Source organism: Streptomyces sp. CA189 (assembly GCF_056428985.1).
Window position 1 is genome coordinate 1 of the sequence record NZ_JBWJVM010000014.1, and the last position, 112,520, is coordinate 112,520.

General features: G+C 72.3%; 100 protein-coding genes and 3 pseudogenes (1 of these 103 running past the window's edge). 49 read left to right on the forward strand and 54 right to left on the reverse strand.

Annotation, left to right across the window (positions count from 1 at the left end):
* Positions 1-27: 27 nt before the first annotated feature.
* Both AC061S_RS13900 and AC061S_RS13905 read left to right on the forward strand, forming a co-directional pair.
* On the forward strand, positions 28-633 hold the full coding sequence (locus tag AC061S_RS13900; RefSeq protein ID WP_478686226.1) for a hypothetical protein: 606 nt from the start codon (positions 28-30) through the stop codon (positions 631-633).
* Between the two features lie 131 nt (positions 634-764).
* Positions 765-1,220 (forward strand): SRPBCC family protein, encoded by a 456-nt coding sequence (locus AC061S_RS13905; protein WP_478686227.1) that lies wholly within the window; start codon positions 765-767, stop codon positions 1,218-1,220.
* Positions 1,221-1,232: 12 nt separating this feature from the next.
* Here the strand turns inward: AC061S_RS13905 and AC061S_RS13910 are convergent, their stop codons facing one another.
* The gene (locus tag AC061S_RS13910) at positions 1,233-2,879 is read right to left on the reverse strand and encodes an alpha/beta hydrolase (RefSeq protein ID WP_478686228.1); all 1,647 of its coding nucleotides are present in this window, start codon (positions 2,877-2,879) and stop codon (positions 1,233-1,235) included.
* Between the two features lie 395 nt (positions 2,880-3,274).
* Here AC061S_RS13910 and AC061S_RS13915 point away from each other — a divergent pair, with 395 nt between their 5' ends.
* A complete protein-coding gene (locus AC061S_RS13915; protein WP_478686229.1) occupies positions 3,275-4,003 on the forward strand; it encodes a DUF4142 domain-containing protein in 729 nt (242 codons plus the stop codon).
* A gap of 9 nt (positions 4,004-4,012) precedes the next feature.
* Positions 4,013-5,407 (forward strand): DUF1996 domain-containing protein, encoded by a 1,395-nt coding sequence (locus AC061S_RS13920; protein WP_478686230.1) that lies wholly within the window; start codon positions 4,013-4,015, stop codon positions 5,405-5,407.
* Positions 5,408-5,501: 94 nt separating this feature from the next.
* On the opposite strand, the gene AC061S_RS13925 is transcribed toward AC061S_RS13920, so the two are convergent.
* Entirely contained in the window at positions 5,502-6,746 is a 1,245-nt protein-coding gene (locus AC061S_RS13925; RefSeq protein WP_478686231.1) for a PucR family transcriptional regulator, read from the reverse strand.
* A 602-nt stretch (positions 6,747-7,348) separates the two neighbouring features.
* Here AC061S_RS13925 and AC061S_RS13930 point away from each other — a divergent pair.
* The 6 genes and pseudogenes from AC061S_RS13930 (at position 7,349) to AC061S_RS13955 (ending at position 14,618) form a co-directional block, all read left to right on the forward strand.
* Positions 7,349-8,377, forward strand: a complete 1,029-nt coding sequence (locus AC061S_RS13930; RefSeq protein ID WP_478686232.1) for a hypothetical protein — start codon at positions 7,349-7,351, stop codon at positions 8,375-8,377.
* Positions 8,374-9,825, forward strand: a complete 1,452-nt coding sequence (locus tag AC061S_RS13935) for an NADH-ubiquinone oxidoreductase-F iron-sulfur binding region domain-containing protein (RefSeq protein WP_478686233.1) — start codon at positions 8,374-8,376, stop codon at positions 9,823-9,825. The genes AC061S_RS13930 and AC061S_RS13935 overlap by 4 nt, the downstream gene beginning before the upstream one ends.
* Before the next feature lie 115 nt (positions 9,826-9,940).
* A complete protein-coding gene (locus AC061S_RS13940) occupies positions 9,941-10,960 on the forward strand; it encodes an SCO0930 family lipoprotein (RefSeq protein WP_478686234.1) in 1,020 nt (339 codons plus the stop codon).
* Positions 10,961-10,966: 6 nt separating this feature from the next.
* Complete coding sequence (locus tag AC061S_RS13945; protein WP_478686235.1) at positions 10,967-11,425, forward strand: hypothetical protein; 459 nt, start codon at positions 10,967-10,969, stop codon at positions 11,423-11,425.
* A gap of 163 nt (positions 11,426-11,588) precedes the next feature.
* Positions 11,589-13,137: pseudogene (locus AC061S_RS13950) on the forward strand (aldehyde dehydrogenase family protein).
* 128 nt (positions 13,138-13,265) lie between these two features.
* Positions 13,266-14,618 carry a radical SAM protein gene (locus AC061S_RS13955; protein WP_478686236.1) on the forward strand — a complete coding sequence of 451 codons (1,353 nt, stop codon included), beginning with the start codon at positions 13,266-13,268 and terminating at the stop codon, positions 14,616-14,618.
* Positions 14,619-14,628: 10 nt separating this feature from the next.
* Here the strand turns inward: AC061S_RS13955 and AC061S_RS13960 are convergent, their stop codons facing one another.
* The 10 genes from AC061S_RS13960 to AC061S_RS14005 form a co-directional block, all read right to left on the reverse strand.
* Positions 14,629-18,036, reverse strand: a complete 3,408-nt coding sequence (locus tag AC061S_RS13960) for a molybdopterin-dependent oxidoreductase (RefSeq protein ID WP_478686237.1) — start codon at positions 18,034-18,036, stop codon at positions 14,629-14,631.
* Between the two features lie 153 nt (positions 18,037-18,189).
* Positions 18,190-19,122: an ABC transporter permease gene (locus tag AC061S_RS13965; protein ID WP_478686238.1), complete on the reverse strand. Its 933-nt coding sequence runs from the start codon at positions 19,120-19,122 to the stop codon at positions 18,190-18,192.
* Positions 19,119-19,997: an ABC transporter ATP-binding protein gene (locus AC061S_RS13970; protein WP_478686239.1), complete on the reverse strand. Its 879-nt coding sequence runs from the start codon at positions 19,995-19,997 to the stop codon at positions 19,119-19,121. The genes AC061S_RS13965 and AC061S_RS13970 overlap by 4 nt, the downstream gene beginning before the upstream one ends.
* Positions 19,994-20,383, reverse strand: a complete 390-nt coding sequence (locus tag AC061S_RS13975) for a GntR family transcriptional regulator (RefSeq protein WP_478686240.1) — start codon at positions 20,381-20,383, stop codon at positions 19,994-19,996. The genes AC061S_RS13970 and AC061S_RS13975 overlap by 4 nt, the downstream gene beginning before the upstream one ends.
* Positions 20,384-20,461: 78 nt before the next feature.
* Positions 20,462-21,502, reverse strand: coding sequence for an LLM class flavin-dependent oxidoreductase (locus tag AC061S_RS13980; RefSeq protein WP_478686241.1), 1,041 nt, complete (start codon positions 21,500-21,502; stop codon positions 20,462-20,464).
* A gap of 185 nt (positions 21,503-21,687) precedes the next feature.
* Entirely contained in the window at positions 21,688-22,452 is a 765-nt protein-coding gene (locus tag AC061S_RS13985; RefSeq protein ID WP_478686242.1) for a GNAT family N-acetyltransferase, read from the reverse strand.
* Between the two features lie 52 nt (positions 22,453-22,504).
* Positions 22,505-23,527 carry a transporter substrate-binding domain-containing protein gene (locus AC061S_RS13990; RefSeq protein ID WP_478686243.1) on the reverse strand — a complete coding sequence of 341 codons (1,023 nt, stop codon included), beginning with the start codon at positions 23,525-23,527 and terminating at the stop codon, positions 22,505-22,507.
* Between the two features lie 76 nt (positions 23,528-23,603).
* Complete coding sequence (locus AC061S_RS13995; RefSeq protein WP_478686244.1) at positions 23,604-24,419, reverse strand: amino acid ABC transporter ATP-binding protein; 816 nt, start codon at positions 24,417-24,419, stop codon at positions 23,604-23,606.
* Positions 24,416-25,378, reverse strand: a complete 963-nt coding sequence (locus tag AC061S_RS14000) for an amino acid ABC transporter permease (protein ID WP_478686245.1) — start codon at positions 25,376-25,378, stop codon at positions 24,416-24,418. Before AC061S_RS14000 ends, AC061S_RS13995 begins: the two co-directional genes overlap by 4 nt.
* Before the next feature lie 200 nt (positions 25,379-25,578).
* On the reverse strand, positions 25,579-26,565 hold the full coding sequence (locus AC061S_RS14005) for an amino acid ABC transporter permease (protein WP_478686246.1): 987 nt from the start codon (positions 26,563-26,565) through the stop codon (positions 25,579-25,581).
* A gap of 662 nt (positions 26,566-27,227) precedes the next feature.
* On the opposite strand from AC061S_RS14005, the gene AC061S_RS14010 reads away from it, so the two are divergent.
* The 3 genes from AC061S_RS14010 to AC061S_RS14020 are packed head-to-tail and all read left to right on the forward strand — an operon-like array spanning position 27,228 to position 30,156.
* Positions 27,228-28,409 carry an LLM class flavin-dependent oxidoreductase gene (locus AC061S_RS14010; RefSeq protein ID WP_478686247.1) on the forward strand — a complete coding sequence of 394 codons (1,182 nt, stop codon included), beginning with the start codon at positions 27,228-27,230 and terminating at the stop codon, positions 28,407-28,409.
* Entirely contained in the window at positions 28,406-29,380 is a 975-nt protein-coding gene (locus tag AC061S_RS14015) for an ABC transporter substrate-binding protein (protein ID WP_478686248.1), read from the forward strand. Before AC061S_RS14010 ends, AC061S_RS14015 begins: the two co-directional genes overlap by 4 nt.
* Before the next feature lie 23 nt (positions 29,381-29,403).
* The gene (locus AC061S_RS14020) at positions 29,404-30,156 is read left to right on the forward strand and encodes an amino acid ABC transporter ATP-binding protein (protein ID WP_478686364.1); all 753 of its coding nucleotides are present in this window, start codon (positions 29,404-29,406) and stop codon (positions 30,154-30,156) included.
* Positions 30,157-30,262: 106 nt separating this feature from the next.
* Here the strand turns inward: AC061S_RS14020 and AC061S_RS14025 are convergent, their stop codons facing one another.
* Positions 30,263-31,144: a carbon-nitrogen hydrolase family protein gene (locus tag AC061S_RS14025; protein WP_478686249.1), complete on the reverse strand. Its 882-nt coding sequence runs from the start codon at positions 31,142-31,144 to the stop codon at positions 30,263-30,265.
* Positions 31,145-31,152: 8 nt separating this feature from the next.
* The gene (locus tag AC061S_RS14030) at positions 31,153-32,655 is read right to left on the reverse strand and encodes an APC family permease (RefSeq protein WP_478686250.1); all 1,503 of its coding nucleotides are present in this window, start codon (positions 32,653-32,655) and stop codon (positions 31,153-31,155) included.
* A gap of 147 nt (positions 32,656-32,802) precedes the next feature.
* Between AC061S_RS14030 and AC061S_RS14035 the strand changes: the two genes are divergently transcribed.
* On the forward strand, positions 32,803-33,426 hold the full coding sequence (locus AC061S_RS14035) for a TetR/AcrR family transcriptional regulator (RefSeq protein WP_478686251.1): 624 nt from the start codon (positions 32,803-32,805) through the stop codon (positions 33,424-33,426).
* A 152-nt stretch (positions 33,427-33,578) separates the two neighbouring features.
* On the opposite strand, the gene AC061S_RS14040 is transcribed toward AC061S_RS14035, so the two are convergent.
* The 5 genes and pseudogenes from AC061S_RS14040 to AC061S_RS14060 all read right to left on the reverse strand — a co-directional run bounded on the left by AC061S_RS14040 (position 33,579) and on the right by AC061S_RS14060 (position 44,572).
* Entirely contained in the window at positions 33,579-35,408 is a 1,830-nt protein-coding gene (locus tag AC061S_RS14040; RefSeq protein ID WP_478686252.1) for an IPT/TIG domain-containing protein, read from the reverse strand.
* A 322-nt stretch (positions 35,409-35,730) separates the two neighbouring features.
* Positions 35,731-36,459 carry an SOS response-associated peptidase gene (locus AC061S_RS14045; protein ID WP_478686253.1) on the reverse strand — a complete coding sequence of 243 codons (729 nt, stop codon included), beginning with the start codon at positions 36,457-36,459 and terminating at the stop codon, positions 35,731-35,733.
* 87 nt (positions 36,460-36,546) lie between these two features.
* Positions 36,547-39,605, reverse strand: a pseudogene (locus tag AC061S_RS14050) (SGNH hydrolase domain-containing protein).
* 16 nt (positions 39,606-39,621) lie between these two features.
* Complete coding sequence (locus AC061S_RS14055; protein ID WP_478686254.1) at positions 39,622-41,358, reverse strand: glycosyltransferase family 2 protein; 1,737 nt, start codon at positions 41,356-41,358, stop codon at positions 39,622-39,624.
* A gap of 304 nt (positions 41,359-41,662) precedes the next feature.
* Positions 41,663-44,572, reverse strand: a complete 2,910-nt coding sequence (locus AC061S_RS14060; protein WP_478686255.1) for a collagenase — start codon at positions 44,570-44,572, stop codon at positions 41,663-41,665.
* A gap of 421 nt (positions 44,573-44,993) precedes the next feature.
* Here AC061S_RS14060 and AC061S_RS14065 point away from each other — a divergent pair, with 421 nt between their 5' ends.
* The 3 genes from AC061S_RS14065 to AC061S_RS14075 all read left to right on the forward strand — a co-directional run bounded on the left by AC061S_RS14065 (position 44,994) and on the right by AC061S_RS14075 (position 47,133).
* Positions 44,994-46,211 (forward strand): serine hydrolase domain-containing protein, encoded by a 1,218-nt coding sequence (locus AC061S_RS14065; protein ID WP_478686256.1) that lies wholly within the window; start codon positions 44,994-44,996, stop codon positions 46,209-46,211.
* A gap of 62 nt (positions 46,212-46,273) precedes the next feature.
* A complete protein-coding gene (locus tag AC061S_RS14070) occupies positions 46,274-46,891 on the forward strand; it encodes an alpha/beta hydrolase family protein (protein ID WP_478686257.1) in 618 nt (205 codons plus the stop codon).
* Positions 46,885-47,133: a hypothetical protein gene (locus tag AC061S_RS14075; protein ID WP_478686258.1), complete on the forward strand. Its 249-nt coding sequence runs from the start codon at positions 46,885-46,887 to the stop codon at positions 47,131-47,133. Before AC061S_RS14070 ends, AC061S_RS14075 begins: the two co-directional genes overlap by 7 nt.
* Positions 47,134-47,154: 21 nt before the next feature.
* Here the strand turns inward: AC061S_RS14075 and AC061S_RS14080 are convergent, their stop codons facing one another.
* On the reverse strand, positions 47,155-47,808 hold the full coding sequence (locus tag AC061S_RS14080; protein ID WP_478686259.1) for a TOPRIM nucleotidyl transferase/hydrolase domain-containing protein: 654 nt from the start codon (positions 47,806-47,808) through the stop codon (positions 47,155-47,157).
* Between the two features lie 213 nt (positions 47,809-48,021).
* Between AC061S_RS14080 and AC061S_RS14085 the strand changes: the two genes are divergently transcribed.
* From AC061S_RS14085 to AC061S_RS14095, 3 genes are read left to right on the forward strand one after another with little or no spacing between them, the layout of a single operon-like run.
* Positions 48,022-49,698: an NAD(P)/FAD-dependent oxidoreductase gene (locus tag AC061S_RS14085; RefSeq protein WP_478686260.1), complete on the forward strand. Its 1,677-nt coding sequence runs from the start codon at positions 48,022-48,024 to the stop codon at positions 49,696-49,698.
* A gap of 11 nt (positions 49,699-49,709) precedes the next feature.
* Entirely contained in the window at positions 49,710-51,236 is a 1,527-nt protein-coding gene (locus tag AC061S_RS14090) for an ATP-binding protein (RefSeq protein WP_478686365.1), read from the forward strand.
* The gene (locus AC061S_RS14095; RefSeq protein ID WP_478686261.1) at positions 51,233-51,586 is read left to right on the forward strand and encodes a UBP-type zinc finger domain-containing protein; all 354 of its coding nucleotides are present in this window, start codon (positions 51,233-51,235) and stop codon (positions 51,584-51,586) included. The genes AC061S_RS14090 and AC061S_RS14095 overlap by 4 nt, the downstream gene beginning before the upstream one ends.
* A 42-nt stretch (positions 51,587-51,628) precedes the next feature.
* On the opposite strand, the gene cynS is transcribed toward AC061S_RS14095, so the two are convergent.
* Both cynS and AC061S_RS14105 read right to left on the reverse strand, forming a co-directional pair.
* Positions 51,629-52,099 carry a cyanase gene (gene cynS / locus AC061S_RS14100; protein ID WP_478686262.1) on the reverse strand — a complete coding sequence of 157 codons (471 nt, stop codon included), beginning with the start codon at positions 52,097-52,099 and terminating at the stop codon, positions 51,629-51,631.
* Positions 52,100-52,197: 98 nt separating this feature from the next.
* Positions 52,198-52,797 (reverse strand): carbonic anhydrase, encoded by a 600-nt coding sequence (locus AC061S_RS14105; RefSeq protein ID WP_478686263.1) that lies wholly within the window; start codon positions 52,795-52,797, stop codon positions 52,198-52,200.
* Positions 52,798-52,920: 123 nt separating this feature from the next.
* Here AC061S_RS14105 and cynR point away from each other — a divergent pair, with 123 nt between their 5' ends.
* The gene (cynR, locus tag AC061S_RS14110; RefSeq protein WP_478686264.1) at positions 52,921-53,826 is read left to right on the forward strand and encodes a transcriptional regulator CynR; all 906 of its coding nucleotides are present in this window, start codon (positions 52,921-52,923) and stop codon (positions 53,824-53,826) included.
* Here cynR and AC061S_RS14115 read toward each other — a convergent pair.
* Together AC061S_RS14115 and AC061S_RS14120 are read right to left on the reverse strand one after the other, a co-directional pair.
* Positions 53,811-54,866 carry a helix-turn-helix domain-containing protein gene (locus AC061S_RS14115; protein ID WP_478686265.1) on the reverse strand — a complete coding sequence of 352 codons (1,056 nt, stop codon included), beginning with the start codon at positions 54,864-54,866 and terminating at the stop codon, positions 53,811-53,813. The genes cynR and AC061S_RS14115 overlap by 16 nt on opposite strands.
* Positions 54,867-55,234: 368 nt before the next feature.
* Entirely contained in the window at positions 55,235-56,947 is a 1,713-nt protein-coding gene (locus AC061S_RS14120; protein ID WP_478686266.1) for a peptide-N4-asparagine amidase, read from the reverse strand.
* A 343-nt stretch (positions 56,948-57,290) separates the two neighbouring features.
* On the opposite strand from AC061S_RS14120, the gene AC061S_RS14125 reads away from it, so the two are divergent.
* The 3 genes from AC061S_RS14125 (at position 57,291) to AC061S_RS14135 (ending at position 59,599) form a co-directional block, all read left to right on the forward strand.
* The gene (locus AC061S_RS14125) at positions 57,291-57,986 is read left to right on the forward strand and encodes a DUF4232 domain-containing protein (RefSeq protein WP_478686267.1); all 696 of its coding nucleotides are present in this window, start codon (positions 57,291-57,293) and stop codon (positions 57,984-57,986) included.
* A 138-nt stretch (positions 57,987-58,124) separates the two neighbouring features.
* Entirely contained in the window at positions 58,125-59,312 is a 1,188-nt protein-coding gene (locus AC061S_RS14130) for a serine/threonine-protein kinase (protein ID WP_478686366.1), read from the forward strand.
* Between the two features lie 23 nt (positions 59,313-59,335).
* Positions 59,336-59,599 carry a hypothetical protein gene (locus AC061S_RS14135; protein WP_478686268.1) on the forward strand — a complete coding sequence of 88 codons (264 nt, stop codon included), beginning with the start codon at positions 59,336-59,338 and terminating at the stop codon, positions 59,597-59,599.
* Between the two features lie 30 nt (positions 59,600-59,629).
* Here AC061S_RS14135 and AC061S_RS14140 read toward each other — a convergent pair whose 3' ends face one another.
* Positions 59,630-60,070, reverse strand: a complete 441-nt coding sequence (locus AC061S_RS14140; protein WP_478686269.1) for a ribosomal maturation YjgA family protein — start codon at positions 60,068-60,070, stop codon at positions 59,630-59,632.
* Positions 60,071-60,236: 166 nt separating this feature from the next.
* Here AC061S_RS14140 and AC061S_RS14145 point away from each other — a divergent pair, with 166 nt between their 5' ends.
* From AC061S_RS14145 to AC061S_RS14155, 3 genes are all read left to right on the forward strand, one after another.
* The gene (locus AC061S_RS14145) at positions 60,237-60,893 is read left to right on the forward strand and encodes a lysophospholipid acyltransferase family protein (protein ID WP_478686270.1); all 657 of its coding nucleotides are present in this window, start codon (positions 60,237-60,239) and stop codon (positions 60,891-60,893) included.
* Between the two features lie 287 nt (positions 60,894-61,180).
* Positions 61,181-61,738 carry a 2'-5' RNA ligase family protein gene (locus AC061S_RS14150; RefSeq protein ID WP_478686271.1) on the forward strand — a complete coding sequence of 186 codons (558 nt, stop codon included), beginning with the start codon at positions 61,181-61,183 and terminating at the stop codon, positions 61,736-61,738.
* Between the two features lie 81 nt (positions 61,739-61,819).
* The gene (locus tag AC061S_RS14155) at positions 61,820-63,382 is read left to right on the forward strand and encodes a multicopper oxidase family protein (RefSeq protein ID WP_478686272.1); all 1,563 of its coding nucleotides are present in this window, start codon (positions 61,820-61,822) and stop codon (positions 63,380-63,382) included.
* A 100-nt stretch (positions 63,383-63,482) separates the two neighbouring features.
* Here the strand turns inward: AC061S_RS14155 and AC061S_RS14160 are convergent, their stop codons facing one another.
* From AC061S_RS14160 to AC061S_RS14170, 3 genes are all read right to left on the reverse strand, one after another.
* Entirely contained in the window at positions 63,483-64,355 is an 873-nt protein-coding gene (locus tag AC061S_RS14160) for a DUF4394 domain-containing protein (protein WP_478686273.1), read from the reverse strand.
* A 210-nt stretch (positions 64,356-64,565) separates the two neighbouring features.
* On the reverse strand, positions 64,566-64,976 hold the full coding sequence (locus tag AC061S_RS14165; RefSeq protein WP_478686274.1) for a hypothetical protein: 411 nt from the start codon (positions 64,974-64,976) through the stop codon (positions 64,566-64,568).
* A gap of 68 nt (positions 64,977-65,044) precedes the next feature.
* The gene (locus AC061S_RS14170) at positions 65,045-65,728 is read right to left on the reverse strand and encodes a hypothetical protein (protein ID WP_478686275.1); all 684 of its coding nucleotides are present in this window, start codon (positions 65,726-65,728) and stop codon (positions 65,045-65,047) included.
* A 204-nt stretch (positions 65,729-65,932) separates the two neighbouring features.
* Here AC061S_RS14170 and AC061S_RS14175 point away from each other — a divergent pair, with 204 nt between their 5' ends.
* The gene (locus AC061S_RS14175; RefSeq protein ID WP_478686276.1) at positions 65,933-66,469 is read left to right on the forward strand and encodes a hypothetical protein; all 537 of its coding nucleotides are present in this window, start codon (positions 65,933-65,935) and stop codon (positions 66,467-66,469) included.
* A gap of 150 nt (positions 66,470-66,619) precedes the next feature.
* On the forward strand, positions 66,620-67,012 hold the full coding sequence (locus tag AC061S_RS14180; protein WP_478686277.1) for a YciI family protein: 393 nt from the start codon (positions 66,620-66,622) through the stop codon (positions 67,010-67,012).
* Between the two features lie 56 nt (positions 67,013-67,068).
* Here the strand turns inward: AC061S_RS14180 and AC061S_RS14185 are convergent, their stop codons facing one another.
* Both AC061S_RS14185 and AC061S_RS14190 read right to left on the reverse strand, forming a co-directional pair.
* Entirely contained in the window at positions 67,069-68,016 is a 948-nt protein-coding gene (locus tag AC061S_RS14185) for an alpha/beta fold hydrolase (protein ID WP_478686278.1), read from the reverse strand.
* An 88-nt stretch (positions 68,017-68,104) separates the two neighbouring features.
* Positions 68,105-69,145, reverse strand: coding sequence for a vWA domain-containing protein (locus tag AC061S_RS14190; protein ID WP_478686279.1), 1,041 nt, complete (start codon positions 69,143-69,145; stop codon positions 68,105-68,107).
* A gap of 281 nt (positions 69,146-69,426) precedes the next feature.
* Between AC061S_RS14190 and AC061S_RS14195 the strand changes: the two genes are divergently transcribed.
* Complete coding sequence (locus AC061S_RS14195; RefSeq protein WP_478686280.1) at positions 69,427-69,672, forward strand: hypothetical protein; 246 nt, start codon at positions 69,427-69,429, stop codon at positions 69,670-69,672.
* A gap of 68 nt (positions 69,673-69,740) precedes the next feature.
* On the opposite strand, the gene AC061S_RS14200 is transcribed toward AC061S_RS14195, so the two are convergent.
* Together AC061S_RS14200 and AC061S_RS14205 are read right to left on the reverse strand one after the other, a co-directional pair.
* Positions 69,741-71,129 carry an MFS transporter gene (locus AC061S_RS14200; RefSeq protein ID WP_478686281.1) on the reverse strand — a complete coding sequence of 463 codons (1,389 nt, stop codon included), beginning with the start codon at positions 71,127-71,129 and terminating at the stop codon, positions 69,741-69,743.
* A 96-nt stretch (positions 71,130-71,225) separates the two neighbouring features.
* Positions 71,226-72,260 carry a hypothetical protein gene (locus AC061S_RS14205; RefSeq protein ID WP_478686282.1) on the reverse strand — a complete coding sequence of 345 codons (1,035 nt, stop codon included), beginning with the start codon at positions 72,258-72,260 and terminating at the stop codon, positions 71,226-71,228.
* A gap of 329 nt (positions 72,261-72,589) precedes the next feature.
* Between AC061S_RS14205 and AC061S_RS14210 the strand changes: the two genes are divergently transcribed.
* Entirely contained in the window at positions 72,590-73,408 is an 819-nt protein-coding gene (locus tag AC061S_RS14210; RefSeq protein ID WP_478686283.1) for a terpene synthase family protein, read from the forward strand.
* A gap of 407 nt (positions 73,409-73,815) precedes the next feature.
* Here AC061S_RS14210 and AC061S_RS14215 read toward each other — a convergent pair whose 3' ends face one another.
* The 9 genes from AC061S_RS14215 to AC061S_RS14255 all read right to left on the reverse strand — a co-directional run bounded on the left by AC061S_RS14215 (position 73,816) and on the right by AC061S_RS14255 (position 80,510).
* The gene (locus AC061S_RS14215) at positions 73,816-74,424 is read right to left on the reverse strand and encodes a GOLPH3/VPS74 family protein (RefSeq protein WP_478686284.1); all 609 of its coding nucleotides are present in this window, start codon (positions 74,422-74,424) and stop codon (positions 73,816-73,818) included.
* Positions 74,425-74,906: 482 nt separating this feature from the next.
* Positions 74,907-75,305, reverse strand: a complete 399-nt coding sequence (locus AC061S_RS14220) for a YdeI/OmpD-associated family protein (protein WP_478686285.1) — start codon at positions 75,303-75,305, stop codon at positions 74,907-74,909.
* A 103-nt stretch (positions 75,306-75,408) separates the two neighbouring features.
* Positions 75,409-75,750: a hypothetical protein gene (locus tag AC061S_RS14225; protein ID WP_478686286.1), complete on the reverse strand. Its 342-nt coding sequence runs from the start codon at positions 75,748-75,750 to the stop codon at positions 75,409-75,411.
* A 110-nt stretch (positions 75,751-75,860) separates the two neighbouring features.
* Positions 75,861-76,835: an oxidoreductase gene (locus AC061S_RS14230; RefSeq protein ID WP_478686287.1), complete on the reverse strand. Its 975-nt coding sequence runs from the start codon at positions 76,833-76,835 to the stop codon at positions 75,861-75,863.
* A complete protein-coding gene (locus tag AC061S_RS14235) occupies positions 76,832-77,437 on the reverse strand; it encodes a TetR/AcrR family transcriptional regulator (RefSeq protein ID WP_478686288.1) in 606 nt (201 codons plus the stop codon). The genes AC061S_RS14230 and AC061S_RS14235 overlap by 4 nt, the downstream gene beginning before the upstream one ends.
* Positions 77,434-77,889 (reverse strand): ester cyclase, encoded by a 456-nt coding sequence (locus AC061S_RS14240; RefSeq protein ID WP_478686289.1) that lies wholly within the window; start codon positions 77,887-77,889, stop codon positions 77,434-77,436. The genes AC061S_RS14235 and AC061S_RS14240 overlap by 4 nt, the downstream gene beginning before the upstream one ends.
* Positions 77,890-77,962: 73 nt before the next feature.
* Positions 77,963-78,820 (reverse strand): helix-turn-helix domain-containing protein, encoded by an 858-nt coding sequence (locus AC061S_RS14245; protein ID WP_478686367.1) that lies wholly within the window; start codon positions 78,818-78,820, stop codon positions 77,963-77,965.
* 26 nt (positions 78,821-78,846) lie between these two features.
* Positions 78,847-79,656: an alpha/beta fold hydrolase gene (locus AC061S_RS14250; protein ID WP_478686290.1), complete on the reverse strand. Its 810-nt coding sequence runs from the start codon at positions 79,654-79,656 to the stop codon at positions 78,847-78,849.
* Positions 79,657-79,838: 182 nt separating this feature from the next.
* On the reverse strand, positions 79,839-80,510 hold the full coding sequence (locus AC061S_RS14255; RefSeq protein WP_478686291.1) for a YwqG family protein: 672 nt from the start codon (positions 80,508-80,510) through the stop codon (positions 79,839-79,841).
* A gap of 163 nt (positions 80,511-80,673) precedes the next feature.
* Here AC061S_RS14255 and AC061S_RS14260 point away from each other — a divergent pair, with 163 nt between their 5' ends.
* The 3 genes from AC061S_RS14260 (at position 80,674) to AC061S_RS14270 (ending at position 82,797) form a co-directional block, all read left to right on the forward strand.
* The gene (locus AC061S_RS14260) at positions 80,674-81,426 is read left to right on the forward strand and encodes a hypothetical protein (RefSeq protein ID WP_478686292.1); all 753 of its coding nucleotides are present in this window, start codon (positions 80,674-80,676) and stop codon (positions 81,424-81,426) included.
* A gap of 438 nt (positions 81,427-81,864) precedes the next feature.
* The gene (locus AC061S_RS14265; protein WP_478686293.1) at positions 81,865-82,116 is read left to right on the forward strand and encodes a MarR family winged helix-turn-helix transcriptional regulator; all 252 of its coding nucleotides are present in this window, start codon (positions 81,865-81,867) and stop codon (positions 82,114-82,116) included.
* 99 nt (positions 82,117-82,215) lie between these two features.
* Entirely contained in the window at positions 82,216-82,797 is a 582-nt protein-coding gene (locus AC061S_RS14270; protein WP_478686294.1) for a hydrolase, read from the forward strand.
* A 90-nt stretch (positions 82,798-82,887) separates the two neighbouring features.
* Here AC061S_RS14270 and AC061S_RS14275 read toward each other — a convergent pair whose 3' ends face one another.
* A complete protein-coding gene (locus tag AC061S_RS14275) occupies positions 82,888-83,916 on the reverse strand; it encodes a saccharopine dehydrogenase family protein (RefSeq protein ID WP_478686295.1) in 1,029 nt (342 codons plus the stop codon).
* 145 nt (positions 83,917-84,061) lie between these two features.
* On the opposite strand from AC061S_RS14275, the gene AC061S_RS14280 reads away from it, so the two are divergent.
* Positions 84,062-85,024, forward strand: coding sequence for a helix-turn-helix domain-containing protein (locus AC061S_RS14280; RefSeq protein ID WP_478686296.1), 963 nt, complete (start codon positions 84,062-84,064; stop codon positions 85,022-85,024).
* Positions 85,025-85,088: 64 nt separating this feature from the next.
* Positions 85,089-86,726 (forward strand): glycoside hydrolase family 13 protein, encoded by a 1,638-nt coding sequence (locus AC061S_RS14285; protein WP_478686297.1) that lies wholly within the window; start codon positions 85,089-85,091, stop codon positions 86,724-86,726.
* Between the two features lie 29 nt (positions 86,727-86,755).
* Here AC061S_RS14285 and AC061S_RS14290 read toward each other — a convergent pair whose 3' ends face one another.
* Positions 86,756-86,947 carry a hypothetical protein gene (locus AC061S_RS14290; RefSeq protein ID WP_478686298.1) on the reverse strand — a complete coding sequence of 64 codons (192 nt, stop codon included), beginning with the start codon at positions 86,945-86,947 and terminating at the stop codon, positions 86,756-86,758.
* Between the two features lie 297 nt (positions 86,948-87,244).
* On the opposite strand from AC061S_RS14290, the gene AC061S_RS14295 reads away from it, so the two are divergent.
* Entirely contained in the window at positions 87,245-87,544 is a 300-nt protein-coding gene (locus AC061S_RS14295; protein WP_478686373.1) for a hypothetical protein, read from the forward strand.
* 288 nt (positions 87,545-87,832) lie between these two features.
* On the opposite strand, the pseudogene AC061S_RS14300 reads toward AC061S_RS14295, so the two are convergent.
* Positions 87,833-88,060, reverse strand: a pseudogene (locus AC061S_RS14300) (MFS transporter); the annotation flags it as partial.
* 135 nt (positions 88,061-88,195) lie between these two features.
* The gene (locus tag AC061S_RS14305) at positions 88,196-88,846 is read right to left on the reverse strand and encodes a TetR/AcrR family transcriptional regulator (RefSeq protein ID WP_478686299.1); all 651 of its coding nucleotides are present in this window, start codon (positions 88,844-88,846) and stop codon (positions 88,196-88,198) included.
* Between the two features lie 99 nt (positions 88,847-88,945).
* Between AC061S_RS14305 and AC061S_RS14310 the strand changes: the two genes are divergently transcribed.
* Positions 88,946-90,007: an oxygenase MpaB family protein gene (locus AC061S_RS14310; RefSeq protein ID WP_478686300.1), complete on the forward strand. Its 1,062-nt coding sequence runs from the start codon at positions 88,946-88,948 to the stop codon at positions 90,005-90,007.
* A gap of 50 nt (positions 90,008-90,057) precedes the next feature.
* On the opposite strand, the gene AC061S_RS14315 is transcribed toward AC061S_RS14310, so the two are convergent.
* On the reverse strand, positions 90,058-90,969 hold the full coding sequence (locus AC061S_RS14315) for an NAD-dependent protein deacetylase (protein ID WP_478686301.1): 912 nt from the start codon (positions 90,967-90,969) through the stop codon (positions 90,058-90,060).
* Positions 90,970-91,078: 109 nt separating this feature from the next.
* Here AC061S_RS14315 and AC061S_RS14320 point away from each other — a divergent pair, with 109 nt between their 5' ends.
* The 5 genes from AC061S_RS14320 (at position 91,079) to AC061S_RS14340 (ending at position 94,164) form a co-directional block, all read left to right on the forward strand.
* A complete protein-coding gene (locus AC061S_RS14320) occupies positions 91,079-92,131 on the forward strand; it encodes a redoxin domain-containing protein (protein WP_478686302.1) in 1,053 nt (350 codons plus the stop codon).
* Entirely contained in the window at positions 92,128-92,748 is a 621-nt protein-coding gene (locus tag AC061S_RS14325; RefSeq protein ID WP_478686303.1) for a TetR/AcrR family transcriptional regulator, read from the forward strand. Before AC061S_RS14320 ends, AC061S_RS14325 begins: the two co-directional genes overlap by 4 nt.
* Before the next feature lie 110 nt (positions 92,749-92,858).
* Positions 92,859-93,482 (forward strand): hypothetical protein, encoded by a 624-nt coding sequence (locus tag AC061S_RS14330; RefSeq protein WP_478686304.1) that lies wholly within the window; start codon positions 92,859-92,861, stop codon positions 93,480-93,482.
* A 110-nt stretch (positions 93,483-93,592) separates the two neighbouring features.
* Positions 93,593-93,898 carry a DUF6247 family protein gene (locus AC061S_RS14335; protein WP_478686305.1) on the forward strand — a complete coding sequence of 102 codons (306 nt, stop codon included), beginning with the start codon at positions 93,593-93,595 and terminating at the stop codon, positions 93,896-93,898.
* Positions 93,895-94,164: a hypothetical protein gene (locus AC061S_RS14340; RefSeq protein ID WP_478686306.1), complete on the forward strand. Its 270-nt coding sequence runs from the start codon at positions 93,895-93,897 to the stop codon at positions 94,162-94,164. Before AC061S_RS14335 ends, AC061S_RS14340 begins: the two co-directional genes overlap by 4 nt.
* 73 nt (positions 94,165-94,237) lie before the next feature.
* On the opposite strand, the gene AC061S_RS14345 is transcribed toward AC061S_RS14340, so the two are convergent.
* Positions 94,238-95,272: an aldo/keto reductase gene (locus AC061S_RS14345; protein ID WP_478686307.1), complete on the reverse strand. Its 1,035-nt coding sequence runs from the start codon at positions 95,270-95,272 to the stop codon at positions 94,238-94,240.
* Between the two features lie 105 nt (positions 95,273-95,377).
* On the opposite strand from AC061S_RS14345, the gene AC061S_RS14350 reads away from it, so the two are divergent.
* The 3 genes from AC061S_RS14350 (at position 95,378) to AC061S_RS14360 (ending at position 98,934) form a co-directional block, all read left to right on the forward strand.
* Positions 95,378-96,007: a TetR/AcrR family transcriptional regulator gene (locus AC061S_RS14350; RefSeq protein ID WP_478686308.1), complete on the forward strand. Its 630-nt coding sequence runs from the start codon at positions 95,378-95,380 to the stop codon at positions 96,005-96,007.
* 182 nt (positions 96,008-96,189) lie between these two features.
* Positions 96,190-96,945, forward strand: coding sequence for a hypothetical protein (locus AC061S_RS14355; RefSeq protein WP_478686309.1), 756 nt, complete (start codon positions 96,190-96,192; stop codon positions 96,943-96,945).
* A 90-nt stretch (positions 96,946-97,035) separates the two neighbouring features.
* On the forward strand, positions 97,036-98,934 hold the full coding sequence (locus AC061S_RS14360) for a DUF2264 domain-containing protein (protein WP_478686310.1): 1,899 nt from the start codon (positions 97,036-97,038) through the stop codon (positions 98,932-98,934).
* A 35-nt stretch (positions 98,935-98,969) separates the two neighbouring features.
* Here the strand turns inward: AC061S_RS14360 and AC061S_RS14365 are convergent, their stop codons facing one another.
* From AC061S_RS14365 to AC061S_RS14390, 6 genes are all read right to left on the reverse strand, one after another.
* The gene (locus AC061S_RS14365; protein ID WP_478686311.1) at positions 98,970-100,385 is read right to left on the reverse strand and encodes an amidase; all 1,416 of its coding nucleotides are present in this window, start codon (positions 100,383-100,385) and stop codon (positions 98,970-98,972) included.
* Positions 100,386-100,502: 117 nt separating this feature from the next.
* A complete protein-coding gene (locus tag AC061S_RS14370; RefSeq protein WP_478686312.1) occupies positions 100,503-101,441 on the reverse strand; it encodes a hypothetical protein in 939 nt (312 codons plus the stop codon).
* Positions 101,442-101,478: 37 nt separating this feature from the next.
* Positions 101,479-102,972: an APC family permease gene (locus tag AC061S_RS14375; protein WP_478686313.1), complete on the reverse strand. Its 1,494-nt coding sequence runs from the start codon at positions 102,970-102,972 to the stop codon at positions 101,479-101,481.
* A gap of 110 nt (positions 102,973-103,082) precedes the next feature.
* A complete protein-coding gene (locus AC061S_RS14380) occupies positions 103,083-104,249 on the reverse strand; it encodes an agmatine deiminase family protein (protein WP_478686314.1) in 1,167 nt (388 codons plus the stop codon).
* Positions 104,250-104,407: 158 nt separating this feature from the next.
* Entirely contained in the window at positions 104,408-105,577 is a 1,170-nt protein-coding gene (locus AC061S_RS14385) for an agmatine deiminase family protein (protein ID WP_478686315.1), read from the reverse strand.
* A 50-nt stretch (positions 105,578-105,627) separates the two neighbouring features.
* Positions 105,628-107,082 carry a purine-cytosine permease family protein gene (locus AC061S_RS14390; protein ID WP_478686316.1) on the reverse strand — a complete coding sequence of 485 codons (1,455 nt, stop codon included), beginning with the start codon at positions 107,080-107,082 and terminating at the stop codon, positions 105,628-105,630.
* A 460-nt stretch (positions 107,083-107,542) separates the two neighbouring features.
* On the opposite strand from AC061S_RS14390, the gene AC061S_RS14395 reads away from it, so the two are divergent.
* The 3 genes from AC061S_RS14395 to AC061S_RS14405 all read left to right on the forward strand — a co-directional run bounded on the left by AC061S_RS14395 (position 107,543) and on the right by AC061S_RS14405 (position 111,708).
* A complete protein-coding gene (locus AC061S_RS14395; RefSeq protein ID WP_478686317.1) occupies positions 107,543-108,205 on the forward strand; it encodes a deoxynucleoside kinase in 663 nt (220 codons plus the stop codon).
* Positions 108,206-108,457: 252 nt separating this feature from the next.
* The gene (locus AC061S_RS14400) at positions 108,458-110,773 is read left to right on the forward strand and encodes an FUSC family protein (protein ID WP_478686318.1); all 2,316 of its coding nucleotides are present in this window, start codon (positions 108,458-108,460) and stop codon (positions 110,771-110,773) included.
* Entirely contained in the window at positions 110,698-111,708 is a 1,011-nt protein-coding gene (locus tag AC061S_RS14405) for a questin oxidase family protein (protein WP_478686319.1), read from the forward strand. Before AC061S_RS14400 ends, AC061S_RS14405 begins: the two co-directional genes overlap by 76 nt.
* A gap of 71 nt (positions 111,709-111,779) precedes the next feature.
* Here the strand turns inward: AC061S_RS14405 and AC061S_RS14410 are convergent, their stop codons facing one another.
* Positions 111,780-112,520, reverse strand: partial view of a CehA/McbA family metallohydrolase gene (locus tag AC061S_RS14410; protein WP_478686320.1) — the 3' portion only. It continues 183 nt past the right edge of the window; 741 of the gene's 924 nt are visible here — the last part of the coding sequence; the start codon falls outside the window, past its right edge; it ends in the stop codon at positions 111,780-111,782.

The following is a 112,520-nucleotide window of genomic DNA, read 5'->3' on the forward strand; positions in this document are numbered from 1 at the left end:
AGGTTCCTGTAAGTTCTTGTCGGCAGCGTGATCGGGATGGTGTGCGGGCTGCTGGCCTGGCCGCGCGGTGCCCACGACGAACTGGGGCGCGCCGTGGCCGAGCTGCTGCACGCCGCGGCCGACGACGTCCAGGCGGCCACGGCCGCCTTCGGGCGGGCCCGCGCGGTGGAGCCCGACCAGCGGGTGCGGCACGCGCTGGCCATGGCGGAGAGCGCGTACGCCCAGTACCAGACGGAGCGCCGGCATCCCGCCGCCGCCCCGGGCGAGGACTGGCAGGCGGCGATGATGACCGGCCACCACGTCCTCTGGGGCGGCCGCAGACCCCCCGGCGCCCCGCCGGGCCCGCGCGAGGAGGCCGTGGTGCGGGAGTACGGGGCCTGGGTGGCGGCCGGCCTGCGCCGCGCGGCGGCCGCCGCCGACCCCGTACACGCCGCCGGGCCCACGGACCCCGGTCCCGCCGGCCCCGCCCCCCGCCGGCCCGGACCCGAGGGCGCCCCGGCGGTGTTCTACACCGCGATGGCCTGGCTGGACTCGCTGAGCGCGGACCTGGCCCTGCTTGACCGGGGAGCCGGGGGAGCCGGGGGAGCCGGGGCCGGGGCCGGGGCCGGGGCCGCGGCCTCCGGACGGGCCTGAGCGCGCGGACGGGGCTGAGGGCGCGGGACCGGGCCCCCGAGCGCGCGGCGGTGCGCCCGGAGCGGGGCTCTGCGATCGTGGAAGGCGGGGTACCGGCGGCAGTCGGCGGGGGGCTGTGGTGAGGAGCGGGCATGTCCGGACTGTTCGAGGCGAGCGTCGAGATCGACCGGCCCGTCGCGGAGGTGTTCGCGTACCTCGCGGACGGGCGCAACGACCCGGAGTTCAGCCCGCGCGTCCAGCGCATCACCCGGAACCCGGACGGCCCGACCGCCGTCGGGACGGTCTTCCGCAGCACGGTGAAGGACGCCGGGATGAAGACCGCCCGGGAGTTCCGGATCACCGAACTCGACGCGCCGGGGCGGATCCGCTGGTCGGAGCTGAGCAAGAACCTGGTGACCGCCGAGGGCGGCTACGACCTGGCGGAACTCCCGGGAGGCCGGACGCGGTTGCGTGTCTTCAACACCCTGACCGGGCACGGTTTCGGCCGCCTCCTGGTCGGCCTGGCCCTGGGCGCGGCCCGCAAGGACGCCCCCGACTTCGGCCGCCGGATCAAGGCGGCGGCGGAGGCGTCCCCACGAGCGGAGTGAGGCCGGGCCGGGTCAGAACCGTCCGGGCCCGGACGGAATCGGCAGCGGCTTGGCCGGTGCCCCCCGCCTGTCCGCGACCGGCGGCGTCGCCCGGCAGGTGATGTCCTCGGCCGGCAGCCGGCCGGTGACCAGGTACGCGGTGACCGGGGCGTGGGCGCAGGAGGACGGATCGGCCAGGTACACCCCGTGGCCCTCACCGCCCTGGGCCAGCACCATCCGCGAGCCCTTCAGCGCCCGGTGCAGGCCCTGGCCGCTGACCAGCGGGGTCTGCGAGTCCCACTCGTTCTGCACGGTCAGCACGGCGGCCCGCGCCTTCATCGGGGTCTGCGCTTCGAGCGGCCGCGGCCAGAAGGCGCACGGCTTGATGTTCGAGGCGAAGTCCCCGTAGAGCGGGTACGCGGCCTTGTCCCGGACCGCGTCGCGCCGGTAGCGCTCGGGATCGCGCGGCCAGGAGTCCGTGTCCCCGCAGACCACGCTCCAGAAGACGGCGACGCCGTTGTCGGAGGCGGGCTCCGCCCGGGGCCCGGACTCGCCGGCGAGCGCCCGCTTCATGTCGAAGTCCGGCCCGGAGGCGCCGGGCGTCGTGGCCGGCTTCCCCTCCGCCGCCTCCTTCAGGGCCACGATCAGGGGGGTGACCTGCGCCGGGTAGAAGAACAGCCCGCGCGCGCCCCGGATGTCGTCACCGTTGATCTTCTGGCCCTGGAAGACGATCGGATCCCGGTCGGCGCGCGCCACCAGGTCCCAGAAGGTCTTCGACACCGCCGCCGGGCTCTCGCCGAGGTGGTGCTCGCCCGCACGATCCGCCGCCCACCGCGTCCACCGCGCGAAGGCCGGCTCGGCCTCCGTCGCCCAGACCTGGAACATGCCCCGCCAGATCCGTTCCGGGTCGACTCCGCTGTCGAGCACGAAGCGGTCGGTCCGGCCGGGGAACAGCTGCGCGTACACCGCGCCGAGGTACGTCCCGTAGGAGTAGCCCAGGTACGAGAGCTTCCGCTCGCCCAGGACGGCACGGATCGTGTCCATGTCGCGGGCGGTGTTGCGGGTCGTGATGTACGGGAGCACGGAGCCGGCCTTCTCCCGGCACTTCTCGGCGATGGTCCGGGCCCAGGCCACGTCGGAGGGGAAGGATCCGGGCCGGTACGCCCGGTCGATGCCCTGCTCGGCTTCGGCCAGCCCGCAGCTGATGGGGCTGCTGGCACCGACCCCGCGCGGATCGAAGCCGATGAGGTCGTACCGCTCGCTCACCTCCGCGGGGACCGCCTCGCCGAGGCTCAGCGGCAGATCGAGTCCGCTCCCGCCCGGCCCGCCCGGATTCATCAGGAGGATCCCGTGGCGCTTGGCGGGGTTCGTGCTCCGCACCCGGGACATCGCCAGGTCGAGGGTCCTTCCCGAGGGCCGCTTGTAGTCGAGCGGCACCTTGATGGTGGCGCACTCGTACGTGGCCGGCCGGTCGGCGGCGCAGCGGTGCCAGGCGGGCTTCTGCCGCAGGTAGTCGGTGCCGGCCTGGACGGTGCCGGCCTGGACGGTGTCGGCCTGGACGGTGTCGGCCCGGACGGTGCCGGTGGGCAGGGCGGACGCCTGGGCGGCCGCGAACAGCGGCACGGAACTCGCGAGGAGCCCGGCGGCGGCCAGGAGGGATGCCAGTCGTTTCTTGCGCACGAGGGCCTTCCTTTCGGGTGGGCGGTGGTCCGCCCCACCCTGGGTCACGCCGCGGTCCGGGCGAATCCACCTGAGGGGCGGGCCCCTCTACTCCTCGCGAACGACCTGAAATCCGGACAACTGGCCGACACGCCCGGTGTTTTGTCCCTGTGTCAGGTGTCGGTGGGTGCGGGCCGCACGGCGTCCGGGCGCGCGGCACCGTAGCAGTCTTTCGGGGAGTCGCCCGGATGTTTGTCCAGTCCGGATGGGCCTCGGGCGGGGGAGTCGCAGCCGGCACTAGCGTCCCTTGGCACCCGGGGCCCGGCGGAGCGGCGCGCTCCGTGCGGCGCCTCCCGGGCCGTCTCGGGAGCCAAGGAGGCACAGTGCTGTCAATCCGTCGGACGAACGTCGGCGGCATGTCGGTCGCTTCGCGACACGTGATGGGCACGGGCATCGTCATCGGAGCCCTCGCCCTCACGCTGATCGCACTGCTGATACCGGTCCGGAGCTTCGGCGGCAGAACCGCCACGGCCGCCCCGGCGCCGGCGCCCGCCCCCACCGCCTCGCCCGCCCCGGCCGATGACGACGGCGCCGGGGTGGTGAACACGGCCTTCGGCCCGCTGACCCCGCAGGACCGCGAGTTCGTCCGCAAGGTCCGCCTCGCCGGCCTGTGGGAACTGCCCGCGGGCCGGCAGGCCCAGGAGCGGGGGACCCGCAAGTCGGTGCGGACGGCCGGCGAGCACCTCGTGGAAGGGCACGCCGAACTGGACCGGAAGGTTCTGGAGGTGGGCCAGGCGCTCGGCGTCGAACTGCCCGACCGGCCGAACGGCCAGCAGCAGGCCTGGCTCGACCAGCTGGACCGGGCCCAAGCGGCCACGTACGAGCGGCTGTTCATCCAGCTGCTGCGCCGGGCGCACGGAAAGGTCTTCACGCTCGTCGCCCAAGTGCGGGCGCAGACCCGCAACTCCGTGGTCCGAGAGCTCGCCACGGACGCCAACGCCACGGTCCTGGACCACATCGCGGTCCTCGAAGCCAGCGGACTGGTCGACTTCGAAGGCCTCGCGGACACCCCCGCCCCGGCCGCGCCGCCCCGGGCCACCGCACCCACGGACCCCCCTCCCACCGACACCCGACCGAGGAAGTGAAGTGATCACATGCGCGACAACGACTCCACGGAAGGCCCGGCGCGCCGGGACAGGGCAGGCCACAAACGCCGGTCGCGCCCCCTGTACAAGGCGCTCGCCGCCGCGTCCGCACTGGTCCTGGGCGGCGGCGGGGTGGTGATCGCGGGCCAGGCGGCCTCCGCGGGTCAGGACCCGGCGCGCCCGGCTCCGGTGACCGCCACCATCGACTGCCCCGACGTGGGCGACCGGCTGCGCGAGGTCCCCGATCAGGCGCGCGGCGAGGTGGACCGGGAACTCGCCGGTCTGGACACCCAGATCGCCGACGCCTACCAGCGGCTCGCCACCGGCCGGGCGCCGGCGGACGCGCTGCTGGGGGAGCTGAAGGAGCGGCGCGGCGCCTCGATCGGCCGTGTCTCCGAGGCGATCGGGCGGACCGCCGCCCGCCCCGACGGGCTGGCGGAGCTGAGCGCCTGCGCGATGCGGGAGGCGCCGGCCGCCGAAGAGGAGACCGTCCGGGGCGGCGCGGGCGGCGGCGCCGCGAAGGGAGGCCCGGCCCGCGCCGACTTCGTCCCCATCGGCTCAGTGAAGCCGAACGTACGGCGCCCGGCACCCGAGTCCGACGCCTCCAAAGGCTCCTTCTCCGTGGAATGCGGCCGCAACGAAGAGCGCCACCTCAACCCGGACAACGTGATCGTCGCCCCCGGGGTGAGCAACGGCGCCCACCACATGCACGACTACGTGGGCAACAGGACCACGGACGCCTTCTCCACCAACAACAGCCTCGCCGCGTCCGCGACCACGTGCACGAACGGTGACCTGTCCACCTACTACTGGCCGGTGCTGAGGCTGCGCGACGGCAAGGCGGAGCAGGACGCGGGAGCCCCCGGCGGCGGCCAGGACGCCAACGTGGGCACGATCCTGCGACCGAAGCAGGTGACCATCCAGTTCCGGGGAAGCCCCGTCTCGCGGGTCACCGCCATGCCCCGCTTCCTGAGGATCATCACGGGCGACGCGAAGGCCTTCACCAACGGCCCGGCCAACGCCAACGCCTCGTGGAGCTGCACCGGCTTCGAGAACCGCCAGCTGAAGGACAAGTACCCGATCTGCCCCAAGGGCACGGACGTGGTGCGGACGTTCTCCTTCCAGAGCTGCTGGGACGGAAAGAACACCGACAGCGCCAACCACCGCACCCACGTGGCCTTCGCCGGCCGCGACGGCTCCTGCCCCGCGGGCTTCAAGGCCGTCCCCCAACTGGTGCAGCGGATCGTCTACGCGACGCCCCCCGGAGCCCGCTTCGCGGTGGACAGCTTCCCCGAGCAGCTGCACAAGCCGGTGACCGACCACGGCGACTTCATCAACGTGATGCCGGACGATCTGATGGCCCGGGCGGTGCGCTGCGTCAACGGCGGACGCACCTGCCGCTGACCGGACGCAGAGGCGGTGCCGGCCCCGGAGCACACTCCGGGGCCGGCACCGCCTCGTCCGTCCGTTCTGTTTGCTCTTCCCGCTCCGCGAGGACTCAGAGACCGTTGACGCGGGCGATGCGGCCGTCGCCCGGAGACGGGCGGAAGTCGGCGCCCACCAAGCGGGCCCGGCGGCTGCCGCGGACCGGACGCAGCCGGACCTGGGCCATCAACCGCCGGCTGCGCAGCGCCAGTTCCAGTTCGAAGCGGGTACGGGGGTCCCGTAGGCCGGGGCCGAAGAGCTTCTCCAACTGGCGCATCCGGTAGCGGACCGTCTGCGGGTGCACGCTCAGGGCCTTGGCCGCCTCGGGCGCTCCGCCGCCCTCCAGCCAGGCGAGCAGGGTCACTTCGAGCCGCTCGCTCTGGCGCGGGGTGAGGTCCGCCAGAGGCCGCAGCCAGCGGGCGGCGAGTGCGTGGGCCAGCGGCTCGTCCTGGAGCAGCAGCAGCGTCGAGAGGTGGTCGTCCACGAAGACGGTCCGGGCGTCCGGGCCCGAACGGGCCTGCGCCGGGACCAGCGCGAGCAGGCGTACCGCCCAGCGCAGGGAGGAGGCGGTGTCACCGGGCGCCACCGGGTGGCCGACCACGGCGAGGCGGCCGCGCAGCGCTCCGTCCAGGGCGGTACGGGCTTCCGGGTCGGCGGTGGGAACGAGCAGGCAGGGCTGACCCGCGACGATCCCGCCGAGGCAGTCGTCGAGGAGGGCCGCGAGCTGCTGGGTCTCGCCGGGCGAGGCCAGGGCGACCGCCCGCACGGCGACGGGGAGGGGCCATCCGGCCGGGCCGGCGAGTTCGGCGAGTTCCGCGAGAGCCGTTTCGCGGTGCGGGACGTCACCCGTGAGCAGGGCGAAGAGCTCGCGCCGGGCGTGCTCGCGGACCGAGCCGAACCTCTGTAAGGGCACGGCCTGGAGCGGTGGCGACTCACCGCCCCGGAAGGCCGCGTGCGGGTGGGCGTGCGGGTGGGCGTGCGGGTGGGGCCGGGCGTGCTCGGCCTCGAAGTCCGCGGTCGTCGTGACGGCGGGTCCGGGGCCGGACCGGGTCGGTGTGTGGTGGTCCGACGTCTCCTGTGCGCGGGCCGGGCCGGCTCCGCCGGCGCCCTCGCGGTAGCCGAGGGCGGTGAGGAGGGCCCCCTCCATCCTCCGTCTGACCACCTCGTCGCCGATGTCCTCGACGAGCGCCGAGAATCCGGGGACGGTCTCCCGCAGTTCCTCCACCAACCCCGCCGCCACCGTGGGCAGTTCCTTGCGCAGGACCCGGGTCCACTCGCCGCGCGGGCGGGACCAGATGCGGTTCAGAAGTTCGCACATTGTTACCTCGTTCAAGCCGGGGTATGGCCTGCCCCGTGGGACGGTGGCAAGCCCGCAGTCCCGCGGCATCGGCTCGATCGCCGTCGGGGAGGCGCGGCGGCGGATCAGGTGTCAACCCCGTCGCAACCGCACCACTGGAAGGGAATCTTCCGGGGATGTTCGATGCGATGGCTGTGCGAGGGCCAGAAATTATCACGTTTCGATAAATCCCGTGGAGGGCTTGCATACCTCCACGATGCTTCTGCACTCCGGCCCCCGCTCCCGGCCGGCCCGGTGGGCCAGGCGCCCATCTCCCGCCCGCCGGGGAGCGGTTGCGACGTCGACCCCCGGGCGCCGAGCGCGAGGTGGAAGTGCTCGGGTCCGGACGTATGGGAGACCACATGCCCTTGCTCCAGCCCCGTCTGCCCGGCCGTTCGCACCGGGCCCGCCGCACGAGAGGCCGTACCCGGCGCCACGCCGGAGCGCCGTCCGGACCGGCATCGGGCCCGGTATCAGGCCCGGTATCGGGCCCGGTTCCCGGACCGGTCCGCGGACCGGCATCCACGGCGGCATCCCCGACGGCGTCGACGCCGGCGTCGACGAGCGCCTCCGGCCGGCGGGCGGTGCGGCGCCCGCCGCTGCTGTCCGCCGCCGGGGGACCGCACCCCGCCGCCCTGGGTGCGGCGGCCCTCGCGGCCGCGGCCGCCCTGCTCGTGGCGGCCCGCGCCGGTGCACTGACCCGCCTGTGGGACTTCCTCGACCACGCGGCCGGCGTGCTCTCGCTGGTCTCCCTCACGGGCGCCGTGCTGTGGGGCCTGGCGGCCACCGACCGCAGACTGCTCGCCTCCGGGCACCGGCTCGTCGCCCAAGCCGCGCACCGCGGCCTGGCCGTCGCCGGACTCGGCTTCCTCCTCCTGCACGTGTGGATCAAGGTCGGGCGGTCCCGGACCGACGCCGCCGCCGTGCTCCTGCCCTTCACGGACGGCCGGCAGCCGCTGCTCATCGGCCTCGGCAGCCTGGCCGGCTACGGGTTCGTCGCCGTTGCCGTCTCCGGTGCCGTCCGCGGCACCTTCGCCACCCGGGGGCGGTCGCTGTGGTGGCGCGCCCTGCACATGGGCGCGTACCCGGCCTGGGGGGCCTCACTGGTACACGGCCTCAAGTCCGGTCGCCCCGCGAGCGGTTGGGTGACTGCCGGATACGCCCTGTGCCTGCTCGCCGTCGCCGGCCTGCTGGCGCTGCGGCTGCGCGCGAAGCTCCGTACGCTGGCCGCCGCGCAGCCGCGCACGAGGCCCGGTACGCCGCTGCGCGCCGACCCCGCGCGACCGTCCGGCGCACCGGCATCGCCGCCGGCGCAGTCCCCGCCGCACGCGCCGCCGCACGCGCCGTCCGTACCCTCCCGGGTGCCCGGGCAGGCGCCGCCGCACCGGCCGGCGCCCTTCGTGCGCAGGCCGGCGGAGTGGGCGGCGGAGCTGCTGACCGCGCGGCTGACCCGGCAGCGGGGCACCACGGTGTTCCCCGGCCGCCCGGAACGGGCCGCGGATCCGTCCGCCGGGCGGGCCACCGGGCCGTCCGCCGGGCCGTCCGCCGGGCCGTCCGCCGGGCCGTCCGGCTCGTCGCCCGAGCCGCTCGACGGCGTACGGAGCGGACGATGAGCGGCTCCGGGACGCGGCCCGCCCTCGGCTGTGTGGGAGGACCCCGGCTGCTGGCCGGACTCGACACCGCGGAGCGGCTGGACCGGTCCGGCCACCTGAGCGTCCACGGCGCCCTGCCCCGCTACCCCTCCGAAGGGCTCGTCGAACTCGCCGAGGGCATCGCCCTGGGCGGCCGCGGGGGAGCGGGCTTCCCCTTCGCCCGCAAGCTCCGGGCCGTCATCCGGTCCGCCAGAGGGCAGGACGGACGCAGCGCCGTGGTCGTCAACGGGACCGAGGGCGAACCGAGTTGCCTGAAGGACGCCGCCCTGCTGCTCTACGTGCCGCACCTCGTGCTCGACGGCGCGCTGGTGGCCGCCGCCGCGCTCGGCGCCGAGGACGTGGTCGTCGGCGTCACCCGGCCCGACGTGGAGCACTCGCTCACCGAGGCCGTCGCCGAACGGGGCCCGGCCGGGCGGCGCGTGCGCGTCGTCCGGCTCCCCGAACGCTTCGTCACGGGCGAGGGCACCGCTCTCGTGAACGGCCTGGACGGCGGGCCCGCCCTGCCCTCCGGGCACCGTACGCGGACCAGCGAACGGGGCCTCGGCGGCCTGCCCACGCTGCTGTCCAACGCGGAGACCTACGCACAGCTCGCCGTCGCCGCCCGCCTCGGCGCGGCCGCGTACGGCACGGCCGGTCTGCCCGACGAACCCGGTACGACCCTGCTGACCGTGGCCGGGACGACCGTCGTCGAGGTACCCCTGGGCACGTCCCTGGAGTACGTACTGGACCTGTGCGGCACGGTGCCCGGACAGGGTGTGCTGATCGGCGGCTTCCACGGCCGCTGGCTGGACCCGGGGGCGGCGCGCGAGGCGCTGATCTCCCGGAAGTCGCTGGCGGCCCACGACGCCGTCCTGGGCGCGGGCGCGGTGCTGCCGCTGCCCGAGGACACGTGTCCGGCGGGCGAGGTGGCCCGGGTCGCACGCTGGCTGGCACGGGAGTCGGCGGGCCAGTGCGGTCCGTGCGTACGGGGGCTTCCCTCGCTCGCCGACGCCGTGGAACGGCTCGTGGCCGGCGGGGGAGGCGCGGCCCTCGACGCGGTACAGGCCCGCATGCGGGGGGTGCGCGGCCGGGGAGCCTGCTCCCACCCGGACGGCACGTCCTCGTTCGTGGCCTCCGCGCTCGCCGTCTTCCCCGACGAGTTCCGTGACCACGCCCTGGGCAGCGGCTGCGGACGCCGTGTGCTGGGCGCCCTGCCGCTGCCCGCGGACGAGAGCCCCGAACGCCTGGTCGTCGACTGGACGTTGTGCAAGGGGCACGGCCTGTGCGTGGACCTGCTGCCCGATGTGGTCCGGCTCGACGAGGACGGCTATCCGGCCCGCGGCGTCATGCCGGTCCCCGGTCCCCTGCGGCCGAAAGCACTGCGCGCGGTGCGCCGCTGCCCGGCGCTCGCGCTCCGCATCCAGGAATGAGTTCACGCTTTGGCGTGATCTGACAAATTCCCGCGCCATCGAATGCGGCGGCCCCCGCAGCCCTTATGAATATCCCGACGGACGCACGCGGAATGGAAAACCGAAGGAGAGAACCATGGGCAACAGGAACCGGGCGACCACGGCCGCCGCCGGATCGGTGCTGACGGTACTTCTGCTCGTGTCGGGATGCGGCAGCGGTGATGGCGGCGCCCGTACGGTGACCGTCCGGGCGGCCGGAGCAGAACGGGCGGTGGGCCACGGCGCCGGGGACGGCGAGGGCTACGGCGAGGGGTCGGAGGCGGATACGGAAGCGGATGCGGGCGCGGACACGGACGCGGACGCGGACCCGACCCCGGCCGGCAGGCTGTCAGTCCGGGAGATCCCCGAGGTCGGCAGCGTGGTCACGGACGCGGCGGGAGCCACGCTCTACCGGTTCGACGAGGACACCGCCCAGCCGTCCCGGTCGAACTGCGAGGACGGCTGCGCCACCCTCTGGCCCGCAGTACCGGCGGACGGGGCGCAGGCCCCGGCCGGCATCGACGCGGGATCACTCGGCTCGGTCGAGCGGCCCGACGGCACCCGCCAGCTCACGCTCGCGGGGTGGCCCGTGTACCGGTACGCGAAGGACACCCGGCCGGGCGAGGCGAAGGGCGAGGGCGTCGGCGGCACGTGGCACGCGCTGGCGGCGGACGGCAAGAAGGCGGCGGACGGCAAGAAGGCCGTGGACGGCGGCGAAGCGGCGGACGGCGGCCCGGCGGGCGCCGGAAAGGAATCCGCGCCGCTCTCCGCCGTGGACGACGCGAAACTCGGAAAGCTCATGGTGGACGCCCAGGGGCGCACGCTCTACCGGTTCGGAAAGGACAGCGCCTGGCCGATGAAATTCGGCTGCCTCGGTTCCTGCTTGAACACCTGGAAACCGGCCGCACCCGTGGCAGGGGGAAAGGCAGTCGGAATTGCCGCCGGGCTGGTCGGCTCCGTGGAACGCCCCGACGGAACCCGTCAATTGACGATCGACTGCTGGCCGGTCTACCTCTTCACCGGAGACACCGCACCCGGCCAGACCAACGGGCACGGCCTACAGGACCTCTGGTTCGCGGTGAACGCCGCGGGCGAGCAGATCCCGGCGGCGGGCTGACCGGCCGTGCCCGACACGACAGACCGGGCGCCCCGGGCGCCCCGCGCGATCGCGCTGCTCGCCGCCCTCCTCTGCGTCGGCTGCACGGCAGGCGCGGGCAGCGCGGGCAGCGCGGGCGCCGCGGGCACAGCCGGCGGGGGGCGAACGGCGCCCGCGCCCCCCGCCCCCGAGCCGCTGGACCGGATCGCGGCGGTCCTGGGCTGCACCCCCGAGGTGACGGTCGACGCCCAGGAGGTGCGCGAGGGCGCCTGCGCGGTGGGCGCACAGGCCTTCCGGCTGGTCACCTTCAGCACGGCGGAGGGCCGTGCCGCCTGGCTGTCGGAGTCCCGGCAGTACGGCGGCACGTACCTCGTCGGCGAGCGCTGGATCATCACGGCGCCCTCGGCGGAGGCCCTCACCCAGGCCCGGGCCGGCCTCGGCGGAACCCTGGACTCGGCCCCCGAGCACCACGGCGCTCACCCGTGACGGAGACGGCGCAGATCTCGCCGTCGGCCGCCGGCCGCCGGGGCAGGGGCGAGGCTCGCGCCGGGGCGACTCGCCGCCGACGCCCGAGAGCACGGATGCCGCACGGAAGGTACGTACGGTCGGAACCTCCCTGCCCCGCCCGTCGTTGAGCGGAGACTCACAGATGGCACAGCCCACCCCCCTCGTCCTCAAGCCCGGCACGGCCTGGGCCGATGCCTGGCGGCGCGCCCTCGCCGCGGCCCCGGAGGCCTTCCGCGAGGACGGCGTCCTGAACCTCTGGGCCGGCGACTGGCAGAGCGACGGCCATGCCCTCCCCGCCACCAGCCCCGTGGACGGCAGTCCGATCGCGGGCCCGCCCCGGCTCGACGCGGGCACCGCGACCAAGGCGGTACGGGCCGCCCTCGACCAGCACCGCGCGTGGCGGCGGGTTCCGCCGGCGGAGCGCCGGGCCCGGGTCACCGCCGCCCTCGACGCCCTCACCGAACACCGCGACCTGCTCGCCCTGCTCCTGGTGTGGGAGATCGGCAAGCCCTGGCGGGCGGCCCGCGCGGACGTGGACCGGGCCATCGAGGGCGTCCGCTGGTACGTGGAGCACATCGACAGGATGCTGGCGGGCCGGACCCCCCTCGACGGCCCGGTGTCCAACATCGCCAGCTGGAACTACCCCATGTCCGTCCTGGTCCACGCGATGCTGGTGCAGGCCCTCGCGGGCAATGCCGTCATCGCGAAGACCCCCACCGACGGCGGCCTGGCCTGCCTCACCCTCGCCTGCGCCCTCATCCACCGAGAGAACATCCCGGTGACCCTGGTCAGCGGCAGCGGCGGCGAACTCTCCGAGGCGCTCGTCCGCTCCCCGGAGATCGGCTGCGTCTCCTTCGTCGGCGGCCGCGACACCGGCGCCCGCATCGCCACCGCCCTCACCGACCTCGGCAAACGCCACATCCTCGAACAGGAGGGCCTCAACACCTGGGGCATCTGGGAACACACCGACTGGACCGCCCTGAGCGCGGCCATCCCGAAACTCTTCGACTACGGCAAGCAGCGCTGCACCGCCTACCCCCGGTTCGTCGTCCAGCGCACCGCCTTCGACGCCTTCCTCTCCGCCTACCTCCAGGCCGTCTCCGCCGTCCGCACGGGACACCCCCCTCGCCGTCGCGCACCCCGACGATCCGCTGCCCGAGCTCGACTTCGGCCCCCTCATCAACGCCGCCAAGGCCGCGGAGCTCACCGAGCACGCCGCGGCGGCCGTGGACCGCGGCGCCGTCCCCCTCTTCCGCGGCACCCTGGACCCGGTCCGCTTCCTGCCCGGCCAGGACACCTCCGCCTACGTGGCCCCGCTGGCCCTCCTCAGCCCGCCGGCCTCCTCGCCCCTGTACCACGCGGAACCCTTCGGCCCAGTCGACACGATCGTGCTCGTCGACACCGAGGCCGAACTGCTGGCGGCGATGAACGCCTCCAACGGAGCCCTGGTCGCCACCCTCTCCACCGATGACCCGGCCACCTTCGGCCGCCTCGCACCCCAGATCCGCGCCTTCAAGACCGGCCACGGGACGCCCCGCTCGCGCGGGGACCGGGAGGAGCTCTTCGGCGGGTTCGGCGCCTCCTGGCGGGGCGCCTTCGTCGGCGGTGAACTCCTGGTCCGCGCGGTCACCCACGGGCCCGCCGGCGAACGGCTCCCGGGAAACTTCCCGGAGTACCAGCTGATGCCCTGAGGAGCCGCCGAGGAGGCGCTGCGTCGGGGCCCGGGCGCCCTGATTACAGTGAGATCACCGCCGCGCCGCGCGGAACGCCAAGGGGGCGGACCGCCGCGGCCCGGCAAGAGCCTGGAATGGAGCCGCAGATGCAGAGTCCCAGCCGTACCGCGCTGATCGAGGACCTGATGGGGCGCTTCCCGCACGTGCCCCGGGAAGCCGTGATCAAGGAAGACCTCCTGCGGGGCGGCATGGCCTTCGACGAGTCCGCGCTCAGCGGAGGCGCCGACGGGGCCTCGGGCGACGTCAAGCCGAAGTCGTACTTCATCTTCTCCTTCGACCACCGCACCCTCCCGGAGCTCGGTGCCGCCGCGCTGAACCGGCCCCCCGAGGAGATCGTGCTCACCGGCGGCCCGTACGACCTGCGCCGCACCGTGGTCTCCGTACGGGTCAACCCGGACTCCCCGTACGTGGTGCGCGGCGGTGAGGACGGTGCGCTCGGCCTGTACCTGGACGGCGTGCGGATCGCGGACGTCGGCCTGCCGCCGATGCCGGAGTACTACAAGCACAAGCTGTCCAACGGCAAGTCGGTGATGGAGGTCGCGCCGACCATCCAGTGGGGCTACCTCATCTACCTGACGGTCTTCCGGGTGTGCCAGTACTTCGGCGCCAAGGAGGAGTGCCAGTTCTGCGACATCAACCACAACTGGCGCCAGCACAAGGCGGCCGGCCGCCCCTACACCGGCGTGAAGCCGGTCGAGGAGGTGCTGGAGGCGCTGGAGATCATCGACCGGTACGACACGGCGGGCATCTCCCGGGCCTACACCCTCACGGGCGGCTCGATCACCTCCCAGGTCGGCGGCCGTGACGAGGCCGACTTCTACGGCCAGTACGCCAAGGCCATCGAGGAGCGCTTCCCCGGCCGCTGGACCGGCAAGGTCGTCGCCCAGGCCCTGCCCCGCGACGCCGTGCAGCGCTTCCACGACCACGGTGTCAAGATCTACCACCCCAACTTCGAGGTGTGGGACGAGTACCTGTTCAAGCTCCACTGCCCCGGCAAGGAGCGCTACGTCGGCCGCGACGAATGGCACCGCAGGATCCTTGACTCCACCGAGGTGTTCGGCCCGCGCAACGTGATCCCGAACTTCGTGGCGGGCATCGAGATGGCCGAGCCCTTCGGGTTCACCAAGGTGAGCGAGGCGATCGCGTCCACCCAGGAGGGCCTGCGGTTCTTCATGTCGCACGGCGTCGTCCCGCGCTTCACCACCTGGTGCCCGGAGCCGACGACCCCGCTGGGCAAGGCCAACCCGCTGGGCGCGCCCCTCGAGTACCACGTCCGCCTGCTGGAGACCTACCGGGCGACGCTGGAGGAGTTCGGCCTGAGCTCCCCGCCCGGCTACGGCCCGGCCGGCCCCGGGCGCGCGGTGTTCTCCGTCTCCTCCTTCATGGACAGCCTGGAGGGTCTGGAGGAGAAGGAGCAGACGGAGAACAGCACCGTCTGACAGGTCCGGCTCAGAGGTCGAGCACCAGGTCCGAGGTCGGCAGGGACTGACAGGTGAGGACGTCGGTGTCGGGCAGGTCTTCCGAGGGCGTCACCAGGTGGGCCGCCGTGCCCCGCAGCACGGTGCAGGCACAGCTCTCGCACTGCCCGACCCGGCAGCCGCTCGGCATGGCGACCCCGGCCGCCTCGCCGAGGGCGAGGAGCGGGCCGTCGTTCTTGCGCCAGGTGGCGCTGCGTCCGGACCGGGCGAAGGTGACGGTGTACTCGGCGTCGTCGGGCACCGTCACCTCCCGCCGGGCCGGCCGGAACTTCTCGCCGAACACCTCGAAGCGGGGGACACCGCGCGCGATCAGCGCGCCGGTGAGGGCGTCGAGCATGGGCTGCGGTCCGCACAGGTAGAAGCGGGCGCGCCGCTCGACGAGGCCGGGGTCGATGTCGTCGACGGTGATGAACCCGGTGCGGTCGTAGTCGCGGCCGAGGACGTCCTGCGTACCGGGAGCGGCGTAGTGGTCGACGACCGTCAGCGCCGGTATGCGGGCGGCCAGTTCGCATATCCGGTCCCGGAAGGGATGGTCGGCCGCGTTGGTGTTGCCGTAGTGCAGGACGACCTCGGGGACCGTGCCGCCGGTGGCGGCGAGGGTTTCGAGGTAGCTGAGGAACGGGGTGATGCCGATGCCGCCGGCGAGCAGCACGAGCGGGTTGTCGGTGTGCGTGGGGATGGCGAAGACGCCTCCCGGGCTCGCCAGGTGGAGCCGGTCGCCGACCCGGAGCTCTTCGTGGACCCGGGTGGAGAAGGCTCCTCCGGGGATGTGGCGTACGGCGAGCCGGTAGTCGGTGCGGCCGGCCGCGAGGGCGGGGCCGGTCAGGGAGTAGCTGCGGCCGTCCGACGGGTCCTGCACGGTGCCGTCCGGGTTCTCGGCGCGGACGGTCAGGTGCTGGCCGGGCCGGTGGTCGGGGAGGGCTCCGCCGTCCTCGGGGGTCAGCCGCAGGCCGCGGATGCCGGGGCTCACCTCGGTGAGGGCCGTGACGGTGAAGGGGCGGGTGCCGAGCCAGGTGCCGTCACCGGCCACCGGACTGATCCGGCAGGCGGCGGAGCGCAGCGGCGCGGAGCCGCTGAGGGGATCGGTGTCGGTGTGGTCGACGAGCCGGTTGAAGTTGCTGCCCGAGGGGCCGGTCGGGTCGGCGCCCGGGAGGGCGAGGTCGGTGGCCTCCTGCCACCAGCCGTACTCGCCGACGACGACGGAGGGGTGGAGGGAGTCGTCGAAACGGGCGCGCAGCCGGATGGAGCCGAGGCGCGTGGCGAGCTCCACCCACTGGCCCTCGCCGATGCCGTGGGCGGCGGCGGTCCGCGGGTGCAGGTCCACGGAGGGGTCGGTGGCCCGGCGGCGCAGCGAGGTCAGGGACCGCTGCTGGCTGTGGACGAAGTACCCGTGCTTGGCGCAGGTCAGCACGAGGGGGTACGCGGCGTCCGTGGGAGCGGGGTCGTGGTGCTCGGGCACCGCCGGGTATCCGTGCTCCAGCAGCCGCTCGGAGTACAGTTCGACGCGCCGGGTGGGCGTGGCGAAGCCGGTCACGGTGTCCGAGTCGCCCGGTACCGGTGCGGCGTACGTGCGGTAGGCCTCCGCGCGGGGCACCCGGACGCCGCCCGGCTGTCGGCGCAGCTCCTCGACGGTCAGGCCGAGGGGTTCGAGCTGCCAGTTCCAGGCGGCCTCGATGTCCCCGTCGAAGAAGTCGGCGCCCATGCCCAGGCGGCAGGCGAGGTCGAAGACGAACTCGGTGTCGCTGCGGGACTCGCCCCGCGGCTCGACCATCCGCGGCCGGAGCTGTACCTGCTCCTGGGCCCGGTGGCTGACCTCGAAGCCGAAGCGCAGGGCCTCGTGCTCGTAGGAGCTGTTGACCGGAAGGAGGAAGTCGGCGCTGCTGCTGGTCGGGTTGGGGAAGAGGTCGAGGTGGACCTGGAAGTCGAGCGCGCCCAGCGCCCGCGCGGTGCGGTCGGAGTCGGGCTGGGCGACGACCAGGTTGGACCCGAAGCCGACGAGGGCGCGGACGGGGTAGGGGCGGCCGGTCTCGATGGCGGTGCACAGGTCGCCGGAGTTGATGTAGCCGAAGGCCGGCGGGCCCAGCGGGTGCTTGTCGAGACCGAGGGCCTTGGCGCGCTGTTCGGGGGCGAACTGGGCGAACGACGCGGCCGGGTTGTGGGGCGGGGCGGGGACGACGTGGTTGCCGCCCGGGGCGTCGTAGGAGCCGGTCAGCGCGTAGAGGGTGGCCAGGGCCCGCTCGGTCTGCGCGGCGTTCGCGCTCTGCCCCACTCCGGTCCACCCGTAGTAGGTGACCGACGGGGCGGCGGCGATCTCCGCGGCGAGGGCGCGGATCTCCCGCTCGGGGATCCAGGTGGTGGCCGCGACCCGGGCCGGCGGCCAGGCCGCGCAGGCGGTGGCGTACCGCTCGAAGGCGGGCGCGCAGTCGACGACCGAGCCGTCGCGGAGGGCGACCGCCCGCGTGCCGCGCAGCGCGAAGCGCCCCGGGCGGACAGCGGCGCGCGCGGTGTCGTACGCCTCGGCCCGGCCGGTCTCCTCGTCGGAGACGGCGAAGCCCGCGCGCTCGTCGGATGCGCCGGGGAGCTCGTTCGCGCGCAGGAACCGTCCGGTGTCGGCGCGGACGAGGAGGGGGCCGTTGGTCCAGGCGCGGACGAAGTCCGCGTCGTAGCCCTCCTCGGCGATGAGCAGGTGGGCGAGGCCCAGGGCGAGCGCGGCGTCGGTGCCGGGGCGGACCCGCAGCCAGTGGTCGGCCCGCAGCGCGCTGGTGGAGCGGCGCGGGTCCACGACGGCGAGCTTCGTGCCCGCCGCCTGGGCGGCGGAGAGGGCGGCGGACTGGGCGAGCCAGGTCTTGGCCGGGTTGAAGCCCCACAGCAGGGCGAGGTCCGCGTGCGCGTAGTCGGGCGGCGGGATCGGAGAGCCGAAGGTGAAGGCGTGCGCGAAGTCCTTGTGCCAGTTGCAGATCTCCGCGCTGTACACGGTGTTCGGGCTGCCGAAACGGCGTACGAAACGCTCGATCCACTCGGTGGCGTCCGACACCATGGTTCCGGAGGGCGTGGCCACGGCGAAGGCGACCGACTCGGGGCCGCTCTCGGCGGCGATCGCCCCGATCTTCTCGGCGATCTCCTCCATCGCCTCGTCCCAGGAGACGGGCACCCAGCCCGGGTCCGGGTCGGACTTGGGGTTGGTTCGGCGGAGCGGGGTGGTCAGCCGACCCGTGCTGTGCGCGATCTCGGGGGCGGAGCGGCCCTTGGGGCACATCGCCGTGCCGGTCGGATGGTCGGGGTCCGGTCGCACGCCGGTCAGCCGGCCGTCCTCGAGGGTGAAGATCGCGCCGCAGCGCGACTTGCAGAGGGTGCAGAAACCCCTCTTCTCTTCGGACACGACAACCTCCTGGCTCGCGGACCTTCTTCCATTGGACAGTCCGGCCTATGGCACCGACCAGCGGCGATGGTCGCGAGCGGAGCACCGGAGGACCCGCCCGGCCGGGACTTTCGCCCCGGGCCGAAGGGGTCGTCCGCGCTGCTCACGGGAGGTTCAGGGGTGTCGTGCGTGCACCAGGCGGAAGGCGGCGTAGAGGACGGCGGCGGCCAGGGCGAGGAGAACGGAGGTTTCGATGAGCTGGGTCGGCCAGTGGTGCGAGGCCGGGTGGAAGTCCACGTACTGGGCTGTGATGTTCAGGTCGGCGGGGCAGCCGTTCAACCTCTGCGTCCGCTCGAAACAGGCGTCCTCGGAAAGGCGCTCGCCGGTGGCGGTGAGGAACCCGGTGTCCATCATCAGGGCAGAGGACGGTATGCGGGGGTACGTGTAGCCCGGGAAGGGCTCCGTGGCCGTCACCACGGGCAGGAAGGACCAGCGCAGCGCACCGAGGACCAGCAACACGAGGCCCGTGAGGAGACCGGTGAGCGCCATGGCGACCAGGGTCCGCCGGACCAGCTGCCCCACCAGGGCGCCGAGGGCCACGCCGAGCAGGCAGTACCCGATGAGCACCGGACCGGTGGCCTCGTAGGGTCCGCGGTCGGCCCAGTGGAGCTGCCAGGTCCCGCTCAACGATGTCCAGCCCAGGCGGTAGATCCCGATCAGGGCGACTGAGCCGAGCACCGAGACCGCGGCCGCCACGAGGACTTTCGAGCCGAGCCAGGCTTTCGCCGTTGTCGATTGGGTGAGAGCGAGCCGCCAGGTCCCGCTTTCCAGCTCGCGGGCGACCATCGGGCCGGAGACGAAGGCTCCCACCAGCAGTGGTAGGAACAGGATGCTGTTGCCCGCGTACTGCATGGCGAGCCGGAACAGTTCCCGCGCCCAGTAATCGGCCGTCACGTCCGTCGAGTCCGCGTTCGGACCTCCGCCCCACACGCGCATGGCGATCACCGCGGTGAGGCTCGCGGCCAGGAGGGCAGGCACCGCCCACAGCACGCGCCGGTGCTGGCGGACCGTGACCCAGTAGGTGCCCTTCAGTGTCAGCGCGCTCATGCCGACACCTCCTCGGTGGCGTCGACGGCGAACGCCGGAGCCTCGGGCGCGCGCAGATGGGCGAGCAAGAGTTCCTCCAGTGACGGGTGGGTCGTCTGCCAGGTGTTGCTGTCGATGGGGCCCCGGGGCCGTACGAGCGCCGTGAGCTGTCGGCCCGTCTCACGGGCCTCGACGACGGTGTGTGCCGAGAGTTCGTCGCGGGCGGCGGCGGGGCCGGTGAGCAGCAGGTGCGCCGCCCCGACCTCGTCGATGGGGCCCGAGAGGCGGATCCGGCCTCCGTCGACGAGGAGGAGGTGATCGCAGGCGCCCTCCAGCTCGGTGAGGATGTGCGAGGACATCACCACGGAGGTGCCGTTCTCGGCGGCGTCGGCCATCAGCGTGCCCATGAGGCGGTGCCGGGCGAGGGGGTCGAGGTCGGCCATGGGCTCGTCGAGCAGGAGCAGGCTCGGGCGTTTGCCGAGGGCCAGGGCCAGGGCGACCCGGGTGCGCTGCCCGCCGGAGAGCGTACGGACCTTCGCGCCGGGGTCGAGTTCCCCCGCCTCCACGATCCGCTCCGCCGTACGCGCCTCCCAGCGGGCCGGGTTGAGCTCCCGGCCCATGCGCAGGGTCTCGCCGACGGTGAGCTGCGGGTAGAGCGGCTTGTCCTGGGCCACGTAGGCCAGTTCCTCGCGCCGCACCGAGCGGAGGTGGCCCTCGGTCGCGGACACGAGACCGGCGGCAATGGCCAACAGGGTTGACTTTCCTGCCCCGTTGGGGCCTACGAGTGCACAGACCCGGCCCTCGGGCAGCCGGAAGGAGCAGTCGCGCAGCGCCCACCTTCCCCGGCGTCCGTAGCGCAGGCCGAGGCCGTCGGCCTCGATCACGGTGTGCGTCATGCGTGTTCGTCCCCCTTGAAGTGCTCTTCCAATACGGCCGAGAAGAGCGCGGCCGCGTCGTCCCGCTCCATCCCGGCCTCCCGTGCCTTCCGTGCCCAGTCGGCGAGTTCGGCGCGCAGCGGGGATTCCGCCGGGGCGCCGCCCAGGGACTTGCGGATGAAGGTGCCCAGACCCCGCTTCGCCTCGACGAGCCCCTCGCGCTCCAGTTCGCGGTAGGCCTTGAGGACGGTGTTCGGGTTGATGGCGGTGGCCTCGACGACCTCGCGCGCGGTCGGCAGCTTGTCACCCGGTTCCAACAGGCCCAGGCGCAGGGCCTGTTTGGTCTGCTGGACGATCTGCAGGTACGTGGCGATGCCGCTGCGCCGGTCGATGCGGTACTCGAGCACGACAACACCACCCTTTCACTAGGCAAGTAGTGAAAGGGTGGTGCAGGAGGGTACTTCTGTCAACAGTCCTCCGCCATCTCACGCGAAGGCGGGGTCCGGAATCGAGCGGCGCAGCATCGGAGCGATCCGCGACTGGAACAGGGCGAGGGAGTCCCGGTGTTGGGTCTCGGTCAGCCCGCCCGGCTCGGCCTGGAGGTGCAGCACCGTGTGGCCGAACTCCTCGTGGTAGCGGTGCACCTTCTCGATCACCTGCTCGGGGCTGCCGATCAGGGCCGAACTCCGCTCGACGAAGTCCTCCAGGGTCGGGAACACCGGATCCAGTCCCTGCGCGGCGTGGGCCGCGAGGTACCGGGCGAAGGCGGGCCGGTACGCGGCCACCGCGCCCTGCGAGGTCGGCGCCGTGTGGAAGCCCGCCGTGCCCGCGCCGACGACCGCGTGCGCGGGGTCGTGTCCGTAGTGCTTCCAGCGCTCGCGGTAGTGGCGGATCAACGCGGCGTACGGACCGATGGGATGGGTGACGTTCGCGGAGAAGAGCGGGTCGCCGTAGCGCGCCGCGAGATCCACGGACTCCCGGCTCGTGGCGCTGCCGTGCCAGACCCGCAGCGTCTTCTGGTACGGCCTGGGCAGCACCTCGGCGCCGGTCAGCGCGGGCCGGAAGCGCGGCCGCGCCGTCACTTCGGCCTCGCGCCAGATCCGGCGGAACAGCTCGTAGCCCTCGGAGTTGCGCTCCCACTGGTCCTCGGAGCTCACGTCGAACAGTTCGCGCTGCGCGGTGCCGTTCCCCTTGCCGATCATCAGCTCCAGCCGGCCGTCGCTGAGGTGGTCGAGGGTCGCGTAGTCCTCGTACGCACGCACAGGGTCCAGCAGGCTCAGGGTGGTCACGGCGGTGTACAGCCGGATGCGGCGGGTCAGGGCGGCGACGTGGGACAGCACCACGGGCGGCGAGGACGACAGGAACGGCCGCTCGTGGCGCTCGCCGACCCCGAACCCGTCGAAGCCGAGCTCCTCCGCCAGCAGCGCGGCGTCGACGACCTGCCGGAACCGCTCGCGCGTGGGCGTCGGGGCGCCCGTGGCCGGATCCGTGCCGTCCGTGATCAGGGTGATGGCCAGGAACTTCACGCCGGGCCCTCGCCGGGGTGGATGTGTTCGAGGGAGCCGCTGTTCATGGTGGGTCCTTCCTGATCCGCGTCGAAAATCATCCGGAGCGCGATCGCGTATTCGTCACGACCCCGCCCCTGTCGAAAAGGGCATGCCCGAAATCAGGGCCGCGGAATGACGGGCGTGTGAAAAGGAACTCGGCAGCGTTAAATGCGTGTGGCGGCAATGTCACCCGTGCCTTCGGGCACTCGGAAGGCCATGAAGAAAGGCCTGTGGCGCACGGTGAAACCGATCGACTCGTAGAGGCGGATCGCACCGGTGTTCTCGGCGGTCGTGTGCAGGAACGGTACGTCTCCCCGGTCCCGGATGCCCGCCGCGACGGCGCGGACCAGGCGCGTCGCGAGGCCCCTGCCGCGGAAGCCGGGATGGGTGCAGACCGCGCTGATCTCCGTCCAGCCGGGCGGACGCAGCCGCTCCCCGGCCATGGCCACCAGCCGGCCCCGGTGGCGGATGCCGAGGTACGTGCCCAACTCGACGGTGCGGGGCAGGAAGGGCCCCGGCTTCGTCAGCCCGATCAGCTCCAGGACCTCGGGCACGTCCGCCGGCCCGAGCCGCACCGCCTCGGGAGCGGGCTCGGCGCGCAGCGAGGTGTCGACCAGCTGGACCCCCGGGATCGACCCGACGGTCTCCCAGCCGGGCGGCTGGGTCAGCACCCCGGAGAGCGCGACGGTCCCGTCGGGGCCGGTCAGGGTGCGCAGCGCGGCCCAGGACCGGGGGTCGGCCGGGTCGGCGATCGCGGAGAACACGGCGACGTCCGGGGCGTAGCGGGCGGCGTGGCCGCCGGCCCGCACGGCGAAGGCCGCGTGCGGGCCGGACAGCGAGGCCCAGGCCGGGTTGTCGAGGACGTGCGCGGTCACCGGGGCCGCCGGGGCCGCCGGGCTGGGGGCAGGGCCGGGACTGGTGGTGGGCATGGGGGCGGAACCCTCCTTCCGTGGGATGCCCGGGCCGGGGACGGCCGCGGGGTCAGGAGTTGGTCGTGGGCAGCCCGGGCGGGTTCACCCGGGAGGAGGTCACGGCCTCGTTGGAGAGGTTCCAGGCGGTGAGGAGCTGCGCGTACCGGCCGCTCCCGGCGAGGTGGTTGACGGCCTGGGCCACGGGCTCGGCCAGTCCGCTGTCCTTCTTCGCGGTCGCGGCGATCAGCCCCTGGAGGGTCTCGCCGGCGCCGGAGAACGAACCGGCGTTGCGGGTCGGGGCGTTGCCGCTCGCGGTCTGGGTGACGTGGTACGCGATCGACGGGTTCGGGCCGAAGTTGAGGTCGATCTTCTTGCCGCTCAGCGCCAGGTAGACGCTGTTGGCGTCGGGGAAGTACTTGACCGTGATGTCCTTGCCCTCGGCCTGGAGCTTCTTCTGCCACTCCAGGAGGATCCTCTCCTGGTTGGTGCCCTTGCTGACCGACACCGTCCTGCCCGCCAGGTTGCGGTAGTCGCCGCCGAACTCCCAGGTGTTCTCCTTCAGGGCTTCGAAGGCCAGGTTGTCCTGCCTGTAGGAGGCGAAGTCGTACTTCTTCTTGCGTTCCTCGGTGACCGTGACGTTGGAGAAGGCCACGTCGACCTTGCCGCTGTCGATGCCCACGAAGAGGTTCTCCCACGTGGAGTTCTTCACCACGGGCTTCAGGCCCAGGGTCGCGGCGACGAGGCGGCCGAGGTCGGGCTCCGCGCCGGTGAGGGTCTTCTGGTCGGTGCCGACGTAGGCGAGGGGCGGGAAGCCGGCGGGCAGGGCGCCGACCCCGATGACCAGCTCACCGCGGTCGCGCACGGCCTCCGGGAGCTGCGCGCGCAGGGACTCGACGACGGGCACGGACAGCTCGGCCTGCTGGGCGGCCCCGTTGGAGACGGCGCCGATGGTGACCTTGTCGGAGTTCGACGCGGTACCGGTGGCCTTCGCGTCGCCGCCGCACGCGGTGAGTCCGGCGGCGAGGGCGACGGCGGCGGTCGTGGCGCCGAGGCCGCGGACGAGTCTGTTGCGCAGGAGGGACGGGCGTTGCATGGCGTTGCCTTTCGGGTGTTCGCGATACGAGGAAGGTCGAGGCGGGCGGGACAGGCGGGCAGGCGCGGCAGGGCGGTCAGAGCACCTTGCTGAGGAACTCCCGGGTCCGCGGGTGCGCGGGGTGGTCCAGCACCTGCGCGGGCGGGCCCTGCTCCACGATGCGGCCCTCGTGGAGGAAGACGATCTCGTCGGCGACCTCGCGGGCGAAGCCGATCTCGTGGGTCACGATCACGAGGGTGGTGCCCCCGGTGGCCAGGTCCTTGATCACGGAGAGCACCTCGCCGACCAGCTCGGGGTCGAGTGCCGAAGTGGGTTCGTCGAAGAGGATGACCCCCGGCCGCAGGGCGAGCGCCCGCGCGATGGCCACCCGCTGCTGCTGCCCGCCGGACAGCTGTCTCGGGTAGGCGCCGCCGCGGTCCCCGAGCCCTACGCGGCCCAGCAACTCCTGTGCCAGAGCCTGCGCCCGCGGCCGGGACAGCCTGCCGGTGGCCACCGGGGCGGCGGCGACGTTGTCCAGCACGGTCAGGTGCGGGAAGAGGTTGAAGTTCTGGAAGACGAAGCCGATCCGACCGCGCTGGGCGAGGATCGCCCGTTCCCTCAGCTCCTTGAGCCGGCCCCCGTGCCGCTGGACGCCGATCAGCTCGCCGCCGACGCTGACGTGGCCGGCCTCGGGCTTCTCCAGGTGGTTGAGGACGCGCAGCAGGGTCGACTTGCCGGATCCGGAGCGTCCCAGGATCACGGTGACGGTCCCGGGCGCGACGGTCAGGCTCACCCCGTCGAGGACCCGTCGGCCGCCGAACCACTTGTGTACGTCGTGCACCTCGATGGCGGCCGGCCGCGTGCTCGTGGCGGCGGTGTTGGCGGCGCTGTCGGTACGCGCGCTCGCGGTCATCGGGCCGTCTCCTGCCGGTAGCGGATCCGCAGGTCGCGCAGGCCCGCCCGGACCCGCTGGAGGGGAGTCGGCGCCGGGGTGCGCAGCGCTCCGCGGGCGTAGTGCCGTTCGACGTAGTACTGCACGACGGAGACCAGGCTGGTGAGGATCACGTACCAGACGGTCGCCACCAGCAGCAGCGGCACCACGTCGCCGGGATAGGTGCTGCCCAGGCTCTGCACCGAGCCGAACAGGTCGAGCAGGGAGACGTAGAAGACCAGCGAGGTGGCCTTGAGCAGGCCGATCAGTTGGTTGACGTAGGACGGCACGATCGAGCGGAGCGCCTGCGGGAAGACGATCCTGGCGAACTGGTACCGCTTGGGCAGCCCCAGGGCCGCGGCCGCCTCGTGCTGTCCCTGGTCGACGGAGAGCACACCGGCCCGGACGATCTCGGCGGCGTACGCGGCCTCGCTCAGGCTCAGCCCGACCACCGCGACCACCATGTCGGTGGCGAGCCGCGACTCGTCGAAGGTCAGGAAGGCGGGCCCGAACGGTACACCGATGCTGAGGGTGGGGTAAAGGGCGCTGAGGTTGTAGAGGAAGAGCAGGACGACGATCAGCGGCACGGAGCGCAGGAGCCAGATGTAGGTCCAGCTCACCGACCGCAGCACCGGGCTGCCCGAGAGCCGTCCGAGGGCCAGCAGGACGCCGCCGGCCAGGCCGAGGACCGCACTGTACGCGGCCACCTGGAGGGTGATGAGCAGCCCGTCCAGGATCACCGGGCGGGTGAACCAGTACGCGAAGCGGTCCCATTGGTAGAAGGGATTGGCGATCAGCCCGTGAGCGGCCTGCGACACCAGCACCAGGACGACGACGGCGGCGACCCAGCGCCCGGGCCGGCGCAGCGGGAGGACCCGCTCGGCCGGCCCGGGCGGCCCGGAAGGGCCTGCGGGTGCGGAGAGGAGCAGTGTTTCGGTCAAGGACACTCCACGGCTTCGAATAGGCGCAGAATCGAAAAGCAGCCGTCATGCCGGACAGGAGAGGCCGCCGATATCTCTTCGTCTGCGGCGTAAGCTAGGCAGCCCGGAGAAGGGGTGTCAACGGCCTGGATATCGGGATGCGTGAAATCGTGTTCCGATTTCATCCGCCGTACATACAACGCCTCTTGGTGAAATGAAACTCAGCGGTCGCCCGGTGTGGCCACCGAGTTCGGGCGGCCCCGCAGCCCGGCCAGGCGGACGCGCGGCAACCGCAACGGCGTGGGCGGGAGGCCGCGCGAGCTGCCGCGCGCGTAGTGCCGCTCCACGTAGTACTGGCCGGCGCTCAGCACGGTGGTGACGGCGATGTACCAGAGGGTGGCCACCATCAGCAGCGGGATGACCTGGTAGTTCTGGTTGTAGACCAACTGCACCGAATACAGCAGGTCGTGCACGGCCAGCACGCTGACGATGCTGGTGCCCTTCAGGGTGCCGATCAGCATGTTCCCGGCGGTCGGCACGATGGAGCGCATCGCCTGGGGAACCACGATCCGGTACAGCGTGCGGCGCCTGCCCAGCCCGAGTGCCTGCGCGGCCTCGGTCTGGCCGGGGTCCACGGAGAGGATGCCGCCGCGCACCACCTCGGCGGCGTACGCGGTCTCGTGCAGGGTCAGGCCGATGACGGCGGTGAGGGTCGGGCCGAGCAGGTTCACCGTGCTGACGGTGAAGAGCTGGGGGCCGTAGGGGATGCCCAGGCCGAGCGTCGGGTACAGGGCGCCGATGTTGAACCAGAACAGCAGCTGTACCAGGAGCGGCGTGGACCGGAAGACCCACACGTAGCCCCAGCTCAGTGTGCGCAGGACGGGATTGGCCGACAGGCGCATCACGGCGAGCACGGTGCCGAACAGGAACCCGAGCACCATCACCACGCCGGTCAGCCAGAGGGTCAGCAGCAGCCCGTCGAGCACGGCGGAGGTGGTGAAGTACCGGCTCACCAGGCCCCATTGGAAGGCGTCGTTGCGGACGACGGAGGCCAGCACCATCGCGAAGACCAGCAGCGTGGCGGCGGCGGACAACCGACGGCCGACACGCCGGCGGGGCACGATCGGCGGCGGCTCGGCACCGGGGGTGGACACGGGGGACGCGTCGGACACGTGCGGCGCGTCGGAGACGTCGGAAGCGGTGGTCATGGAGGTGCTCCGGGGAGTGGGAGGGATCGCGGGCGCGGCATGGCCTGCCGGGCGCGCGTACGGCCGCCGTCACGCTCGCCGTGTCCCTCAACACGGCCGGACCGGCCTCCGCACAGGGCGGAGCCGGAACGCCGCCGATCGTATGCGTTCACCGCGCGAACGTGTCAACAGGGCGCGGTTCGGCGGTGGTCGGGCCCGTCCGGCATCCGGTCCGTTGCTTGACGAAGAGCGCTTCGTACTGTTCAAGTAGGCGCATGAACGCCCATCAGCGCCTGGTCTCGCGCGACTACATCGACTTCGGTCGGGTGTGGTCCGCGGCCTGTTGCGCCTGACGCGGCAGCGGGCCGTCCGACCGGCCCTTCCCTCCCTCGGTGACCCCGTCGCGGGCCGAGATCTCCTCTTGCGCAACCGTCCTGCGGGCCGTCACCGCGGCTAGGCCGGGCTGCCGCGAACCCGGACGCGCGCTGCCGCCGCACCTCCCTCCGACGCCCCCGCGTCGTCACGCTCGCACCGTCGCGCCCCGCCGTCCCACCCGCCATCCCACCACTGCCCCGTTCCGTCCAGCGACCGCGGACGGGTGACGGACCCTCACGCACCGCTGCTCCGGGGGTGGTTCACCCTGACCTGACGCGATCCGCCGCACCTTCCGAAAGGCCATACCCATGCCCGTGGAGTTCCTCGGCATAGCCGCCACCAACGACGGCTCCGAAACCACCGCACGATCCGGCGCCGCCTTCGACAAGGAGTACACGCTCAGGCTCGCCGGGGCGCACGAGGAACACGGCTGGGACCGGGTGCTGTTCGCCTACGGCTCCGGCAGTCCGGATCCCGCGCCGGCCGCCGCGTACATCGCGAGCCGGCTGGACCGCCTGCAGATCCTGCTGGCCCACCGGCCCAACGTCTCGTACCCCACCTTCGCCGCCAAGACCTTCGCGACTCTCGACCAGATCAGCGGCGGCCGGCTGGCCGTGCACTTCATCACCGGCGGCAACGGCCACGAGCAGGGCCGCGAAGGCGACGTCCTCGGCAAGGACGAGCGCTACGCCCGCACCCGCGAGTACATCCGCATCGTCAAGAAGATCTGGACCACCCACGAGGCCTTCGACCACGAGGGCGAGCACTACCGCTTCCACGACTTCGTCAGCGACGTCTTCCCCGTCCAGCAGCCCCGCCCGAACGTCTCGTTCGGCGGTTCCTCACCCGCCGCCTACGCGGCCGGCGGCGCGGAGGCCGACATCTACTGCCTGTGGGGCGAGCCCCTGGAGCAGACGGCCCAGCAGATCGAGGCCGTACGGGCCGCCGCGCGGGCCGCGGGCCGCACCGAAGCTCCCCGCATCCAGGTCGCGTTCCGACCGATCATCGCCCCGACCGGGGAGCTGGCCTGGGAGAAGGCCCACCGCACGGTGGGCGCCATCCGGGAGCGCAGGCGCGCCGGGACCGTACAGCGACACCGCAACGGCGTGTCGGAGGCCGCGGCGCCCCAGAACACCGGATCGCAGCGCCTGCTCGCCATCGCCGAGGCCGGGGAGCGCTACGACCGGGCGCTGTGGACCCCGACCGCCGCCGCCACCGGGGGCGCGGGCAACTCCAACGCCCTGGTCGGCACCCCGGAGACGGTGGCCCAGGCACTGCTGGACTACTACGACCTCGGCGTGGACGTCCTGTCGGCCCGGGGCTACGACCTGCTCGGCGACGCCGTCGACTTCGGCCGGTACGTGATCCCGCTCGTCCGCGAGGAGGTGGCGAAGCGGGACGCGGCGCGGGACGCGGCGCGGGACGCCGTACGCGATGCCCGGCCCGAGGACGGGTTCCCCCGCCAGACCCTGACGGCGGTGCGCGGATGAGCCTCCTCGGGCACAAGGGTGCCGGGCTCCGCGGACGCCTGCGCACCGCGCTCGTACTCCTGACCGCACTTCCCCTGCCGGCCACCGTGACGGCCTGCGGCTCCGGCGACGGATCCGCCCCGTCGGCCGCCGCGCTCGCCTCGCCCGCGCCGGCCGACGATCCGGTCGCCGGCGTCCGTGCGGTCGAGCCGATCGCCGCCCTGCTCCCCGCCGAGGTCCGCAAGGCGGGCAGTCTGCGGCTCGGCGGCTCCGTCGGATCCCCTCCGTCGGCGTACTACCCGAACGGGCAGGACAAGCCGCCCGCCGGTCAGGACGTCGACATCGCCGCCGCCGTGGCCAAAGTCCTCGGCGTGAAGCTGGAGCGGCAGGACGCCTCCTTCGAGACGATCCTCCCCGCCCTGGGCAGCGGCAAGTACGACGTCGGTGCGGGCAACTTCGGGGTCACCACCGAACGCCTGAAGTCCGTCGACTTCGTCACCTACGTCAACGACGGCCAGGGCTTCGCGGTCCGGACCGGCAACACCGCACGGACCGGCCAGGTCTCCGACCTCACCCAGCTGTGCGGACTGATCATCGGTACCGGCGCCGGCACGACGTTCGAGAAGACCCTCACCGCCCAGAAGGAGGTCTGCGCCGCAGCCGGGAAGAAGCCGTACGAGGTCAGGGTCTTCACCGAGACCGGGGCCGTGACGACGGCCCTCCAGCAGGGCCGGATCGACGTCGTCATGTCGACGATCAACGGCCTGCGCCACCAGGCCGCCCAGCCCGCCGCGCAGACCACCTTCCTCGGCGAGTACCACCGACTCGACGTCGGCTTCGCCTTCAAGAAGGGCTCCCCGCTGACCCCCGCCTTCCAGGCCGCCGTCAACGAGCTGATCAAGGACGGCACCTACGCGCGGATCCTGAGGAAATGGGGCACCACCCCCTCCGCGATCGACACCTCGCAGATCAACCCGGCCGAGCACACGTGAGCGAGCCCGCACACGAACGGGTCATGGTCGAGGTGCGCGGCGTCCACAAGAGCTTCGGACCCCTGGAGGTGCTGCGCGGGGTCGACCTCAAGGTCCGCGCCGGCGAGGTCACCGTGATCCTGGGCCCCTCCGGCTCGGGGAAGTCCACCCTCCTGCGCACCATCAACCACCTGGAGAAAGTGGACCGCGGCTGGGTCAGCGTCGACGGCGAGCTCATCGGCTACCGCGGCCACCGCGGCAAGCTGTACGAACTCAAGGAGAAGGAGGTGTTGAACCAGCGGACCCACATCGGGTTCGTCTTCCAGGACTTCAACCTCTTCACGCACCTCACGGTGCTGGAGAACCTCGTCGAGGCTCCCGTCTCCGCGCTGCGCCGGCCGCGGGAGGAGGCCGAGGCGACGGCCCGCCGGCTGCTGGAGCGCGTGGGCCTCAGCGAGAAGGCGGACGCCTACCCGCGGCAGCTGTCCGGCGGGCAGCAGCAGCGGGTCGCCATCGCCCGCGCGCTCGCGCTCGAACCCAAGGTGCTGCTCTTCGACGAGCCGACCTCGGCGCTCGACCCGGAACTGGTCGGCGAGGTCCTGGACGTCATCAAGGACCTGGCCCGCACCGGAACCACCATGCTCGTCGTCACCCACGAGCTGGGCTTCGCCCGGGAGGCCGCCGACACCGTCGTCTTCATGGACGGCGGGGTCGCCGTGGAGCAAGGCGCGCCCGGTGCCGTCCTGGACGCCCCGCGGCACTCCCGCACCCGCGCCTTCCTCGCCAAGGTGTGGTGAGCGCCGCTTCCCAGAGGGCGGTCCGGAACCCCCACCGGTTCGAGGGCGGCCGTGGACGACTCGGCCGGCGCCCCGGCGGTCGACCGGGTTTCCGGTCTCTCGACGGTTACGCGGTCCCGTCCTCCAGCCACTGCGGTGTGCGGAAGGCGGCGCCGCCGTACATCGGGAGGGCGATCGATTCCCCGTACCGGGCGAGCTGGTCCCAGGGCCGGTTGATCCCGGTGGAGCCGTAGCGGCGGACCCGGGTGACGGTGTCGAGGTCCAGTACGTCGACGAGCACCTCCTCGCCGGGGCCGGCCTGCTGGCGGACGGTGCCCTCGGGGTCGACGATCGCGCTGGCGCCGACCCCGGCCGGGTCGGCGGCGTTGACGTTGACCACGTACACCTGGTTGGTCCAGGCGTTGGCGCGGGCGCAGACGAGTTCCATCTCCCGGTCCCGGGTGGGCGTCAGGGTGGGCTGGATGACGATCTCCGCTCCCAGCCAGGCGAGTTGGCGGACCGTCTCCGGGAAGGAGCCGTCGTAGCAGATGGCCAGGCCCGCCCGCCCGATGCCGGGGATGTCGAAGACCGTGAACTCGTGGCCGGGCCGGGCCTTCTCGTACGGCTGCCAGGGGAAGATCTTGCGGTAGCGGGCGACGATCTCGCCCTCGGGCGAGACCGCGATGGCCGTGTTGTAGACGTGCCCGTCCTCCGCGCGCTCGTAGAGGCTCCCCGGGACCAGCCACAGCTCGGTCTCCCGGGCGAGGGAGCAGATCCGGTCGGTGAGGGGTCCGGGGATCGTGACGGCCGCCTGCTCCATCCAGTCGTCGGGCGCGGGCCGCAGCAGCGGGCCCTCGGCGGCGAGCAGGAGTTCGGGGGCGATGACGAGCTGCACGTGCGGGAAGAGCTCGCGCGTGGTGCGGACCTGGTCGCCGAAGCGCTGCCAGCTCGCTTCGAGGTCGTGGGCCACGGGCGTGGTCTGCAGGGCGGCGATGGCGAGAGTGCGCATGGGTGTGGTCAGTCCTCGGTGATGGTGAGCGCGGCGACCGACGTGCGGCCTTCGCGGAAGAAGCGGCGGAACCGGGTACGGGCGATCAGCAGGGCCAGGGCGCCCGCGGCGATGGACCCGGCGCCGAGGAGGAAGACCCCGCCGACGCCGTGGAAGGAGGTGCTTCCGTAAGCGGGGTCGTACATGTCGTAGGCGCTGCGGGCGAAGGCCGCCAGCATCAGCGCACCGCCCAGCAGGGGCAGGACGCCGCGCAGCAGGAGGTCGCGCGGGGAGTCCCGGAGCCGCTTGCGGAAGTACCAGACGCAGGCCAGCGCGGTGGTGCCGTAGTAGCAGGCGATGAGCAGCCCGATGCAGAGGATGGCGTCGCCGAGGAAGTCGCCGGAGACGAGCGTGAAGAAGACGAGCAGGCAGGCCGCCGCCGTGCCGATGAGGAGGGTTCCGGCGGAGGGGGTGCGGTGCCGCGGGTGGACGCGGGCCAGGGCCGGCGGCAGGGCTCCGTGGGAGGACATGGACAGCGTGGAGCGGGAGCTGCCGACGACGCAGGTGAGCAGCGCGGAGACGGCCGAGACGCAGACGGCCAGCTGCATGGCCTTGGCCAGGGCCGTGCCCAGTACGGGCGGCGCGAGGGTGCTCAGCACGTCCGCGGCGTTGTCGGGATTGCCCAGGCCGATGCCGTCGGTGCCGGTGCCGGCGAAGCTGATCGCCGCGAAGGCGGTGAACAGGTAGGTGCCCAGCAGCAGGACCGTCGAGAGGACGGCGGCCTGACCGGAGACGCGTTCGCCGTCGCGGGTCTCCTCGTTCGCCGTGATCAGGGCGTCCCAGCCCCAGTAGATGAACAGGCACAGCAGGACCGCCTCGGTGAGGGACCCGAGGTCGGCGAAGGCGAAGGGGTCGAGCCAGGAGAGGGAGGGTGCCGCGGCGCCCGTGCGGCCGAAGGCGGTCACGCCGAAGCCGAGCAGGGCGAGGAGCTGCAGGCCCAGCAGCACGTACTGGACGGAGGCCGCGAGCTGCAGGCCCCGGTAGGCGATCGCGGTGACGGCGGCCAGCAGCAGGACGGCGGTGACCGTCACACCGGCGGAACTGTCGGCGAGGGTGTGCAGGCCGAGGAAGCGCAGCAGGTAGCCGGCGCCGACCTGGGAGAGCGCCGTCATCGCGATGAGCGTGGCGCACAGGGGCACCCAGCCCCCGGTCAGCCAGCCGGTCCGCGGCCCGAAGGCGCGGGTGGTCCACACGAAGGTGGTCCCGCAGTCGGGCATCTCCCGGTTGAGCTCGCGGAAGGCGAAGGCGGTGAGCAGGACGGGCAGGAAGCCGAGCAGCAGGGCGGCCGGGGCCAGGTCGCCGACGGCCAGCGTCACGAAGCCGAGGGTCGCGGCGATGCTGTAGGCCGGCGCCACGGACGACAGCCCGAGGGTGACGGAGGCGAGCAGGCCCACGGAGCCGCCGCGCAGACCTTTTCCGACGGGGGCGGGCGCCGGCCCGGTTCTGGCCCCGGTGTCGGTCGGGTTGGTCATGATGCCTCCTGGAGGCCGCAGGTGTGGTGCGCAGAGCGTGAGACGCTGCGTTAAACGCAGATTTAAGACCTGGCTTCCTGGACCGTCAATAGTGTGAGCGATATTGTTAAACTCAGATTTAGATGATCGACCTCTGGAGGAGATGGCGTGGCAGCCAGGAAGGGGACCGGCAAGGAGAACCGCCGGTCCGAGCTGGGCAAGGCGGTGGAGCGCGCCGTGCTGGTACGCGGACTGGAGGGCCTGCGGCTGCGCGATGTCGCCGACCAGGCCGGGGTCACGCCCGCCGCGGTGCTCTACTACGGCGATCTGGACGCCCTCGTCCACGCCACGTACCAGCAGGCCATCGAGCGCTACAGCCAGGAGCGCGAGGAGGCCGCGGACCGGTTCGACGACGCCCGCGACAAACTGCGGGCCTGCATCGGCCACGGCGTCGCCGGCGGCCCCGACGACGCGCTCACCCGACTGCTCTTCGAGTACTGGCCGCGCTGCCTGCGCGACGCCCGGGCGGCGGCGCTCGACAGCGCGCTGACGGAGCGCCAGATCGCGGTGTACTCTGGCATCTTGGTGCTCGGCCAGGCCCAAGGGCACTTCCTGCTCCAGGACCCGCCCCGACTGCTCGCCGCGAACTTCGTCGCCATGGAGGACGGCTACCAGATGGAGGTCCTCGCCGGGCGGCGCACGCGCGCCGAGGTGATCACCGCCCTGCGCTCCTACGCCCGGGCCGTCACGGGTCACGAGCTGACCGGCGGGGAGTCCGCCGACCCCTCCTGAGCCAGGCCCGGACGCGCCGTCGGCCCGGACGCGCCGCCCGGCCCCCCCACGGCCCGCACCCCCCGCCGCCCCGCCACGGGACGCGGCGGGCCGACGGCGATCGGGTGCGTACGCCGTCCCGTTGAGGCCCGGCGTCGGACGGCTGAGACGGGTCAGGGGCAGGTGGCCAGGAGGACCGAGACGACCGTGCAGCCGGCGGTTGCGCCGTCGTTGAGCGGGTTGGGGTCGGTCGGCGCGGACACCGTACGGGTGGCGGAGACCGAGACGCGCCCCAGCGAGAGCAGGCCCAGCGGTACCCGGAACGACTTGGTGGCGGTGGCGCCGTCGGCGATGGTCCCGTAGGCGCAGGTCACGGTGGACCCGGCGGCCGTGCAACCCGGGGACAGGGTGGTGGCGGACGCGCCCGACGGCAGGGTGGCGGTGAGCGTGGCCGAAGTGGCCGTACCGGGACCGGTGTTGCGGGCCGTCAGGGTGTAGGTGAGGTAGGGGACCAGCAGGCTGAAGCCGGGCTGTGCGGTCAGGTCCACGTCGATGTCGGCGGGCGGGAGCTGGTACGTGTACCGGCCGGCGCCGGTCACGGCGCTGGTGCCGCCGGGCGTGGTGACCCGGACGTCCACGGGGCCCGCGGCGTGGGCGGGCGCGGTGGCGGTGCAGGCCGTGGGGGTGCAGGAGAGGCCGGTGGCCGCGTTGCCGGAGCCGAAGACGATCGCGGTGGCGCCGTCCAGGCCGGTGCCGCCGACGGTGACGACCGTACCGCCCTCCGTCGTGCCGACGGCGGGGCTGAGCGAGGTCACCACGGGGACGGGGACGTAGGCGTACCGGCCGCCGGGGGACGGGGCGCTGGTGCCGCCGGGGGTGGTGGCCTGCACGTCCACGGTGCCGGTCCCGGCCGGAGCGGTGGCGGTGCAGGAGGCCGCCGTGCAGGTGACGCCGGTGGCGGGGTTGCCCGGGCCGAAGGTGAGGACGGCTCCCGCCAGGTTGGTGCCGGTGACCGTCACGCCGGTACCGCCACCCGTAGGTCCGGCGGCCGGGCCGACCGCCGTGACCGTGGGCGGGAGGGTGAAGGCGAACACGATCCGGCCGTCACCGGCGTTGGCCCCCTCGGTCAGCGTGACGGTCGAGCCGGGAACCGTTCCGGAGACCAGGCTCGACCCTCCGCCACCTCCTCCTCCGCCACCACCGGTGGCGCCGTATCTGCCGCCGCCCCCGCCCCGGCCCCCGCCGCCGTACCCGGCTCCGCCGCGGCCTCCGGCGCCCGTCGGGCTGAACACGCCCTGGGCGGCGGAGCCGCCGGAGCCGTTCGGGTAGGCGCCCGGGGAGCCGTTCGGGCCCTCGTTGTCCGCGCCGGGCCCGCCGGTCCCCGCGGCCCCGCCGGCCGTGTCGGTGCCCGGGCCGCCACCCGTACCGCCCTGGGCGTCGGGGACCAGGCCGTTGCCGTCGGCGCCCGCCCGGCCGCTGTCACCGCCGGGCGCTCCCGGGTAGGCGGGGGAGCCGATGCCCGCTCCGCCCGCCCCGCCGCCCGAACCAGCCGTCAGAAGCGGCGTGTTGGCGGCGTTGGTCACCGCGACCAGGGCGCCGCCGGATCCCGGCACACCGAACTGCGGGCTCGCCGTGCCGTTGGCGCCGCGCCGGCCGACGGTCACGTTGAAGGTCTGCCCGGGCGTGGCGGGGACGGTCGCGACGAGGTGCGCGCCCTTGCCGCCGGCCGTGCCGTCGGCGGCGTTGCCGCCCCCGGCGCCGTCCAGCGTCACCACACCGCTGGAGACGCCGTCGGGCACCGTGACGCTTCCGGAACCCCCCGCCGCGCAGGTGATCGTGGTCGTGGCGCCCACCAGGACCGGGGCGGCGCACACCCCCTCCGCCGAGGCCGGGGGCGCCAGCACCGTCAGGCCGCCCGCGGCCAGCGCCGAGGACGCGGCCACCGCCAGCAGCCGGCGCCGCCACGGGGCGCGCGGTCCGTGTAACACAGCAGTCGAAGACATCGAAGTCTCCCCCTCTCGCCTCCGCCCGGCAGCGGCCGGAGTCGCATACTCCTGGGAAGCCGCGGCCGGACGCTCCCGTACGACGAACCGGAGCGCAGCTTCGTCCGGCGGTGCCGCCCGTTCGCCGGTATTCCAGGGCCCGTTGGAAGGGCGGCGGCCCAGTGATACCGGCGGAAGCATCGCAGCGGCCGGGGCGCGGCGGGCGCCGAATGCCGGATCGTCCCGCCAAACCGTGGGAAACCCCGAAATCGGCGCCCGCACTCGTACGAATTTCCGAGAGGATGTGAGGTTGCCGGTTGCCGGTTGCCGCGGTGCGCTGTCGTCAGTCGGTGGGGTCGATGAGGTGGGGGCCGTTGTTGCGGACGCTGTTGACGGCGGTGGAGACCGGGGTCACCGCGAGCCGGCCGCCGCCGGGGGTGTGGAGCAGGGCGCGCAGATCCGTCGTGTCCTCGTGGGACGGGTCGAGCCAGGCCTCGTAGTCGCCGGGGTCGAGGGCGAGCGGCATCCGGGGATGGATGCGGCCCGCCGCGTCGGTGGCCTCGGTGGTGATGATCGTGGCCGTGGTGAGCCAGGCGTCCGGGTCGTCCCGGTCGGCGACGGCGGGGTCGCGCCAGAACTCGTACAGCCCGGCCATGGCCATGACGGACCCGGTCTCGGGACGGATGAAGTAGGGCTGCTTGTAGGCCTTCGCCGTTCCGTTGGCGGGTACGGCGACCCACTCGTAGAAGCCGTCCGCGGGCAGCAGGCACCGACGCTTGGCCAGGGCCCGCCGGTAGGCCGGCTTCTCGTGGACGGTCTCCACCCGCGCGTTGATCATCCGCGACCCCACGGCCGGGTCCTTGGCCCAGGACGGCACAAGGCCCCACCGCACAGAACGCAGTTGCCGCCCGAGCTCCCCGGTGTCCCGGTCAGCGCGCTCCAGGACCGCCCACACCTCGTCGGTGGGCGCGACGTTCCACGAGGGCCCCGGCGCCGGGCCGGGACCGAGCTCGGCATCGAAGAGGCCCGCGAGATCTTTCGGGGCCCGGGAAGAGGCATATCGACCACACATGCCTCCACTGTCCCACGCCTCCCGGGCGGGTAGGGAGATCGTTTCCGTCAGCCCGTCAGCCCGTCAGCCCGTCAGCCCGTCAGCCCGTCAGCCCGTCAGCCCGGCGGCCCGGCTGGAGACGGCCACGTGGCCGACCCGCATCGGGTGGCCCGGTTCGGTGTCCGGGCCCGGGACCGCGCCGTCGGCGAGGGGGAGGCTTCCGCCGATGGCCACGTTGAGGATCAGGAACAGGCCGTGGTCCACCGCGCGCTTCCAGGTGTCCGGGTCCATCCCGGAGGCGGCCACCCGGTGGTGCACGCGGCCGTCCAGGTACCACCGCACCTCCTCGGCGCCGGGGGAGAGGTCGACCTCGACGGCGTACGAGTGGTACCCCGTACGGCAGTCCGCGCACGGCTGCGGGCCCGAGCTCAGGCCCGCCGGCTCCCGGCAGGGGCCGCCTTCGAGCGTCCCGCAGTGCATGGTCGCGAACACGCGGTCCCGCCCGTTCACGGACTCCATGATGTCGAGCTCCCCGATGCCCGGCCAGCCCGTGTACCCGTCGCGCAGCGGAGCCCCGAGGGTCCAGAACGCCGGCCAGTAGCCCGCCGCCCCGGCGCCGGTCACCCCGGGCAGGGCGATCGCGGCCTCGATCCGCAGGGTCCCGCCGGGCGGCGGCGCGAAGTCGGAGCGCCGGGTCTCGATGCGGCCCGAGCTCCACACGCCGTCCGCGCGGGTGGGGACGATCTCCAGTGCGCCCTTGCCGTCGAGGCGGACGTTGTCGGTCGAGTCGGTCATCGTCTCGATCTCACCCGTGCCCCACTGGGCCGCGGGGCATCCCGGGTAGCAAGTCCCGATGTCGTGCAGCCAGTTGACGGAGGAAGGCGGGCTGCCCGCCGGACCGTCGAACTCGTCACGGAACACCTCGGTCCACCCCGCCGACCGGGCTTCCCCGGATGCGGACCCCGCTGCGGCCACGCCGGGCAGCGCCCCGGAATCCGTGAGCAGCCGTTCGAGCCGGGGGGTCAGTACGACGACCGCCACGTTGGTCAGGTGGGCGTCGTCCCGGTAGAGCAGGATGCGGTCGAGGACGGCCGGGCAGGTCGGCCCGTCGCCCGGGCACAGGACCGGGTTCACGCTCACGGCGCTCACCCCGGGCAGGGCGCCGGAGGCGATCAGCCGGGCCAGCGGATCGGGCTGCCGGGCGTCCGTACGGCTGAACGCGCAGGCGGCGGGCTCCTCGGGGCTGCCGGAGACGCATGCGGGGACGTCCGCACCCGGTACGGGGGTGTCCTCGAGGTAGACGATGGGCGCACCGATCGCCCGCAGGGCTTCGAGGGTCTTCTCCCAGCCCTCGGTGAGCAGTCCGGAATCGGCGGTGTAGCGGTTGAGCGAGGAGATCACGATGAGCCGGGGCTTCGGCTGCTGCCGCAGCCGCTCCAGGGTGTCGGCGCGCCAGGTGTCGCACTCCCGGTAGGCGCGGCCGAGCTGGGGACTGTCCACCGAGAGCTGCGGCAAGGGGCAGCCCTGCTTCACCAACTCCTGGAGGGCCCAGCCTCGTTGCGAGGCCATGGCGAGCATCGCCGAGAACCACTGGCCGGCGTGCGAATCGCCGAGCAGCACGATCCGGTCCGGGCTGTCCACCGCCCCGAACAGGCAGTCCGGGCTGCGCGTCACGGCCGGTGCCACCTCGCAATCCCCGTCCGGCGGGAAGTCCTTGCGCGCCTGCGCGGGGCCCGGCACGATCGGGCCGGCCGCCGGCGGCGCGGAGCCCGTTCGGGCGAGCAGGTGCGGCCCGGAGGCGGCGCCCGGGGGCAGCCCGCCCAGGGGGACCGGCGTTGCCGGACCCAGCAGGTTCAGCGTCGTGGTGCCCACCACGAGCGCGAGGACCACCGGCAGCACCACGGCCGTGATGCCCACCGACAGCCCGCGGCGCGGGAGTTCGGAGACCGTGCGGCTGCGGCGCAGTGGCTGCTCGACCCAGCGCATGGTGGCGTAGGCGGGCAGTGCGGCGGCCAGCGTGAGCGCGGCCTTCACCGGCCAGTCCTGGGCTCCGAAGCGGGCCTCCGTGAGGACGAGCACCGGCCAGTGCCACAGGTAGAGGGTGTAGGAGAGCCGTCCCACCGCCGGGGACCCCGCCCCGCGAGCAGCCGGCCGATCCCGTAGCCGCCCGGCGCGTTGCGCTCGCCCCGGCCGGGGATTGCGGCGAGGATCACGGCAGCCGCCCCCAGGGTCGGCACCAGGGCCGCGTGGCCGGGGTAGGGCGTGGCCGCGTCGTACGCGAAGACGCTCCAGACGATCGCCGCGCCACCGGCCCAGCCGCACAGCAGCCGCAGCGGGCGCGGGCCGCGCAGGAGGTGCCAGGGCAGCAGGGCCACCAGCGCGCCGACGCCGAACTGCCAGACCCGCGAGGGCGTGGCGAGGTACGCGAGCGACGGGGAGGCGTCCGTCCAGCGCAGCGACAGGGCGAACGACCCGAGGACCAGCGGTACGGCGGCCAGGGCCACGGCGGCGCGCACGGCGCGGCCGCGGCGCACGGCCCGGACCGTGCCGAGCACGATCAGGGCGAGCAGCGGGGCCCAGAGGAGGTAGAACTGCTCCTCGACGGCCAGGGACCAGAAGTGCAGCAGCGGGCTCTGCTCGTGCCCGGCGGCGAGGTAGTCGGCCCGCTGCGCGACGAACCGCCAGTTGGCGGCGGAGAGCGCCGCCGCGACCACGTCGTGCTCCAGGTCGGCGCGGCGCAGCGGTACGGTCAGCCAGGCCCCGGCCAGGGCCACCGCGCCGAGGACGACCGCCGCGGAGGGCAGGAGCCGGCGGGCCCGCCGGGAGAAGAAGTCCAGGAGCCCGATCCGGCCGGTCGTGATGGCCTCCCGGACGAGCAGGCCGGTGATGAGGTAGCCGGAGACGACGAAGAAGACGTCCACGCCGACGAATCCGCCCGCGAGCCCCGGAATCCCGGCGTGGAAGGCGAGGACCGCGAGGACGGCGAGGGCGCGCAGCCCCTCGATGTCGGGCCGGAACGCCGAGCGGTGCGGGCTGGGCCCGGACTCGCCGCCGGAGCGGGCCGAAGCGCCCGGGGGGCCGGGCGGCGGGGCGGCGTCGCGCGGAGGCTCGCGCCGCGCATCGGGCGTCAGCGAGGACGGCGAGGGAGGTGGCACGGGGGAGTGCATGGTGGTGTGGAGCCTTTCAACTCAGCCAGGGAAGCATGGGGTTGACCCACCCGGAAGCCACCAGGCCGGTGAGCAGGAGCACCGCCGAGGCGGCGAGGGTCTCGGGCCAGCGGCGCGGCAGCACGCCGGTGCGGGAGCGGTCGGCGAAGGCCCGTACGAGGCTGCGCGGACGGCCGCCGGCCGGAGCAGGGCCGGCCTCGGCGGAGGTCTCCTTGCGCCCGGGGGGAACCGACGGGCGCAGCTCGGTGAACAGGTCGCGGACCAGCGGGCCGTTGATCTGGCACTGCACCAGGAAGTAGAGGAGCAGACCCCAGTTGGGCTCCCAGCCGTTGCGGGCCACGGCCAGCGCCATCCCGGCCGCGGCCGCTCCGTTGGAGAGGACCAGCCAGAGCAGTGAGACGCCCACCACCCGGCGGGCCATCCCGCCGGAGCGGGCCGGGCCCCGGGTGCCGGTGGGCACCCAGTCGGCACTGCGGCCGCGCAGCGTGTGCAGGAAGGCGGTGGCGGCGGCGGCGCTCGTCAGGACGTTCGCCCGGATCACCTCCACCCGCCAGCGGGTCCTGCTGATCCGCGGGAGCAGCACGTGCCAGAGCCACAGCGGGGCGAGCAGCGGCAGGACGTGCCAGGGCCGGATGTCGTCCGGGTACCAGAACATCATCACCAGGGGCGGCAGCGGCGCCGCGAAGGTGTTCACGGCGGCGGCCAGGTAGCCGACCACGCCCTCGTAGAAGCACAGCCGCATCCGCCAGGGCGCGCCCATCCCCCGCAGGACGGGCGAGGTGAGCAGGTGGAGGTTGCCCATCGCCCACCGGTACTGCTGGTTGACGAAGGAGGTGACCTCCTCGGGGGAGGTGCCCTTGGCGACCAGCACCGGCACGTACAGGGTACGGAACCCCCGCGCGTGCAGGGCGAGGCCGGTGTACAGGTCCTCGCTGTGGTCGAGGCGGGCGAACCCGCCGGCCAGGTCGATGGCGGCGCGCCGGTAGACGGCGTTGCTGCCGCAGCAGATGGCGGCGTCGCTCGCGTCCCGGGACGGCTGGATCCAGCGGAAGAACCACTCCTGGGCGGAGCCCGCGGCCCGCTGGATCCAGCCCATGGTCCCGTCGGTGTCGAAGCACTGCGGGCTCTGCACGATCCCGACGGCCGGGTCGGCCAGATAGGGCACGAGATGGCGCAGGAAGTCGGGCCGCGGCGCGAAGTCGGCGTCGAGGATGGCGATGAACTCGGCGTTGCTCAGGGTCAGTGCGTGATTGAGGTTGCCTGCCTTCTTCAGGTGCCCCCGGTCCGGCCGTACGACGTACTCGTACCCGTACGAGGCCGCCAGCGCAGCGACTTCGGGCCGGTCGGCGTCGTCCAGCACCCAAGTGGTCAGTGCCCCGGGCCAGTCGACGGCGGAGACCGCGCGGTAGGCGTTGTCCAGGACGGGGAGCGGCTCGCCGCAGGTCGGCAAGTACAGGTCCACGCCGGGGAGTCGGGCGGGCTGCCACGCCCGTACGAGCACCTCGTGCGAGGGCCGGGTCAGCCTGCGTTGGCGCAGGCTGTTCACCGAAGAGAGGACGAGGGCGACGAGGTTGAGCCCCAGGACGGCGAGGAAGGCCCACAGGGCCGGCGTGCGCAGCGCGAAGGTGAACATGGTCGCCGCGGTGAAGACGAAGGCGAGGCTCGTGCTGATGAGGACCCAGCGTCGTTGCGGGCCGAAGTACCAGTAGAGCTCTTCGTCGGAAGGTGGTTGCGGAAGATGATGAAAGGTCATAAAGCCCCCCACGGCTGTTTATGCGCCCGTTTCAGGTGGCCACCATAGCGCCAGAGGTATAGACCATTTGTTTCTGTGCGGCCAACACATCCAATCGGCCACGGGATTGGCGCATCTCATGTGGTCCAGACCTCTGCCGCCACCATTCGACCGGCCGCACCGCCTCCCGCCGGGAAGGTGCAGGTCACGGACAAGTGAACAGACCTGAAAGACTTCCGCCGCCATCCTCCGCCTTCCGGCGGGACGGCGGCGGCCCCCACCCCTCCGAGGAGGGGTGGGGGCCGGTGTGCTGTGCGCGGGGGGCTCAGAAGCGGCTGGAGACGGTTGCTCCGGCGAAGTCCTGGGCGGCGTGCAGGCTGACGTAGAGGTAGCCGGCCGGGGGGTTGTTGACGGTGAGGGTTTCGGTGTTGCCGCTCTGGGTCGAGCGCGTGGTGTAGTTGCCGGTGGTGGCCCAGCTCGTGGGGCTGTAGTACAGGTCGGCGTTCCCGGTGCCGCCCGCGACGGAGATCTTGAGGGAGGCCGTGCCGGCCGGGACGTTCACGTAGAAGTAGCGGTAGTTCCCGGCGGTGGCGGAGACGTTGGAGCGGCTGCAGTCCGCACCCAGCACCCGGAGGTCGGCGTCCGCGCACTCCACCTGGGCCGACCCGAACTGGGTCGTGACGGTGACGTTGGCGAAGCCCTGGACGGCGTGCAGGCTGAGGTAGACGCGGCCGGCCGCCGGGTTGTTGACGGTCAGGGATTCGCTGTTGCCGCTCTGCGCCGAGCGGGCCGTGTAGCTGCCGGTGGTGGCCCAGCCGCTGGGGCTGTAGTAGAGGTCGGCGTTGCCGGTGCCGCCCGAGACGGAGATCTTGAGGGAGCCGGTGCCGGCCGGGACGTCCAGGTAGAAGTAGGCGTAGTTGCCCGTCGTGGCCGAGACGTTGGAGCGGCGGCAGTTGTCACCGAGCACCCGGATGTCGGGGTTGGTGCACTCGCCGGGCCCGGCCGTACCGACCGTGACCGACTTGCTGGTGTTGGCGGTGGCGCCCTTGTTGTCGGTGACGGTGAGCGTCACGGTGTAGGTGCCGGCCGCGGCGTAGGTCTTGGCCGGGTTGGCGGAGGTGGAGCCGGTGCCGTCGCCGAAGTTCCAGGCACGGGAGGCGATGGTGCCGTCCGCGTCCGTGGAGGTGTCGGTGAAGCTGACCGCCAGGGCGCTCACGGCCGCGGTGAAACCGGCCACCGGGGCCTGGTTGACCGGCGGGTTGGTGGTGCCGCCGCAGTCTCCGGCCGCGCACTTGACCAGCCAGGCCGCGAAGTCCGCGTCGTAGCGGGTGCCGATGGTGGAGGTGAGCAGCGTGCGGGCGGCCGCCCAGTTGCCGGTGCGGTAGTGGCCGAGCAACGTGGCCACGTCCTGCGGGTGCGACTGGATCAGGTAGCGGACCGCGAGGTAGCCCCACTGGTAGACGCGGGTGGAGTCGGAGTTGTCGTAGGTGGTGTCGAAGAGCGTGCTGAGCTTGTAGGTGTTCTTGCCCGCCTCGGTGACGGCCCGGTCGTAGGTGACGTTGCGGTACGAGTACGAGACGTACTCGGCCAGGCCCTCGACCCACATCACGGTCGGGGTGGTCATCCCGGCGGCGAAGTCGCCGTACATGTCGAAGCGGCCGTCGAGGTAGTGGGTGTACTCGTGGTTGAGGTTCCAGATCTGGAACTCCGGCCGGGCCCACTCCGCCTCGTAGGCGATGAACCGCGGCTGGTTCCCGGTGACCGAGGGGTCGCCCTCCAGGTACATGCCGCCGTTGTCGGTGCTGATCCCGAAGATGGCACCGGCATAGGTCTGGTAGTCGGCGCTGGAGTCGAATGTCACCACCTCGAGCGCGGTGTTCTTGTCGTTGGCGACCGGGCCGCTGTCCTTGACCACGTTGTGGAAGAAGGCGTCCTGGTTGGCCAGGCTGGTGCAGCTCGCGCCGAGCTCGGCGGAGGTCATCTGCTGCGCGACGATCCGCAGGCTCGGGCTACAGGTGTGGTTGACCGTCAGGACGGCGGCACGCACCCGCGCCGGCAGGTCGCAGGTCCCGTAGACGGAGCAGTTGGCCGCGTCGTACGCGGAGGTCATCTCGGCGAGCGGCACCCAGAGCGAGGCGGTCCGGCCGGTGATCGCGGTGCGGTCCAGCAGCTGCTTGACGAGCGGCCGTACGGTCGCCTGGAGCGCCGAGTGCTGGAGGAAGCGGCCCAGTTCCCGTGCGGCGTTGGCCGTCAGGTAGCTCTTGTCCGTGCCCAGGAGGGCGTCGTGGGTGACGGCGAAGTCGCGCAGCACCGTGAGGATGCCCGGGTCGGCCTGGACGGCGGGCAGGAACTCGGCGGTCTGGTGGCCGCGGAACAGGACGGTGTAGGAGTTGTTCACCGCCGCGACCATCGAAGGCGAGCTGTTGTACGAGGCGTTGTAGCCGGTCAGCAGTCGCTTGACGACGCCGAGGTAGCGCGCGTTCTCCTGGGCGCTGTCGATCAGGATGACCGTCTCGGACAGCGTCGAGCCGTTGGCCTGGGTCACGTCGGCCGCGCGCGGAGCGGCGAAGAAGCCGTCCAGGGCACCCCGGATCGAGCTCTTCAGGGCCGGGCCGTAGGCGCCGACGGTGGACTCGTTGTACCACTGCACGTAGTACCCGGCGCGCAGGAAGAGGACGAGCTGCCCGGTCGACGTGCTGTTGTCACCGGGGTACGTGGCGGTGGCGGCGCGCAGGGCATCGGCGACCGAGACCATCTGCGCCTCGCGGAACGCCGCGTGCGCGTCGTTGCCCTTGAGCAGGAACAGCGTGTTCACGCAGTCCATCTCGGAGGCCTTGATCTGCTGGACCAGCGCGGCCCCGGTCTTCGACGTGAAGTCCGCGACGTTGCAGGCCGCGGCGACGGCCTCGGCGGCCGCGGCGGAGCCGGACGCCAACTTCGCCTTGGAAGAGGGCTGTTCGGCGAGTGAGGGCTCCTTGGCGGCCCGGAGCGGGACGCGCTCGGACAGGTCCGCGTCGGGGCGTGCGGCGTGCTCGGCCCTGAGCGCGGCGGCCGCGGCGGCCGGGGTCGAGGGCTGCGGGGCGGCGCCGGACTTCCAGGTCGGAGCGGGCGCGGCGGGCTTCGGTTCGCGCGCGAAGGCCCGGCCGGCGGGGGCGAGCATCGTCAGGCCCAGACAGCAGGCCAGGGCGGCTATGAGGGGCCGGGCACGGCCCATCGTGGTGGGGGAACTTCGCATGAGGGGTGGGCCTCCGAGCCGGTCTGCGGCCGCGCTGGCAACGCGGCGATCGAGGAATGCGGACCGTGACGCCGACGGGAGTTGGTGGGGATTTCAACTCTGTCGTGTACACGGCTATGCAGTGTGCGATGTAACATGGCACACATCACATGGCTCTGGAAGTCCCCGCGGAGCAGTTCTCGGCAACTGAATGACCGCCAGGTGTGGATTCGACGGGGAACCCGTCCGGTTCGCCCCGGCTCGCCCTGGTTCCGTGTCAGCTCGCCCTGGTTCCGTGTCAGAGGGAGCAGAGGGACTCCGCCGGCCGGCTCCGCCCGCCCTCGTAAAGGCGGGTAAAGCCCACCCCGGGCGTCCCGCAGTGCCGCCGCAGCCGCCGCAGCCACCGCATGCGCCGTCCGCGGGCCCCGCCCATACTGGGGGCGTGAGGCGTACCCGTACGGTCTTGCTGTGCATCGCCGGTCTGATGGGCGCGGCCCTTCCGGCGGGGACGGCCGCTGGCGTGGAGACGGCCGCCGCGGCTCCGGCTCCCGCGGCATGCGTGAACTCTCCCGGCCCCGCACAGGGCGACGCGCTCAAGGTCCTCACCATCGCGCAGCAGGCCCAGCGGGAGTTCGGACTGAACTCGGTGGTCCTGCGGGTGTCCTCCGACGGCCGCGAGGTCCTCACCAAGGCCCTCGGGGAGTCGATGACGGGAGTCCCGGCCGAGCCCGCGATGCAGTTCCGCACGGGGTCCGTGGCCATCGTCTACATGGGCGCCGTCCTGCTCCAACTCGTCGACGAGGGCAAGGCGTCACTCGACGACCCCGTGTCCCGCTGGCTGCCGGACGTGCCGCACGGATCCGAGATCACCCTGCGCATGCTGGGCAGTTCCACCTCCGGCCTGCACGACTACGTCACCGACCCGGCGTTCCTCGCCGAGTTGGAGGCCAAACCGTTCCGCAAGTGGACGGCGGCCGAGGTCATCGGCATCGCGACGGACGAGCCGCTCCTCTACGAGCCCGGCACCAACTGGAGCTACTCGCACGCCAACTTCGCACTGCTCGGCCAGGCGTTGGAGAAGATCAGCGGCCTCCCGCTGGACCGGCTGCTGAGGGAACGCGTCTACGAACCGCTCGGGCTGAACGGGACCAGCAACCAGTACACCCCGCAGATTCCGGAACCGGTCCTGCACGCCTTCACCTCAGAGCGCGGCACCTACGAGGAGTCCACCTTCTGGAACCCCTCGTGGACCACCGCTCCCGGTGCGGTCCTCGTCCAGAACATCTGTGACCTGGACCGGTCCGCGCGGGCCGTCGGGACCGGGGAACTGCTGTCCGCGAAGTCCTTCAAGACCCAGCTCGACCCGGGCACCATCGGCCTCGGCCACCCGACGGCCACCTGCCCGGACAGCGTCTGCCTCCTGACCAATACGGCGGCCCACCACTTCGGCCTGGGCGTGATCGTCGTCAACGGCTGGATCCTGACGAACCCGTCCTTCTCCGGCTACGCGGCCATCCAGGCCTACTTGCCGGCGGAGAAGCTCGCCGTCTCCGTCACCGTGACCCAGGGCCCCATGAGCCCCGCGGGCAATTCGGCCCAGACCATAGCCGAACGCATCTCCGCCGCCCTGGCCCCCGGACACGAGCTCAAGATGCGCTGAGCTGCGGTGACTTGGCGTTCGGCCGGGAGCCGCCCGCCGGTGCGCGCTCTGTCGATGCCGCCATGATCCACGCCGCGCCAGAACCGCTGATACGTGTCCTGTACGACGAGTCCCGCCCGGACCTGCGCGATCCGTCCCGGCCGCGGCCGGTCCGCCTGTACGTCTGGGAGCCGAGCCGCACGGAGGGGGACGCACCGGCCCCGCTCGTCGTGGTCTCGCACGGCACCGGGGGCTCGGGCAGCGACATGGAGTGGCTGGTACGCCCGCTGCACGCGGCGGGGTTCCGGGTGGCGGCCCTGGACCACCACGGCAACAACTTCGTCGACGGCTACGAGCCGGAGGGCTTCCTCCACGTCTGGGAACGGCCCCGGGACATCTCCTTCGCCCTCGACGCGCTCGCCCGGGAACAGCCCCTCGGCCCGGTCGGCGTGACGGGGTTCTCCGTGGGCGGCTACACCGCCGCGGCGCTGGCCGGGGCCCGCGTCGATCCGGGGGTCCTGTGGGCCGTGTTCTCGGGCGCGGTCCCGCTGCCGGAGATCCCCGAGTTCCCCGGGGTGCTGGAGGCAAGTACCCGCAGGACGAGTCGACGCGGCGCACGCTGGACGGAGCCGGGGGAGACCTCTCCGATCCCCGGGTGGGGGCGGTCTTCCAGGTGGCCCCGGGAGTCGGCGCGATGGTGACCCGGGAGAGCCTGGAGGCCGTACGCGTACCGGTCGCCATCCGCTGGGGCGGAGCGGACACGATCGCCCCGTACGAAACCGACACGAGGCCGTACCTGGACCACATTCCCACCGCGAGCGGCCGCTCGGCCGGGCCCGCGGTCCGGCACGAGGACTTCATCGCCCCGGAGCCCGCCGACCCGACCGCCCGGGTCCGGGTCGGCGACGAGGCGGCCGCCTTCTTCCTGCACCACCTGAGCTGACCCCGCGTGGGCGGCGGCGGGTCACAGGCTCGCGAACAGCTCCTCGAGGGGCGCCGGTACGCGCTCGGGGTCGAGCGCCTCGACGAGGACGCGGCCGTACCGGATCTTGCGCCCCTTCTTCGTGCCGAGGAAGCGCCGCACCTGCTGCTGCGCGCTGCGGCCCTGCTGCGCGGGCTGGCGCAGGAAGGTCTGCAAGGCGCGGTGGTCCCCCTCCTCCCGGACGAGCTCCTCCACCCCGGGCACGCCCAGCGCGCGGATGAGCTCGTCCTCCAGGTCCGCTGCGCAGACGAAGAAACCCCGCGGCTCCGCACCGGCCCGCTCCCAGCCGCGCGCGTAGAAGCCGCGTTCCCGCTCGTCGCACAGTCCCGTGAGGCGCAGGCCCAGACCCCGGGGTCCGAGGAACCGGGCGAAGCGCCCGACGCTCATCGCGCCGCCCATCGGCAGGACACAGACCCCTTCGGCCGCCAGGTTCCGTCCCCGTCGGGCGGCCAGCGCGTCGACCGCTTCGGCGTCGCTCGCCCCTTCCAGCAGCACGACGGTCCGTACGGGCAGCCGCGCGGCCAGCTCGCGCGCCGCGTCCGCCGCCTCTGCTGCGGCCCCGACGTCACCGAGTCCACCGGCGTCACCGGCCGCCCACGCGGTCACCGCATTCCCGAACACCACCATGTCAGCCATGGGGAGAGTCTCCGCCCCTTCCCGCCGGGGCGGTACGGAATTTCCGCCGATGAGGGCGCCCCCTGCCCGCTCCCTTGCCCGCTCCGCCCGCCCGTGCCGCCCGTGCCGACCGTCCGCGCGGACCCGGACGATCGACCCTAGGATGGACGGGAACCGGGTGCGGGCGGCTCGCCGCTACGCCGCCAGTCCAGGCACGCCCGGGGCGGGAGAGCCATGACAGAGGCCGCCGACACGGCACGGACCGTGATCCTGACCGTGGACGACGATCCGGGAGTCTCCCGGGCCATCGCCCGCGACCTGCGGCGCCGCTACGGAGCCGAGTACCGGATCGTGCGCGCCGAATCCGGCGAATCCGCACTGGAGGCGCTGCGCGAGCTGAAACTCCGAGGCGACCTGGTGGCGGTGATCCTGGCCGACTACCGCATGCCGCAGATGAACGGCATCGCGTTCCTCGAGGAAGCCCTCACCGTGTACCCGGGTGCGCGCCGCGTCCTGCTGACCGCCTACGCCGACACCAACGCGGCGATCGACGCGATCAACGTCGTCGACCTCGACCACTACCTCCTCAAACCGTGGGATCCGCCCGAGGAGAAGCTCTACCCCGTCCTGGACGACCTCCTCACCGCCTGGCGCACCGGCGACCACCGGCCCGTGCCCGCCACCAAGGTCGTCGGACACCGCTGGTCGGCCCCCTCGTCGAGCGTCCGGGAGTTCCTGGCCCGCAACCAGGTGCCGTACCGCTGGTACTCCTGCGAGGAGCCGGAAGGACAGCGACTGCTGCGGGCGGCCGGCGCCGACGGGCAGCGGCTGCCCGTGGTGATCACCCCAGGGGGCACCGTGCTGATCCAGCCGGACGCACCCGGCCTGGCCGCGCACGTGGGCCTCGCGACCACACCCACCGCCGACTTCTACGACCTCGTCGTGATCGGCGGAGGCCCCGCCGGGCTCGGCTCCGCGCTGTACGGGGCCTCCGAGGGGCTGCGCACCGTACTGGTGGAGCGGTCCGCGACCGGCGGACAGGCCGGGCAGAGCTCCCGCATCGAGAACTACCTCGGCTTCCCGGACGGAGTGTCCGGCGCCCAGCTCACCGACCGCGCCCGCCGCCAGGCCGGCCGGTTCGGCGCCGAGATCCTCACCGCACGCGAGGTCACCGGACTGGAGGTCAACGGCGCGGCCCGCGTCGTCCGCTTCTCCGACGGCTCGGCGATCGGCGCGCAGAGCATCATCCTGGCGACCGGGGTCTCCTACCGGCAGCTCGGGGCGCCCGGCTGCGACGGCCTCACCGGGCGCGGGGTGTACTACGGCTCCTCGCTCACCGAGGCCTCCTCCTGCCTGGAACAGGACGTGTACGTCGTCGGCGGCGCCAACTCCGCCGGACAGGCGGCCATGTACCTGGCCCGCGGTGCGAAATCGGTGACGCTGCTGGTGCGCGGGGACTCCCTGGCGGCGTCCATGTCGTACTACCTGATCCAGCAGATCGAGGAGACGGCGAACATCACGGTGCGCACCCGCACCACCGTCGAATCGGCGCACGGCGACGGCCACCTGGAGCAGCTCACGCTGCGCGACGTGGACACCGGGGCGACCGAACTCGTCGACACCCAGTGGATGTTCGTCTTCATCGGCGCAGCCCCGCTCACCGACTGGCTGGACGGTACGGTCCTGCGCGACGACCACGGCTTCATCCTGGCCGGGCCCGACCTCACCCCGGACGGGCGGCCGCCGGCCGCGTGGGAGCTGGACCGGCCGCCCTACCACCTGGAGACCAGCGTGCCCGGCGTGTTCGTCGCGGGCGACGCGCGCGCCCGGTCGGCGAAGCGGGTCGCGTCCGCCGTCGGAGAGGGAGCCATGGCCGTGATGCTCGTCCACCGGTACCTGGAGGAATCGTGAGCGGGCAGTCGATGCCCTGCTCCCCGCAGGAGATCGGCTCGCTCTTCCTCTTCGAGAAGCTCACCCCGGAGCAGCTCGGGCGGCTGTGCGCCGAGGGGCGCGTGGAGCGGTTCGACACCGGCCCCGTGTACACCGAGGGCGACCCCGCCACCTGCTTCTACGTGATGATCGAGGGCACCGTGGTCCTGTCCCGCCGGGTCGGCGGCGACGATGTGGAGGTCGCCCGGACCTCCCAGCGAGGGGTGTACGCCGGGGCCATGCAGGCCTACCTGGGCGACCAGGTCCCGCAGGCGTACAACAACTCGATGCGGGTCACCGAGCCGACACGGTTCTTCGTCCTGCCCGCGCAGTCCTTCGCGGACGTCATGCGGGAATGGTTCCCGATGGCCGCGCACCTGCTGGAAGGGCTCTTCTTCGGCGCCCGGAGCACCCAGCAGGTCATCGGCCAGCGCGAACGGCTCCTGGCCCTCGGCTCCTTGTCCGCCGGCCTCACCCACGAGCTCAACAACCCGGCCGCGGCCGCCGTACGGGCCACCGCCACCCTGCGCGAACGGGTGGGCAAGATGCGGCACAAGCTGGCCCACATCTCGCAGGGGAACTACCCCCGCGAGGCGATCGCCGGACTCATCGAGATCCAGGAACGCACCGTCGAACGCGTGGCCAAGGCCCCGGCGTTGAGCCCCCTGGAGGCCTCCGACCGGGAGGACGAACTCGCCGACTGGCTGGAGGAGCACGGCGTCCCCGAGGGCTGGCGGATCGCACCGGTCTTCGTCCAGGCCGGCCTGGACACGGACTGGCTGGAGCAGGTGGCGGCGAGCGTGGCCGAGGACCTCCTGCCGGCGGCCGTCGGCTGGCTCAACTACACGGTCGAGACCGAGCTGTTGATGGACGAGATCGACGATTCCACCACCCGTATCTCCCACCTCGTGGACGCCGCCAAGCAGTACGCGCAGCTCGACCGCGCCCCGCACCGGGTCGTCGACGTCCACGAACTCCTCGACAGCACCCTGCTGATGCTCTCCGGCAAGATCGGCCCCCGGATCCGGGTGGTCAAGGAGTACGACCGCTCCGTGCCGGACGTGCCGGCCTACCCGGCGGAACTCAACCAGGTGTGGACCAACCTCATCGACAACGCCGTCTTCGCCATCGGGAGCACGGACGGCGAGGGCGCACTGACGGTCCGCACGGCACGGGAGGGCGACCGGCTGCTCGTGGAGTTCCGCGACACGGGGCCCGGCATCCCGTCCGAGATCCGCAGCCGCATCTTCGACCCCTTCTTCACCACCAAGCCGGTCGGCGAGGGCACCGGTCTCGGCCTGGACATCTCCTGGCGGATCGTCGTCAACAAGCACCACGGAAGCCTCCAGGTCGAATCCGCGCCGGGCGACACCCGCTTCCAGGTGCTGCTCCCGCTGACCGCACCGGCATCCGAAGCCGAAGCCGAATCCGAAGCCGAGCCCGAATCCGAAGCCGAGCCCGAGCACGAGCACGAGCACGAGCACGGCCCCAAGTCCGAGCCCTCCGAGGAGCCCGTATGACCGCCATAGACGGAGTCGACCCGAGCGTTCCGCCCTCCGGCAGCGGCTGCGCCGCGTGCGATGCGGTGGGCGGCTGGTGGTTCCACCTGCGGCGCTGCGCCCAGTGCGGCCACATCGGCTGCTGCGACTCCTCGCCGGCCCAGCACGCCACCGCCCACTGGAATTCCACCGGCCATCCCGTGGTGCAGAGCTACGAGCCGGGCGAGGACTGGTTCTGGGACTACGCCGCCGAGGAGCTGTACGAGTCCGGCCCCGAGCTGACCCCGCCCTCCGGCCACCCCGCCGACCAGCCGGCCCCGGGCCCGGCCGACCGGCTCCCCGAGGACTGGACCCGCCGCCTCCACCGCTGATCCGGGCGGCCCGGAGCGGATTCGGAGCGGATTCGGAGCGGATCAGAAGGGCTTGGTCGGCAGGTACTTGCCGTCCAGGGTGATGACCGCGCGCTCCCCGCCGTCGGGGTCGGCGACCTTCTTCACGTCCAGCTTGAAGTTGATCGCGGAGACGATGCCGTCACCGAGCTGCTCGTGGACCAAGGCCTTCAGCGTGGTGCCGTAGACCTGGAGCATCTCGTAGAAGCGGTAGATCGTCGGGTCGGTGGGGGCACCGCCGGGGACCGAGCCGCGGGTCGGGATGGTCTGCAGCAGCCGTGCGTCGTCGGCGTCCAGGCCCAGGAGGCCGGCCACGGCCTCGGCCGAGGCCCGGGGCAGCGGGTGCTGGCCGAGGACGGCCGCGGTGACGAAGGCCACCGACAGGCCCGCGGCGTCCGCGATCCGCTGCCAGGTCAGGTCCTCGCGGATCTTGGCGTCCACGGCCTTGACGGCCAGGGCCTGACGGGCGGTGTTGTCGAACTGGGCGTGCACCATGAGAGGGCTTCCTTTCGGTGAGCCGCTCACCGGGTGTGGGGGAGAGCGGCGGATGGGGTGGGGGGAACGCGGGTCGGGGACCCGAGGGGGTGCGGCGGTCAGGCCGCGGGGGAGGCCGGCCGGGAGGAACCGAGTTCCTCCACGCCCCCGGCCCGGATGTCGTAGACCCAGCCGCGCAGGGTCACCGACCCCGCGGCCAGGGCGCGGGCCACCGAAGGATGGGTGGCCAGGTTCGCCAACTGGGCGCGCACGTTCTCGCGTACCAGGGCATCGACCCCCGGCGCGTCCTCCTCGGCGCCGGTACGGGCCAGAGAGGCGTCCGCGTGGCGCAGCCAGCCGGCGACCGCCGGGGCGCCGCTGAGGTCGTGCCGCTCGGCCAGGGCCGTCATCGCGCCGCAGGCGGAGTGCCCGCACACCACGATGTCGCTCACGCCCAGGACCGCGACGGCGTACTCGATGCTGGCCGCCACCCCGTCCGTGCCGGGGGCGTGGGCGGGTACGAGATTGCCGGCGGTACGGATGACGAACAGCTCGCCCGGCTCGCTCTGGGTGATCAGCTCCGGCACCACCCGGGCGTCGGAGCAGCTGATGAACAGGGTGCGCGGCCGGTGGGCCGTCGCCAGCTGGGCGAAGAGCTCCGCCTTGGCCGGGTAGACCTCCCGCCGGAACTGCGCGACGCCCTCGATGAGGTCGTGCATGGTCACTCCCTTCGATGACTGCCGACCTGTGAGGCCGACGAGATCCACCATGCACGACCTGCACCTATAGCGTCCAAGACGCATTAGGCATGTCTGCTATAGATGACGTCTATACTCGGTTCCATGGCTCTGGAACTCCGTCACTTGCGCTACCTGCTCGCCGTCGCCGAACACGCGAGCTTCACCCGCGCCGCCGAAGAACTGCGGATCTCCCAGCCGACCCTCTCGCAGCAGATCAAGCAGCTCGAAGGCACCATCGGCGTCCAGCTCCTGGACCGCACCGGGCGTGGCGGGGTCCGCCTCACCGACGCCGGCGAAACCTACGCCCACCACGCCCGCCGGGCCCTGCGAGACCTCGCCGCCGCCGAACGCGCCGTCCACGACGTGGCCGACCTCTCCCGGGGCCACCTCCGGCTGGCCGTGACGCCGACCTTCACCGCCTACCTCGTCGGGCCGCTGGCGGCGGAGCTCCACGCCCGCCACCCCGGCATCACCCTGGACGTGAAGGACATGGCCCAGGACCGCATCGAGGCCGGCCTGCTCGCCGACGAACTCGACCTGGGGATCGCCTTCGACGGCCCGCACCTGCCCGGCATCACCGCGGCCCCGCTGTACGCCGAGACCCTCAGCCTCGTCACCGCCGCCCGCCCCGCCACAGGCCCGCACCCGCCCCTGCCCGTGGCCGGCCTGGCGGACCGTCAACTAGCTCTGCTCAGCGGAGATTTCGCCACCCGCGGTCATATCGACTCCTACCTGGCCGACCACCGGGTGCGGCCGCGCATCGCGGTGGAGGCCAATTCGGTTCAGAGCCTCACCGAAATCGTCCGGCGCACCGACCTCGCGACGGTCCTGCCCGACGCGGTCACGGAGGACCACCCCCACCTCGCGCCCGTTCCCCTGGAACCGGCCCTGCCCACCCGCACCGTCGCCCTCCTCGGACGCGAGAACGCCTACCGGAGCGCCGCCGCACGGGCGTTCACCCGGCTCGCCCACCACCACGTCCGGGCCCGCGGCTACACCCCGGCCTGACCGTCATCGCCGCGGCCGGCGCGGCGCAGGGCGGCGGGGGTGGTGCCGTACCAGCGCTTGACGGCCCGGCGCAGGGCGCGGGCGTCGGCGTAACCGCTCCGGGCGGCGATCGAGTCGACGCTCAGGTCGGTGCCGTGGAGCAGCCGGGCGACGTGGTCCCGGCGCACGGTCTCGACCTCCTCGCTCCACGTCGTGCCGTGTTCTTCGAGGCGGCGCTGCAGGGTCCGCGCGCTGATGGTCAGGCGCCGCGCCACCGAGGACAGCGTCGGCGCGCCCTCGTCGTGGGCGGAGGCCAGGGCGGTACGGAACAGGTCCAGCCAGTCGTGCAGCGGGATCGCGCTGGCCAGGGTCTGCTCGGCGTGCCGCCGGAGCACGGTCGACAGCCCGGGCTGGGCGTGTGGCGCCGGGGTGTTGAGATCGGCGGTACGGAAGGTGATCGAACTGGTTGGGGCCTCGAACTCGATGTTCCGGGTGCCGTAGAGCTCGATCAGGGCGTCGTGCCGCGGCGGCGCCTTGGCGGCGAGGGAGACCTGCAGGGGAACGAGGCACCGCCCCGCGGCTTCGCCGAGCCGGCGGCGGTACAGGCCGAGGGCGTAGCCGCGGATGCCGCAGGCCGCCTCGTGGGCGATGTCGGCCTGGTTGACGTGGCTGATGGTGACCCGTTCGCCGTCCTCGGCGATCCGCATGCCGTCGGTCAGAGGGTCGGCGACGGCGGCGAAGTGGGCCGCGGCGTCCCGGATCCCCTCGAGCGGAGTGGGTGCGGAGGTGATCAGGTAGTCCCAGACCCCCAGGGTGCCGATGCTCGACTCCCGCGCCAACAGCACGGACATCTCGGTCCAGTGGGCGTGGACCGTCGTGAGCTCCGCGATCCGGATGGCCGTCGCCGAGGGAGTGCGGAACAGGTCGTCGTTGAGGTGCTGGGGCGCCATGCCCGGCAAGTGGGCGTATCCGTGCGGGCGTATGCCGACCAGCCGCGCGACGTTGACGCTCAGACGGGCGAGGGCGGAGGAGGTTGTCCCCTGATGTGCGTGCGAGACCACAGCGACAGAGCATAGTCCAGCGTGAATGACCAGGTCATCGTGGGGGTTGGGCGCCTGCGGTCCCCAACACGGCGCGCAGGGTCCCCCCGTGGCGCATCCGGTCCCCTTGCTGGCGCGTGCCGTCATGGGTGAGGTGAACTGCCCGCCCGTAGCGTGGCGTTCGTTCTCGCACGTACGGACGGCACGCACGGCACGGACGCGGCGGAGCCCCCCCACGGGGGTGGGGGGCTCGCGATCCGGCCGAGCAGGGACCGGCGCCCGGCCTCCGCGCCGAGGGCGCTGCGCGGGACAACGCAACCGGATGCCGGGGGAATCGACCCTTCTTCACCGGCCCGCCCTGGACGCGCGGCCGGCCGGGGAGGCCGTGCTCAGCAGCGGCGGCGGTCCTGGGTGACGGCGCCCTGGGCGGTGGCCACCGTGCGGTCGTAGCAGCCGCCCGGCACTCCGGTCCCGTACAGCCGGTAGCGGGCGGAGGTGGTGGCGACCGCGTGCCGCTGGTCGCGCGGGACGTTCGCGGTGTAGGTCGCGTCGCCCGTGTACCGGTCGTCGAGCCGGGACCGGCCGGTCTCCCGTCCGCCGCGCAGGACCACGGTGTCCGCGCGGTCGCCGAGCGCGATGACGGTGCGGAGCCGGTCGCCCGTCCCGAGGGTGGTCTCGCCGTCCATGGTGTACGTCCGGCTGGTCCGCGTGGTGACGGCTCCGCGTGTCACGCTCTCCTCGTCGGTCCAGGTCGCGGCGAGCGCGTCCCGGTCCTCTCCCTCGGTCCAGCGGTGGACGGAGCTGTGGTGCACCGCGCGGCTGACGGTGGTCGTGACCCGGCCGTGGGAGGTGTCCAGGTACCCGGCCACGGTCAGCCGGTGCCCGCCCTCGGTGTCCACCCGGTGCTCGGCGCCCGGCGCCGCGGGCGTCCAGCGCGACGAGTTGGCCGGATCGCTCTGTTCCTCGCGTGTCAGGGCCCCGCCGACGACCTCGCGGCCCGCGTCCTGCCAGAGCAGCAGATTGGTGGGGGTGCTCCAGCCGCTCTGCCCGGCCGGAACCCCGGCGACGGAGACCTCGATGCGGTGCGCACGGCCGTCGTTGAGGAGGGCGGCGTACGGGGTGAGGTCGTAGCGGACCGGCTGCACGTCGAAGGCGCGCGGGCCCGGGGTGACGTACCAGAGGAACGGGTTCGACCAACCGCCGGTCCAGACGGTGGGGAAGGGCGCGGCGATGCCGGCGAGCCTGCCGTCGACGGAGATCCGGACCTCGCGGTGGGGGCCGCCGGCGGCTTTGCAGGAGTACGGGGCCGGGTCCGGGGCGGTCAAATACCAGTACTCCTCGCAGCCGCCGCCGGAGCCGGTGGCGTAGACCTCGGCGAGGAGGCGCTCCGTATTGCGCGGGAGCGTGACGGCCGGGGTGGTGAGCGGGAGGACCCGGTCCGGGGGGACGACCCGCTCCGGCGCGCGGCCGGCTGCCGCGCCGCCCTCGGCCGCGTAGAAGGTCAGGGTCACCTTGACGTCGATGACACCGGTGTAGGTGTCGTTCACGACGTTGCCGATGAGCATCTCGACGGGCTGCGGGCGGCTCAGGGTGTCGCGGTACTGGGTGACGTCCTTCTCGACGGACCAGGTGATGCCGTCCGGCGAGGGCTGGGGGGTGGAGGTGCGGAAGAGTTCCACGCCGCCGAGGGAGAGGTGGCCGAGGCGGTCGTACTGGCGCCCCTTGACCTTGCCGTCGAGACGGAGCACCACCTTCGCCCAGTCGGACGGGCCGCAGGCGGTGGGAGGCGAGTAACTGCCCCGGTACGGGGTGAAATCGCGGAACTGCGCTGCGGCGAGGGCCACTTCGCAGGACCGGGTCGTGGGCCGGGCAACGGGCGGGGCGGCGGTGAGTGGATCGTGCCAGTCCGTTCCGAACTCGGAGGGCGGTGGCGGCCGCGTACCCGGCGGCGTCACCGTCGGCGCGGGGGCGGCGGCCGGGGTGGGTGCGCCGCCGGGTCCGGCCGCCGCTGCCGGGCCCGCGGCCGTGAGGGTGGCGGCCGCGAGGGTGGCGGCCGCGAGGGCGAGCGCGCCGAGCGCGCCCGTGAACCTGTGTCGTCTCATGGGCCCGGAGTGAAACCCGGCCCGGCGCGGGGGCGCCAGAGCCCGTGACCCGGCCCTGGCCGGATCCCGTCGCCGAGGGGGGCTGGCAGCGGATCCCGCCCCGCCGCCCGCCGGCCTTCTGACCGAAGCGTGCCGTTCTTGTCCCTGCTTGGTAACAGGCGTCTGGGACAGCCGGGGCGAGGGAAGTCCGTTAGTGCAGGCCGGCCGGGGTGCCGGTACGGAGCAAGGCGCGGGCCGGGGCGCCCCGCTGCCGGGTTGCACCTGGCCATCGCGGTCTGCGCTGATCATCATTCATCATCGGAAGCCGACAGCGGCCGCCCAGGGCCGACAACGGGGGAACACCATGAACACTGCTGCCCGTACGAACCGCAGGGGCTGGAAGTCCTATGTCCTCGGGATCGCGACCGTCACCGCGCTCCTCGCCTCCGCGGCGTGCTCGCCGAGCGGGGCCGACGACAAGCCCACGGCCACGCCGAGCACTCCGGGTACGCCGAGCGGGACCGGGTCCCCGGGCACGCCGAAGCCCGGCGACACGCCCTCGGTGAAGCCGACCCCGGGAGCGACCGACACCGGCGGCACCGGCGACGGCGCCATCGCCCTCTGCGCCCCGGGCGACGTCTCGATCACCACCAGCACCGAGGACGAGAAGAGCGAGGGTGTCCGGCACATCCTCCTCACCGTCACCAACACCGGCAAGAAGGCGTGCAAGGTCTACCACTACCCCCACGTCCAGCTCGGGGACGCCCAGCGACTGGTCCCCGAGATCAAGGAGAGCGCCCCGACGCCCGGCGCGCCGTTCGCGACCCTCGAGCCGGGCAAGGAGGCGCACGCCGCGCTGCTCCTGAACGGCCCCATGGACGAGGCCCCGGCGAAGACCATGACCGTCCAGCTCCAGGGCGCGAAGCCCGGGAGCAAGACGGGCGAGCCGATCAAGGTCGCCTTCCCCGGCGTCGACACGGTGTACTACAACGACTTCGCCAAGGTCACCCACTGGATGACCGCCTCGGGTCTCGCCCTGCGGTTCATCATGTCGTCCTGACGATCCGGCCCTCCGGACCGTCCTCTAAGGTGACTCCACCGGCCGGTCCGCGCGCCCCGTGCGTGCGGCCAACGGCCTTGTGGTCAGGGGGAGTCACTGCGGCCCGGCGACCCGCCGGAGATCGGCGGGTACCGCCTGCTGGCACGGCTCGGCGAGGGCGGCATGGGCGAGGTCTTCCTGGCCCGGACGGCGTCCGGCCGGCCGCTGGCCCTGAAGACCGTCCACCGGGAACTGAGCAGGGATCCCGACTTCGCCGACCGCTTCGCGCGGGAGATCCGCGCCAACGACCGCGTACGTTCCGCGTGGACGGTCTCGGTGGTGGACTTCAGCGCTCCGGGAGCGTCCCCGCAGTGGCTCGCCACGGAGTACGTCGCCGCGCCCTCCCTGGGCGAGTGGGTGCACCGGCACGGACCGCTGACCGTACCGGCCCTGCGGAGCCTGGCCCGGGAACTGGCGGCCGCGCTCGTGGCCGTACGGGCGGCGGGCGTGGTCCACCGCGACATCAAGCCGGGGAACGTGCTGCTCGGCCGGGAGCGGTCCTTCCTCATCGACTTCGGCATCGCGCGTGCCGTGCACGACCCGCGCCACACCCGGACGGGCGCGGTCATCGGCACGCCCGGCTTCCTCGCCCCGGAGCAGGCGACGGGAGCCGTGGCCGAGGCCCCGGCGGACGTGTTCTCGCTCGCCGCGGTACTGGTCTACGCGGCCACCGGCCGCAGCCCCTTCCTGGCCGACGGCGAGGAGCTGGAACTCCCCGGCCTCCTCTACCGGATCGTGCACGCCGAGCCCGCCTTCGACGGTGTTCCGGAGGAGCTCCGCCCCCTGCTGGGGGAGTGCCTGGCCAAGGAGCCGCAGCGGCGCCCGGCCACCGAGGAGTTGCCGGCCCGGGTCGGCCCGGCAGGGCAGGAGTGGAGCGGGGCGGTACCTCCTTCGCTGGCGGCGGAGGCAAGCCGCCGGGAGGCCGAACTGCGCCGCATCCTGGCCGCATCAGAGCCGCTTTCCGTGCCCGTTCCCCTGCCGCCGACGCCTCCCCCGACGTTTCCGGTGACGCCGCCGATGCCCTCCTCCCCTCCCGCCGGGAGACGCCGCGTTCCCCGGGCGGCTGCGGCGGCCGCCGCCGGCGCCGCCGTCCTCGCCGGCGCGGCCGTCCTCGTGATCAAGATCCCTTGGGGCGGGGACGGGGGCGCGGACGGATCCGCGCCCCGTCCCCGTCGGCGATGCCGCGCTCCTGGGTCGGTACGTGGACCGGCACCGGCCCCGGGACCCCCGACGCGGACGGAGTCTCGCGGGCCAGGACGGGGGAGTTCTCCGTCACGGTCACGCTGAACGCCGGGGCGGTCGGCGACCTCGTGGGCCGGCAGGTCAGCGAGGTGAAGGAGGCCGCCACCGGGCGGAACCTGGGGTGTACGGAGGCCCTGGAACTGCGGCAGACGAGCGGGGACAGGGCGGTCTTCGCGGCGGTGACCAGCCGTCCGACCGACCCCGCGGCCACCTTTACCTGCCCCGAGGGCAACCTCTACGTACTGACCCTGGCGGAGCCCGACCGGCTGAGGCTGGAGGCCGAAGGGGCCCAGTCGGCGGGCGCCCCCGAGGCACTGACCCGCAGCCGGTAGGCCGTCTCCTTCGGACCTTGCCCGGCCCGCCTAGAGTCCGGGACCGGGCCGGGCCGACAGGCGCCCCGCCGCGGTGTGGCAGAGCCAGCCGGCCGCCGCGCCGACCGCGTACCAGAACAGGTCGGGCGGATTGAAGGTGGACCCGAGGACGAGGCGGGCGACCGTGCTGTGCCGGGAGAGCTCCGCCGGCACTCCGGTGAGCTGGAGGAACTCCACCGCCCAACTGAGCGCGAGAGCGGCCGCGGCGGCCCGCAGGGCCGTGACCCGCGGTACGGCCAGCACGACGAGCGCGAAGATCAGTGCCGTGTACAGCGCGTCCCCGCCGTACTTGGCCGGGCTCCCCGTCGCCACGGCCCGTAGCCCCAACCCCGCGCCGACGGTCAGCACCACCGCCCCGGCTGCCGCGAGACGGGTGCGGGCAGCCCGGCGGGGTCCGACACGGTCACGACGTACGGGCAGGAGGGTGATCACGGGGACCACCCTGCCCGACGGCCTCCGCCCGCCCTCTCCCGCTTCCGTCAGGGAGAGGCACGTGGGCCCCGTACCCAGGCGGGTTGAGTAGGGCGACTCATGCCGGACCGGGCGCCGGCCGACACGCTGGAGAGACGAAGACCGCACTCCCCGGAGGTTCGATTCCATGATCAGCCACGTCGCCGCCGCCCTGGCCCCGGTGTTCGGGCGGATGACCGTGTCCGAGGACGTGTCGGGCCCCATCGCCGGCGGAACCATCCTGGCCGCCAACCACACCAGCCTGGTCGACCCCGTCATCGTGGTGGCCGCCCTGCGCCGGCTCGGCGTCGACCCCGTGATCATGGCCACGGCCGGGCTGTGGCGGGTCCCGGTGCTCGGCGGCGCGCTCGCCCGCGAAGGGCACATCCCGGTCCACCGGGGAACGGCCCGCGCGGCGAGTTCGCTCGCCGACGCCGCCGAGGCGCTGGCGGCGGGGCGGTGCGTGCTCATGTACGGGGAAGGCGGGATCCCCGCCCGCCGCGACTCCGGGGAAGCCGCGCCCCTGCCCTTCCGCAGCGGCCTGGCCCGCCTCGCCGGGGCCACCGGGGCACCCGTCCGCCCGGTCGGTCAGGCCGGCGCCCGCCGCGTGAGCTCCGGGACGACGGCCAAACAGCTCGCCGGGATCCTCACGGCCCCGGTCCGCCGGCCACGCTCACACGTCCACGTGGGCGCGCCCCTGTTCCTGCCGGACGGCCTCTGCGAGGCGACGGCGGCGGCCCACGGGGCGGTCACCTCGGCCTGGCACACCGCACTGTCCGGGCTCGTCGGCGCCGGCAGGCCGTAAGCCGTGCGGGAGCCCCGGCTCCGACGGGCCCGTCGGCGGACCGGTCGCAGGGCCGCCAGGTCGCGGGCGGCGAGTTCGGGGCGGGCGGTCAGGGCGGTGCGCACGGCGTCCAGGACCGGCAGTTCGGCGTGGCCGTGGGCCGGCTCCGACCGCAGCGGTTCCTCCGGCAGGCCCAGTGTCCCCGAGGGGGGACCTCACCCCGTTCTGGACGGAACACAGGATCCGCTGACCACGTCCGACACGAACCCCGGGCGCGAACGGATCTTCCGGTGGCACCATGGCGTGTCATGGCAGAGGACAGCAGCAGCACGTTCCAGGCGGGCCAGACGGGGCTCATCGTCAGGATTCCGGAGGCCGAGCCGGCCGTCCGCGGGTGGCGCGAACGGCTCGACCCGTCGGCCCGGGGCGGGGTTCCCGCACACGTCACCGTGCTCTTCCCGTTCCTCGAGGAGAGCCGAGTGGATCCGCTGGTCCACGCCGCGCTCGAGGACGTGCTGCGCTGCCACCAGGCGTTCGACCTGCGGTTCGAGAAATGCGGACGGCTTCCCGAGGTCCTGTACCTCGTTCCGGAACCCGCCACGCAACTGATCCGGCTCACGGAGGCGATCGCCGACCGCTGGCCCGAGGCTCCGCCGTACGGCGGCCGGTTCGCCGAGATCGTGCCGCACCTGACCATCGCTCAAGGCCAGGACGAGGCAGTCCTGGAGGAGATCGAGGCCGACCTCGTCGGCAGGCTCCCGTTCACCTCCCGCGTCTCGTCGGTCGAGCTCATGGTCCACGACGGCACGACGTGGCAGCCGCGGGCGTCGTTCGCACTCGGAGACCGACCCCGACCCCGCCCCTGAGCCCTCTCGGGGTCGGGTTCGGGGTCGGCCCCGGGTCGGTCCCCGATGTCCGCCGTGCGGGCCGTCCGTAGCGTCGTTCGCATGTCGAGAAACGGGAAGAACGTGGCCGGTGGCAAGCGCCGGATGTCGCCTTGGAAGCGGGCGCTGCTGATCCTCGGTGCGCTGGTCGCGAGCTTGGCCCTGGTCATCGGCGTGCTTTTCACCTGGCTCTACACCGGAGCCAAGGTGTCCACCGTCGGCGCGGTGGACTTCCGCGACGCCCTCGCGGTGCCGCCCCTCGCTGCGTCCACCGTGGAAGCCGACGGAACCCGCGTCTTCGACCTGCGGATGCAGACGGGAGAGACCGAGTTCACCCCCGGGGCAAGAACCCCCACCTGGGGGTTCAACGGGAGCCACCTCGGCCCCACCCTGCGCGCCACGAAGGGGGAGAAGGTCCGGGTCAAAGTGGCCAACGCCCTGCCGGAGGCCTCCAGCGTCCACTGGCACGGTATGCACCTGCCCGCCGCGATGGACGGCGGCCCGCACCAGACGGTGCCGGCGGGCGGCAACTGGGCCCCCGAGTGGACGGTCGAGCAGCCGGCCTCGACCCTCTGGTACCACCCGCACCCGCACGGCGCGACCGAGTCGCACGTCCAGCGCGGCCTCGCGGGCCTGTTCCTCCTGGACGACGCGCAGTCTGCGGCTCTTCCCCTGCCCCGGACGTACGGGGTCGACGACATCCCGGTCATCGTCCAGGACGTGTCCTTCGACGGCGCGAAACTGGACCACGGCCACAAGCCGATGCGCAACGTCGGGTTCCTCGGCGACCGGACGATGGTGAACGGCACGCTCGACCCGTACGTCACCGTCCGGGACGAACTGGTCCGGCTGCGCCTGCTGAACGCCTCCACCGCACGCGTCTACACCTTCGGCTTCGACGACGGCCGCGCGTTCCGGCAGATAGCCTCGGACGGCGGCCTCCTCGAAGCCCCGCACACGACCGACCGTCTGCGCCTGTCGCCGGGGGAGCGCGCGGAGATCGTCGTACGCGTACGAGCGGGCGAGCGGACGGTCCTGCGCTCCTACCCCCTGGACGCCGGCCTGGACTTCTGGAACCAGCGCTTCGGGGGAGGCGACGACTCCTTCGACGTGATGCAGCTGCGCGCGGCCCCCACCCTGAGGCCGTCGGCCGAGCCGCCGGCAGCGCTGGCGGCCACGACGCTCCCCACCGGCGAGGACTCGGTCCGCAGCCGCGTCTTCGAGCTCAAGATGTCCGGCATCAACGGCCGGAAGATGGACATGTCCCGGGTGGACGAGACGGTCACCCGCGGCACGGCCGAGACCTGGACCCTCCGCAACAACGACGGGATGCCGCACAACTTCCACGTCCACGACGTCCAGTTCCGCGTACTCGACATCAACGGGGCAGCCCCGCCCCCGCCGTTGCGCGGGCCGAAGGACACCGTCTTCATCCCGTCGGGTTCGACGGTCCGCATAGCCCTGCGCTTCGACGGCCCCGCGGACCCGGACACCCCGTACATGTACCACTGCCACCTGCTCTACCACGAGGACGAGGGCATGATGGGCCAGTTCACGGTGGTGGACCCAGGCCGGACGGCGCCCGCCCCCAACCCCCTGCCCTCCTCCGGCACACACCGGCACTAGGCCGCGACGCGCCCGTCGCTGCCCGCGGGGAAGGGCGGGCGCAGCGGGACGGGCAGCGGTGGGCTGCTCCGCCGAGCAGCCCACCGTGTGCAGGAACCCGTCAGCCCTGGTTCAGGGGCAGGGCGAGGTCGGTGACCTGGCGGTTCTTGGGGAAGGCCCCCAGATCGTGGGCGGCCCCGGTGAGGAGGTTGATCCCGGACAGGCGGAACGCGCTGCCCGTGTTGAGGGCGGCGAAGCCCTGGTTGGTGCCCTGCTGCGGGGAGAAGTAGATGTCGAAGCCGGCGTCCGGACCGGCGTTGACGCCGAGGTTCCCGGTCGGGGCGAGCATGCCGGCATTGGCCGGGGACTGGAGGGAGACGCGGTCGGCCATGGTGTCGATGTCGAACAGCGAGGTCGCGGTGGCCGCGTTGAGGTCGTTGTTCGTGTACGCGGCTCCGGTGACACCCATCGCGGTGGACGCCGGCGTGGTGGGGTTGGTGAGGGGGCCGTCGACCGTGGTGGTCAGCGGGGCCGCGTTGTCGTCGATGTTGTGGCGGAGGTTCTGCCCGGTGTCGCTGATGACACGCAGCCGGTTGGCGGCCGGGTTGAAGTCCACCCCGAACCGGGCTCCGGTCAGGACCACGGTGAGCTGGGAGACCTTCACGGCCTTGGCATTGCGCGTGTTGAGGGTGTAGACGCCGCCCTTGTCGCCGACGCCGTAGAGCTTCTCGTTCTGCACGCGGAAGTCGATGCCGACGATCTTGGCATCGCCCCGGAGACCGGACACCTTACCGATCGACATGCTCTTTGCGGGCCGATCGACCGCGAACTCCACCAGCCGCTGGTCGGAGGTCAGGCCGATCGCGGTGAGCGAACCGCGCTCCACGCGGTCCATGGCGGGGCCGGCGCCGCCGTCCGCGGAGGCCAGGACGGGTGCGGACAGGGCGGCGGCCAGAGCAGCCGCGACGGCGATGGTGGTCTTGCGTGTACGCATGGTTCTCCCCGAGAGGTGGGTCGGCCCCGCTTTCGGCGAGAGCGGGATCCGGACGGGGTTCGCAGCAGGCGGTCCATCGGACTGGCCGAGCGGGCAAGGACCACCCCGACGGGGCCATAGTCCGTTTGTCGGCCTACGTGCCGGTCGCCCCGGAAGCCGCCGCCTTCGCCTCCCGCGGGGTGGCTGCGGCTGAGGCTCGGCTCCGCCGCTTTAAGGGCGGGTGTCCCATCGGTGGAGCAGGGACCCGTCCCCGCCGAAGACGTCCATGAGGTAGCCCTGGGCCGTGGAGAGCTGTTCGAACCGCGTGAGGTACGAGACGACGGAATCCCGCTGCTTCTCGAAAAGCGAGTTCCCCGAATCGGTGTGCGTGGTCCGGAGGATCAAGAGCGGAGCCCCCTCGGGACCCGCCTCCTGCTGGATGGCGTACACGGTCTCGTCCCCGCCCGCCCGCTGGTACCGCTCGGCCAGCGCAAGGGCGGTCGACGGTGCGGCCGTACTCGTCACGGTCGGCCCGGCCGACGAAACGGCACCCTCCCGGTCGGTACAGGCCGTCAGGAGAAGGGCGCAGCCGGCGACCACGCAGACGCCGATGTGCCTCCTGGAAACCGTTCGTATCCGCATTCGCCTTCGCATCCCTTTCCGAGTCCGAGTCCGAGTCTGAGTCCGCATCCGCATCCGCGGGACGCTCCTCACCTCACGGGCCATGAAGCCACATCGGCCTCGTCCTCACCCACCCTTTGCGTCTTCTCGGACGCCACAGGTCCCAGGGGAGCGGGCCTTGTTCCCGCAGGCCCGTCCAGTACGGCGGCGCGCAGGCCGGCGAAATCGGTGCGCACCGGGTCCAGAGTGAGGAGGGAGGAGAGGTTCAGGGTGCGCTGTCCGGGCCTGCGCTCGTCGAGCACGGAGGTGGGCAGGACGTAGAAGGTCCACTGGGTGAGGTCCAAGGGGTCCAAGGTCTTCTTGTCCTGGTGCTTGAGGAGGCAGAAGACGTACACGTCCGCGCGGCGGAGGCGGGCCGGGTCCACTTCCCCGGTGACCGCGTCCCAGCCCTCGGCGGGGGCGATGGAGAAGCTGATGGCGGACAGCCGGGTCTGGCCCCACTCCTGGAGGTAGGCCGCCGACTTGACCTCGACCTGGGGCCCGCCGGGCACCCGGATGTCCACGGAGTCCCAGTCCACCCGCGTGCCGTCTGCCACTCCGAGCGCGAGGGCGACGATGTACTCGGCGAGCGCTCCGCGCAGCGTGTTGCCGACCACCCCCGAATACGCCCACGCCCAGAAGCCGAGCAGGCTTCCATGGGCGGAGCCGTCCAGATGGAGGGGTTCTTCCCCCGTACGACGGCGAGGCAGTATGGCGCCGAGTGATTCAGTCATGGACACATTCTCCGACCCGCGGCCGGGACCGGAGGACGCGGGTGGGGTGCCTGAACTCGGAGGCGGGGTCCGAGGCGTTGGAAACTCGTCGGGACTGACACCTGGGTGTGACGGAAGGCCGAGCGGGCGGCTCCCGTCGTGAGGCCCGTCTACTGTGCGGACCAAGGCCGAGCAGTCCATCGTGGCGACCTGAGGAGGAATCCTGTGGCATCGCAGTACGAACCCGAGCACGCGCCCGCGGGCGATGTGGGCGCAGCCCTGTTGTTGATCGATTCCCGGCTGAAAGGCATTCACGACGGCAGGACCGGGACGGATCCCGAACAGCAGGCGCTGATCGACCAGTACGCCTCGTCGCTCGGCCCCGAGGAAGCCGACGACCTGCTGGACGGGGCGTGCACGCTCATCTACATGTTCATGATGTGGCTGCGCAGGGCCCACGAGGACCACGGCAAGGACGTCCTCGAGTACGTCGTGCCGAACATCGTCGCCACGCTGCGCATGATGCCCAGGAGCGTCCGTCCCCAGGCCATCCCCACCATGGCCGGCCTCGTCATCGCGGCGGGCACCGGCCTCAGCCCCAACCTGTGGCGCAAGCAGTACGGAGACTGGACCGAGGCGGAGATGAATCCGCTGGAAGCCACGGCCTTCCTGCTCGCGGAGTACATCAACCGCATGACCGGCGACCCCGATTTCGCCACCCGCCTGATCACCGACGCCCTGGCCGACGCGGAAGCGGACTGACGTGGCCCGTCCCTCCGCGAGAGCCGCCCTGGGGGCGATCACCGCGATTCCGTGATGTGGTGCTGGGAGCGCCGATGAGTTTTACGGCGACCGGCTGTCTACCCCTGTGTAGACCGAAACCCCAGCAGCCGCCCCGGAAGGGTGAGGAACATGAAGTACATGATCCAGATGAACGTGCCTGCCGCCGAGTGGGACGCCGTCATGTCCGCGTACTCCGAGGACGACATGAAGGCCATGTTCGCCCACATGAACGCCCTCAACGAGGACATCACCGCCGCTGGGGAATGGGTGGACGGGCAGGGCCTCGGCGGCCCCTCGCTGGTCAAGACGGTACGGGCCGGCAGCGACGGGCAGCCGCAGGTGACCGCCGGGCCGGCCCAAGAGGGACACATCCTGGCCGGGTACTGGCTGGTCGACGTCAAGAGCGAGGACCGGGCCCTGGAGATCGCGGCCCGGGCATCGGCCTGCCCCGGCCCGGGAGGGAAGCCCGGCAGCGACCCGGTCGAAGTCCACCCGATCCCCGCGGACCCGACCCAGGGCTGAGCCGGGCGGGCCGCGCTCCTCTTAGCGGCGTGGTCGTCGTCACGACGGCCCCGCCGCTACGACGCCGAGGGCGCGGGCGAGGCCGTCCCCGGCGGGCTCGCGGCCCGGTCCGCGACGAGGCGGACCGCCGCGATCGTGAGGTCCGGGTCGTGCAGCTGCACGTAGTGATCGCTACCGGTCGCCAGCAGGTGCGGGGTCTGCGGCCGCAGGCCCACCAGAGCCCGCTGTGCCTCGGGCCAGGCCTTCTCCAGCTTCGCCACCAGATCCTTGGACATCGTGGGCGGTACCGCGAACGGCTCGGTCTTGCTCAGCACCGCGACGGGAACCGGGGGCAGCGGGCCGTCGCGGTCGATGGCGGTGACCCCGCCCTCGATGTCGACCTGCTCGAAGTCCGGATCGGCGTCGAAGGGCGTGCCGGGATGCCGTAGCGCTTCCACGTACGCGGCCCAGTCCGCCCCCATCGCGGGCTTCAACGCCGGCCCCAGCGCGTCGACCAGGACCAGCCCGCGCGTCCGCTCCGGGTGCTCCTGTGCGTAGCGCAGCGCGAGCATCCCGCCGAAGGAGTGCCCCACCAGCAGGTACGGACCCGGTACGGGCGCGGCCGTGAGCACCCGGTCCAGGTCCTCGACCATGGCGGGCAGGGCCCGGGTGCCCCGTACGGGCGTGCTGCGGTCGGTGAGCTCGGGTGGCTGCGTGTAGCGGATGGTCCCCGGCCGGTCGTAGGTGCACACCCGGGTGAACGCGGCGACCCCCGGCAGCACCGCCGGGGCCTTCGGCACGGGCGGGGTGGTGTCGGTCAGGGTCCACGGGTCGGAGGCCTCGTGCAGCCCGGCCAGCAGCACCACGGTCGGACTCCCCGAGCCCGAGCAGCGCAGGTACAGGCTCCGCCCGCCGCCGATGTCCACCCGCTGCTCGGTGTCACCGCCGCCGGGCGGTGGCGCGGCGGCCACCAGCAGGACGGCGGCCATCGCGGCCACCACCGCACCCGGCACACGCCATCGCATGCCTCAAGCCTCCCTCGCTCCCCTTCGCCCCGCCATCCGGGGACAGTCCGATGGCGGGGCGACTCGGAACCGTCGGGGTTTCGAGATGTCAGACCATCAGCAGCAGACGGGTGTTCGGCACGAGCTTCCGGTTGACGCTGGTGCTCTGCACGAAGATCGTGAACTCGTCGTTGTGGTCCGGCTTGATGCGCGCCTCCACGGCGGGCAGGCCCAGCAGGGCGCGGGCCTCCGGCCCCGTGTACACCCGGTCCGTCTTCTTCTCCAGCACCGCGATCTGCTTCTTCGCCTGGATCTTCTCCGGCTTGCTCAGCTGGTAGAACGCGCCACCGGTGCGGTAGGTGTGCCCGGATTCGACGACCCATTCCCGGATCGCCGCGTCCCGGGCCACCGGGATCAGCTGGTACGCGGAGGGATCCGCCGGGGTGAGACCGGCCGCCTTGATGGTGTCCTTGTTGACCGCCTCCGCGCCCGTGGAGAACACCGCACGCGATCCCCGGATGCCCTTGGCGCGGCCCACCATGAACTTCTCGGTGGCCTCCTTGATGACCTGCCCGGCCTCCTCCAGACCCTGCGTGCTCGTGGCGTCCCAGATGGCGATGTTCTCCTTCGGGAAGCCGCACTGCATGGCCTCCCGCTTGCCCATCTGGTCCGGCACGAGGACGGCCAGCGTCCAGTTGTCCTCCTGCGTCGCGATCATCTCGGCCACGGCCTTCACCAGTTCACGCGGATCCCGGGCAGGGGCGTCCGGGGAGCGGTGACTCGCGTTCTCCTGCCCGTCGGTCAGCACGAACGTCAGGAAGCTGTGGTCGCCGTACAGTTGGGCCGTCTGCGCCAGCTCGCGCTGCGACTTCAGCGAGGCCGCGAGCAGCGCCGTCATTCCACCGGTCCGGTACAGCTGCTTCAGCGACGGCATGCGCAGCACGTCCTTGTCGTAGACGACGCACTCCACCTTGTCGGCGAAGACGTACACCGTGACGCGGGTCTCCTGGTCCAGTTCACCCGACCGGCGGGCAAGGTACGCGATCTGCTGGTCGGCTACATCGACGACCTTGCGGCTCAGGTGAGACATGGACGAGCTGGCATCCAACACAAGAGCAACGTGGTTGATGTAGTTCTGGTTTCCGGACATGGAAGCTCCCCCTCGTTCCGACTGGATGCTCCTACGGTCTCATCCACCACTGACAATCGATCTTGTCTCCACGGCCGGACGAAGGGTCCGCGTCCAGGCGCGGACGGGTGGCTCGCGAGGGTCCTGCGACGGCTCTTGTGGCGGCTCTTGGGGGGTGTCGAAACGATACTGCCGGAGCGTTCGAGTGAACGGTCGTTCCTGTCGGCTCCGCCGTGCGTTGAATCGGCTGGCGCACCCACCCACGGGAGCGTCGCCAGATCCTTAAGTCCTTAGGGGAACCCATGCGTATTCGCTCCGCCGTCACCGCCTCCGTCCTCGCTGCCGGCATCCTGCTCGGCGGCGCCGGCGCAGCCCTGGCCAACGACGGTGTCGACATCGACTACTTCTCGGGCGGGCACAAGGCCTTCTCGTCCAACTGCTCGTCCGCGGCCGCCGTCCCGGCGCCCTTCGGCCCGGTCTACACCTCCTCCTGCGCGAAGGAAGGCGAGGCGGATTGGGTCAAGGGTGCCCACCTCGGCGCCAAGTAGGGGCTTGCTTCCGGCCACGGCCGGTGCGCGGGGGCGGTCGGACGGCGACGTCCGCCGCCCCCGCGGTGTCACCGGGTCCTGTCCTGCGCCGTGAGCCGATGGCCTACGGCCAGGACGAGCACGGCCGTGACGGCGACGGCCACACCGCCCAGCCGCAGGATCGCGTCGTAGGCCGCCTCGGGCGACCGCTGCGGCGTCATCGCCGAGATCCCCGCGGCCGTTCCGGCCAGCGCGATCGCACCTCCGGTGACCAGGAACGTCAGCAGTACCCCCGATGCCTCCCCGGCGCTCGCCGGAGCGACGAGCTGTTGGGTCGCCACGCTCGCATAGGTCCACCCCAGCCCGAGACCCAGCCCGCACCACGCGAACACCGGCAGGTACAGCCACCAGGCGGTGACCTGGGTCAGCACGTACATCCCCGCGCCCGCGCCGATCCCGGCCAGCGCCATCACCGTGGTCGGCCGCATGAGCCGCCCCAGCCGCCCCAGCCGCGCCCCCAGCGGCCCGCTGAGCGCCACCAGCAGGGCCGGGGCCAGGAAGACCGTGCCGGCCAGGAGCGGTGAGAGCCCCCGTACGCCCTGGAGGTAGAGGGTGGCGAGGAAGACGGTCACTCCGTAGCCCATGTTCGAGAGCGTGCCCATCGCGGCGACCAGGACGTACGGGATGTCGCGGAAGAGCCCCAGATCGATCAGCGGGTGCCGGGCCAGCCGTTCCCGCACCAGGAACAGCCCGCAGCCCACCACGGCCACCGCGAAGCCGAGGAGGGCGCGAGCACTGCTCCAGCCCCATGCGTCCCCGCGCTCCACGGTCAGGGTGAGAGCGGCCAGCGCACCAACGATCAGGGCGCAGCCGAGCAGGTCGAGCTCGCGCGGCGCCGCCGTATCGCGCGAGTCCGGGACGTACGCGAGAGCGGTGAGCAGCGAGAGCAGGCTCAGCGGTGCCATCAGCCAGAAGATCCAGCGCCAGCCGGGTCCCTCGGTGAACCCTCCGCCCACGAAGGGCCCGATCGCGGTCCCGATGTTGGCGACGCCGAACACGGCGCCCAAGGCCTTGGCGCGGGACTCCTCGGGAAAGGTGTTGGTGATCACCGACACGGCCACGGGGAACACGAACGCCGCGCCCACCCCCTGGGCGATCCGGGCCGCGACCAGCGGACCGAGCCCGGGAGCCAGGGCGCATCCCACGGTCCCGGCGGTGAACAGGGCCGTTCCGGCGAGGAGCGTGCCCCGTCGGCCGAAGACGTCCCCCACCCGGCCGCCGACGATGAAGAAGCAGCCGATGGCGAGCATGTACGCGGACAAGGTCCACTGCGCGGCCGACACCGTGACGCCGAGCTCCGCAGCGATCCCGGGGATGGCGAGATTGAGCGCGAAGAAGTCGAGCTGGATGCAGAACAGGGCGACGGCCACCGCGACGAAGGCCCCCGTCCGCGCCGCCCCGGAACTCTCTGCGCGCATGAGGGGCGTTCCTCTCAGCCGACGGCGGCAGCACGCGCTCACCTCATTGTGAGGCGGTCCGCCACGGTCCGCAGCCCGGCGGCGCCTGCCCGGCGGTCAGCGGGGTGCCACGGCCCCGGAGTCCGGGGACTGCTGGAGCCCGGAGGCGTCGACGGCCTCGAAGTCCGAACCCTTGAAGCCCTTGAGCGCGTTGAGCTGGTCGTTGTCCCAGCCGGGGTTCTCCTCGCCGGTGAGGTACCAGGCCGACCCGTTGTCGGCGACGATGGCCCCGTACTTCTTGAGCGCCTCGGCGACGGCCAGGGCCTGCGGGGCCAGAGCCGAGGTGTCCACCGAGCTCTTGAGCCGCAGCCGCAGTCCCATGGGCGGCAGCGATGCGTCCGCCGCGGAGCCCGCCTGATGCCTTGCCGGCCAGACGTAGCTCTGATCCGTGCGGGGTACGGTCATCCGGATCGCGTGGTCGACCAGCCCGCCCGCCGCCTCGTCGTAGCGCACCAGCCCGGGCAGGATGGCGAGGCCGGCGGCATCGGCCGATGTCCACCCGGCGGGCCGCAGCTCGTGGCTCCGCAGGTCGAATACCGCGCCCGAGCCGGCGTGCCAGGCGTTGTCGCCCTCCTGACGGGCGTTCCAGAGCTCGTAGGACTTGCACAGGGCGCGGTCCCAGACGACGACGTGGCGGTCCCCGGTGCTCGCGGGACCGTTCTCGATCCCGGCGTTCCGCGGGATCCGGTACCCGGACGCGTCGCTTTCCTCGGCGATGTCCAGGGTGACCTTCGATTCCGGCACCGTCGTGTCCGAGACGGTGATGGGAATACCGAACGGCTCACCGTCGATGAGCCCCGCCCCGAAGTCCGGGTGCAGGGGTTCCGCGGCACCGATCGAGGAGACGTAGCGGTCCGAGTTCGGGTGCACGGGAAGCGTGTCCACGGGAGCGTGCCAGAAGCTGTCCGGCGGAGCGGTCCGGCAGGAGCCGTTCTGCGAGCCCGCGGCAACCATGGTGGCCGTGGTGGGGGAGGTTCCGTCGCCGGAACCCGCGTACCCGCACACCAGGCACGTGGCGGCGACGGCGGAGACGACGGCGACCACGGGGATCCGGCGCCTCGAGCGGAGCGCGGCTCCGTGTTCCGTTGGCATGGCCTCACCTCATCCGGAGGATCCGAGCCGGCGTCCGCTGCTTCCAGCGACCCCTTCCAGCCTAGGCACGTTCCGTCCCCGGTGCTCTGCCACTCGCAGGAAGCCCCGCCGGTGGGTTTCGCGTCCCTGGCGCCCCGCGAGTGCTCCCGCATGCCGTGGTGACTTCGGGAACGTCCTGCGTTCAATGAGATGGCCGACGGAGCGTCCGGATGCCGCCGGCGAGCTGATGGGGCGCCAGGACGGGGACAGGGCGAAACGGTTCGGCAGAGGCTCGTTCCTCGACGCGGGCCTGTGCGCGTCAGCCCTGACGGAACACGAGGTGATCACTCATGACAGGAACGCGGACGCAGGCGGCCGACCACGCAGCCGACCACGCCGACGGCATGGCCGAACTCGCCCCGCCGGAACGCCTGACCCTCCCGACGGCCCGACCCGCCCGCCCGGCCGCGGAGGACTTCGACGCGGGCTCGGCGGAGTTCATGAGCCGGTTCGGACTGGGCGGGGGGCCGGAGCGCCGTGCGCGGCTGACCGCGGGTCTGAACCGGATCGCTGTGAGGATCACACCGGACGCCGACCCGTTCGCGGCCCAGTTGCTCAGCGACCTCGCCGCGTGGGTGTTCGCCTTCGACGACCTCTGCGACGAGGACCTTCCGAGTCTCACCCCCACGGGGATGATCACGATGGTCGCCCGGCTCCAGCGGACGATCGAGGCCCCTGAGGTTCCTCTCTGCGGCGATCCCTTCGGCCTGGCCCTGCGCGACATCCGGCTCCGGGTCGATGCGGTGGCCACCCCGATACAGGTCAGGAGATGGGTCGACGCGATGCGCGGCTATTTCCTCGCCGAGGCCCGCATCGGCGCTGACGCGACGGCACCGGGAGGCCCGCAGGACGTGAGCGACTACCTGCTCACCCGCCGGCACTCCGGAGCCGCCCTCGCCGTACCCGTGCTGCTCGACGCGATCGGTGCCGGACTGCCCGCACCGCTATGGGAGGACCGGCGGATCCGTGCCCTGACCGAGATGGCGGCGGGGATCGTCGTCATCGACACCGACATCCACTCCTTCACGAAGGAGCGCCAACGCGGAAGCCGCAGCGGCAACTTGATCGCCCTCCTGGAAGGCCCCCACGGACCGGAAGCCGGACCGTAACCCAGACCGGAAGCCGGACCCGAGCAGGGCCTGCAAGCCGCCTCCACGCTGCGGGACTCGATCCTGCGCCGATTCCTGCACCTGGGTCAGCAGACGGCACAGGCCCCTGCGGACCCGCGGATCCGACGCCATCTGGACGCGCTCACCCAGTACGTCTGCGGTGTGCGGGACTGGTGCGGGGCGACCTCCCGCTATCACCCCGAGCAACCGGACGGCAGCCACCACCAGCCCGGGCGCCCCGAAACCGCGTACGGACCGCCGGTCGACACCCCCTCACACCCCCGCCGATCGCATCGATCGCGTGGTGGTGGACCGTCGCCGACGCCCCGCCGGCGTCTCCATGAGCCGGGCCCGGCCCGCACGGAGAACCCTGCCCGCGTACGCCTGCGCCGGCCGGGGCACCGCCGTCATACGCCGCCGCGCCAGATGTTGTCGAAGGCCGCGTTCTCGATCGCCCGGCGCTGCCGTACGCCCGCCAGCTCCACCATCGCGTCGTTGACGGCGGCCAGCACCGTCGCGACGGTGTCGTCGGCCACCTCCGGGGCGTCCGTGGTCCGGTCGCCGCCACCGCTGAGGGCCTGCGTCAGGAGAACGAGGACGGGTTCCTCCGACCTCCACCGCTCCTCGGCCTGCCGGCGGGCGGGCGAATCGGCCGGCACCAGCTCACCGGCCCGGAGGGAGAACCCGCGGCGGCGCGCCCGGACGAGCTGTCCTTCCTCCTCGAGCACGGCCTGATAGCTCGCGGACAGGCCGCGCCCCCTACGCCACAGCCAGTCGCCGACGGACTCGTAGGGCGCCTCCCGAACGAGCGACGAGGCTGCAGCGTCCAACAAGGGATCGCCCAGTGCCGCCTGCTCGCCCGGCACGATCTGATCACCGTCCAGCCCGATGGCCCGTGCGGCGAGGAGATCGACGACCTCTGCTCCGGCGAGCGCGAGCGACAGATCGCCCTGCTCGACGGTCCTGCCGGACTCCACGTCCATGGCAATGATCAACAAGTCCCGCGGTGTGGTCATCAAGGGCTCCTCTCAACCGGGCAGGCAGGGCGTCGGCCAATTATCGATCAGCTCGGCCACCTGCGGGCGATCCGGGGCATTTTTGAGTCTCGTGGACATCGTTCTGGTGTGGACGATCACGGGGAGCCGCTGAGCGGTGGAGGCAGGGCGGCCGGTTTCGAGGTGGCCCGGGTTCGGGATGGTGACACCGAGGAGCTGTGCGACCGAGGTGACCGTCGGGCTCGATGCGGTGGGTGAACCGGCCGGGCACTCCGTCGACGTCCACGTCGCCGCTGTAACCGACTCCCGGAATCACGTCGACGAGCGTGGTCCGCGCGGGCGCCGGCAGGAAGCGGAACGAGGTCCCAGGCCGGGTGGTGCTCGACCGGATTCGACAGGACTTCCCAGAGGGTGTGCGGGGGCACGTCGGGCATCTCTCGAGGCGATTTCCGCCTGTGCCCGGCTTGAGCGGGCCCTCGCGGCTCTCGGCCAGCCTGCGGATTTCAGCCCCGCAGGGTGGCGATGGCCTTCTCGATGCGCCGTCGGCGGGTCTCGGGCATCTTCGCGCTCTCGATGGCCCGTACGTGCTCGCGCTTGCGGCTGTACGCAAGGTTGTCGTACGCGGCGCGGGCGGCCGGGTCGGCGTCCAGGGCCTGGGCGAAGTCCGCGGGCTCGATCACGACGCGCGGCTCGGTGTCGAGCTCCAGCTCGACCTCGATCTCCTCGCCGATCTCGACATCCGCGGCCCGCCGGTTGGCATGGCTGAGGCCGATCAAGTGGCGGCCACGCAGGAGGGCGAGCCGGCTCTTCCAGGAATGGCCGTTGATCGTGATCGTCACCGGCGGCCGCGAGCCCTCGCCGAGCGCTGCTACCACCTCGGACGGAACTTCCAGACCCCGCATGGGCTCAGGCGGTTCGACGATGGACCGAAACTTCAAGATCTTCTCCTGTTCGTCATGCCGGTTCACCGGGTGCCCGCCTGGCCGGGGCTGGTGACTCGTCTTGTCAGAGGTCGACGCGGTGCTCGGCAGCCGATGGGTCATCTACCGATCCGTGGCGCAAGATGACGTGGGCCGGGCGGAACGGGAGGTCGCGCAGGATGGGGGCCATCACCGCGAAGAGTGCATCGGCGTCCGGTCCGTAGGCGTAGAGGACCACCTCGCCGCCCCCGTATTCGTTTCCGTCGAACTCGCCGACCTCGGCTTGCTCGATCGCCTCGGTCAGCAGGCTCTGGATCTGGCGGACGGCCTCCCGTTGGCTCGGTGCGCCGAGGCCGTCATCGGCCAGTCGGTAGCGGGCGATGACGGCGTGCTCAACGTCGGTTCCTGCTTCGTCTGTGTCGGCCATGCGGGAAACGATCTCATCCCGGACCGACATCGTCGTCGGCCAGAGGTCCGGGGCGCGCTCCCAGGTTGTCGTGGGCTCAGCCGGCTTGAGTGTGGGGTTCTTGCTCCGAGTCACACGTCGCTCATCAGCGAGCCAGTGGACCGGCCGGCGAAGTCGTAGCGGACTCCTGTGAGCTCCTCCGAGAGCTCCCACAGGCGGCGGGCGGTCTCGGGGTCTGTGGCGGATTCGGCCGGCTGTACGAGCGTGGGGTTGCCCTTGGCCTCGTTGCGTCCGTCGGGTCCGATGAGCTGGCCTCCGAGGGCCTGCGGGGAAGCGGCCGCGTAGAGCTGGTTGAGTGCACCCGTATCGACGTCCTGGGCGACAAGACGGTTGGTGACCTTGAGGATGGCCTTGAGGAGTCCGGTCGGTCCGGAGGACTGGAGGTTCGTGGCCGAGTAGCCGGGATGGGCCAGGACGCTGCGGACCGGAACGGCGCTCGCACGCAGCCGCCGGTCCAGTTCCAGGCCGAACAGCACGTTGGCGTACTTGGACTGGGCATAGAACCCTCGCGGTGAGTACGAGCGGTCACCATCGAGGTCGTCGAAGTGGATGGATCCGTTCTTGTGCAGGGTCGAGGTGACCGTCACCACGCGGGGGTCGCGTCCGGCCCGCAGCCGCTCCAGCAGGAGGCCGGTCAGTGCGAAGTGCCCCAGGTGGTTGGTGCCGAACTGGGACTCGAATCCCTGCTTGGTGAGGGAGCGCGGCGTCATCATGATCCCCGCGTTGTTGACGAGTACGTCCACGGGCGTGTCGAGGGCGTCGGCGAACGTGTGGACCGAGTCCAGGTCGGCGAGGTCCAGGGAGCGCAGCTCCACGGCGGATTCGGGGAGTTCGCATCGGAGCCTGTCGAGCGCGGCTCTTCCCTTGTCCCTGTTGCGCGCGGTGAGGACGACGTGGGCGCCGTGGCGGGCGAGTTCGCGTGCGGTGACGTAGCCCAGGCCGCTGTTGGCTCCGGTCACGACGACGGTGCGGCCGGTCTGGTCCGGGATGTCGTCGGCCGTCCACCGGCCCTGGACGGTCTGAGGAACGGTCTGAGGAGTGGTCATCGAACGCCTCCATGCGGTTGCTGCGGGCTGCGGAGCAGGTCGTTGACGCTTGCCGCCAGCAGCCGGTGCAGGTGGGGGCGGTCGGCGGGGAGTTTGCGGATGGCGTGCAGGGCGGCGAGGCCGTGCGCGGTGGCCCAGATGCGGGCGATGCGGTCGTCGTCGGGGTCAGTGATGCCCAGGGCGTCCGCGATCACGGCTCCGACCGCGGCGCCTTCGGTGATGGTGTCGGCGGCGGGCACGTGAACGCCGCCGAGGCCGTACATCACCTGATAGAGGTCCGGCTCGTCGAGCGCGAAGTCCAGGTAGGCGGCCGCCGCCGCTTGGACCGAGGTACCGCTGGAGCGCATGACGCCGGCGAGCCGGACGAAACCGTCCCTGACGAAGGCCAGCAGGATGTCGTCCCGGCCCTTGAAGTAGCGATAGGCGTAGTTGGCGGAGTAGCCGATCCGGTCGGCGAGGCGGCGCATGCTCACCGCGTCCCAGCCCTCGGCGCGGGCCAGCTCGCGGGCGGCTTTCAGGATCTCCGTCCGCGCTTCGTCACGTTCGCGGTCCCGGCGCTGCCGGGATGCGGAACGCTCTGGCTCCTCGGGAGAAGGCGTCATGACGCAGCCCCCTCTTCTCCGCCCCGCACGGGGGCGGGCGCCCCGGGCACGGCCATCGGTGCGAGCAGGCCCAGCTGGGTGAAGAACTCGAGGAAGTTGAGCTCGTCCCCATGCTCGACCGCCATGCCCCCCTGCACCCGCCAGATGTCCAGCGACCGCATCTCCACCGCACGGCCAGTGGGCTCCTCGCCGAGCAGTGACCCGAGGTGGGTGGCCCGGTAGGTGAACCTGCCGACCACACGGTCACCGTCGACGACGACGTCCTCGAGGGTCACGCGGGTGTCGGGAAAGGCGGCGAACCAGCGTCCCCAGAACGCCCGGTTGGCCTCCCGGCCGTCCTCGACGTAAGGGTTGTGGTTCACATAGTCCTCAGCCACGAAACCGTCCACGGCATCGGGGTCGTGACCATTCATCAACGCGGCGAACGCGTGCGCAACAGTCTGCTGGGACATCGGATCCTCCGATCGGCGATATTGGTTACACCGTACACGGTGTGTACGTTGTAACCAATGAAGGACTCGATGTTCAGTCCGCGAACGAGGTCGGCCACGCGACGTCGTCGATGGCGAGCCACGGCGCAGCGGCTACGGCGCTGGGTGTCACCCCGGTGAACGCTTTGACCTCGCGGTGGAGGCGGGCCTGGTCGACGTAGCCGGTCGCGGCCGCCACCTGGGCGGCGGCGTTACCGGCCGCCAGGAGATGGGCGGCGTGGTCGAAGCGCACCAGCCGGGCAGCGTGCTTGGGGGTGAGGCCGATCTGGGACCGGAAGCGGGACCACAGGCGCTTACGGCTCCATCCCACCTCGTTCGCCAGGCTGTCGATGCGTACCCGTCCCCGGCTGGTGCGCATCAGCCACCAGGCCGCGGCCACCTCTGGATCAACGGACGGGCGGGCGCTCATCCGTCGGCCAAGGGCGTCCGCTGCGATCGTGAACCGCTCGTCCCACGACGCGGCGGCCCGCAGCCTTTCCTCGGCTCGCCCGGCGTCACGGCCCCAGACGTCCTCCAGGGAGACCGCCGTCCCGGTGAGGTCGGTCGATGCTCCGAGCAGGGCACCCGCCAGGACCGGTGACAACCGGATCTGGAGGCACTCGATTCCCCCGTCCGCCCGGCTTCCGAGCCGAAGGTCGCCCGGCGCCAGTCCAGCGACCGTACTGCCGCATGTGCGCAGGCCGTGGGCATGGGCGTGGGCGTCGTAGGCAAGGCTGGCTTCGTCGCTCAGGTCTACGAACAGAGTGACCGAGGGATGCGCGACCATGGCGATCTGCACGCGCGCCGGAACCCGTTGGCGGAACCCGGCCATGCTGACCCCCGGCAGCCGGCCCGGCCGCAGTGGCACGGCGACCTCCACCGACGCCCAGTCAGGTGGTGATCCGGTGGACATCACAGCACCAGGCTAGGTGATGGGTGTCAGTGGATCGTCGCTGCGAAGCGCAGCAGCAACTCGCCCGTCGCCTCCGGCGCTTCGAGCATGGGGAAGTGCCCGACATCGGGCAGCTGCTCGATTCGCGCGTTCGGCACGTTGTCGTAGTGGTGCACCGAAGACGGGTCCCAGCGGGGGTCGGCAGCGCCGAAGATCACCAGAACCGGGACGTCGAGTGCGGTCAGACGCGCGGGCACGCTCCTCTCGGCGATGTACGCGCCGTTTCGGCGCAGCACCGTCCTGAACGTGCGGTAGCCCATGCCCCGCACATCGGCGACCAGGTCGTCGGGGACGTCCACCGGGTGGTTGCACACCGCGGTCACCGCCCGCCGGAGCATCGCGTCGGAACGGACTCTCCACAGCAGCGGGCCGAGCGGCGGGTCGATCAGGACCCGGAGGAGGACGGGCTGTGGAAGGAGCGCGTCGGGACTCGGGCCACTGCTGATCAGCGCGAGCGAACCCACCAGGTCCGGGCGCTGTTCGGCGAGGGCGGTGGCGATGTATCCACCGCTGGAGTGCCCGGCCACGGTGACCGGACGAAGGCCGAGCTCATCGAGCGCCGCGGCCAGGCCGGCTGCCTGCTCAGGCACGTCGTACGACGGCGCGGGCGGGGAGTGGCCGTGGCCCGGGAGGTCGATCCGGATGACGTGATACCGGCTGGCCAGTGCCGGCACTACGGGGCCCCAGGAACTGCCCGAGGCCCCCGATCCGTGGATGAGGACGAGCGGCGGCGCCTCCCGGGGGCCGTCGTGGACCACGTGCATCCGGTGCGCATGCCTACCTTCGAAGATGCCCATGCTCGGGAGGATGCCCGGGCCGCCGGCCCTCGGTCTTGTACAAATGTCGTCACTGGGCCGACGACGTCAGGACTTCCGTCTCCACGGCGACGGGAAACCGACGCTCGACGTGGGCCCTCGGCCCTGGTGGGCGGCTGACGAGGCGTCGGCTGCGGTGCGGTGTGGGTGTGGGTGTGGTGTGCTCAGCTCGTGAGGAAGGCACCTTCGCGGCAAGCGCGGCAGACGAAGACGTAGCCCAGCTGGCCGCCGAGGTTCATCGCGGTCCGCGAGGAGATCCCTTCCTCCAGATGTGCCGCGAACTCCGTCGTGCCGGTGCAGGAGGGGCATGAGGGCAGTCGGTCGTCCTCAAGGTAGGAGGGGCTGCCTCCGAGTGACCCGAGTACTTCGCGCTGCTTCCCGAATGCTTCGTCGGGTTCCCGCTTCCATCCCGAGCGAGCGAGGTCGTATGCGCCAGATACGAGTTCGTCGGGGTCTTCGGGATCGTCGTGGTCGTCGCTCTCTTCGGGGTCGAGCGTCACGACGTGGGTGCGGATGGCCGAGGTGGTGGGCAGGAGCGTCACTCCGGTCGCGGGCACGTCTACCGGCCGCAGCTCCTCCCGGGGAAACAGGTAGACCCGGTTCGCGCCAGACGGCGCGTCCCAGAATTCACATGCGCCGGGGTCGTTCTGGCACACGAATACCGACAGGACACCGTCCTCGACGGGGAGATGGGCGAAGAACTGCAGCGGCCCCCCGCAGCCGTTGCCGCACATGGGCCAGGTGAACCCCGCAGGAGCCAGCGGCACACCACCGGTGCGCGGGACGTCGGAGTCGGCCGGAGCGGTGCCGTCGTAGATCATCAGAGTTGTCTGCATGGCCAGAGGTTACGGGCGGCCTGTGACATGCGAGCCGCCCGGTACGGCCACAAGACCGCCGACAACGTCTGCGACCTCGCCGGCCAAAGCCAGAGGACCGGCACGATCACCGCCTACTGTGAGCATGTGCCCGCAACAAGTGCCCGAACGCGGTGAATGAGACGTGAACGCACCGCCGCCGCCCTCCTTCGGTGACGAGCACTCTGCGCAGCCCGCGGCGTGCTGGGAGGGTCACGGACCGACACGGCGCCAGGCCGCAGCCGCCCGAGCCTTGCTCCGCCTGACGGCCACACCGCTGGGCGGCGGCCCCGTGGTCAGGGGTGTACTGCCGCTGCGGCATCCTCGGGAGCGCGTACGCGTCGTCGTAGGGGACGGCGCCGCCCCGGCTACGTCGACGGCGTACGACGTCCCGCTGCTGGACCGGGACGGGGACGAGGTGCCCGCCGCCGAGCTGGTGGCCGCAGTACGACAGCTCGTACGGCGCGCCCCGGCCGGCGACCGCCCCCTCGCCTCGGCCGGGCCTGCGGACGGACCCGGCATCCCCGTGGTGCCTGCGGAAACCGTGCGGCTGATCCTGGACGCCCGCCCCGCAGCACTCGACCTCACGGATGCGCTCCACGAGGCCGCCACCGGCATCGCGCCGAGCGCTGACACGGACAACCAGGACGGCCTCGTCCTGCTGGGGTTCCGCCTGCTCGACGAGGAACGCGTCCGCCTCTACCTCACCGGCGGCGGCCTACCGGACACCGTCGGCCTGGACGTCGCCCTGCGCGACCGCCACGGCACGGTGATCTCTGCCATCACGGGCCTGTCCGCCGCACTCCCCAGCCTCATCGCCAACGACCAGCTGCAGTACAACCCGTCGGACGAGACCGACCCCTACTGCGTGAAGGTCTTCGACCTCACCCACTGGTAGTCCCCACGATCAAGAAGAGGCAGTGATCTCGCTCCCCGCCTGTCAGTGTTCGCTGCTTCTGGGACGAGGAGGCCGTCTCGTTCTACTTCGAGCTGGACGCCGATGGCCATGTGATCCGGCAAGTCGAGTTGCGGGAGCCCGGAAGCAGGGCTCTGGCCGCTGCCTCGCTGGCCGAGTGGCAAGAAGCTCAAAGAGACGGTCGGCCAGCCGAATACGAGAGCGTCTACGGTCTGACCGCCGAACCGCCCATCTCCGAGTGGGAGGGGCACGACCCGCAGTGGTTGTCGGCCGATGAGTTCGAGATCGTTTGGTCGACCGCCCGCCGGGAGCTTCAGCGGCGACCCCGGCCAAGCCGAGGGCCAGGCGCCAGTCCTTCGGGACCGGGAGTACGAGGCTGGAGGCAGCCGTAGATGCCTGTATGTCCATTATTGTCGTGTTGTGGGAGAAGAGAAGAAGCCGCTGCACCCGATCGCCGAAGAGCTCCAGCTCACCGTGTGCCTGCTGGTCCGCCCGCAATCGGTCATAACCACGGTCAACGCCCTCCAGGCGGACGGCTACGTCGAACGCACCGCCCACCCCACCAACGGGCGCCGCCCGCTCATCTCCCTCACCGACAAGGGCCGCACCTTCCTCGCCCACCGCGAGGGAGCGGGCCACGACCTGCTCGTCCAGCGCCTGGCCGAGGACTGACCGGGCACCAGGAGCCCACGAGCCGCCGGTCACACGCACCTGCCGCCCGCACGCGTACCTGTACATGTACCTCTACGACCAGCGAAGGAAGACAGTCGCATGTCCGAGACCACGCTCGACAGGAACACCGCCCTGGTCCTCATCGACCTTCAGAAGGGGGTCATGGCCCTGCCCGTCGTCACCCCCGCCGAGCAGATCCTCGCCAAGGGCATCCGGCTCGCCGACGCCTTCCGCGCGGCCGCCCTGCCCGTCGTGCTCGTGAAGGTCGCCTGGTCCCAGGACGGGGGCGACCTGCCCACCACGCACGCCGACCGGCCCGGACCCTCCGCCGCGCCTCCGGCCGAGTTCTCCGTGCTCCCGGCCGAGTTGACCACCGGCGCCCACGACATCCTCGTCACCAAGCGGCACTGGGGCGCCTTCACCGGCACCGAGCTCGACCTCCAGTTGCGCCGCCGCGGCATCAAGCGGATCGTCCTCGCCGGCATCTCCACCAGCATCGGCGTGGAGTCCACCGCCCGCTCCGCCTGGGAGCACAGCTACGACCTCGTCTTCGCCGAGGACGCCATCACCGACACGGACGCGGACGCGCACGCCCACACCTTCGGCAAGATCTTCCCCAGGATCGGGCAGGTCCGCTCCACCGACGAGATCCTGGCCGCCCTCAAGAACCTCGACGGCTGAACCCCAGGGCCCCCCAAGGGGCTTGCGCCCCGAGACCGAAGCCGGGGCCGGGGCCGAGACCGGGGCACGCACCGAGCCGCAGCCCGTCCGCTACGCGAGCAGCTCCAGGGTGATGTGCGGGGCCAGCGCGCGCAGGAAGTCGGGCGCGTCGAAGATCTCGCCCGCCGAGGCGACGCCGACCGTGCGGGTGCGGCCGGTCAGGACTCGCTCCAGCGCTTCCACGACGAGGGGGGCCGTGACGGCGTAGATGTCCTGCCCGCGGGCCACGGCGCGCCGTTCGGCGCCGCCCGAGCGGACGACCGCGTCGACGAGGAAGGTCTGGTCCGACCGCCCGCTGTCGTCGGCCGCGGACGGGGCCGGCGTACCGGGGGCCGCGATGTCACGGACCGCCTCGACCGTCATGTACGTGGTCACGTCCGGGATCGACAGGTGGCTGGGCACGGTCACCACGTCGGCCATCGTGAACTCCCCGATCACCTCCCGAGCGCCCATCGGCTCGGGGAACCGCCACTGAAGCGTCGGCGCGGCGTCGGTGCGGTACTCCCACTGCCCGCCCGCGTAGCGCATGCGCCGCTCACCGCGCCGCTCCCGCGAGACCGCGCCCGAAAGCCGCGTCCCGGCGGTGGGGTGCCAGCTGCTCAGGGCGTACGCGATGTGCGCCTCCCCGGCCTCGGTCCAGTCACCCATCGCCGCGGTGGCCAGCAGGTCGCCCAGACCGCCGAAGAAGGCCATCGCCGGGACGATCACCGCCCCGGCGTCCCGCGCCCGGTCGGCGAAGTGCGCGAAGGTGTCGATGTTGGCCTCGAGCTCGGCGGCCACGTCGAGGTAGGGGATCCGGGCCCGCAGGGCCGCCTCGATCACCGGGCCGGTCGTCGAGGCGAAGGGTCCCGCGCAGTTGATCACAGCAGCCGTGCCGGCCAGCGCGCGGTCCAGCGCGTCAGGGGCGTCCACCGTCGCCGGGCGGGCCTCCAGCCCGGTCTCGTACGCCAGCGCCTTCAGCTTCTCGCCGTCGCGGCCCGACAGCACCGGTACGAACCCGCGCTCCACCAGCTCCGCGACCACGAACCGCCCGGTGTGCCCGTACGCGCCGAACACCGCCACCAGCTGACCTGATCCCATGGTCCCGCTCCCTGCACTCGTCCGTACCCGCATGCCCCGCCGCGGCCGGCCCTCCGGGCCCGCCGCGCTCCGTCATGGACATCCTGTCGCGGAACATGACGCGGTCACGAGTGTCTGGAACGACATGACCCATACACTTCCGGACATGACCACTGTCGCGCTGGCCGTCACCGACGGCATGCTGCACTTCGAGCTGTCCCTGGCCTGCGAGGTCTTCGGTTCCGACCTGACCCACCTCGTGGACCCCTGGTACGACTTCTCGCTCTGCGGGCCGGGCGCCGTACAGATCGACCGCTTCCACCTGCGACCCGACCACGGACTCGACCACCTCGCGCGAGCGGACACCGTGATCGTCCCCGGCTGGGCCGACGTCGACCGGGACCCGCCGGCCGAGCTCGTCGACGCGGTACGCGCGGCTCACGAGGCCGGCGCGCGCGTGGCCTCCCTGTGCACGGGCGCCTTCGTGCTGGCCGCCGCCGGCCTGCTGGACGGCAAACGCGCGACCACGCACTGGGCCCACACCCGGGAGCTGGCCAGACGCCACCCTCTCGTCACCGTGGACCCCGATGTCCTCTACGTGGACAACGGCAGCGTGCTGACCTCCGCCGGCAAGGCCGCCGCCATGGACCTGTGCCTGCACCTGGTGCGCCTCGACCACGGCTCCTCGGCCGCCAACAAGATCGCCCGCCGCCTGGTCGTCCCACCGCACCGCGACGGCGGCCAGGCCCAGTTCGTCACCACCCCCGTGCCCGCTCCCGGCAACCACCCGCTCGCCGACCTCTTCCCGTGGGCGCTGCAACGCCTCGACGAGCCGCTCACCGTGGAAGACCTGGCCCGCCGGGCCCGGATGAGCTCACGCCACCTGGGCCGCCACTTCAAGTCGGTGACCGGCACCACCCCGTTGCAGTGGCTGCTCACCCAGCGCATCCGCCACGCCCAGGAACTGCTCGAAACCACCGACGACACCGTCGACACCATCGCGACGGCCACCGGCATGGGCACCGCCACCACCCTGCGCCGCCACTTCGCCCGCACGGTGGGCGTCCCGCCGGACACCTACCGCCGCACCTTCCGCTCCCGGAGCGGCCCGGCCCCCACGACGGGCTGAGCCCCGACCGCTCCCGATCGGCGAACCGTTGACGCCGTCGAAGCGCCCTCCCTAGATTCACCGCATGGCGACTCCCGAGACGTTTCCCGCGGCCGTCGAACGGCGACCCGCAGCACCTTCCGCCTGGTGGCGGAGTGCCGCGATCTACCAGATCTACCCGCGCAGTTTCGCGGACGGCGACGGTGACGGGATCGGTGACCTCGCCGGCATTCGCGCGCGGCTTCCGTACCTGCGCGGGCTCGGCGTGGACGCGGTGTGGATCAGCCCCTGGTATCCGTCCCCGATGGCGGACGGCGGGTACGACATCGCCGACTACCGGGACATCGACCCGGTCTTCGGCACCCTGGCGGAGGCCGAAGCGCTGCTGTCCGAGGCGCATGACCTGGGGATCCGGGTGATCGTCGACATCGTCCCCAACCACTGCTCGGACCAGCACCCCTGGTTCCGAGCCGCCCTCGCGGCCGGCCCCGGCTCACCGGAGCGGGCGCGCTTCTGGTTCCGTCCCGGCCGCGGCGAGCACGGCGAACTGCCGCCCAACAACTGGCAGTCCGCCTTCGGAGGCCCGGGCTGGCGGCGGGTGACCGAGGCCGACGGCACACCCGGCGAGTGGTACCTGCACCGGTTCGCTCCCCAACAGCCCGACTTCAACTGGGAAAACTCCGAGGTCCACGCGGAGTTCGAGTCCATCCTGCGGTTCTGGCTGGACCGGGGCGTGGACGGCTTCCGCATCGACGTCGCCGACAACCTCGTCAAGGATCCGGCCCTGCCCGACCACGAGGGCGGGCCCAGCCCCTGGGCCGACCAGGACGGCGTCCACGAGGTCTACCGCGCGTGGCACAAGGTCCTCGACGCCTATGCCCACGATCCGGTCTTCGTGGGCGAGGTGTGGACCTCCGACCCGGAGCGCTTCGCCCGCTACCTGCGCCCCGACGAACTGCACACCGCGTTCAACTTCCCCTTCCTCCAGAGCCCCTGGGACGCGAAGGCCCTGCGCACGGTGATCGATTCGACACTCGCCGAGCACGCCCCGGTCGGCGCCGCCGCCACCTGGGTCCTCGCCAACCACGACACGACCCGCCACGTCACCCGCTACGGCCGCACGGACACCTCGTACGCACTCGACGGCCGCCGCGTGCACGGCGTGCCGGCCGACCTCGGCCTCGGGCGCCGCCGGGCCCGGGCCGCGGCGCTGCTGACGATGGCCCTGCCCGGCTGCGTCTACGTGTACCAGGGCGACGAGCTGGGCCTGGAGGAGGTCGAGGACATCCCGTCGGCCCTCCGCCAGGACCCGACGTTCTTCCAGACCGGAGGAGCCGACCTCGGCCGGGACGGCTGCCGGGTGCCCCTCCCGTGGGGAGACGAAGCACCGGACGCGAAGTCCTGGCTGCCCCGGCCGGCCGAGTGGGCCGCCCGGAGCGTGCGCGAGCAGAGCGCGGACCCGGACTCGATGCTGGCCTTCTACCGCCGGGCGCTGGCGCTGCGATCCGTCCAACCGGCCCTGCTCGAAGGAGGGTTCACCTGGGTGCCCGCCCAGCCGGGCGTGCTCGCCTTCGCCCGCACCGCGGCCGGGTCCTCCGTACGCTGCCTGCTGAACCTCTCGGCCGGCCCGGTTCCGCTGCCGGAGCACACCGAAGTCCTGATCTCCAGCGGCCTCGTGGAGGACGGCGTGCTGCCCGCGGACACCGCGGTCTGGCTGCGCTGAAAGAGCCGCCGGGTAGGCCGTTCGGGCCGCTACGGTGACGGCGGCCCGGCCCCCCGGCCCGCGTCCCGGCGTCCGCCCGTACGGGACCTGCGCGGCAGGGTGACGGCCGCCAGGGGCAGGGTGACGACCAGGACGCAGCTCGCGACCATGAAGGCCGCGCACGTGGCGGTGACGCCGATGACGCCCGCCCCGTCGGCGCCGTTCTCGTTGGCGGCCAGCACGACGGCCCCCGCCGCCGCCAGCCCGACCGCCCCGCCCAGTTGCCGGATGCTCTGGCGCAGGACGGAGGCGTCCGCCCTCTTGTCCGGGGGGAACCGCGCGCATGAGCTCGGCGCTCAGGGCGGGGACCGGCAGGCCCATCCCGATCCCCGAGGAGCATCCCGGGGACCTGCCAGAGGTACTCGCGCGACGGCAGGACGGCCGTCCAGGCCACCGCGCCGACGGCGGCCGCGGCCAGACCGATCAGGACGGGCACCCGGACCGATCGGGAACGGTCCAGCAGGTACCCGGAGGGGAACGTGCCCGCCGCCGAGGCCGCGACCAGGGGAAGCAGGGAGATCCCGGTGGCCGGCAGCGAGAGCCCCATGGCCTGGCGCAGGTACACCGTGCCGTGCACCAGCACGATCAGCTGGGGTGCCTGCACCAGGAACGTGAGCGCCACGGCCACGGTGTACGGGCGGATGCCCAGCAGCCGCAGGTCGAGGAGGGGGCGCGGGGACCTCAGGATGAGGCGCACCGCCACGAGCATCGACACGGCGCCCGTCGCGAGCACGGTGAGCGTCCTGGCGTCGGCGAAGCCCCAGACACCGCACTGGTAGAGCCCGAGGACGAGCACGACCAGGGAGAAGATCACCACGAGGGGCTGCACCACGGACAGCGAGCCGCCGCCCGCCCGATTGCTCAGCCGCGCCCTGGAGATCATCCACAGGCACGCGGCGCCGACGGGCAGGTTGACGAGGAAGACCGAGCGTCAGCCGAGGAGTTGGGTGAGCACCGCGCCCACGATCGGGCCGAGGACGAGGAAGAGCTGCGCCAGACCGGCGTAGACGGCCAGCGCCCCTGCCGCGCGCGTGCTCCTCGTACACGTCCGTGATCACGGACGTGGCCACCGGCAGCATCAGCGCGCCGCCGATGCCCTGCACGGCCCTCACCGCGACCAGGTACGTCTCGGCGGCGTCACCCGACGGGGCCAGCGCGCAGAGGCCCGACGCGGTGGCGAAGACCGCAGTGCCGACCCGGAAGGTGGTCAGTCGGCCGATCCTGCGGGCCAGCATGCCTCCGACCGGTACGAACGCGGCCAGCGCGAGGACGTAGACGAGCACCACGCCGTGCATCGTGAACGTGGTCAGTCCGAGGGGGCGGCGAGGGCCGATCCGGCGTGGACCCGAGGGCCGGGCGTGGCGGCAGGCCGACGTGAGGTCGCAGCCGGCGGCGCTGCCCGCGGCGGGCTCCTCCCTCGGAGGCGACGCCTACGCCGCGGGCGCGGGCCAGATGCCGCCGAGCAGGAGCCGCAGCTGGCCGGCGAGCCGGGTGGCGTCGAAGGCGCCGTCCGAGGCGAGCGCCAGGCGCGCGAAGTGTTCCGCGGAGGCGACCAGCGCGTGGGCGAGGACCTCGGAGTCCGGTGCGGACCCTTCGGCGGCCGGCGCGGACTCGATCCACGAGGCGACCCGGCGCCGGAAGCGATCCCGGTCCGCTTCGATGCGGGCGTGGACGGCCGGGGGAGTGGTCGCCGGAGTCAGCAGGATCAGGCGCCAGGTGTCCGGGTCCTCCCGCAGCATGGCGGCCATCCGGTGCACCGCCTCGCAGGCGAACTCGACCGGGTCCCGGGTGCGGCGGGTGTCGGGAACGCTCACGAGGAGGCGGGTGAAGGCGAGTTCCTGCTGCCGGTCGAGGAGGGTGAGCAGCAGGTCGTCGAGGTCGTCGAAGGCCCCGTAGACCACCGAGCGGGCAACCTGCGCCCGCTTGGCGATCGCGTCGATCGACACCCGGCCGTAGCCGTCGCTCACGATCACGGCGAGGGCCGCGTCGAGCAGTTGCTCCCGGCGTTCGGCGATCGGGACGCGCGGAGCGTAGGGGCGCCGCCTGCGCGGCCTGTCGGTGGGAGACGTCGGTGTCGACACCTTGGCATCTTACGACAGTCGTGTCTTAATTTAAGACAGTCCTGTCTTATCGGGGGGAGCGGTACGCACCCGCTGCCAGGAACACGAGGGAGCGGCCTGATGGCCCGACTGAACGGCACAGAGGTCGAACCGCACGAGGACTACGGGTTCTTCGGTCCCGGATCCGTGGTCTGGAAGGTCTGGAGCTACCCGACGGCGCCCACGGTGGGCTTCCAGCGCTCCGTGGTGGTGGAGGAACTCGACCCGCCCCTGGTGGCCGCGGTCCACGGCACCCAGGGCATGTACGACCGCACGCGCACCCGCTACGACCGGACGCTGCGCTACTTCGCGATGGTGGCCTTCGCCGGCTCGGATCAGGTGTGCAAGGCCGCGGACATCCTGGTGAAGGTCCACTCCAAGGCCATCGGCCGACTGCCCTACGGGGAGGGAACCTACGACGCCAACGACCCCGCCTCGCAGCTGTGGATCCAGCTCACGGGCTGGCACTCGATCCTCTACGCCTACGAGAAGTACGGGCCCGGCAAGCTCACCGCCGAGGAGGAGAAGGAGTACTGGGAGTCCTGCGCCCTCGCCGCGGAGCTCCAGACCTGCTCTCCCGACGACGTCCCGCGTGACCGCGCGGGAATCCGGGCCTACTTCGAGCGCATGCGCCCGCGGTTGGAGGCCAGCCCGATCGCCCGGCAGGCCATGCACCACCTCCTGAACACCGACCTCGTCCTCCCGCCGACCCCGTGGTGGATGAAGCCCGCGCGGATGGTCGTGGCGAGGACGCACCGGATCGCCACCATCGCCACCATGCCGCGCTGGATGCGGGAGATGGCGCAGATCCGGCAGTCCCGCCTGCTGGACGTCCTCGTCGTCCCGGTCATGCGGACGTCGTTCGCGCTCGCCCACCTCAGCCCCCGGGTCGAACTGTTCCTGCTGGGGATGATCTCCCCGTCCACGGTCAAGGTGGTCGCGCCCGTCAAGCTCGGCGTTCCTCCCCGTACCAAGGAGGTCCTCACTCCCGAACAGGCCCGCACCCGCCACGGCTACGTGAGGCCCGCCGAGGCGCACGCCGAGTTCCGGGCGCGCCAGGCGGTACGCGTCTTCGGCGACGGCGAGCCTCCGAGCGACCAGGGGCTCATCGAGTCCCAGGAGGTGCTCGGCCCGCTGGCCTGACGCGCGACGGGGAGCCGCCCGCCGGTGACCGGGAGCCGGCGCGGCCTGCATCACGTCGCGGTGTGGTCCGCAGCCGGCCGGTCGAGGGGGACGCCGAGCCCGTCGGCCAGGGTGGTCAGCGTCGTTCCGAGGGGGAGTGCGACCCGGGTGACGGCGTGGCGGTCACCGCGGGTCGGGTCCCGGTTGACGATCAGTACGGGCTTCCCGGCCTGGGCCGCCTGGCGGAGGAAGCGGAGCCCGGACATCACCGTCAGCGAGGAGCCGAGGACCAGCAGCGAGGTCGCCGCGTCGACCAGTTCGCGGCAGTGCCCGACTCGCATCGGCGGGACGGTCTCGCCGAAGAACACCACGTCCGGCTTGAGGACCCCGCCGCACCTCGCGCAGGGCACCGGGCGGAAGTCTCCGACCTGGTCGTCGGTGAGGTCGGCGTCACCGTCCGGGTTCAGCGCGGCGGCCGTCGGCGCGAAGCCCGTGTTGGCCTCCTCCAGCCGCCGGGCGAGTTCGGCGCGGGGGCTGAGGGCGCCGCAGGAGAGGCAGACGACCCGGTTCAGGCTTCCGTGGAGTTCCACCACTCCGTCGCTGCCGGCGGCCTGGTGCAGGCCGTCGACGTTCTGGGTGATCACGCCCGAGAGCATGCCGTGCCGTCCGAACGCCGCGACGGCCCGGTGCCCGGCGTTGGGCGCGGCATGGCCGAACGTGCGCCAGCCGAGGTGGCCGCGTGCCCAGTACCGGCGCCGGGCCCGGGCGTCGGCGGTGAACTCCTGGTAGGTCATCGGGGTGTGCCGGCGCAGGCTGACGCGCTCGCCGCGGTAGTCGGGGATGCCCGACTCCGTGGATATCCCGGCCCCACTGAGGACCAGCACCCCGCCGGCTCGCAGCGCGTCGGCTACCGGCCCCGGGTCCGTCGTGCCGGGCGGCAGGTCCGCGGTCGGGGTCCAGCTCAAAGTGGGACGCGTACGCATGCCGCCAGGGTACGGAAGCGCCCGCCCGACCGGGGGCCTTGCCCTGTGACTGATAACGCTGTTATTTTTGCATCACATAGTTTCCACACACGCGCGGCGGGGGGTTGCCATGGACACCATGCAGATCACGATCCTGGACGACGGCAGGGAATCGGTCGTAGCCGCGCGAACAGGGCCGGCAGGCCGCATCCTCCTGACCCCCGAGGCGGTCGAACAGGCCCTCGGCTGGGTCCGCAAGCCGCACGGCTGGTGCCGCGGCGACCTGTGCGTGCCCTCGTCCGCCGCCGCCCGGGCCGAACACGAGGGTCTCCTCGACCCGGTGGCGTTCGCCGAGGTGCTCGACCGCCCGGTCGCGACCGACACCGGGGTCATCGCCCTCGGAGCCTCCGCACAGGAACGCTCACAGGCCCTCGCCGGGGCCACCGCACCGGACTTCACCCTCCCGGACGTCGACGGCGTGCCGCACGCGCTGGGCGACCTGCGCGGCCGCAAGGTCGCCCTCGTCTTCTGGGGCTCGTGGTGCGGCTGCCGCTACGACCTCCCCGAATGGGAGCGCCGCCACAGCGCACTCGCCGAGCACGGCTTCAGCGTCCTCAGCGTCGCGGTGGACCGCCGTGCCGCCGACGCCGCGCCGTGGATCGCCGAGGCCGCGGTCACGCACCCCGCGCTCATCGACACCGACGGAGTCGTGTCCGACCTCTACGACGTGCTCAACGTCCCGACCGTCCTGTGGATCGACGAGAAGGGGCAGGTGGCCCGCCCCAACGACACCCAGTTCGCGACGGACCTGTTCCGCGAGCTGTCGGGCCTGGACTCCGGAGCGGCGCTGGCCGCACTCGACCGCTGGGTCCTCACCGGCGACAGCGGACTGTCCGACGAGGACGTCACCCGGCACACCCGCCGCGCCACGGCCACCCAGCAGGAGGCCCGCACCGAAGCGGCCCTGGCCCTGTGGCTCCACCGCACCGGCCGCACGGCAGAAGCCGAACGGCACTTCGCGCGGGCCGAGCAGCTCGCACCGGAGGACCTGACGATCTGGCGGGGAACCATGCCCCTGCGCGGCCTGGACCCGATGGGCGACGAGTACTTCGCCAAGCGCACCGCACTCACCGAAGCCGGCATCCCGATCTACCGCCCCCTCGGCGACTGGCAGCAGGCATGAGCGGCAACCTCTACACCCGCACCCAGGCCCAAGGCCAGGAGGCGCTGCGCGCCGCCCTCCTCGACCTGGCCGCCGAGCTCCTCGCCGCCGAAGGGCCGGCCGCCCTGACCATGCGCCGCATCGCCACCGCGGCCGGCTGCTCGACCACGGTCCTCTACCGCCACTTCGGCGCGAAGGACGGCATCGCCGAGGCCCTGTACCAGGAAGGCTTCGACCGCCTGCGCCGCAGCCTGGAGGCCGTCCCCCCATCCGCCGACCCGGCCACCCGCCTGGCCGACCTGGGCCGCGCCTACCGCGAGAACGCCCTGACCGAACGCAACCTCTACCAGGTCATGTTCGCGGGCCTCATCCCCGGTTTCACCCCCACCCCCGAGGCCCGCGCGGTGGCCGCCGCCAGCCTGGAAGTCCTCCGCGAAGCCGTACGGGCCTGCGCGGCGGCCGGGGTCTTCCTCCCGGCCGTGGACGTCGACGAGGTCACGGAGGTCATCTGGGCGGCCGCCCACGGCTCGGTCACCCTGGAGCTCGCGGGCCACTTCACGGCCCACACGGCAGAACACCGCTACCAAACCCTCACCAGGGCCGCAGTAGCCGCATTCCTGCAGGCACCCGCGCCCTGAGACGGCCCCCCGCGAACGCTCCGGGCGGCCTGATCCCAGGGCAGGGCGCGCCCCGCCGACCCGTCGCGAAAGCCGTTGAAGCCGGATCGGCCGTGAGCGAGGCTGCTGCCATGGCTTCCCCGAAGTTCACCGAGCCGCCACGGCCGCCCGATCCCCAGCCTCCCGCCGTCGACGCCTTCCTCTCCGCCGTGGACCGCGCGATGAACAGCAACACCCTGCTCCTCACGGCGGACTACGACGTGCCCGTCACGGCCGGGAACCGCCAGGACGTGCTGCACGCCTTCCTGCGCAGCCCGCTGTTCGAGCGGCTGCTGCGGGCCGCCGACGCGCGCCGCGACTGGCACATCCTGAGCGACGCGTACGACGCCGAGCCCTTCGGCCGTCCGCTCCTGCGCGCGGGATTCCGCGCCACGCTCACACCGCTCGAACCTCCGGACTTCCCGGCCCGGCTGCGCTGGATGCTCCGCGAGGCGTACAGCCCGTACAACCACCACCATCCGGCGGCGGACACCGAACGGCTGGTGCGCGGCTTCACCCGGGAACTGCTCGGTGCGGACCGGGACCCGGCCTGGTCGTTCGCCGCCGTCAGCCCCGACTTCCTGCGCTCCACCGGCTATTACACGGACGAGGAACCGCTAGGGCCGGTGTACTTCGACGGGAGCGCTTCCGACAGCGCCACGTTCGCTCACCGGGACCACACGTTCCACCTGCTCCTGACCAACGGCTCGCCGTGACGGGGTGTATCGCGCACCCTGACCCGCCGGGAGACATCTGCCCGTGCCCGCACCCAAGGCGTTCCGGCGCGCGTACCGTTGCGGGTACGACCCGCAGGGAGGAACAGCCGATGAGCGCGCAGCCCGACCACGTCACCGTCACGCCGTACGCCCCCGCTCCGGGAGCCCCGGCCGAACTCCTCGACCAGCTACGCGCCGACCGTCGTGCCCCCCAGTGGGTGCCGGCCTTCGAGCAGGAGTGGACCGCCGCGCTGGAGGAGTCCCGCCGCACGTTCTCCCTCACCGCCTTGTACGAGACGATTCAGGTCTGGCAGGCCCGCCTCGCCTCCGCCCCCGCGGTCGACGCGTTCATCGCCTCCGGCTACGACGACAGCGCCTTCGTGGAGATGGCCGAGCCGCGGAGCAGGCGCCGGTGACCGGACAGCCGTACGCGATCCGCTTCTCCACACCGGCCGCAAAGGTTCTCGACACCCTGCCCGAGCACGCCGAAGACATGGTCTGGGACGTCCTGGACGCCGCCGCGGCCGATCCCTGGGGATTCCGCCAGTGGAACACCGACGACCCGGAGGGGCAGGACGTACGACTGGCGTCCGTCGGCGGGCTGTCGCTCACCTACTGGATCAACAGGCCCCTGCGCCGTTTGTCCGTCCTGAACATCCTCTGGCTCGGCCAGGCCGTCTAGTGCGGTGACCGGAAAGGTTCACCGTGTCACGGCGCCGGCAAACCTTTCCGGCCACAGCACTAGCGCCTTCGCCCTAGACGACCGGAGGGTTGAGGCGGGCGAAGCCCTCCTGCCGGTGGTACGGGAAGTACGGGTAGGGGGCTGTCCGGCTGCTCGCCGCGTCGAGCTTCGCCATCTGCTCCGGGGTGAGCTTCCAGCCCACGGCGCCGAGGTTCTGCCGCAGTTGTTCCTCGTTGCGGGCGCCGATGATGACGGAGGACACGGTCGGCCGCTGGAGCAGCCACCGCAGGGCGATCTGGGGGACGGCCCTGCCGGTCTCCCCGGCGACCTCGTCCAGGGCGTCGATCACACGGTAGAGGTACTCGTCCTCGACCGGCGGGCCGTAGTCGGCGGTGTCGTGCAGCCTGCTGCCGGCCGGCAGCGGCTGACCGCGGCGGATCCTGCCCGTCAGCCGGCCCCAGCCGAGCGGGCTCCAGACGATCGCGCCCAGCCCCTGGTCGAGCCCGAACGGCAGGAGCTCCCATTCGTAGTCGCGGCCGACGAGGGAGTAGTGGACCTGATGGGCGACGTACCGTGGGCGGCCGTGCCGTTCGGCGGCGGCGAGGGACTTCATCGCCTGCCAGCCGGAGAAGTTGGAGATGCCGGTGTACCGGATCTTCCCCGCCCGGACCAGGTCGTCCAGGGCGGACAGCACCTCCTCGACGGGGGTGCCCGCGTCGAAGGCGTGCAGCTGGAAGAGGTCGATGTGGTCGGTGTCCAGGCGGCGCAGCGCGTCCTCCACGGACCTGATCAGGCGGGCCCGGGAGGTGCCGGCCTCGCCCGGGCCGTCGCCCATGGGCAGGCCCGCCTTCGTGGAGACGAGTACCTGGTCCCGGCGCCCCTTGAGGGCGGCTCCCAGGACCTCTTCCGAGGCGCCGCCGGAGTAGACGTCGGCGGTGTCGAACATGGTGACGCCGGCGTCGATGCAGATGTCCACGAGGCGGCGTGCCTGCTGCACGCCCGTGTCGCCCCAGGCACCGAAGAGGGGCCCCCGCCCGCCGAAGGTGCCCGCTCCGAAGCTCAGTTCCGGGACCAGAAGCCCGGACGCACCCAGCCGCCTGTACTCCATGACGCATCCTCTCATCACCCGCGGATCCATCTAATGGGTCCACGGTTCCGTTAAGATGGCCCGAGCGTACCAAGATCCGACACTTAAAGGAACTGGAGTCCCGTTATGGAGTTCACCGAGGCCCAGCCGGGCACCGGCCCCGGCAGTGCCCGGCCCGGCGGGCGTACGGCGCGGGTGCGGGAGGCGGTACTCCGGGCCGCCGAGGACGTCCTGGCCGAGCGCGGTTTCGCGCACCTGGACCTCGCCGACGTCGCGCGGCGTGCGGACGTCGGCAAGACGACCGTCTACCGCCGGTGGGGCACCGTCGCGGGACTCACGGCCGACGTGCTGCTGGACATGGCGCAGCAGTCCGTGCCGCGCGCGGAGACGGGCTCGCTCCTCGGCGACCTCACGGCCAACGCCCGACTGGTGTGCCGCACCCTGGCCGACCCCCGCCAAGGAGCCCTGTTCAAGGCGGTGATCGCGGCCGCCACCAGCGACCCGAAGGCGGCGGAATCGCTGCACGGCTTCTACGCCGTGCGCGTCGAGGAGTGGGCGCCGTGCGTCCGGCAGGCCGTCACCCGCGGCGAGGTGCCCGAGGGCACAGACCCGCACGAGGTGATCCGCGCGGTGTCCGCCCCCCTCTACTACCGTCTCCTGACCACCGCCCTCCCGCTAGACGACGCCGCGGCCGACCGCTCCGCGGCCGCGGCTGCGGCGGCCGCGCGCGCGGGGGCGTACGTACGGGAGGTGTAGCGGCTCCCCGGGGGCCGGTCATGGGTAGATTGCCGGATGGGGCGAAAGTGCTCGACATCGGCGCACGGCCGCATAGAGTCCCAGCTCAGGAAGGCTGTTCCGCCAACGGCGGGGATGAACCGGGGACCACGGGTCCGGCCTCCTCGACGGCGCTCGGTCACAATGGAGCGCTGGGCGGTGCGGTGGCCGAGAACGGAGAGGATCTGATGAGCGGGGCCGACGAGGGACGGCAGTGGCCGGACGAGGTCAGCGTCGACAACGCGAGGACGACGCTCCTACAGCTCCTCGCGCGAGCGGGGGTCCCCGCCGGTGACGCGCGCGAACTGATCGGCCTGCTGGAGGCGGGCACGCTGGCGCTCGCGCACGGGGAACTGAGCGGCCGGGGCCGCGGCGCGCCGGGGGACAAGGGCGAGCCGTACGAGTCGGGATGGCTCGACGGCGCCGGAGACCTCCTGGCGGAGCTGGGCGCCGTCACCGAGCGGACCCTGCTCCGGGTGGTGAGCCCGGACGGGGAAGAGGACGAGGCCGGACAGCGCCCGCGGGCCAGGCGCATGGAAGTGGAGCGGGCGCAGGTGGCGCTCACGCCCCTGTACCTGTCGTTCACCGAGGTCTCGGAACTGGACCCGGAGGCGACCGAAGAGGTGCTCACCGCCGTCCTCGCCACGATGAGCCCGAGGCAGCGGGCCCGCTACGCCGGGCGCCTGACGGAGTTCACCGAGGCCCACCGGGCCCGGCTGGGGCGGCTGTTCGCGAGGTTCGGAGCGGGCAGCGCCATCACGGTGCACGGCCGCTTCTCGCTCGTCCACTCCGCTACGAGCATCGCCGTACTGGAGCGGCTCGTCGCCGAGCCCGGGGCGCTGCGGGACGAGTGGGACGCGGCGGAGCTGCCGCCGGCGTGGCTGGACGGTCTGACGACGGCCTGGGACGCCTCGGCCTGACCGCCTGACCGCCTGACCGCCGTCCGATCGTTTCGACCCGCCGTGATCCGCTCTCTTGACCCGATGTGGCCATTCGATCAAGATCCCCGCATGACCCTTCCCGGACTGCCCTGCGAAGACCGTGGGTTGAGCCCTTACACCGGCTACACCCGCGCGCATTGGGAAGCGGTGGCCGACGGCCTGCTGCGCGCGGCCTGGCGGTGGGCCACGCCGCGCGGGGCCCTGCTCGACCTGCCGGGACGGCCGTCCGCGTCCGGGGTGCGCTCCGACGGGCTCGAAGGCTACGCACGGACCTTCCTCGCCGCGGCGTTCCGGGTGTCCGGGGCCGGGGGAGCGGACCCGTACGGCTGGCTGGAGCGGTACGCCGACGGCCTGGTGGCGGGAACCCGGACGCCGGGCCGCGACGATGCGGAGTCCTGGCCGGTCATCCGCGACATCCACTCGGGCGGCCAGCCGATGGTCGAATCGGCCTCGGTGGCCCTCGGGCTCAGGCTGACCGGGCCGTGGCTGTGGGACCGCCTCGACAGCACGGTGCAGGACCGGACCGCGGAGTGGCTGCGCGGCGCCCTGCGCCATCTGCCCGCCCCCAACAACTGGTACCTCTTCCCGTACACCGTGGCCGGATTCCTGGAATCCGTGGGCCGCGGCGACGCCGAGACGGCCAGGGCGCGCAGCCGTGCCCTCGACCTCCTGGAGGGCTGGTACGCAGGCCGGGGCTGGTACGCCGACGGCGAGGGCCGCGCCTTCGACCACTACAACGGCTGGGCGCTGCACCTGTATCCGGTGCTCGACGCCCATCTCGACGCCGTGCCGGACCGGGTTGCCCCGCACGGTGACCGCCTGCGGGCCCACCTGGACGGCTTCTCCCTCCTCTTCGGAGCGGACGGGGCGCCGATCCACTTCGGGCGCTCGCTCACCTACCGCTTCGCCGCCGCGTCGGCCGTCGGCCTCGGAGCGGTCACCGGCCACACCCCGCTCACCCCCGGCGCCTCGCGCCGCTTGATCAGCGGATCGCTGCGCTACTTCCTCGACCGGGGGGCCGTCGGCGCCGACGGCCTGCTGAACCTCGGCTGGCACGGCCCGCACGAGGCGACCCTGCAGCCCTATTCCGGGCCGGCCTCGCCGTACTGGGCCTCCAAGGCCTTCGTCTGCCTGCTCGCCCCGGAGACGCACCCCCTGTGGACGGCGAAGGAGGAACCCGCCCCCAGCGAGGGGCCCGACCAGGTGCTCGCCCTGTCCGCGCCGGGGCTGCTGATCCAGACCACCCGCGCCGACGGGATCGTACGACTGCACAACCACGGGAGCGACCACGTCGGGCCGGACCAGCCGGAAACGGCCCGCGACGAGGACCCGCTCTACTCCCGCCAGGCCTACTCCACCCGCAGCGGCCCCACCACGGGCGCCAACACCCCGGACAACCACCTCGCGGTGGTCGTGGCGGGCGCCCGCAGTGCCCGGCGGCGCATCCACCCGCTGGGCACCGGCCAGGGGAACGGCTGGGGCTGGGCGGCGTCCTGGCATCGGCCGGTCTTCCCGGGCGGCGCTCCCACGGTCCCCGGACTGCGCGTGGAGAGCGTCACCTTCGTCCGGGGCCGGCACGAACTGCGCGTGCACCGGGTGTACGGAGCCCCGTACGGCGCCCGCGTGGAACAGACGGGCTGGGCCACGGGGCCCGAGGAGCCGCTGCGCTCGGAGCTCCACCCGGTGCACGGCTGGAAGGCGGGGGACGAGGCGAGGGCGCCGGCCGGGACCGCCTTCACCCGGTGGGCGAGCGTCCCCCGGCTGACGGCCGAGGCCGGGGGAACCCGCTTGTACGCGGCGCTCGTCGCGCTCACCGGCGAGCCGGATCCGGCGCCAGTGGCGGAGGTGGTCGCCTCGGTGGCGGCGGACCAAGGATCCGTCGAGGTGCGATGGGCCGAGGACGGATCGCTGACCAGGATCGCCTTCGAGCCGCTCCGGGTGGAACACCTGCCACCTGCCGCCGGTTAGCGGTCGCACGCTCCACGTGCCGGCTCATGCCGAGGTCACTGGTCCTGGATGCGCCGGAACGGCCGGTCCGCCTCCAGCTCGAACGCGATCTCCAGCAGCTTGCGTTCACCGCCGGGGCGGGCGGCGAACATGACGCCGACGGGCAGCCCGTCCGGGGTCGGGCTCGCGGCGGGCAGCGAGATCGACGGAGTGCCGACGACGTTGTCGACCGGCGTGAACGCCACGTACGCGAGGATCCGCTCGATCAGCTTCGCGTAGGGAACGGTCGGGCTGAGGTGGCCGATCGGTGGCGTGGTGTGGGCGAGCACCGGCGACATCACGAGGTCGAGCCCGCGGAAGGAGGCCGCGTACGCCTCCCTCGTGCGCTTCAACCGCCGCAGCACCCCGGGGGTCCGCCGCCAGTTGCGCAGGTACTCCTCGCGCAGCCCCTGGCTGAGGCCGTCCATGCGGTGCCGGTCGAAGTCCGCGCCGAGGGTGCGGCCGGTGACGCCGAGGAGGAAGGACAGCATGCCCCAGTACGTGAGGAAGTCGTCGGTGAAGCTCGGATCCATACCCAGTTCCACCGGCTCCACGGTGTGCCCGAGCCGTCCGAGCGTCGCCACGGTCTCCGCGACCGCCGCCCGGGTGGAGGCGTCGGAGTGGACGCCGTTCGGCGAGTCCAGCACGAACCCGATGCGCAAGCGCCGAGCCGAGGGCCCTTCGACCAGGCCGAGGGGCGGCAGCCCGGGGCTCGGCCGGTACTTCTCCGCAGCGGCGAGGAACGCGGCGGCGTCCCGCACGGAACGGCTCACGACTCCGTCGGAGATGATGTCGAGCGGCAGCTGGCGGCCCAGGGCGCTCGGCACGACGCGTCCACGGGACGGCTTGAGGCCGACGAGTCCACAGCAGGCCGCGGGTATGCGGATCGAGCCCCCGCCGTCGTTGGCGTGCGCGATCGGCACGGCACCGGCGGCGACCAGCGCCGCGCTGCCGCCCGACGAACCGCCCGCCGAGTAGTCCGTGTGCCACGGGTTGCGGACCGGCTCCGCACCGTCGTACTCGGTGGTCGGGCTGAACCCGAACTCGGGCAGCCGGGTCTTGCCCAGGACCGTGACGCCGCTGCTCAGGAGCTGCCGGGTGAACGGTGCGTGCCGCCGGGCGGCCCTCGGCCGGAAGGCAGCGCTGCCGTGGCCCGTGGGCAGCCCCTGGTAGTCGGTGTTGTCCTTGACGAAGGTCGGCACCCCGGCGAAGGCACCGCCCGTTCCCGCGGTGTGGGCCGGGCCGTCGACGTGCGCCTGGACCGCGCCCAGCCGCCCGTCGACCGCCCGCACCCGCTCCCCGGCGTCCCGGGCGGCCTCGGCGGCGGAGACCTCGCCCCGCCGGATCGCCGCGGCGAGACCGACGGCGTCGTGCTCTCCCAGCGCGTCGTCCCGGAACGCGTGCACGATGGTCCGTTCGTCGAAAGTCGTCACCGCTGCGTCAGCCCCCGTCGTGTGGATGGTCGTCGGCCATCATTGCCTACCGCCAGGTAACACGCGAGGTTTTCGCCAGCCATTCGATCCCGCCGCGAGACGGTGAACAGGCCTGCTTCAGACGGACCTTGTCCTGTTCCGCCAGCGGATGAAGAGCTGTTCCGGATCCCCGGTGCACGACCAAGGCGCCTCGGTGGCACGGTTGTCCAACAGCCGGAAGATCTCACCCGCCCGGTCCGCCATGCCCGCCTTGACCAGACCGTGCGCCAAGTGGTTGAGGTCGGAGACGTCTTGCGCCGCGGGCGTGCGGTGCGCGATCCACGCGTCCAGGGCGTGCCGCAGGTCACCCCGCGCACGCTCGTCGTCCCAGTGCCCGGTCAGCCCCAGGACGGTGTTTCCCCCGGTCGCCATCCGGTGGCGGAAGTGCTCGGCCCGCGCGACCTGGGGCAGGATCGCCAAGGGCGATCCCTGTGGGGCGGAACCCGCCGCTTCCCAGGCGAAGTTGAGGGCTGTGCCGTAGGAGCCGTGCCAGCGGGCCGACAGGTAGCGCAGCGCCTGGTGGTGGGCCTCGCGGTGGTACGGGTCCCGCCCGCGGATCTCCTGCCACCATTCGCCCATGCCGGCGTGCCCGTGCGGATAGAGCCTGGCGAGGGCGAACAGGGACACCCACGGGTAGGGATCGCGGGGCGCCAGTTCGGCCGCCCGGTGGCAGAGCCGGGCCGCCAGGTCCAGCCGCTCGGCGTCGGGTTGCCGTCCGGTGCGCGCGGCGGCGAACATCCGCATCACCTCGGTTTCCGCACGGAGCACGGCCGCGTCGGGGTGGCGCGGTTCGGACGCCTGCCAGAGGTCCACGGTCCGTCTGCTCGCCGCCGCGTCGGCGAGCAGACGGATGCGGTGAGCCCGCCTGTCCCAATCGCCGGGCGTGCTCCCCAGCAGGTCGCGGGCACCCTCCCAGCGGCCGAGGAGCATGTCCTGGCGACCCTCGGCCAGCGCCGAGTCGCCGAATGCGGGATCGTAGACCGGCGCTCTCTCGCTGCGGCGCTGCCAGGCGGACATGGGGTTCCTTCCTCGGGCGGGCTGCCGGACGGTGTGCTCAGAAGTCGGACAGGAGACCGTCGCGTCGGCCGCGGTCCGGACCGGAGCCGGACGGGGCGGCGGGAAGATGTTCGCCGGCCGTCTCCTCGTATCCCGGACGGAGCGGCCGGGGATGGAAGAAGGAGCGGCCGCCCTGGATCCGTGCGATGGCCACCGGGACCAGGCCGATGGCCAGCAGGCCGAGCCCGATGGCCAGTTCGGTGCCGGTCAGCGTGGGGATCGCGGCGGCGAAGACCCAGATGTTGAAGGCGGTGCCCGCGAGCGGCCACAGGCCCAGGAAGACCAGGTTGCCGGTGGAGGCGAGCAGCACGCTGCGGTAGGCCACGCTGACGGCGATTCCGGCCAGCGCGTAGTAGAAGGCGATCAGCAGGCCGATCCCCTTCAGAGCGTGCTCAAGGATGCCCACCCCGGAGCCGTGCAGTGCCACGAGCAGCAGGGCCGTCAGCGTGACCGCGACGACTGCCAGCGTGGAGGCCACGGGGGTCTGCCGCCGAGGGTGGATCCGGCCGAAGAAGGAGGGGATCGTCCGGTCCCGTCCCATCGCGAACAGGGTGCGGGTCGCCTGGAGGAGCGTGGTCTCCAGCGTGGCGACCATGGAGAGCGGTACGGCGAGAACGAGCAGCGTGCCCCCCACTCCGGGCCAGGCCGCCTCACCGAGCTGGAGGAGGAAGCCGCCGTCCGTCGAGGTGATGGCGTCCGGGCCGAGCAGCACGTTCGCGGCGACGGTCAGGGTCAGAAGGGTGGCGGCGAAGACCAGGAGGCCGATCAGTCCGCCGAGTCCGGAGCCGCCCCGGCCACCTCGCGTCTCCTCGCTGAGGTTGGCCGTCACGTCCCAACCCCAGTACAGGGCGCTCGCGATCAGGGCTCCGGCGGTGAAGGTATGGGTCGCGTCGAAGTGCCCGAAGCCGAACCAGGAGAACGAGAACGTGGCGGCGTGGCCGTCCCGGGTCAGCGCGGCGACCGCGACGGCCAGCAGCAGAGCGACCTGGGTCCCGACGGCGATGGTCCGCACGCGGGCGGCGACCCTGGCGCCGGATGCCACCAGGGCCGCTATCAGCAGGAACCAGCCGAGCCCGACCGCGGTGGCCAGAGCGTCGTTTCCGGCCAGCTCCCCGTCGAAGAGCGAGAGGGTGGCGCTGCCCGCCGGCGTCGTCGAGGCGATGATGAAAAGGGTGGTCGCGACGATCACCGCCCACCCGCTGAGGAATCCGAGGAAGGGGTGCAGGGTCCTGGACACCCAGGAGTAGGTCGCGCCGGAACTGACGTCGAGCCTCCCCAGATGCCGCAAGGCCAGGGCGATGCCCACGACCGGGATCGCGCAGTACAGCAGCACGGCCGGGGAGGCGGAGCCGGCCGCCGCGACGAGCGCGGGAACCAACGCGACGACCGTGTACGCCGGCCCGCAGCCCGCCACCGCCATGACCACGGAGTCGAACGTACTCAGGGACCCGGCCCGCAGCCCGCCCCCGCGGTTGCCCCGCCTGGTGCTCATCCCTGTGCCTCTCCTCGGCTGTGCTGTCAACGGTTGTGACGTCGGGTGCCCGGCCGGGCCGACCCGGCCGGGCACCCGGCCCGACGCGGGCGGCCCCCTCCCGTGTTGGACTAGACCAACGGGGGTACGACCGGCTGCGACTGCGTGGCGCAGTGGATGCCGCCGCCGCCGGAGGCGATGTTGTCGATGTTGAGCTGGACGATGTTCCGGCTGGGATAGGCGGACTGCAGGATGGCGTAGGCCAGGCCGTCGGCATAGCCGTCACCGAACTGCGGGGCGATGACGGCGCCGTTCACCGTGTAGTAGTTGGTGTAGCTCGACAGGAAGTCATTGCCCTGCCCGCGGATGGCACTGCGGTCCGGACCGGGGAGTTCGGTGATGGCCAGTGCGCGGCCCTGGGCGTCGGTGGCGCCCCGCAGGATCCGCGCGGTCTCCTCGTAGACGGCGATCCACTTGCTGTCGGCGCCGCGGCCGGGCTTGTCCAGGATGACCTTGCCGGGCGCGGTGAAGCGGGCGAGGCAGTCGATGTGGCAGTCGGTGATGTCCTGGCCGGCCAGGCCCGGGACCCAGATCACCTTGTCGATGCCGAGCGCCGCCTTCATCGCCTGCTCGACCTGGTCCTGCGACTTGCCCGGATTGCGGTTGCTGTTGACCATCGAGCTCACCGTGGCCAGCAGGGTGCCCTGGCCGTCGGTCTCCAGCGAGCCGCCCTCGCCCACGAAGGACGCCTGGATCCGGTTGACCCCGTATTGACCGAGGAGCGTCTCGGCGGCCACGGCGTCGTTGGCGAAGGGCTGGGCGTACGACGTGCCGGCCTTCCCCCAGCCGTTGAAGTTGGTGTCCACCCCCGCGATCGAGCCGGGACCCACGACGAAGGTGGGGCCGAAGTCCCGGATCCACAGGTCGTCGTTGGCTATCTCGATGACGTCGATTCCGTAGTGGGCACCGCTCCCGCACAGGTACCGGGCGTCCGCGGCCTGACCGTAGCGTGCCAGCATCACCACGGGCTCGTAGCGCGAGATCGCGTACGCCACGTTCGCGATGTCCCTGCGCACCGCGCCGAGGCTGTTGCCCCATACGGAGGAGAGCGCCGGCCAGGCCATGAAGGTACGGACGTGCCGGCCCTCCTCCGCGGGCATCCGCAGCGCGGCGGAGCCGCCGGCGGCCGTGGCCGCCCGGGCGACCGTCGGCAGGGCGGATCCGAGGGCCGCGAGCGGCAGGGCCGCCGCACCGAACTGGAGCAGCCTGCGTCGGGACGTGGCTGGGGTGTTGTTCATGGGACTCCCTGGTGAACAAGAGACGAGAGATGCGTCTCACATCCTGGTCTGTACTGAAAATTCAGTCAATGGATCCGCGCATATGACTGAAAATTCAGTCAGGAAGCCATCGAGAAAAGGTCGGCCCGGGCCTCGAAGGTGAGGCCCGGGCCGGTTGCTCAGCGGTTGGGCTCCTGCATCGTGACGCAGTGAGCGCCGCCGCCGCCGTTGCCGTAGAGGTTGTCGAGGTTGAGCTGTACGACGGGCCTGCCGTAGGCGGCCGCGATGGCCGTCTTGGCCGCCGCGTCCTTGGCGGTGTCGCCGAACTGGGTGGTGATGATCGCCTGGTTGGTCACCGTCCAGTTCATGTAGGAGCTCAGGAACTCGCTCCGCTTGCCGGCCGAAATGCGGGGCAGGGTGTCGGGTCCCTGGATGGTGAGGACCTGTAGGCGGCGTCCTCTCGCGTCGGTCGCGTTGACCAGGACGTCGTGCATGGCCTGGGCGTTCCGGGTCCAGACGGCCGGCCGTACGGCGCCGTTCAGCTGCACCATCACCACGCCGGGCTTGATGTAGCGGGCGGTGCCGTCGATGTGGCCGTCGGTGACGTCCTCCCCGTAGACGCCGGGCAGCCAGATCATCTTCGTGGCGCCGAACCGGGCCAGCAGCTCCGCCTCGATCTGGCTGCGCGTCTTGCCGGGATTGCGGTTGCTGTTCACCCAGCAGCTCTCGGTCGCCATCAGCGTGCCGTCGCCGTCGTACTCCACACCGCCGCCCTCGCCGACCACGGACGCCTTGGCGAACGCGACGCCCGTGTAGGCGGCGAGCTTCTGCGCGACGACGCGGTCCTTGTTGTAGGCGGAGCCGGGGATGCCGTAGAAGGTCGTGGCGTTCTCCCCCCAGGCGTTGAAGTTCAGGCCGATGGAGTCCAGGCCGCCGGCTCCGTCGACGCGGAACAGCGGGCCGGTGTCCCGCATCCAGCAGTCCGATACGGGAACCGAGCTGATCACCGTGACGGTGGACCCGCACATGCTCCGGGCTTGCGACGCGGCCGACGAGCCGTCCGCGCACATCGTGACCGGCTCGTACTTGGCGATCTCCTTGGCGAGCTTGGCGATGTCGGTCTGGATCTTGGACAGCGTGCTGCCCCAGATCGTGTAGCTGGAGGACCAGGCCATCCAGGTCCGCTTGTGCGACGTCTCTTCCCCGGGTACGCGCCAGGCCGCGGCGTGGGCCGGCTGAATGCCGCCGAGTATGGGTCCCACCGCCAAGCCGGCCACAACTGCGCCGGTTCGGCCCAGGAGGGTTCTGCGGCTCATGCCCGCCGTGTTGCCGTTGTGCTCTGTCTTCACGTGGTGCTCCTTGTCGCGGAGGTTCGTTCTGTCCGTCAGGTGCGGGGTGCTCAGTGGGGCGGCGCCAGTAGCCCCTCCTCCCTGACCATCTGGCGTTCGGTGGCCAGATCGAGACTTCGGGCGAACGCCCAGTAGAGGAGGCCGGCCACCGGCAGGCCGACGGCGATCGAGAGGTCCACGCCTCCGAGGAGCTCCGCGACGGGACCGACGTAGAGGCCGGTGATGACCATGAACGGCGCCATGCAGGCGAGACCGATGGCGTAGGCGAGATTCCCCCGCCAGCCCCACCGGCCGTATATGCCGTGCGGGTTGAAGATCTCCTTGACGACGTACTGGCCGCGGCGGACGAAGAAGTAGTCGACCAGGTTGATGGCCGTCCAGGGGATGAACAGGTAGGTCAGCACCACCACCACGTTGGCGAAGAACCAGTTGAACTGGTCGATGCCGACGAGGGTGGACACCGTTCCGACGGCCACGAGCATGATCCCGATCGTCGCGACCCGGAGGGTCCGCGTCGGCTTGACCGGCCGGAACGAGTCCAAGATCGAGATCATGGTCAGGCTGCCGCCGTACTGGTTGATCGCCATGATGGAGAGCAGGCCGACCAGCAGGACGACGACGGCGACCGTGCCGAATCCACTGAACAACCGGTCAGCCGACATCTTCAGGGCCGTCACCGGATCCGTGCCCTTGGGCGCGGCGGCCGAGACCACGGCGCCGAGGATGAACACCCAGATGCCGGAGACGGCGCTGGGCAGGTAGGTCCACCAGAAGGTGCTGCGCACGGGGACGTCGGGTCTGAGGTAGCGCGAGTAGTCCGAGACGTACGGCGCCCAGCCCAGTTGGAAGCCGGCGACGAAGACGAAGACGAGCATGAACGGGGCGAGGTCGAACGGGCCGGCGTCCCAGACACCGTCCGGCAGCCCTCCACCGAACAGGGCGGACACGGTGACGGCTGCGGTGACCACGACGAAGGGCCAGGTGAGCCACCTGTTCAGGCGGTGGATCCACTGGTACCCGAACAGGGCGATCACGGTCGCCACCGCGGCGGCCAGCAGGTAGCCGACTCCGTTGGGAACTCCGGTGAGCAGGTTCATGGCCTGGCCGGACAGCAGGGCGTCGGAGGTGTTGAAGGCGATGTAGTTGACGAGCGCGAACACCCACACCGTGACCGCGGCGCCCAGGTAGCCGAACTGTGCCCTGGATTGCACCAGTTGAGGCAGTCCCAGTTGGGGGCCCTGGGCCGAGTGGAAGGCCATGAAGAACGTACCGAAGAGCGAGCCGAGGACCGTGGCGACCACGGTCCAGACGAGTGAAGCCCCCATGGACAGCGTCACGACGCCGGTTGCCAGGCCGGTGAGGTTGAGGCTGCCGACGAACCAGATGGCCCCGACGCTCGAGGGTTTGCCATGTCGTTCGGAGAGGGGCACCCAGTCGATCGAGTGCTGTTCGATGCCCGCAGCAGGAGATGCGGAGTCGTGCGTGGGCGAGGCAACTGGGGCCATTGGGGCTCCTGTACACGGGGGCTTGCATGAAGCCGTCAGCGGTCCTGAGCTTCCAGGGCCGAGCGGGGTGCGCTCACAGTAGGGACTGACGGAAATTTCAGTCAATCCCCTTGGCCGGCCGAACTGACGGAGACTTCGCCGGGTGTGTCGCTGCCCCCGCAGCGCGGTGAGGTGGGTGCCGGTGCCCCGGCCGACGTACGGCGGGGCGTCATTTATGCTTCAAGGCGGCCGCGGGGCGGTGGCTCGCCGCTGTCCGCGGCACCTGCGGAACGGTCGGTCCGGCCGGCCCGGGGGGGGGCGTCCTGTGTCCGGGCCTCGGCCCGGGCGGGGACCACATGACGCTGATCATGGAGATGATGAAGATCATGGGGAATCGAGCGACCGCCGACACGTGTCTCAGTGGGGTGGGGCGCCCAGCCCACGCGCCCGTGAACAGAAGACCCCCAGGGAGAAGTGAGGTATGCCAGTGATCTGCGTCGGAGGCATGATCGGAATCGGCAAGACGAGCGTTGCCGAGCTGCTCGCCAAGGAGCTGGGCAGCGAAGTCTTCTACGAGAGCGTGGACGACAATCCGATCCTGCCGCTCTTCTATACGTCGAGCCCCGAGGAGATCCAGGCCAAGCGCTACCCGTTCCTCCTCCAGCTCTACTTCCTGCAGACGCGGTTCGCCGCGATCAAGGAGGCGTACAAGCAGGGCGACAACGTCCTGGACCGGTCCATCTACGAGGACTGGTACTTCGCCAAGGTCAATCACGACCTGGGCCGGATCAGCTCCCTCGAGATGCGGGTGTACGAGGGGCTGCTCAACGAGATGATGCGCGAGATCGACGGCCTGCCGTACCGCAAGGCGCCCGATCTCATGGTCTACCTCAAGGCCGACTTCGAGACGGTGCTGTACCGCATCGGGCTGCGGGGCCGTGATTTCGAGCAGGACGAGAGCCTCGTCGAGTACTACCGGACGCTCTGGTCCGGCTACGACGACTGGGTGCACAAGCACTACTCGGCCAGCGAGGTCCTCGTCGTCGACATGAACCACACGGACGTGGTGAACAACCGCGAGGACGCGGCCCGCGTGGTGCGCGAGGTCAAGGACGCCCTGACGGTGGGCCGCCTCCGCGGCTGACCGGCCCGGAATGATTCGCCCCGGATGCGGTCAAATCACAGCAAACCAATAATGGAAACGACTTCCAGTGCGTCATTATTGTGTGTATGAGGCAACGACTTTCGAAGCGGTGTGATGTGAGCGGGTCGGCGGTCGGGGTCCCGCGCGGGCGCCCTGCCGCCGCCTGAGGGCGCGCGACGACGCGGCCCGGACGCCATTCACTCGGGAGAGTTGCACGGAGATATCGCCATGCTTGCGACATATTCTCGCCCCATGGGCTGGACGAGCACGCTGAAGGACACCGCCCGCGCCGGTTTGCGCGTGGAGCGGACCAGGCTCGAACCGCTGGTCACCCTGCGTGCCACGGCCGGCCTGGCCCTGTCGGGGTGTGTCGCACTGTGGCTCTTCGGCGGCACCGCGGCCGCGGGCGCGGCCTACGGCGCCCTGCTGGGCGGGATCGCGGTGTTCCAGCGCAGTTGGCGGCCCGACCCGGTGCTCCCGGTGATCTCGGCGCTGACCCTCGGAGTGACGAGCTTCCTGAGCTACCTCACCGGCGGCTACCTCCCCCTCTTCCTCCTCCTGGCCGCCCTGTGGACCTTCCTGGGAGGCATGGCCTGGTCGCTGGGGGCCAACGCCGGCAGCCTCGGCACGACGAACGCCGCGGTGATGCTGGTGACCGTGACCCTGCCGGCCACCGTCACGCAGTCCTTGGGCCAGGCCGCGCTGATGACCGCCGGGGGACTCGTACAGGCGGCCCTGGTGGTGCTCTTCCCCATCCGCCGCTGGGGGCGGCACCGCGACGCGCTCGCCGACGCCCTGGCCGCCGAGGCCGACTACGCCCGTCGGCTGCGCGAGGACCCCGGCGCCCCGTTCACCCCGGGCCCCTTCGCCGAGGCCCGGGACGCGGCCACGCTCAGCGCCCGCCAACTGCGCCGCCGCCCGGCCCAGTTGCACGGCGCGCGGAGCCTGGCCGAGCGCATCCGCCCGGTCCTCGCCTCGCTCGCCGACCCCGCCGTCACCGGCGGCGCCCAGGACGGCCCCGCCCGCGACCGGGCCCGCGAACTGCTCGCCGCGGCCGCCGCGATCCTGGACACGGCGGCCGACGCGATCCGCCGCGGCCGCCCCGCCGAACTCCCGCCCCAGGCCCTCGCCGCCATCGAGATCACCCCGGGCGGCCCCGTACTCACCGGCGCGGCCGAACAGGCGGCCACCCGGCTGCGCGCCCTGCTGCGCGACGTGGCCGAGACGGCCCGCAGCGACCACGGCGGCCCGGCCGGCGAGGACCGCCGGCCGGACGACGGGGACGCGCTCGTACGCCCTCCACTCCGCGACGAGGTCAAGGGCGCCGTCCGGACCGTGCGGGGACAACTGCACCACGACTCCCCGGTGTTCCGACACGCGGTCCGCGCCACCGTGGTCGTCGTGGTGGGCGACCTCATCGGGCGCGCCCTGCCCTTCGGACACGGCTACTGGGTCCCGCTGGTCGCCATCCTGATCATGCGCCCGGGCTTCTCCCACACCTACGGCCGGGCCGCCGCCCGCCTGGGCGGCACCGTCGTCGGACTGATCATCGCCGGCACCATCGTGCAACTCGCCCACCCCGGACCCCTCGCCTCCGGGACCCTCTCCGTGATCTGCGGCGGGCTGATCCTGCTGTTCATGTACACCGGCTACGCGCCCGTCCAGGCAGCCGCCTCCGCGTACACCGTCTTCACCCTCGCCATGGCCGGCGTGGGCCTCGACCAGTCAGTGCCCGCCCGCCTGATCCTGACCCTCCTCGGCGGCAGCCTGGCCCTGCTCGCCTACGCCCTCTACCCCGCCTGGGAGACCCCCAAGCTGCGCACGCGCCTCGCCGACTGGATCAAGGCGGACCTCGTCTACGCCGCCACGGTCGTACGCCACTACGCCGACCCCACCCGGCAGAGCGCACGCGAGACCCGCGAAGCCGTCCTCTCCGCCCGCGGCTACGTCCTCGCCTGGCGCAACGCCGTGGCCCTGGCCGAGAAGGAACCCGTACGCCGTCGCGGCCTCTCCCGCGCCGCGGAGGCCGGAGCAGAGCAGGCCCTCGCCGAAGTCGCCCACGTCACCATGCTCCTGGAAGCCCACCTGCCCGAACCCGGAAGCCGCCGCCCCTCGGCCGCGCTCCTGGCCGCCGCCCTGCAGCAGTCGGCCGAGGACGCGGAGCACGCCGTGCGGGACCGGCGCGTCCCCACCTGGGAACCGGTCCGCACCGCACTCGCCACCTGGAACGACGAGAACCCCGGTGACGACGTGGACCCCGGTGACGAGACGGACCGGATGCTGCACCGCGCCGGAGTCCTCCTCCTCGCCGCCCTGGACGAACTCTCCACCGCCCTGGAATACGCCTCGCCCCCCCACGACCACCGCAGGCGGAGCACCCCGAACGGAGGCGGCGACCCGCTCGTAGCCGCCCACTGCGGCGCCCGGCCTAGGCCGGGTCTTAGGCCTTCGGCCCGATTCGCGGTCGCCGTTCCTGGCCTACGGTCGTCGTCATGGATACGACGGGCATCCTCGACGAGGCGCTTCAGCGATTGCACGGTTCCGGCCCCGAGCGGCTCGGGCGGCTGACCAACCATGCGCCGATGGCTGTTGAAGCCCTCTCCGTTCGCGGACAGGCGGGTTCGGTGCACCGCTGGCTCGACCTGTACGCGCGCAAGCTGGAGGAGTTCCCGTCACGCGTCGAGCCGGTCACCTCCGCCAACTGGCGTGCCGCGCTCGGTGACCCGCGCCGCGCCGCCGACTGGATCGGCTACTTCGAGCGCGAGATCGCCGACCGTCCCTGGCGCGACGTGCTGGCGCAGTGGTGGCCGCGTCTTCTGCCCGGCCTGTACGGCGGATCGACGCATCCGCTGATCCGGGTGGGCCACGCCGTGCGCACCCTCCTGGACGGCGAGAGCACCGCACCACGGCTGGCCGAACTCGCCCACGGCCTCGGCTACTGGGCCGCCCGCCACCACCCCGTCGCGGACCTCGCCCCGCTGCCCGGCGCCGACAGCGCGGCCGCCGCCCTGGACGCGGTACCACCCCTCACCGAGCGGCACGGCACCTTCCCCGACCGCCTCGGCCGCGTCACGGGCCTGCCGGTTTGGGCGGCCACGATCACGGACCCCGACCAGGCACGCCTGCGCCTCGTCGAACTGGTGCGGGCGGCCACCCACCGCTACGCCACCCACGGCCACGGCGAGGAAACCATGCTGGTCCATGCCGCCACGGCCCCCAACGCCGTCCTGCGCACCCTGCCCGCCCTCCCACCCACCCTGTGGGCGGCCGGCCTGCGCGCCGCGTGGACGGCCTCCGCGGCCGTCACCGCGATGTACGCACCCGACACCCCGGTCGCCTTCACCCCGCCGGGCACCTGCACCCCTGACGAGGTCTTCGAACGGGCCAGGGCGCACGGCGACGAACACGTCGTCAAACTGACCGACACGGCACTCGACATCGGCGACGAACCGGCCCTCGCGGCAGCGCTGCGCGCCATCGAGCTGAGCGAACCACTGCGCTAGGGAGACCGGGGCGCCGGGCCCTCCACGACCCGAAGGGCCCGGCGCCCCCTGTACGTCTGCGTTCACCGGAGTCATCGCGGGCCGGCAGCCCCGGCGGACTTCCAGTGAATGGGGTTGCTCCAGGCCCGACCGCCGGCTGCGTCCTCGACCGTGACCCGGAAGGATCTGCCCCGGAACATCTCCAACGGCAGGGTGCACTCCGTCAGATCCTCGCCCTGGACGACCTGCGCACCGGGTGCGCCGCCCGTGATCAGGACCTTGCGGACAGGGGAACACCGGACGGTGATGTGTTCGCCGGTCAGGCCGACATCGACCAGCTCGGGGCCGGTGGACGAGTAGTAGTGCCCGGCCTTGAGCGCGGCCAGGAGCCGATCCGGTTCGAGCGACTCGGCGCGAACCTGGACCCAGGCGGCGCAGCCCGGAGGGTCCTGCGGCTGGAGGTGTGCGTCGTCGGCCGCGTAAGCGAGCAGCCGGTGGCCACGGTTGAGGAGGACGTCGGTCAGGTGCCAGCTGTCGCCCCGGTCCTCACGCGCGGCCAGCGCGTTGTACACCTCGACCGCGTGCGCCGCGTCCAGGCTCTCGGCGTCCGCGATGCTCAGCAGGGAGGCAGCCGGGTGGGCCATGCCGACGAACGCCCCGGCGGCGCGTGCCCTGCGGGCCAGCTGGGGCCCGGTCTCGTGCGGCCCGGGCGGTGCGAAGCCCAGCGGGAGCCCGACGGCGACGATGTGCCAGGACGATCCGGCCTCGGTGCGCGGAGCGTGCAGCTCGGCTCCGAGCAGCGTGGTGAATCCCTCCGTACGCAGCGGGGTGGT

Bases quoted from the DNA above. Each gene is read 5' to 3' on its own strand.
- AC061S_RS13905 (WP_478686227.1), top strand. From the start codon at position 765: ATGTCCGGACTGTTCGAGGCGAGCGTCGAGATCGACCGGCCCGTCGCG.
- AC061S_RS13915 (WP_478686229.1), top strand. From the start codon at position 3,275: ATGTCGGTCGCTTCGCGACACGTGATGGGCACGGGCATCGTCATCGGA.
- AC061S_RS13920 (WP_478686230.1), top strand. From the start codon at position 4,013: ATGCGCGACAACGACTCCACGGAAGGCCCGGCGCGCCGGGACAGGGCA.
- AC061S_RS13925 (WP_478686231.1), bottom strand. From the start codon at position 6,746: ATGTGCGAACTTCTGAACCGCATCTGGTCCCGCCCGCGCGGCGAGTGG.
- AC061S_RS13935 (WP_478686233.1), top strand. From the start codon at position 8,374: ATGAGCGGCTCCGGGACGCGGCCCGCCCTCGGCTGTGTGGGAGGACCC.
- AC061S_RS13940 (WP_478686234.1), top strand. From the start codon at position 9,941: ATGGGCAACAGGAACCGGGCGACCACGGCCGCCGCCGGATCGGTGCTG.
- AC061S_RS13955 (WP_478686236.1), top strand. From the start codon at position 13,266: ATGCAGAGTCCCAGCCGTACCGCGCTGATCGAGGACCTGATGGGGCGC.
- AC061S_RS13965 (WP_478686238.1), bottom strand. From the start codon at position 19,122: ATGAGCGCGCTGACACTGAAGGGCACCTACTGGGTCACGGTCCGCCAG.
- AC061S_RS13970 (WP_478686239.1), bottom strand. From the start codon at position 19,997: ATGACGCACACCGTGATCGAGGCCGACGGCCTCGGCCTGCGCTACGGA.
- AC061S_RS13985 (WP_478686242.1), bottom strand. From the start codon at position 22,452: ATGCCCACCACCAGTCCCGGCCCTGCCCCCAGCCCGGCGGCCCCGGCG.
- AC061S_RS13990 (WP_478686243.1), bottom strand. From the start codon at position 23,527: ATGCAACGCCCGTCCCTCCTGCGCAACAGACTCGTCCGCGGCCTCGGC.
- AC061S_RS13995 (WP_478686244.1), bottom strand. From the start codon at position 24,419: ATGACCGCGAGCGCGCGTACCGACAGCGCCGCCAACACCGCCGCCACG.
- AC061S_RS14005 (WP_478686246.1), bottom strand. From the start codon at position 26,565: ATGACCACCGCTTCCGACGTCTCCGACGCGCCGCACGTGTCCGACGCG.
- AC061S_RS14010 (WP_478686247.1), top strand. From the start codon at position 27,228: ATGCCCGTGGAGTTCCTCGGCATAGCCGCCACCAACGACGGCTCCGAA.
- AC061S_RS14015 (WP_478686248.1), top strand. From the start codon at position 28,406: ATGAGCCTCCTCGGGCACAAGGGTGCCGGGCTCCGCGGACGCCTGCGC.
- AC061S_RS14020 (WP_478686364.1), top strand. From the start codon at position 29,404: ATGGTCGAGGTGCGCGGCGTCCACAAGAGCTTCGGACCCCTGGAGGTG.
- AC061S_RS14025 (WP_478686249.1), bottom strand. From the start codon at position 31,144: ATGCGCACTCTCGCCATCGCCGCCCTGCAGACCACGCCCGTGGCCCAC.
- AC061S_RS14030 (WP_478686250.1), bottom strand. From the start codon at position 32,655: ATGACCAACCCGACCGACACCGGGGCCAGAACCGGGCCGGCGCCCGCC.
- AC061S_RS14040 (WP_478686252.1), bottom strand. From the start codon at position 35,408: ATGTCTTCGACTGCTGTGTTACACGGACCGCGCGCCCCGTGGCGGCGC.
- AC061S_RS14045 (WP_478686253.1), bottom strand. From the start codon at position 36,459: ATGTGTGGTCGATATGCCTCTTCCCGGGCCCCGAAAGATCTCGCGGGC.
- AC061S_RS14055 (WP_478686254.1), bottom strand. From the start codon at position 41,358: ATGACCTTTCATCATCTTCCGCAACCACCTTCCGACGAAGAGCTCTAC.
- AC061S_RS14060 (WP_478686255.1), bottom strand. From the start codon at position 44,572: ATGCGAAGTTCCCCCACCACGATGGGCCGTGCCCGGCCCCTCATAGCC.
- AC061S_RS14070 (WP_478686257.1), top strand. From the start codon at position 46,274: ATGATCCACGCCGCGCCAGAACCGCTGATACGTGTCCTGTACGACGAG.
- AC061S_RS14075 (WP_478686258.1), top strand. From the start codon at position 46,885: ATGGTGACCCGGGAGAGCCTGGAGGCCGTACGCGTACCGGTCGCCATC.
- AC061S_RS14080 (WP_478686259.1), bottom strand. From the start codon at position 47,808: ATGGCTGACATGGTGGTGTTCGGGAATGCGGTGACCGCGTGGGCGGCC.
- AC061S_RS14085 (WP_478686260.1), top strand. From the start codon at position 48,022: ATGACAGAGGCCGCCGACACGGCACGGACCGTGATCCTGACCGTGGAC.
- AC061S_RS14090 (WP_478686365.1), top strand. From the start codon at position 49,710: ATGCCCTGCTCCCCGCAGGAGATCGGCTCGCTCTTCCTCTTCGAGAAG.
- AC061S_RS14095 (WP_478686261.1), top strand. From the start codon at position 51,233: ATGACCGCCATAGACGGAGTCGACCCGAGCGTTCCGCCCTCCGGCAGC.
- cynS (WP_478686262.1), bottom strand. From the start codon at position 52,099: ATGGTGCACGCCCAGTTCGACAACACCGCCCGTCAGGCCCTGGCCGTC.
- AC061S_RS14105 (WP_478686263.1), bottom strand. From the start codon at position 52,797: ATGCACGACCTCATCGAGGGCGTCGCGCAGTTCCGGCGGGAGGTCTAC.
- cynR (WP_478686264.1), top strand. From the start codon at position 52,921: ATGGCTCTGGAACTCCGTCACTTGCGCTACCTGCTCGCCGTCGCCGAA.
- AC061S_RS14120 (WP_478686266.1), bottom strand. From the start codon at position 56,947: ATGAGACGACACAGGTTCACGGGCGCGCTCGGCGCGCTCGCCCTCGCG.
- AC061S_RS14125 (WP_478686267.1), top strand. From the start codon at position 57,291: ATGAACACTGCTGCCCGTACGAACCGCAGGGGCTGGAAGTCCTATGTC.
- AC061S_RS14145 (WP_478686270.1), top strand. From the start codon at position 60,237: ATGATCAGCCACGTCGCCGCCGCCCTGGCCCCGGTGTTCGGGCGGATG.
- AC061S_RS14150 (WP_478686271.1), top strand. From the start codon at position 61,181: ATGGCAGAGGACAGCAGCAGCACGTTCCAGGCGGGCCAGACGGGGCTC.
- AC061S_RS14155 (WP_478686272.1), top strand. From the start codon at position 61,820: ATGTCGAGAAACGGGAAGAACGTGGCCGGTGGCAAGCGCCGGATGTCG.
- AC061S_RS14160 (WP_478686273.1), bottom strand. From the start codon at position 64,355: ATGCGTACACGCAAGACCACCATCGCCGTCGCGGCTGCTCTGGCCGCC.
- AC061S_RS14165 (WP_478686274.1), bottom strand. From the start codon at position 64,976: ATGCGGATACGAACGGTTTCCAGGAGGCACATCGGCGTCTGCGTGGTC.
- AC061S_RS14170 (WP_478686275.1), bottom strand. From the start codon at position 65,728: ATGACTGAATCACTCGGCGCCATACTGCCTCGCCGTCGTACGGGGGAA.
- AC061S_RS14180 (WP_478686277.1), top strand. From the start codon at position 66,620: ATGAAGTACATGATCCAGATGAACGTGCCTGCCGCCGAGTGGGACGCC.
- AC061S_RS14185 (WP_478686278.1), bottom strand. From the start codon at position 68,016: ATGCGATGGCGTGTGCCGGGTGCGGTGGTGGCCGCGATGGCCGCCGTC.
- AC061S_RS14190 (WP_478686279.1), bottom strand. From the start codon at position 69,145: ATGTCCGGAAACCAGAACTACATCAACCACGTTGCTCTTGTGTTGGAT.
- AC061S_RS14195 (WP_478686280.1), top strand. From the start codon at position 69,427: ATGCGTATTCGCTCCGCCGTCACCGCCTCCGTCCTCGCTGCCGGCATC.
- AC061S_RS14200 (WP_478686281.1), bottom strand. From the start codon at position 71,129: ATGCGCGCAGAGAGTTCCGGGGCGGCGCGGACGGGGGCCTTCGTCGCG.
- AC061S_RS14205 (WP_478686282.1), bottom strand. From the start codon at position 72,260: ATGCCAACGGAACACGGAGCCGCGCTCCGCTCGAGGCGCCGGATCCCC.
- AC061S_RS14210 (WP_478686283.1), top strand. From the start codon at position 72,590: ATGACAGGAACGCGGACGCAGGCGGCCGACCACGCAGCCGACCACGCC.
- AC061S_RS14215 (WP_478686284.1), bottom strand. From the start codon at position 74,424: ATGACCACACCGCGGGACTTGTTGATCATTGCCATGGACGTGGAGTCC.
- AC061S_RS14220 (WP_478686285.1), bottom strand. From the start codon at position 75,305: ATGCGGGGTCTGGAAGTTCCGTCCGAGGTGGTAGCAGCGCTCGGCGAG.
- AC061S_RS14225 (WP_478686286.1), bottom strand. From the start codon at position 75,750: ATGGCCGACACAGACGAAGCAGGAACCGACGTTGAGCACGCCGTCATC.
- AC061S_RS14230 (WP_478686287.1), bottom strand. From the start codon at position 76,835: ATGACCACTCCTCAGACCGTTCCTCAGACCGTCCAGGGCCGGTGGACG.
- AC061S_RS14235 (WP_478686288.1), bottom strand. From the start codon at position 77,437: ATGACGCCTTCTCCCGAGGAGCCAGAGCGTTCCGCATCCCGGCAGCGC.
- AC061S_RS14240 (WP_478686289.1), bottom strand. From the start codon at position 77,889: ATGTCCCAGCAGACTGTTGCGCACGCGTTCGCCGCGTTGATGAATGGT.
- AC061S_RS14245 (WP_478686367.1), bottom strand. From the start codon at position 78,820: ATGTCCACCGGATCACCACCTGACTGGGCGTCGGTGGAGGTCGCCGTG.
- AC061S_RS14250 (WP_478686290.1), bottom strand. From the start codon at position 79,656: ATGGGCATCTTCGAAGGTAGGCATGCGCACCGGATGCACGTGGTCCAC.
- AC061S_RS14255 (WP_478686291.1), bottom strand. From the start codon at position 80,510: ATGCAGACAACTCTGATGATCTACGACGGCACCGCTCCGGCCGACTCC.
- AC061S_RS14270 (WP_478686294.1), top strand. From the start codon at position 82,216: ATGTCCGAGACCACGCTCGACAGGAACACCGCCCTGGTCCTCATCGAC.
- AC061S_RS14275 (WP_478686295.1), bottom strand. From the start codon at position 83,916: ATGGGATCAGGTCAGCTGGTGGCGGTGTTCGGCGCGTACGGGCACACC.
- AC061S_RS14280 (WP_478686296.1), top strand. From the start codon at position 84,062: ATGACCACTGTCGCGCTGGCCGTCACCGACGGCATGCTGCACTTCGAG.
- AC061S_RS14285 (WP_478686297.1), top strand. From the start codon at position 85,089: ATGGCGACTCCCGAGACGTTTCCCGCGGCCGTCGAACGGCGACCCGCA.
- AC061S_RS14310 (WP_478686300.1), top strand. From the start codon at position 88,946: ATGGCCCGACTGAACGGCACAGAGGTCGAACCGCACGAGGACTACGGG.
- AC061S_RS14315 (WP_478686301.1), bottom strand. From the start codon at position 90,969: ATGCGTACGCGTCCCACTTTGAGCTGGACCCCGACCGCGGACCTGCCG.
- AC061S_RS14320 (WP_478686302.1), top strand. From the start codon at position 91,079: ATGGACACCATGCAGATCACGATCCTGGACGACGGCAGGGAATCGGTC.
- AC061S_RS14325 (WP_478686303.1), top strand. From the start codon at position 92,128: ATGAGCGGCAACCTCTACACCCGCACCCAGGCCCAAGGCCAGGAGGCG.
- AC061S_RS14330 (WP_478686304.1), top strand. From the start codon at position 92,859: ATGGCTTCCCCGAAGTTCACCGAGCCGCCACGGCCGCCCGATCCCCAG.
- AC061S_RS14335 (WP_478686305.1), top strand. From the start codon at position 93,593: ATGAGCGCGCAGCCCGACCACGTCACCGTCACGCCGTACGCCCCCGCT.
- AC061S_RS14345 (WP_478686307.1), bottom strand. From the start codon at position 95,272: ATGGAGTACAGGCGGCTGGGTGCGTCCGGGCTTCTGGTCCCGGAACTG.
- AC061S_RS14350 (WP_478686308.1), top strand. From the start codon at position 95,378: ATGGAGTTCACCGAGGCCCAGCCGGGCACCGGCCCCGGCAGTGCCCGG.
- AC061S_RS14360 (WP_478686310.1), top strand. From the start codon at position 97,036: ATGACCCTTCCCGGACTGCCCTGCGAAGACCGTGGGTTGAGCCCTTAC.
- AC061S_RS14370 (WP_478686312.1), bottom strand. From the start codon at position 101,441: ATGTCCGCCTGGCAGCGCCGCAGCGAGAGAGCGCCGGTCTACGATCCC.
- AC061S_RS14375 (WP_478686313.1), bottom strand. From the start codon at position 102,972: ATGAGCACCAGGCGGGGCAACCGCGGGGGCGGGCTGCGGGCCGGGTCC.
- AC061S_RS14380 (WP_478686314.1), bottom strand. From the start codon at position 104,249: ATGAACAACACCCCAGCCACGTCCCGACGCAGGCTGCTCCAGTTCGGT.
- AC061S_RS14390 (WP_478686316.1), bottom strand. From the start codon at position 107,082: ATGGCCCCAGTTGCCTCGCCCACGCACGACTCCGCATCTCCTGCTGCG.
- AC061S_RS14395 (WP_478686317.1), top strand. From the start codon at position 107,543: ATGCCAGTGATCTGCGTCGGAGGCATGATCGGAATCGGCAAGACGAGC.
- AC061S_RS14400 (WP_478686318.1), top strand. From the start codon at position 108,458: ATGGGCTGGACGAGCACGCTGAAGGACACCGCCCGCGCCGGTTTGCGC.
- AC061S_RS14405 (WP_478686319.1), top strand. From the start codon at position 110,698: ATGGATACGACGGGCATCCTCGACGAGGCGCTTCAGCGATTGCACGGT.